The 115,343-nt window shown below is 60.3% G+C and carries 99 protein-coding genes (2 of these 99 running past the window's edge); 44 read left to right on the top strand and 55 right to left on the bottom strand.

What is annotated here, in order from left to right:
- Positions 1–728: the 5' portion of a uroporphyrinogen decarboxylase gene (gene hemE / locus C1T17_RS01340; protein WP_104951858.1), read on the bottom strand. It extends 331 nt beyond the left edge of the window; only the first 728 of its 1,059 coding nucleotides appear in the window; its start codon is at positions 726–728; its stop codon lies beyond the left edge, outside the window.
- A gap of 284 nt (positions 729–1,012) precedes the next feature.
- Between hemE and C1T17_RS01345 the strand changes: the two genes are divergently transcribed.
- The 11 genes from C1T17_RS01345 (at position 1,013) to C1T17_RS01395 (ending at position 8,132) form a co-directional block, all read left to right on the top strand.
- The gene (locus C1T17_RS01345; RefSeq protein ID WP_104954933.1) at positions 1,013–1,846 is read left to right on the top strand and encodes a pyruvate, water dikinase regulatory protein; all 834 of its coding nucleotides are present in this window, start codon (positions 1,013–1,015) and stop codon (positions 1,844–1,846) included.
- Positions 1,843–2,445 (top strand): Maf family protein, encoded by a 603-nt coding sequence (locus C1T17_RS01350; RefSeq protein ID WP_104951859.1) that lies wholly within the window; start codon positions 1,843–1,845, stop codon positions 2,443–2,445. Before C1T17_RS01345 ends, C1T17_RS01350 begins: the two co-directional genes overlap by 4 nt.
- The gene (gene aroE / locus C1T17_RS01355) at positions 2,442–3,260 is read left to right on the top strand and encodes a shikimate dehydrogenase (protein ID WP_104951860.1); all 819 of its coding nucleotides are present in this window, start codon (positions 2,442–2,444) and stop codon (positions 3,258–3,260) included. Before C1T17_RS01350 ends, aroE begins: the two co-directional genes overlap by 4 nt.
- Positions 3,261–3,270: 10 nt before the next feature.
- Positions 3,271–3,867, top strand: coding sequence for a dephospho-CoA kinase (gene coaE / locus C1T17_RS01360; RefSeq protein WP_223262737.1), 597 nt, complete (start codon positions 3,271–3,273; stop codon positions 3,865–3,867).
- Positions 3,868–3,892: 25 nt separating this feature from the next.
- Positions 3,893–4,591, top strand: coding sequence for a DNA polymerase III subunit epsilon (gene dnaQ / locus C1T17_RS01365; protein WP_104951862.1), 699 nt, complete (start codon positions 3,893–3,895; stop codon positions 4,589–4,591).
- 97 nt (positions 4,592–4,688) lie between these two features.
- On the top strand, positions 4,689–5,282 hold the full coding sequence (hpf, locus tag C1T17_RS01370) for a ribosome hibernation-promoting factor, HPF/YfiA family (protein WP_104951863.1): 594 nt from the start codon (positions 4,689–4,691) through the stop codon (positions 5,280–5,282).
- A 146-nt stretch (positions 5,283–5,428) separates the two neighbouring features.
- Complete coding sequence (locus C1T17_RS01375) at positions 5,429–5,896, top strand: PTS sugar transporter subunit IIA (RefSeq protein ID WP_104951864.1); 468 nt, start codon at positions 5,429–5,431, stop codon at positions 5,894–5,896.
- On the top strand, positions 5,805–6,359 hold the full coding sequence (locus tag C1T17_RS01380; RefSeq protein ID WP_104951865.1) for a PaaI family thioesterase: 555 nt from the start codon (positions 5,805–5,807) through the stop codon (positions 6,357–6,359). The genes C1T17_RS01375 and C1T17_RS01380 overlap by 92 nt, the downstream gene beginning before the upstream one ends.
- Before the next feature lie 20 nt (positions 6,360–6,379).
- Positions 6,380–6,691: a DUF1491 family protein gene (locus C1T17_RS01385; protein WP_104951866.1), complete on the top strand. Its 312-nt coding sequence runs from the start codon at positions 6,380–6,382 to the stop codon at positions 6,689–6,691.
- Positions 6,692–6,872: 181 nt separating this feature from the next.
- Positions 6,873–7,538 carry a cell wall hydrolase gene (locus C1T17_RS01390; RefSeq protein WP_104951867.1) on the top strand — a complete coding sequence of 222 codons (666 nt, stop codon included), beginning with the start codon at positions 6,873–6,875 and terminating at the stop codon, positions 7,536–7,538.
- A gap of 102 nt (positions 7,539–7,640) precedes the next feature.
- Positions 7,641–8,132 carry an MmcB family DNA repair protein gene (locus tag C1T17_RS01395; RefSeq protein ID WP_104951868.1) on the top strand — a complete coding sequence of 164 codons (492 nt, stop codon included), beginning with the start codon at positions 7,641–7,643 and terminating at the stop codon, positions 8,130–8,132.
- On the opposite strand, the gene C1T17_RS01400 is transcribed toward C1T17_RS01395, so the two are convergent.
- Positions 8,133–9,041 (bottom strand): prephenate/arogenate dehydrogenase family protein, encoded by a 909-nt coding sequence (locus tag C1T17_RS01400; protein WP_104951869.1) that lies wholly within the window; start codon positions 9,039–9,041, stop codon positions 8,133–8,135. It lies immediately after the preceding gene.
- Positions 9,041–10,144: a histidinol-phosphate transaminase gene (hisC, locus tag C1T17_RS01405; protein ID WP_411269205.1), complete on the bottom strand. Its 1,104-nt coding sequence runs from the start codon at positions 10,142–10,144 to the stop codon at positions 9,041–9,043. Before hisC ends, C1T17_RS01400 begins: the two co-directional genes overlap by 1 nt.
- Before the next feature lie 118 nt (positions 10,145–10,262).
- Here hisC and C1T17_RS01410 point away from each other — a divergent pair, with 118 nt between their 5' ends.
- Genes C1T17_RS01410 through metW form a run of 3 tightly spaced genes read left to right on the top strand, consistent with a single transcriptional unit; the run spans position 10,263 to position 12,438 of the window.
- Complete coding sequence (locus C1T17_RS01410; protein ID WP_104951871.1) at positions 10,263–11,414, top strand: homoserine O-acetyltransferase MetX; 1,152 nt, start codon at positions 10,263–10,265, stop codon at positions 11,412–11,414.
- Positions 11,411–11,851: a GNAT family N-acetyltransferase gene (locus C1T17_RS01415; protein ID WP_104951872.1), complete on the top strand. Its 441-nt coding sequence runs from the start codon at positions 11,411–11,413 to the stop codon at positions 11,849–11,851. Before C1T17_RS01410 ends, C1T17_RS01415 begins: the two co-directional genes overlap by 4 nt.
- Positions 11,851–12,438: a methionine biosynthesis protein MetW gene (gene metW, locus C1T17_RS01420; protein WP_104951873.1), complete on the top strand. Its 588-nt coding sequence runs from the start codon at positions 11,851–11,853 to the stop codon at positions 12,436–12,438. The genes C1T17_RS01415 and metW overlap by 1 nt, the downstream gene beginning before the upstream one ends.
- 23 nt (positions 12,439–12,461) lie before the next feature.
- On the opposite strand, the gene C1T17_RS01425 is transcribed toward metW, so the two are convergent.
- Complete coding sequence (locus tag C1T17_RS01425; protein ID WP_104951874.1) at positions 12,462–14,723, bottom strand: NADP-dependent malic enzyme; 2,262 nt, start codon at positions 14,721–14,723, stop codon at positions 12,462–12,464.
- Positions 14,724–14,857: 134 nt separating this feature from the next.
- Between C1T17_RS01425 and mutS the strand changes: the two genes are divergently transcribed.
- A complete protein-coding gene (mutS, locus tag C1T17_RS01430) occupies positions 14,858–17,482 on the top strand; it encodes a DNA mismatch repair protein MutS (protein ID WP_104951875.1) in 2,625 nt (874 codons plus the stop codon).
- A gap of 43 nt (positions 17,483–17,525) precedes the next feature.
- Entirely contained in the window at positions 17,526–20,300 is a 2,775-nt protein-coding gene (locus C1T17_RS01435; RefSeq protein WP_104951876.1) for a [protein-PII] uridylyltransferase, read from the top strand.
- A 3-nt stretch (positions 20,301–20,303) separates the two neighbouring features.
- Here the strand turns inward: C1T17_RS01435 and C1T17_RS01440 are convergent, their stop codons facing one another.
- The 9 genes from C1T17_RS01440 to C1T17_RS01480 all read right to left on the bottom strand — a co-directional run bounded on the left by C1T17_RS01440 (position 20,304) and on the right by C1T17_RS01480 (position 29,938).
- Positions 20,304–20,810 (bottom strand): L,D-transpeptidase, encoded by a 507-nt coding sequence (locus C1T17_RS01440; RefSeq protein WP_104951877.1) that lies wholly within the window; start codon positions 20,808–20,810, stop codon positions 20,304–20,306.
- Positions 20,807–21,868 carry a GTP cyclohydrolase II gene (ribA, locus tag C1T17_RS01445; RefSeq protein WP_104951878.1) on the bottom strand — a complete coding sequence of 354 codons (1,062 nt, stop codon included), beginning with the start codon at positions 21,866–21,868 and terminating at the stop codon, positions 20,807–20,809. The genes C1T17_RS01440 and ribA overlap by 4 nt, the downstream gene beginning before the upstream one ends.
- 7 nt (positions 21,869–21,875) lie before the next feature.
- The gene (locus C1T17_RS01450; RefSeq protein ID WP_104951879.1) at positions 21,876–22,673 is read right to left on the bottom strand and encodes an exodeoxyribonuclease III; all 798 of its coding nucleotides are present in this window, start codon (positions 22,671–22,673) and stop codon (positions 21,876–21,878) included.
- 276 nt (positions 22,674–22,949) lie between these two features.
- Complete coding sequence (locus tag C1T17_RS01455) at positions 22,950–23,576, bottom strand: LolA family protein (RefSeq protein ID WP_104951880.1); 627 nt, start codon at positions 23,574–23,576, stop codon at positions 22,950–22,952.
- A gap of 76 nt (positions 23,577–23,652) precedes the next feature.
- Positions 23,653–25,914: an FtsK/SpoIIIE family DNA translocase gene (locus tag C1T17_RS01460; protein WP_104951881.1), complete on the bottom strand. Its 2,262-nt coding sequence runs from the start codon at positions 25,912–25,914 to the stop codon at positions 23,653–23,655.
- 114 nt (positions 25,915–26,028) lie between these two features.
- Positions 26,029–26,508: a GNAT family N-acetyltransferase gene (locus C1T17_RS01465; protein ID WP_104951882.1), complete on the bottom strand. Its 480-nt coding sequence runs from the start codon at positions 26,506–26,508 to the stop codon at positions 26,029–26,031.
- Positions 26,505–27,407 carry a DMT family transporter gene (locus C1T17_RS01470; RefSeq protein ID WP_104951883.1) on the bottom strand — a complete coding sequence of 301 codons (903 nt, stop codon included), beginning with the start codon at positions 27,405–27,407 and terminating at the stop codon, positions 26,505–26,507. The genes C1T17_RS01465 and C1T17_RS01470 overlap by 4 nt, the downstream gene beginning before the upstream one ends.
- A gap of 30 nt (positions 27,408–27,437) precedes the next feature.
- Positions 27,438–28,589, bottom strand: coding sequence for a flavodoxin-dependent (E)-4-hydroxy-3-methylbut-2-enyl-diphosphate synthase (ispG, locus tag C1T17_RS01475; RefSeq protein ID WP_104951884.1), 1,152 nt, complete (start codon positions 28,587–28,589; stop codon positions 27,438–27,440).
- 35 nt (positions 28,590–28,624) lie between these two features.
- A complete protein-coding gene (locus C1T17_RS01480) occupies positions 28,625–29,938 on the bottom strand; it encodes an OmpP1/FadL family transporter (protein WP_104951885.1) in 1,314 nt (437 codons plus the stop codon).
- A 219-nt stretch (positions 29,939–30,157) separates the two neighbouring features.
- Here C1T17_RS01480 and C1T17_RS01485 point away from each other — a divergent pair, with 219 nt between their 5' ends.
- Both C1T17_RS01485 and C1T17_RS01490 read left to right on the top strand, forming a co-directional pair.
- Positions 30,158–31,096 (top strand): isoaspartyl peptidase/L-asparaginase family protein, encoded by a 939-nt coding sequence (locus C1T17_RS01485; RefSeq protein WP_104951886.1) that lies wholly within the window; start codon positions 30,158–30,160, stop codon positions 31,094–31,096.
- A complete protein-coding gene (locus C1T17_RS01490; RefSeq protein WP_104951887.1) occupies positions 31,096–31,944 on the top strand; it encodes a S1/P1 nuclease in 849 nt (282 codons plus the stop codon). The genes C1T17_RS01485 and C1T17_RS01490 overlap by 1 nt, the downstream gene beginning before the upstream one ends.
- A 4-nt stretch (positions 31,945–31,948) precedes the next feature.
- On the opposite strand, the gene C1T17_RS01495 is transcribed toward C1T17_RS01490, so the two are convergent.
- A complete protein-coding gene (locus tag C1T17_RS01495; protein WP_104951888.1) occupies positions 31,949–32,839 on the bottom strand; it encodes an SMP-30/gluconolactonase/LRE family protein in 891 nt (296 codons plus the stop codon).
- A 127-nt stretch (positions 32,840–32,966) separates the two neighbouring features.
- Between C1T17_RS01495 and C1T17_RS01500 the strand changes: the two genes are divergently transcribed.
- Together C1T17_RS01500 and C1T17_RS01505 are read left to right on the top strand one after the other, a co-directional pair.
- On the top strand, positions 32,967–33,401 hold the full coding sequence (locus C1T17_RS01500; RefSeq protein ID WP_104951889.1) for an acyl-CoA thioesterase: 435 nt from the start codon (positions 32,967–32,969) through the stop codon (positions 33,399–33,401).
- Positions 33,402–33,487: 86 nt separating this feature from the next.
- Positions 33,488–34,093, top strand: coding sequence for a response regulator transcription factor (locus C1T17_RS01505; RefSeq protein WP_104951890.1), 606 nt, complete (start codon positions 33,488–33,490; stop codon positions 34,091–34,093).
- Between the two features lie 11 nt (positions 34,094–34,104).
- Here the strand turns inward: C1T17_RS01505 and C1T17_RS01510 are convergent, their stop codons facing one another.
- The 4 genes from C1T17_RS01510 to argH are packed head-to-tail and all read right to left on the bottom strand — an operon-like array spanning position 34,105 to position 37,776.
- Positions 34,105–34,878, bottom strand: a complete 774-nt coding sequence (locus tag C1T17_RS01510; RefSeq protein ID WP_104951891.1) for a bifunctional precorrin-2 dehydrogenase/sirohydrochlorin ferrochelatase — start codon at positions 34,876–34,878, stop codon at positions 34,105–34,107.
- 6 nt (positions 34,879–34,884) lie between these two features.
- Positions 34,885–36,147 carry a diaminopimelate decarboxylase gene (lysA, locus tag C1T17_RS01515; RefSeq protein WP_104951892.1) on the bottom strand — a complete coding sequence of 421 codons (1,263 nt, stop codon included), beginning with the start codon at positions 36,145–36,147 and terminating at the stop codon, positions 34,885–34,887.
- Between the two features lie 10 nt (positions 36,148–36,157).
- Positions 36,158–36,406, bottom strand: coding sequence for a hypothetical protein (locus C1T17_RS01520; protein ID WP_104951893.1), 249 nt, complete (start codon positions 36,404–36,406; stop codon positions 36,158–36,160).
- Entirely contained in the window at positions 36,403–37,776 is a 1,374-nt protein-coding gene (argH, locus tag C1T17_RS01525) for an argininosuccinate lyase (RefSeq protein ID WP_104951894.1), read from the bottom strand. Before argH ends, C1T17_RS01520 begins: the two co-directional genes overlap by 4 nt.
- 28 nt (positions 37,777–37,804) lie before the next feature.
- Here argH and C1T17_RS01530 point away from each other — a divergent pair, with 28 nt between their 5' ends.
- From C1T17_RS01530 to C1T17_RS01545, 3 genes are all read left to right on the top strand, one after another.
- Positions 37,805–38,416 (top strand): TlpA family protein disulfide reductase, encoded by a 612-nt coding sequence (locus C1T17_RS01530; protein ID WP_104951895.1) that lies wholly within the window; start codon positions 37,805–37,807, stop codon positions 38,414–38,416.
- Between the two features lie 552 nt (positions 38,417–38,968).
- A complete protein-coding gene (gene acnA, locus C1T17_RS01540; protein WP_104951897.1) occupies positions 38,969–41,641 on the top strand; it encodes an aconitate hydratase AcnA in 2,673 nt (890 codons plus the stop codon).
- A gap of 134 nt (positions 41,642–41,775) precedes the next feature.
- Positions 41,776–42,480, top strand: a complete 705-nt coding sequence (locus C1T17_RS01545; protein WP_223262738.1) for a glutamine amidotransferase — start codon at positions 41,776–41,778, stop codon at positions 42,478–42,480.
- 43 nt (positions 42,481–42,523) lie between these two features.
- Here C1T17_RS01545 and C1T17_RS01550 read toward each other — a convergent pair whose 3' ends face one another.
- The 9 genes from C1T17_RS01550 to C1T17_RS01590 all read right to left on the bottom strand — a co-directional run bounded on the left by C1T17_RS01550 (position 42,524) and on the right by C1T17_RS01590 (position 52,562).
- Positions 42,524–44,614, bottom strand: a complete 2,091-nt coding sequence (locus tag C1T17_RS01550; protein WP_104951899.1) for a transglycosylase domain-containing protein — start codon at positions 44,612–44,614, stop codon at positions 42,524–42,526.
- 69 nt (positions 44,615–44,683) lie between these two features.
- The gene (gene msrB, locus C1T17_RS01555) at positions 44,684–45,088 is read right to left on the bottom strand and encodes a peptide-methionine (R)-S-oxide reductase MsrB (protein ID WP_104951900.1); all 405 of its coding nucleotides are present in this window, start codon (positions 45,086–45,088) and stop codon (positions 44,684–44,686) included.
- 31 nt (positions 45,089–45,119) lie between these two features.
- Positions 45,120–46,202, bottom strand: coding sequence for an NAD(P)/FAD-dependent oxidoreductase (locus C1T17_RS01560; protein ID WP_104951901.1), 1,083 nt, complete (start codon positions 46,200–46,202; stop codon positions 45,120–45,122).
- A complete protein-coding gene (locus C1T17_RS01565) occupies positions 46,199–46,849 on the bottom strand; it encodes a methyltransferase domain-containing protein (protein WP_104954934.1) in 651 nt (216 codons plus the stop codon). Before C1T17_RS01565 ends, C1T17_RS01560 begins: the two co-directional genes overlap by 4 nt.
- Before the next feature lie 38 nt (positions 46,850–46,887).
- Complete coding sequence (locus C1T17_RS01570; protein ID WP_223262739.1) at positions 46,888–47,979, bottom strand: type III polyketide synthase; 1,092 nt, start codon at positions 47,977–47,979, stop codon at positions 46,888–46,890.
- Positions 47,980–48,022: 43 nt separating this feature from the next.
- On the bottom strand, positions 48,023–49,054 hold the full coding sequence (gene holA / locus C1T17_RS01575; protein ID WP_104951902.1) for a DNA polymerase III subunit delta: 1,032 nt from the start codon (positions 49,052–49,054) through the stop codon (positions 48,023–48,025).
- Positions 49,041–49,562, bottom strand: coding sequence for an LPS assembly lipoprotein LptE (gene lptE, locus C1T17_RS01580; RefSeq protein WP_104951903.1), 522 nt, complete (start codon positions 49,560–49,562; stop codon positions 49,041–49,043). Before lptE ends, holA begins: the two co-directional genes overlap by 14 nt.
- Positions 49,559–52,069, bottom strand: a complete 2,511-nt coding sequence (gene leuS, locus C1T17_RS01585) for a leucine--tRNA ligase (protein WP_104951904.1) — start codon at positions 52,067–52,069, stop codon at positions 49,559–49,561. The genes lptE and leuS overlap by 4 nt, the downstream gene beginning before the upstream one ends.
- A 40-nt stretch (positions 52,070–52,109) precedes the next feature.
- Entirely contained in the window at positions 52,110–52,562 is a 453-nt protein-coding gene (locus tag C1T17_RS01590) for a DUF3576 domain-containing protein (protein ID WP_189338449.1), read from the bottom strand.
- Between the two features lie 245 nt (positions 52,563–52,807).
- Here C1T17_RS01590 and C1T17_RS01595 point away from each other — a divergent pair, with 245 nt between their 5' ends.
- The 3 genes from C1T17_RS01595 (at position 52,808) to C1T17_RS01605 (ending at position 57,357) form a co-directional block, all read left to right on the top strand.
- Positions 52,808–53,536, top strand: a complete 729-nt coding sequence (locus C1T17_RS01595) for a hypothetical protein (protein ID WP_104951906.1) — start codon at positions 52,808–52,810, stop codon at positions 53,534–53,536.
- Positions 53,537–53,852: 316 nt separating this feature from the next.
- Positions 53,853–56,057 (top strand): glycosyltransferase family 4 protein, encoded by a 2,205-nt coding sequence (locus C1T17_RS01600; protein ID WP_223262740.1) that lies wholly within the window; start codon positions 53,853–53,855, stop codon positions 56,055–56,057.
- A 16-nt stretch (positions 56,058–56,073) separates the two neighbouring features.
- Positions 56,074–57,357, top strand: coding sequence for a glycoside hydrolase family 130 protein (locus C1T17_RS01605; protein ID WP_104951908.1), 1,284 nt, complete (start codon positions 56,074–56,076; stop codon positions 57,355–57,357).
- Between the two features lie 10 nt (positions 57,358–57,367).
- Here the strand turns inward: C1T17_RS01605 and C1T17_RS01610 are convergent, their stop codons facing one another.
- Complete coding sequence (locus C1T17_RS01610; protein ID WP_104951909.1) at positions 57,368–58,492, bottom strand: glycosidase; 1,125 nt, start codon at positions 58,490–58,492, stop codon at positions 57,368–57,370.
- 104 nt (positions 58,493–58,596) lie between these two features.
- Between C1T17_RS01610 and C1T17_RS01615 the strand changes: the two genes are divergently transcribed.
- On the top strand, positions 58,597–59,367 hold the full coding sequence (locus C1T17_RS01615) for an ATP-binding cassette domain-containing protein (protein WP_104951910.1): 771 nt from the start codon (positions 58,597–58,599) through the stop codon (positions 59,365–59,367).
- The gene (locus C1T17_RS01620) at positions 59,364–60,893 is read left to right on the top strand and encodes an ABC transporter permease/substrate-binding protein (protein WP_104951911.1); all 1,530 of its coding nucleotides are present in this window, start codon (positions 59,364–59,366) and stop codon (positions 60,891–60,893) included. Before C1T17_RS01615 ends, C1T17_RS01620 begins: the two co-directional genes overlap by 4 nt.
- Here C1T17_RS01620 and C1T17_RS01625 read toward each other — a convergent pair.
- The 9 genes from C1T17_RS01625 to C1T17_RS21870 all read right to left on the bottom strand — a co-directional run bounded on the left by C1T17_RS01625 (position 60,861) and on the right by C1T17_RS21870 (position 72,506).
- Positions 60,861–62,786: an acyltransferase family protein gene (locus C1T17_RS01625; protein ID WP_104951912.1), complete on the bottom strand. Its 1,926-nt coding sequence runs from the start codon at positions 62,784–62,786 to the stop codon at positions 60,861–60,863. The two genes, C1T17_RS01620 and C1T17_RS01625, sit on opposite strands and share 33 nt — an antisense overlap.
- A gap of 234 nt (positions 62,787–63,020) precedes the next feature.
- Positions 63,021–64,106: an alpha/beta hydrolase family esterase gene (locus C1T17_RS01630; RefSeq protein ID WP_104951913.1), complete on the bottom strand. Its 1,086-nt coding sequence runs from the start codon at positions 64,104–64,106 to the stop codon at positions 63,021–63,023.
- A gap of 127 nt (positions 64,107–64,233) precedes the next feature.
- Positions 64,234–65,553, bottom strand: coding sequence for an oligosaccharide flippase family protein (locus C1T17_RS01635; protein ID WP_104951914.1), 1,320 nt, complete (start codon positions 65,551–65,553; stop codon positions 64,234–64,236).
- Complete coding sequence (locus tag C1T17_RS01640; RefSeq protein WP_104951915.1) at positions 65,550–67,166, bottom strand: glycoside hydrolase family 44 protein; 1,617 nt, start codon at positions 67,164–67,166, stop codon at positions 65,550–65,552. The genes C1T17_RS01635 and C1T17_RS01640 overlap by 4 nt, the downstream gene beginning before the upstream one ends.
- Complete coding sequence (locus C1T17_RS01645) at positions 67,163–68,530, bottom strand: hypothetical protein (RefSeq protein WP_145958930.1); 1,368 nt, start codon at positions 68,528–68,530, stop codon at positions 67,163–67,165. The genes C1T17_RS01640 and C1T17_RS01645 overlap by 4 nt, the downstream gene beginning before the upstream one ends.
- A gap of 7 nt (positions 68,531–68,537) precedes the next feature.
- Positions 68,538–69,659 (bottom strand): glycosyltransferase, encoded by a 1,122-nt coding sequence (locus tag C1T17_RS01650; protein ID WP_104951917.1) that lies wholly within the window; start codon positions 69,657–69,659, stop codon positions 68,538–68,540.
- Between the two features lie 222 nt (positions 69,660–69,881).
- Positions 69,882–70,925 (bottom strand): acyltransferase family protein, encoded by a 1,044-nt coding sequence (locus tag C1T17_RS01655; protein WP_104951918.1) that lies wholly within the window; start codon positions 70,923–70,925, stop codon positions 69,882–69,884.
- A 108-nt stretch (positions 70,926–71,033) separates the two neighbouring features.
- On the bottom strand, positions 71,034–72,182 hold the full coding sequence (locus C1T17_RS01660) for an SDR family oxidoreductase (protein WP_104951919.1): 1,149 nt from the start codon (positions 72,180–72,182) through the stop codon (positions 71,034–71,036).
- A gap of 138 nt (positions 72,183–72,320) precedes the next feature.
- On the bottom strand, positions 72,321–72,506 hold the full coding sequence (locus C1T17_RS21870; protein WP_262982716.1) for a hypothetical protein: 186 nt from the start codon (positions 72,504–72,506) through the stop codon (positions 72,321–72,323).
- Here C1T17_RS21870 and C1T17_RS01665 point away from each other — a divergent pair.
- From C1T17_RS01665 to C1T17_RS01690, 6 genes are all read left to right on the top strand, one after another.
- Positions 72,427–74,028, top strand: coding sequence for an MFS transporter (locus tag C1T17_RS01665; protein WP_262982717.1), 1,602 nt, complete (start codon positions 72,427–72,429; stop codon positions 74,026–74,028). The two genes, C1T17_RS21870 and C1T17_RS01665, sit on opposite strands and share 80 nt — an antisense overlap.
- A 297-nt stretch (positions 74,029–74,325) precedes the next feature.
- Entirely contained in the window at positions 74,326–75,012 is a 687-nt protein-coding gene (locus C1T17_RS01670) for a heavy metal response regulator transcription factor (protein WP_104951921.1), read from the top strand.
- Positions 75,009–76,544 carry a heavy metal sensor histidine kinase gene (locus C1T17_RS01675; RefSeq protein ID WP_223262741.1) on the top strand — a complete coding sequence of 512 codons (1,536 nt, stop codon included), beginning with the start codon at positions 75,009–75,011 and terminating at the stop codon, positions 76,542–76,544. Before C1T17_RS01670 ends, C1T17_RS01675 begins: the two co-directional genes overlap by 4 nt.
- 112 nt (positions 76,545–76,656) lie before the next feature.
- Positions 76,657–77,256, top strand: coding sequence for a (2Fe-2S)-binding protein (locus C1T17_RS01680; protein WP_104954937.1), 600 nt, complete (start codon positions 76,657–76,659; stop codon positions 77,254–77,256).
- 3 nt (positions 77,257–77,259) lie between these two features.
- Positions 77,260–78,261, top strand: a complete 1,002-nt coding sequence (locus C1T17_RS01685) for an FAD binding domain-containing protein (protein ID WP_104951922.1) — start codon at positions 77,260–77,262, stop codon at positions 78,259–78,261.
- The gene (locus tag C1T17_RS01690; protein WP_223262742.1) at positions 78,258–80,420 is read left to right on the top strand and encodes a xanthine dehydrogenase family protein molybdopterin-binding subunit; all 2,163 of its coding nucleotides are present in this window, start codon (positions 78,258–78,260) and stop codon (positions 80,418–80,420) included. The genes C1T17_RS01685 and C1T17_RS01690 overlap by 4 nt, the downstream gene beginning before the upstream one ends.
- Before the next feature lie 197 nt (positions 80,421–80,617).
- Here C1T17_RS01690 and C1T17_RS01695 read toward each other — a convergent pair whose 3' ends face one another.
- The 11 genes from C1T17_RS01695 to C1T17_RS01745 all read right to left on the bottom strand — a co-directional run bounded on the left by C1T17_RS01695 (position 80,618) and on the right by C1T17_RS01745 (position 94,069).
- Positions 80,618–81,790 (bottom strand): acetyl-CoA C-acyltransferase, encoded by a 1,173-nt coding sequence (locus tag C1T17_RS01695; RefSeq protein ID WP_104951924.1) that lies wholly within the window; start codon positions 81,788–81,790, stop codon positions 80,618–80,620.
- 21 nt (positions 81,791–81,811) lie between these two features.
- Positions 81,812–82,264, bottom strand: a complete 453-nt coding sequence (locus tag C1T17_RS01700; protein ID WP_104951925.1) for a MaoC family dehydratase — start codon at positions 82,262–82,264, stop codon at positions 81,812–81,814.
- Positions 82,261–84,000: an acyl-CoA dehydrogenase gene (locus tag C1T17_RS01705; RefSeq protein WP_104951926.1), complete on the bottom strand. Its 1,740-nt coding sequence runs from the start codon at positions 83,998–84,000 to the stop codon at positions 82,261–82,263. Before C1T17_RS01705 ends, C1T17_RS01700 begins: the two co-directional genes overlap by 4 nt.
- On the bottom strand, positions 83,997–85,109 hold the full coding sequence (locus tag C1T17_RS01710) for an acyl-CoA dehydrogenase family protein (protein WP_104951927.1): 1,113 nt from the start codon (positions 85,107–85,109) through the stop codon (positions 83,997–83,999). The genes C1T17_RS01705 and C1T17_RS01710 overlap by 4 nt, the downstream gene beginning before the upstream one ends.
- Before the next feature lie 3 nt (positions 85,110–85,112).
- On the bottom strand, positions 85,113–86,309 hold the full coding sequence (locus tag C1T17_RS01715; protein WP_104951928.1) for an acyl-CoA dehydrogenase family protein: 1,197 nt from the start codon (positions 86,307–86,309) through the stop codon (positions 85,113–85,115).
- A gap of 166 nt (positions 86,310–86,475) precedes the next feature.
- Positions 86,476–88,134 carry a long-chain-fatty-acid--CoA ligase gene (locus tag C1T17_RS01720; protein WP_104951929.1) on the bottom strand — a complete coding sequence of 553 codons (1,659 nt, stop codon included), beginning with the start codon at positions 88,132–88,134 and terminating at the stop codon, positions 86,476–86,478.
- A gap of 25 nt (positions 88,135–88,159) precedes the next feature.
- Positions 88,160–90,202: a 3-hydroxyacyl-CoA dehydrogenase NAD-binding domain-containing protein gene (locus tag C1T17_RS01725; protein WP_104951930.1), complete on the bottom strand. Its 2,043-nt coding sequence runs from the start codon at positions 90,200–90,202 to the stop codon at positions 88,160–88,162.
- Positions 90,203–90,214: 12 nt separating this feature from the next.
- Positions 90,215–91,012 (bottom strand): SDR family NAD(P)-dependent oxidoreductase, encoded by a 798-nt coding sequence (locus tag C1T17_RS01730; protein WP_104951931.1) that lies wholly within the window; start codon positions 91,010–91,012, stop codon positions 90,215–90,217.
- The gene (locus C1T17_RS01735) at positions 91,009–91,785 is read right to left on the bottom strand and encodes an SDR family NAD(P)-dependent oxidoreductase (RefSeq protein ID WP_104951932.1); all 777 of its coding nucleotides are present in this window, start codon (positions 91,783–91,785) and stop codon (positions 91,009–91,011) included. Before C1T17_RS01735 ends, C1T17_RS01730 begins: the two co-directional genes overlap by 4 nt.
- Positions 91,786–91,802: 17 nt before the next feature.
- Positions 91,803–92,825 (bottom strand): phosphotransferase family protein, encoded by a 1,023-nt coding sequence (locus C1T17_RS01740; protein ID WP_104951933.1) that lies wholly within the window; start codon positions 92,823–92,825, stop codon positions 91,803–91,805.
- A complete protein-coding gene (locus C1T17_RS01745; RefSeq protein WP_104951934.1) occupies positions 92,822–94,069 on the bottom strand; it encodes an acyl-CoA dehydrogenase family protein in 1,248 nt (415 codons plus the stop codon). Before C1T17_RS01745 ends, C1T17_RS01740 begins: the two co-directional genes overlap by 4 nt.
- A 223-nt stretch (positions 94,070–94,292) precedes the next feature.
- On the opposite strand from C1T17_RS01745, the gene C1T17_RS01750 reads away from it, so the two are divergent.
- Together C1T17_RS01750 and C1T17_RS01755 are read left to right on the top strand one after the other, a co-directional pair.
- Positions 94,293–95,534: a TetR/AcrR family transcriptional regulator gene (locus C1T17_RS01750; RefSeq protein WP_104951935.1), complete on the top strand. Its 1,242-nt coding sequence runs from the start codon at positions 94,293–94,295 to the stop codon at positions 95,532–95,534.
- A 113-nt stretch (positions 95,535–95,647) separates the two neighbouring features.
- Positions 95,648–96,640 carry an MDR family oxidoreductase gene (locus tag C1T17_RS01755; RefSeq protein ID WP_104951936.1) on the top strand — a complete coding sequence of 331 codons (993 nt, stop codon included), beginning with the start codon at positions 95,648–95,650 and terminating at the stop codon, positions 96,638–96,640.
- A gap of 70 nt (positions 96,641–96,710) precedes the next feature.
- Here C1T17_RS01755 and C1T17_RS01760 read toward each other — a convergent pair whose 3' ends face one another.
- A complete protein-coding gene (locus C1T17_RS01760; RefSeq protein ID WP_104951937.1) occupies positions 96,711–97,490 on the bottom strand; it encodes a class II aldolase/adducin family protein in 780 nt (259 codons plus the stop codon).
- Positions 97,491–97,800: 310 nt separating this feature from the next.
- Between C1T17_RS01760 and C1T17_RS01765 the strand changes: the two genes are divergently transcribed.
- From C1T17_RS01765 to C1T17_RS01775, 3 genes are read left to right on the top strand one after another with little or no spacing between them, the layout of a single operon-like run.
- Positions 97,801–100,047 carry a TonB-dependent receptor gene (locus C1T17_RS01765; RefSeq protein ID WP_104951938.1) on the top strand — a complete coding sequence of 749 codons (2,247 nt, stop codon included), beginning with the start codon at positions 97,801–97,803 and terminating at the stop codon, positions 100,045–100,047.
- Between the two features lie 49 nt (positions 100,048–100,096).
- The gene (locus C1T17_RS01770; RefSeq protein ID WP_104951939.1) at positions 100,097–101,074 is read left to right on the top strand and encodes an alpha/beta hydrolase; all 978 of its coding nucleotides are present in this window, start codon (positions 100,097–100,099) and stop codon (positions 101,072–101,074) included.
- 45 nt (positions 101,075–101,119) lie between these two features.
- Positions 101,120–102,409, top strand: coding sequence for a CitMHS family transporter (locus C1T17_RS01775; protein ID WP_104951940.1), 1,290 nt, complete (start codon positions 101,120–101,122; stop codon positions 102,407–102,409).
- A 124-nt stretch (positions 102,410–102,533) separates the two neighbouring features.
- Here the strand turns inward: C1T17_RS01775 and C1T17_RS01780 are convergent, their stop codons facing one another.
- Entirely contained in the window at positions 102,534–103,493 is a 960-nt protein-coding gene (locus C1T17_RS01780; RefSeq protein WP_189338450.1) for an MBL fold metallo-hydrolase, read from the bottom strand.
- Between the two features lie 567 nt (positions 103,494–104,060).
- Between C1T17_RS01780 and C1T17_RS01785 the strand changes: the two genes are divergently transcribed.
- Positions 104,061–104,816, top strand: coding sequence for an SDR family NAD(P)-dependent oxidoreductase (locus C1T17_RS01785; RefSeq protein ID WP_104951942.1), 756 nt, complete (start codon positions 104,061–104,063; stop codon positions 104,814–104,816).
- Between the two features lie 63 nt (positions 104,817–104,879).
- Here the strand turns inward: C1T17_RS01785 and C1T17_RS01790 are convergent, their stop codons facing one another.
- The 3 genes from C1T17_RS01790 to C1T17_RS01800 form a co-directional block, all read right to left on the bottom strand.
- Positions 104,880–106,004 (bottom strand): AbrB family transcriptional regulator, encoded by a 1,125-nt coding sequence (locus C1T17_RS01790; protein ID WP_145958931.1) that lies wholly within the window; start codon positions 106,002–106,004, stop codon positions 104,880–104,882.
- Positions 106,005–106,088: 84 nt separating this feature from the next.
- A complete protein-coding gene (locus tag C1T17_RS01795; RefSeq protein WP_104951944.1) occupies positions 106,089–106,766 on the bottom strand; it encodes a Crp/Fnr family transcriptional regulator in 678 nt (225 codons plus the stop codon).
- A gap of 87 nt (positions 106,767–106,853) precedes the next feature.
- Positions 106,854–108,035, bottom strand: a complete 1,182-nt coding sequence (locus C1T17_RS01800; RefSeq protein ID WP_189338452.1) for a citrate synthase — start codon at positions 108,033–108,035, stop codon at positions 106,854–106,856.
- A gap of 87 nt (positions 108,036–108,122) precedes the next feature.
- On the opposite strand from C1T17_RS01800, the gene C1T17_RS01805 reads away from it, so the two are divergent.
- Complete coding sequence (locus C1T17_RS01805) at positions 108,123–109,961, top strand: AMP-binding protein (RefSeq protein ID WP_223262743.1); 1,839 nt, start codon at positions 108,123–108,125, stop codon at positions 109,959–109,961.
- Positions 109,962–110,006: 45 nt separating this feature from the next.
- Here C1T17_RS01805 and C1T17_RS01810 read toward each other — a convergent pair whose 3' ends face one another.
- On the bottom strand, positions 110,007–110,315 hold the full coding sequence (locus tag C1T17_RS01810; protein WP_104951946.1) for a DUF4387 domain-containing protein: 309 nt from the start codon (positions 110,313–110,315) through the stop codon (positions 110,007–110,009).
- The gene (locus C1T17_RS01815) at positions 110,315–111,712 is read right to left on the bottom strand and encodes an acyclic terpene utilization AtuA family protein (protein WP_223262744.1); all 1,398 of its coding nucleotides are present in this window, start codon (positions 111,710–111,712) and stop codon (positions 110,315–110,317) included. The genes C1T17_RS01810 and C1T17_RS01815 overlap by 1 nt, the downstream gene beginning before the upstream one ends.
- A 240-nt stretch (positions 111,713–111,952) precedes the next feature.
- Here C1T17_RS01815 and C1T17_RS01820 point away from each other — a divergent pair, with 240 nt between their 5' ends.
- The 3 genes in view from C1T17_RS01820 to C1T17_RS01830 are tightly spaced (at most 13 nt apart) and all read left to right on the top strand, a layout consistent with a single transcriptional unit that may run on beyond the window.
- Complete coding sequence (locus C1T17_RS01820; RefSeq protein WP_104951947.1) at positions 111,953–112,954, top strand: phosphoglycerate dehydrogenase; 1,002 nt, start codon at positions 111,953–111,955, stop codon at positions 112,952–112,954.
- Positions 112,935–114,260 carry a glycerate kinase gene (locus C1T17_RS01825; RefSeq protein ID WP_104951948.1) on the top strand — a complete coding sequence of 442 codons (1,326 nt, stop codon included), beginning with the start codon at positions 112,935–112,937 and terminating at the stop codon, positions 114,258–114,260. Before C1T17_RS01820 ends, C1T17_RS01825 begins: the two co-directional genes overlap by 20 nt.
- A gap of 13 nt (positions 114,261–114,273) precedes the next feature.
- Positions 114,274–115,343: the 5' portion of a tartrate dehydrogenase gene (locus C1T17_RS01830; RefSeq protein ID WP_104951949.1), read on the top strand. The gene runs 7 nt beyond the window's last position; the window shows 1,070 of its 1,077 coding nt (coding positions 1–1,070); the start codon lies at positions 114,274–114,276; its stop codon lies off the right edge, out of view.

Consider the following 115,343-nt stretch of genomic DNA (forward strand, 5'->3'; position numbering starts at 1 on the left):
CGCGCCTTCACCGCCGCGACGATCTTGGCATTGGGCGCAATTACCCACTTTTCGAACTGGAGCGGCGCGAGACTTCCTGCCCAGCTATCGAACAACTGCACAGCTTCGACACCCGCATCGATCTGCCCGCATAGATATTCAACCGTGGCGTCAACGATAGCATCGATGATCGCCCCGAACCGTGCCGGATCAGAATAGGCCAGCCGCCGCGCTGTGCCCTGATCCTTACTCCCCTGCCCCGCCACCATATAAGTCGCGATGGTCCATGGACTGCCCGCAAAGCCCAGCATGGTGACGTCTGGCTCGAGTTGGGCTCTCACCTGCCGCACCGTCTCGTATATCGCCTCAAAACGGCTGAAATCAGGTTTAAGCGTAGAGAGGTCCGTCGTGTCGAGTGTAGGCGCCAGTCTCGGTCCCTCGCCAGCCTCGAACCACAGATCCTGACCCATGGCATAGGGCACGATCAAAATGTCGGAAAACAGGATGGCGCCATCGAACGCGAAACGCCGCAAGGGCTGTACCGTCACTTCGGCAGCAGCCGCGCTGTCATACACAAGCGCCAGAAATCCGCCCTTCTCAGCACGAAGCGCGCGATATTCCGGGAGATAGCGCCCTGCCTGTCGCATCAGCCACATCGGTGGGGGATCAAGCATCTCGCCGCCGATCACGCGTAACAGCGGTTTAACCGGTCGCCCTTCTGCTGGCAGGCCCGTCTCGTTTCCAGTCATATACTCTATCTTAATATGTAATGAAGAATGATGAAGATGATGTGCAGTGGACAGCGGGGTTAATCCACGCTCAACGCAATTGCTAACAGTTTGACTCCCTCGACCGAGCCTTTTCGATCAGAGTCGCGATGTTTATCCCCGTTATCCACAGGATGTGGATGAAATTTCGGGCCTGTGGGAGGGCTGTGGACGAAAATCCTGGCAGTGCGGAGTGAATCCAGACCATAACTTACCCACTCTTTCCTCCCTTGCTTTATCCACAGTTCCTCAACACAGTCCGCGCCATGACACGCCTGCACCTGCATCTGTTATCGGACTCTACCGGAGAGACGCTGGAGAACATCGCCAAAGCCGGGATTGCGCAGTTTGAGAATGTGGAAGCGATCCGGCATTTCTGGCCCATGGTCCGATCGGAACTGCATCTCAACCGAATATTGGAAGAGATCGCCATCAACCCCGGCCTCGTGCTGTTTACCCTGTCCAGCAGTGACCTTCGCCGTAAGCTTGAGAACCGTTGCCGGGCCTTGGGCTTGCCGCATGTCGCCGCGCTCGATGCCGTAACGGATGCGATGTCGAACATTCTAGGCCAAGAAACGCGCAATCGTCCAGGCCGCAAGCATATCCTCGACGAAGCCTATTTTGCACGTATCGAGGCGATCCAGTTCACGATTGCCCACGACGACGGCGTGGCGCACGAGAATTGGGAGGAAGCAGACATCGTGCTGGCTGGCGTATCCCGCGCGTCCAAAACCCCGACCTCCATCTATCTTGCCAATCGCGGCTATAAGACTGCAAATATTCCTCTGGTAATTGAATCCCCGCCGCCGGACAGCCTGTATCGCCTGAAACACCCTCTCGTCGTGGGCCTCACGATCAGCCCCGAACGCCTAGTGCAGGTTCGCCGTAATCGCCTTCTTTCTCTCAATCAGGCGCCGGAGACCGCCTATGTCGATATCGAACGCGTGCAGGCCGAAGTCGCTTTCGCCCGCCGCATCTTCGCCGATAATGGCTGGCCCGTTATAGAGATGACGCGCCGCTCCATTGAGGAAGCCGCTGCAGCCATCATCAACCTGTTCAATGAACGCGTGCTGACGACGCCGGAATCGAGATCCGCATGACTGCCTCCCTCATCCTTGCGTCGCAAAGTGCCAGCCGCCGTGCTCTGCTGACGGCCGCCAAAGTCCCTTTCGACGCGGTGTCGCCCGGCGTCGACGAAGAAGCGGCAAAGGAGGCCCTGCGCGCTGACGGCCTCGACGCACGCGCTTTGGCGGACGCATTGGCGGAATTGAAGGCGCTTCGCTTCTCGCGCCGAGCGCCTGCCGATCTTGTGCTAGGTTGCGATCAGACCCTCAGCCTCGACACCGGCGAGATGATCGACAAGGCCGTGGACCGCGACGACGCCGTGCGCATCCTGACGATGCTGTCCGGCCGTAGCCATTATCTCCATAGCGCCGCCGTTCTCGTGCAAGGCGGCACGCCCGTCTGGCGGCACATAGAGCGCGTCAAGATGACAATGCGGACCCTATCGCCCGATTTCATCCAGTCCTATCTCGATCAGGATTGGGACGAATGCCAATGGTGTGTCGGTTGCTACCGGATCGAAGGCCCCGGCGCGCAGCTTTTCACCAAGATAGAAGGCAGCCAGTTCGCCATTCAGGGGCTTCCACTTCTGCCCTTGCTTGACTTCCTGCGCATCCGTGGCTTTCTGCCATCATGACTCAAGGCCTTCCCTATGCCGAAGTGATCGGCGACCCGATCGCGCACAGCAAGTCGCCGCTGATCCACAATTTCTGGCTGGAGAAGCTCCAGATTGAAGCGGAATATCGCAAGGCGCATGTGACGCCCGAAGGCCTCGCTGCGTATTTCCTGCAACGCCGCGCCGATCCCGATTGGCTGGGGTGCAACGTCACGATCCCGCACAAGATTGCGGTCATGGACTATACTGACGATCCCGGCGGCGTTCGCACGCGCATCGGTGCGATGAACACGATCGCCAGCGAAACCGGCGGGCCGTTGATCGGCACCAACACCGATGCAGGCGGTTTTCTACAGGCACTGATCCACCGCAAATGGCGCGGCGATCACGCCCTCATCATCGGTGCGGGCGGCGCGGCGCGTGCCATCCTGTTTGCGCTGACGACATTCGGGATCGCGAACATCACCGTGATGGCGCGCGACCCGGCCAAGGCGCAGGCTTTGCTCGATCATGCCGGAACGCCGGGAAATGTCATCGGCATGACGGACCCACTGCCGTCCGTCGACTTGCTGGTGAACGGCACATCGCTCGGTATGGTTGGACAGCCCGACCTCGCCATCGACCTGTCGCCACTGCCCACGTCGGCTTTGGTCTATGATATCGTCTATGCGCCTCTCGAAACCAGCCTGCTTGTGGCGGCAAAGGCGCGCGGCCTTGCCACCGTCGATGGCCTGGAGATGCTGATCGGGCAGGCCGCGCTGGCGTTCGACATCTTCTTCGATGCCGATGCGCCGCGCGAGCATGACGAGGAACTGCGCGCCTTGTTGACGGCCTGACGCAAACGTCGTGGCGAAAGTCTGGGGCCTCACCGGATCGATTGGCATGGGGAAATCGGCCGTTGCGAAGATGCTGCGGCGGGAAGGCGTGCCGGTATTCGACGCAGATGCCGAGGTGCACAAGCTCCAGGGACCTAACGGCGCGTTGATCCCCGCGATCGAGACGCGTTTCCCCGGCACCACCGGTCCGGAAGGCGTAAATCGCGCCAAGCTTGGTGCAGCCGTCTTCGGCCATCCACAGGAACTGAAGGCGCTCGAAGCCATCGTCCACCCCGCCGTCCAGAGATCCCGCGCCGACTTCCTGCGCCGCAATCGCGCACGCCGCCTCGTCGTGCTGGATATTCCGCTGCTGTTCGAAGGACGCGGGAAGTACCGGCTGGACGGGATCATCGTCGTCACTGCCCCTGGCTGGAAGCAGCGCGCGCGTGTCCTGCGCCGTCCCGGCATGACGCCCGCCCGGTTCAAGCATATCCGCCATCTCCAGACGCCCGATGCCGAAAAACGCCGCCGGGCGGACTACATCATCGACACCGGCACGACCTTCGAGCGCACCCGCGCGCAGGTTAGACGTCTGGTTACTTGCCTTCACGCCAAAGGGGGCCGATAGTATCGATCCAGAGTCGGAAGGCCCAATGCGCGAGATCATATTTGACACGGAAACCACGGGGTTCGACCCTGCGACCGGCGACCGGCTTGTCGAGATCGGCTGCATAGAACTGGTGAATCGCGTGCCTACGGGGCAGACGTTCCACGCCTATTTCAACCCGCAGCGCGCAATGCCTGCCGCCGCAGAAGCGGTGCATGGCCTTTCGGACATATTCCTCCGTGACAAGCCGCTGTTCCATCATGGCGTCGATGCATTGCTGGACTTTTTGGGCGATTGTCCGCTCGTCGCCCACAATGCGAAGTTCGATTTCGGCTTCCTCAATCATGAGTTGAAGCTGATCGGCCGCGATTTGATCTCGTTCGACCGGATGATCGATACGGTGGCGATCGCGCGCACCCTTCACCCCGGCGCCAAGCACAGTCTCGACGCGCTCTGCACGCGCTACGGCATCGACCGCAGCCATCGCGTAAAGCACGGCGCGCTTCTCGATGCCGAACTTTTGGCGCAACTTTACATTGAATTGACTGGCGGGCGGCAGATCGGGCTCGTCCTGGCCGCTGAGGACACCATCAAGGCCGGTTCGATGGAACGCGCCATCGTCTCGACCGTTCGCCCTGTCCGTCCTGCGCGGCCACATCAGGCCAGCGCTGCGGAACTGGAGCGGCATGCGGCGTTCATTGCGACGCTCGACAAGCCGCTCTGGCTAGACGGCGTGGCCGCCTGACGGTCGCTACGTCTACTCCCGGGCCCGTTTGCGGCTGGTCCGGTACGCCCACCGGTCCGTCTTTCAGGCGGAGCGGCTCGCATAAGGAGAAGGCAAGATGGATATTCGTGTTTCCGGTCATCAACTCGATACAGGCGACGCGCTCAAGCAGCACGTCTGGACGCGTCTCGAAGCAGTGGCCGAGAAATATTTCGCGCGGGCGATTTCTGCACAGGTAACTTTCAGCACAGCGCCCCATGGCGCGTTTCATTGCGATATCGTTTCCCATGTGATGACGGGTCTCATCCTCAAGGGCACCGGCGAGGCGCAGGATGCTCATGTCGCGTTCGATCAAGCGGCCGACCGCATCGAAAAGCAACTCCGCCGCTACATGCGCCGCCTGAAGGATCGCCATCTGCAAACCCAGGCGGCTGAGGAGCAGCGAACCAACGGTATCGACGCGTTGGCTTTCGATGGCGCCGGCTATACTGTGTTCGCCACGCCCGCAGAAGAAGACGAGCCGGAGGAAGCGCCGCTGATCGTTGCCGAAACCCGCGTCGACATTCCCGAAGCATCCGTTTCCGACGCTGTGATGATGCTCGATCTGCGCAACACCAATGCGCTGTTGTTCGTCAACGCAGGCACATCAGCGTACAACATGGTGTATCGTCGGCATGACGGTACGATCGGCTGGGTGGAACCTCGAACCTGATAGAGATCGGCGCTGGATAGCGCTCCCAAAGCCAATTTCATTGACGTTCCGGCCCCATAGCTCTATGGGGCCGGGCTTTGGTTCTGGCATTGCAGGATGGTCTGACATTCCAGTCCAGACACGCCGGATGACCGTTTAGGTACGACATGGCTCACTTTGACGACATATTGACGTCGGACGCACTGGCAATCGGCGTTTCGGTCAGCAGCAAAAAGCAACTGTTCCAGAAACTCGGCGAAATCGCAGCGGCCAACTATGGCATGGCTGCCGATGTCGTATTCGACCGGCTGACGGAGCGGGAGCGGCTGGGATCGACGGGCTTTGGCGGTGGCATCGGTATTCCCCATGCGAAAATCCCCGGTCTGGATCGGGTGCGTGGCATCGTGGTTCTTCTGGATACGCCATTGGGCTTCGACGCCGTGGACAATGCGCCAGTAGATGTGGTTTTCGCGCTCCTTTCACCGGTCGATAGCGGCGCGGAGCATCTCAAGACCCTCGCGCGCGTTTCCCGATATCTGCGCAATGAAACGCATATCTCGCGTATGCGCGGCGTCGGTTCACGTGAAGCCCTGTTCGCTCTGCTTTCGGGTAACGAGGCGCGTGACGCAGCCTGACGCGACTCCGCTGCCCAGTGGTGAAGCGGCGCACTTTCGGGCTTTGGAGCAACTCTACCGCTCAGCCCCTATCAACGGGCTGTTCCGGTCCGACCTTAGCATCCCCTCCGCCGGTCAATCGCATATCGACTTCGAAGTCGATGAAGGTGTCTATCATGCCGCCGGTGCCGTGCATGGCACGGTGTATTTCAAGATGCTGGACGACGCCGCCTTCTATGCCGCCAACAGCCTGGTTAGCGATCGCTTCCTTCTGACTACCAGCTTCAACCTGCTGTTCACGCGCCCGATTCATACAGGGAAATTGCGCGCAGAGGGCCGTTGGATCAGCGGCCGTCGCCGGGTGTATGTGGCCGAAGCCAGCCTGATCGACGCGGACGGCGAGGAAGTCGGACGCGGCACCGGCACCTTCATGCGTTCCCAATTCCCTTTGTCGTCGCTTCCCGGGTACCGCACCGCCACATGACGGCGCGACTCGCCGCACACATGTTGGTGAGTGCTCTGATCCGGCGCGTCCAAGACAGTGGCGGCTTTGCCAGCGTGCTCCACAAGGGCGATGCAATCAGCGGAACGATTCTGGTCCAGTGCCTCGACAAGGGCAAGGAAACCGGCCTTTTCGAGCGTATTTCAGACTATGCCGGAGGCTATCGGCTGGTTGCCTGCGGGCCGGATAAGGACGGCGGTCCGCACCTTGTCGCCGATTACATCGCTCGCCGCCGTCGCTCCGATCCCGACTTATGGTTAATAGAACTCGATATCGTGGATGCGGAACGGTTGGCCGTGGAAACGCTCTGCTGATCGTTGACTATGTGGAACGGCGCAGCCATAGGCCTGCCCACGCCAACGCGCAGGTTGCTGTGACTTCACTCAATGAGGGGGAAGACGGTAAACACGCAGACGGGGGGCGACCGGACGCAAGAAAAGCCCATCCATAAGGATACGGCGTCCTGGCCGACTCACCGCACTAACTTGAGTAGTGATGAGTTTCCGATTGAAGGCCGCGACATTGGCCGCATTTACTTTATCTGCGATCGCCGCCGTAAGCGCGAGCGACGCTTCCCAAGCCGCTGGATCGATTGAGACGCTTCCCGTCACCATCCCGGTTTCTTCCACTCCGCAGGCCGCAGGTGTAACCTTCGCAGCGCCGCGTGAAGTGGTTCAATCTACAACAGCATCAACGCCTCAGCCGGAAAAAGTTTCCGCATATGCAGATGATGCGCAGGAACAGCCCGCGACGTCGCTCGCCGCTCTGGTGGATGCCCAGCCCTTCCCCGCCGACATGACCGAAGATATGCGTTGCCTTGCGAGCGCCGTCTATTATGAGGCGAAGAGCGAAAGCCTCGCCGGTCAGCTCGCCGTCGCCCGCGTCATCATCAACCGTTCGCATTCGGGCCGTTTCGCCAGCAGCCTTTGCGGCGTCGTGCGCCAGCCGAGCCAGTTCAGCTTCGTTCGCGGTGGCAATGTGCCTCAGCCGCGCACGGACAGCGTCGATTGGCAGCAGGCAGTCGGCATTGCGCAGATCGCGCTGAACGATAGCTGGAAGAGCCAGGCTGAGGGCGCGTTGTTCTTCCACGCTCGCCGCGTTTCGCCGGGTTGGGGCAAGGCCCGTCTGGCATCGATCGACAATCACATTTTCTACCGCTGAGACTGGAGGCCCGCTCCGGGCCGACGAGCAGCAAAGATGATAAAGGCCGGCCCATACGGGTTCGGCCTTTTCTTTGTTCCTCTATTGTTCTAATATCATGCCATGTCACAGACGGTTTCCGATTGCTCCCCTCTTACTGACGGCACGGCTATGGCCGTCGCGCGTGGGGTGCTGCGCCTCTTCCAGCGCCACGATGTGTTCGGTGTGGTGGAAGCCCCGCTTCCCAATGGCCGTCGCGCCGATATCATGGCGATCGACCTGTCGGGGCATCTGGTCATTGTAGAGATAAAATGCAGCCGGGCGGACTTGCTCGGAGACGCGAAGTGGCCGGACTACTTCGATTATTGCGATCGCTACTTCTGGGCCGTGCCGGCCGGTTTTGACCTGACGCCATTCGATGGCGAGGCGCTTTGGCCCACGCGCACGGGGCTGATCGTTGCCGATCAATATGACGCGGAAATCCTGCGCCCCGCGCCTACAGAGCCGCTGCCCGCCGCTCGTCGCAAGGCGGAAACACTGCGCTTTGCGCGCCGGGCCGCTCGGCGGCTGACTGCACTTTCCGACCCGGACTACGCTGCCGAAATCGGCTTCTGATTATGTGTGGGTGCGCCCGAAATCGGGCGCGGGATCGTCCTGCCCCTGCTCAATAATCGACCGGCGGATGGCTCTGGTTCGCGTGAAAAGGTCGAACAGCGCATCACCGTCACCCCACCGTATCGCCCGCTGCAACATGGTCACGTCCTCGGTCAGCCGTTGCAGGATCTCAAGTACCGCCTCGCGATTGTTCAGGAACACGTCGCGCCACATTGTTGGATCTGACGCCGCGATGCGCGTGAAGTCGCGAAAGCCACCAGCGGAGAATTTGATAACTTCGCTTTGCGTCACGGTCTCCAGGTCCGAAGCCGTGCCGACGATCGAATAGGCGATCAGATGCGGCACGTGACTTGTCACCGCCAGCACCAGATCATGATGCTTGGGGGTCATGATCTCAACATTCGCGCCCAATGTCTCCCAGAAGCTGCGCATTCGGATGACGGCCGCTTCTTCTGTATGTTCTTCCGGCGTCAAAATGCACCAGCGGCCTCTGAACAAAGTGGCGAACCCGGACTCAGGTCCACTATACTCGGTTCCCGCAACCGGATGACCCGGAACGATAGTGGCGTGCGGCAGCACCTCGCGTAGCGCTGCGATCACGCTTTCCTTCGACCCGCCGACATCGCTGATAATCGCTTCGGAGGGCAATTCCTCAGCGATCTCCGCGGCGACCGCTCCCATGGCGCCTACTGGCACGCATAGGATCACGAGGTCTGCATCCGTAACCGAAGCGCCCGCCGTGTCGCTGACATCGTCGCACAGGTCGATCCGCCGCGCGATTTCCCGCACCTCGTCGTTCGCATCGTGGCCCGTCACACGGACGGTCGGCATCGTTGCCCTTATGCCGCGGGCAAGCGAGGAACCGATCAGACCCAGCCCGATAATGGTGACACGCGCGAACGGCAGCATCAGGCGGCTTCCGCCATCGTGCGCAGGATGCGCGCAATGTCACGTGTCTGCGCTTCGGTGCCGATGGTGATGCGCAGGGCGTCCGGAAGCCCCTGCCCCGGCAGCCAGCGCGTCGCATAACCCTCCGCCATCAACCCGTTCAGCGCCGCTTCGGCCGTCAGTCTGCCTTCGAACAGGATCAGCAGGAAGTTTGCCTTGCTCGGCACCACGCGCAGGCCATGATTGCTCATCGCCGCGATTTCTCCGGCAAGCCATTCACGCCATTGGCGGTTATGCGTACGGCTCGCTTGCACCCACTTATCGTCTCCGACAGCGGCGATCGCAGCCGCCTGCCCCGCCGTGGTCACATTGAATGGCGCGCGGATGCGGTGCAGCACGTCAACGACTTCACGCGTGGCATAGCCCCAGCCGATGCGTTCGGCGGCAAGGCCATGTATTTTGGAGAATGTGCGCGTGATAAATACGTTGGACGCCGTGCGCGCCAGGTCCAGCCCGCCGTCTTCCTCTTCCGGCTCCAGATATTCTGCATAGGCTTGATCCAGCACCAGCAGGATGTCGGATCGCAGTCCGGCATGCAGCCGCGCGATCTCCGCTGCCGACGTCATCGTTCCCGTCGGATTATTGGGATTGGCAAGAAACACCACGCGCGTCCGCTCCGTCACCGCCGCCAGCAGTGCGTCCACATCCGTCGCATAGTCCTTGTCCGGCGCAACGACCGGCGTCGCGCCCACGCGACGGGCCGCGATGTCGTAAACGGAAAAGCCGAAGCGGACGTACAGCACTTCGTCGCCCGGCCCGGCATAGGCACTGGCGGCGAGGTGCAGCAGCTCGTCCGACCCCGTGCCGTAAATGATCCGTGCGGGGTCCAGCCCGAACTTCGCGCCGATAGCCTCGCGCAACTTGGTCGCGCCGGGATCGGGATAGGTGGCGAGGTCCGCCGTCGCCGCAGCCAACGCCGCGCGCGTGTTCTCGCTGGTGCCGAGCGGGTTCTCATTGGCGGAAAGCTTGATGAGCGGGCGGCCATCGGCAGCCGCCGCCTTGCCCGGCACATAAGCGGAAATGCCCAGGATCCACTCCTTGGGCTGTGGCGAAGTATGCGTCATTATTGTGCTATCTGTCATGCCACGCGCTTTAGCGGGGAAACCTCGCGCGCGCAAAGGGTGCGGCCTTGGACCGGGCGCGGAGATTGACACCCCTCGCCCCGCGTCCTAGCGGCGAAGCATGGCTAGCGTTCCCCTATCGACCGACAGCCGGTTCGGCCTAGGCCGGCAGGTCCGCCTGCCCGGCCCCTTATCGCTGGACAGTGGTGCCAGCCTGACGCCGGTGGACATCGCATACGAGACGTACGGCGCGCTGAATGCCGACGCCTCCAACGCGATCCTCATTTGCCACGCGCTGACGGGCGACCAATATGTTGCCTCTCAGCATCCGCTGACCGGCAAACCCGGTTGGTGGTGGCGGATGGTGGGCGAAGGCAAGCCAATCGATCCGGCGCGGCATTTCATCATCTGTGCCAATGTGCTGGGTAGTTGCATGGGGTCGAGCGGTCCCGCCAGCATTGATCCTGGCCGTGACGAACCTTATGCGATGCGCTTCCCGGTCATCACGATCGGTGACATGGTGCGCGCGCAGGCGATGTTGCTCGATCATCTGGGCGTCGCCCGCCTCCATGCAGTAGTCGGCGGTTCGATGGGCGGTATGCAGGCACTGACTTGGCCGACTTTATATCCTGACCGCGTGGAATCGGTGCTGGTGATCGCATCGACGGCGCGCCATTCCGCCCAGAACATTGCCTTTCACGAAGTCGGGCGGCAGGCGATCATGGCCGATCCACGCTGGCGCGGCGGCGACTACTATGCGGACAATGACGTGCCGAGTTCCGGCCTCGCCGTTGCCCGCATGGCCGCCCATATCACCTATCTTTCCGAAGCAGGCCTCACCGAAAAATTCGGCCGCAGGCTTCAGGCGCGGCCGGACAGCCCCGGCGGGCAGAAGACCTTCGGCTTCGACGCGGACTTTCAGGTAGAAAGCTATTTACGCCATCAGGGCTTGAGCTTCGTCGACCGCTTCGACGCCAACAGCTACCTCTATATCACGCGGGCGATGGACTATTACGACATTGCCGAAGACCATGAAGGCAGCCTTGCCCGCGCCTTTGCCCGCACGAAGGCGCGATTCTGCGTCGTCAGCTTCGATACCGACTGGCTCTATCCCACGGCGGAATCGCGGATCATCGTCCATGCGCTCAATGCCTCGGGCGCGCCTGCGAGTTTCGTAGAGCTTTCCAGCCCCTTCGGTCATGACGCCTTCCTGCTCGAAGCGCCGGAACTTAATCGCGTGGTCGATGGATTTCTGCGGGCGGGCGAACGATGAGGGTTATCGAAACTGCCCTGCCCGGCGGCTATTCGCTATCGGATGATCCGGCAAGGCTTCAGCCGAACGCGATTCATGCCTACCTCGCGAGCACCTACTGGTCGCCTGGCATCGCGCTGTCGGTAGTCGAACGAGCGATCGCGGGATCGCACTGCGTCGGCATCTACAAGGACGACGCTCAAATCGCCTTTGCCCGCGTGATTACCGACCATGCCACCTTTGCGCATCTCGCTGACGTCTATGTGCTGGAAAACTATCAAGGTCACGGCCTCGCCTCGGCGATGCTCCGCTACTTCCACGACCATCCCGATCTTCAGGGCTTGCGACGCTGGACCCTCAACACTCGCGATGCGCACAGCCTGTACGAACGTCATGGCTGGCAGCGGATCACCGGCATCTTCATGCAGCGCTATGATGGCCCGGCGGTGACAGTCTGATGGAACTCCGTCCGGACCTTGCGCTTATCGCGCGCAACGTCACGCCCGGCGCGCGCTTGCTTGATGTCGGTTGCGGCGACGGTGGCCTGATGGCGGCGCTCCGCGACCAACGCCAAGTCGATGCGCGCGGATTGGAGATCGACCCCACGAACGTTGCTTCGGCAGTGGGCCGCGGCCTGTCTGTGGTGCAGGGCGACGCCGACACCGACCTCCATTATTACGCCGACGCCAGCTTCGATTATGCGATTCTCAGTCAGACGCTGCAAACGACGCGCCGCCCCGACCGGGTCGTGGAGGAATTGCTCCGCATCGGTGCTCAGGCATTCGTCAGCTTCCCCAACTTTGCGCACTGGCGCGGACGGCTTTCGCTGGCGTTTGGTGGCCGGATGCCCGTGACAAAGCTGTTGCCGGACACCTGGTACGACACGCTCAACATCCATCACCTCACCATCGACGACTTTCGCGCGCTGGTGAAGGATCGCGGCTGGTCGATCGACGGCCAATGGTTCCTGAACGGCGAGAAGGAAACGACGCACACCAACGCGAATCTCTTCGCGCAGCATGCGGTATTCCTCCTGCGGCATTAATCGGCTGGTGCGGCGGTAGGGCTCTACAGGGCGATACCGCCCGCTGCGAGCACCGCCAGCGTCACCAGTTCGCTCGCCGTCGACGCCATGGTAGCCACCTGCACCGGCTTCTCCAGACCCACCAGCATAGGCCCGATCACCGAATCGCCGCCCAATTCGCGCAGCAGCTTCGCCGACAGGTTGGCGGATTGCAGTCCGGGCATCACCAGCACATTGGCGGGACCGGACAGGCGGCAGAACGGATAATTCTTCATCACGGCAGGATTGAGCGCGACGTCCGGCGCCATCTCCCCTTCATATTCGAAGTCCACGCCGCGCTCGTCAAGGATCGCAACGGCGTCCCGCAGGCTGGCCAGCCAGTTGCCCGGAGGATTGCCGAAGGTGGAGTAGGACAGGAACGCCACGCGTGGCTCATGCCCCATGCGCCGCGCTACAGCGGCCGTGTCGATGGCGATGTCGGCCAGTTCTTCTGCGGTGGGTCGCTCGTTTACCGTGGTATCGGCCATGAACACCGTGTGGCTCTGCCCGACGAGTACATGAATACCGAACGCGGTGCGGCCCGCCGCAGGATCGATCACGCGACGAATGTCGCGCATCGTCTGCGAATAGGTGCGCGTCACGCCGGAGATCATCGCTTCCGCTTCGCCAAGCTGCAAAAGCAGCGCGCCGAAGATGTTGCGTTCCCGATTCACCATCCGCTCGCAATCGCGACGCAGATAGCCGCGTCGTTGCAGACGCTGATACAGGAAATCGACCATCTTGGGCACCAGCGGCGAGTTGACACTGTTGTGCACTTCGAAGCTGTGAGGGTCGGTGACGCCCAGCGCGCGCAACCGGTCGTAAACATCCTGCCGCCCGACGAGCACCGGAATGCCATAGCCGCCATCGCGGAACTGGATCGCGGCGCGCAACACCACTTCTTCCTCGCCCTCGGCAAAGACGACGCGCTTGGGTTCCGCCTTCGCGCCTTCATAGGCGAGCGTCAGCACCGATGTAGTCGGATTGAGGCGCGCCTTCAGCGACTGGCGATAGGCGGCGATGTCGGGGATCATCTTCTGCGCAACGCCGCTATCCATTGCCGCCTGCGCGACGGCCGCGGGCACGATTTCCATCAGGCGCGGATCGAATGGCGTCGGGATGATATAGTCCGGGCCGAAGCTGTGCGATTTGCCATAAGCCTTGGCGACTTCCTCGGGCACGGCCTGCCGCGCCAGCGCCGCAATGGCCTGCGCCGCCGCAATCTTCATCGCTTCGTTAATCGCGGTCGCCCGCACATCCAGAGCGCCGCGGAAGATGAAGGGGAAGCCAATCACGTTGTTGACCTGATTGGGATAATCCGACCGGCCGGTGGCGACGATAGCATCCGGGCGCGCGGCCTTGGCTTCGGGCGGCGTGATTTCCGGGTCCGGATTGGCCATTGCGAAGATGATCGGCTGCGGCGCCATATCCTTGACCATGTGGCCCTGGAGCGCGCCAGCGGCGGACAGGCCGAGAAACACGTCTGCGCCTTTCAGCGCTTCTTCCAGAGTACGCGCGTCTGTCTTGGCGGCATGTGCTGACTTCCACTGGTCCATGCTTTCGGTGCGCCCCTGATAGATGACGCCGCTGCGGTCGCACATGATGACCTGATCGTGGGGCACGCCCATCGCCTTGATAAGCTCGGTACAGGCAATCGCCGCCGCGCCAGCGCCATTGACCACGATTTTCGTATCTTTGAGTTCGCGTCCGGTCAGATGCAGCGCATTGATCAGGCCCGCCGCGCAGATGATCGCGGTGCCATGCTGGTCATCGTGCATGACCGGGATGTTCATCTTTTCCTTCAGCGCCTGCTCAATGATGAAGCATTCGGGCGCCTTGATATCCTCAAGGTTGATGCCGCCGAAACTCGGCTCCATCAGCGCGACCGCATCGATGATCGCCTGCGGGTCTTCGCTGTTCAACTCGATATCGATGGAGTCCACGTCGGCAAAGCGCTTAAACAGCACTGCCTTGCCTTCCATGACCGGCTTAGAAGCCAGCGCGCCCAGATTGCCCAGGCCAAGGATTGCCGTGCCGTTGGAGATCACGGCGACCAGATTACCCTTTGCGGTATAATCATAGGCGGTTGCGGGATCTTCCGCGATGGCGCGCACCGGCACGGCAACGCCGGGCGAATAAGCCAGCGCCAGGTCGCGCTGCGTCGCCATCGGCTTGGACGCGATGATCTCGATCTTGCCCGGGCGTCCCGACGAGTGGAAGAACAACGCCTCGCGCTCGGAAAATTCCACGTTCGATTTATCGCTCATCAGTCCTGTCTCCGCCGCGTTGCAGGCTCGCCCTAGCGGCTTTTGATGACATTCTTCAAGGGCCGCTTCTCTATTTCAGTGCTGTTTCCCACACCCCTTCCGCCCCGGCGTTCGACTCGCTATCGCACGATGGCATGGGTCACAGTAGTTCTTCTCCCGCAGGCGCGTCGCCGACGCCGATGATGGCGCAATATCTTGCGCTGAAGGCCGAGGCGTCCGACTGCCTGCTTTTCTATCGCATGGGCGACTTCTTCGAGCTGTTCTTTGACGATGCCAAGGCGGCTGCGGCCACGCTGGACATCGCCCTGACGTCACGCGGTGAGCATGATGGAGCGCCTATCCCGATGTGCGGCGTGCCGGTGCACAGCTCGGAAATGTATCTAGCCCGCCTGATCCGTGCCGGTCACCGCGTCGCCATCGCCGAGCAGACCGAGACCCCTGCCGAAGCCAAGGCACGCGGCTCCAAGTCGCTCGTCGCCCGTGCCATCGTCCGCTATGTGACGGCGGGCACGCTCACCGAAGACGCACTGCTCGATGCCCGGACCGACAATATGCTGGTGGCCGTGGCGCAAGTCGGGCAGGAATATGGTCTTGCCGCCGCCGACATCTCCAACGGTCGCTTCGAAACGATAAGCATCACCGAAGCGCAATTGCCTGCAGAGTTGGCGCGGCTGCGACCCAGCGAATTGATAACACCCGTCAACTTCACAGTCCAATTCGCGGTGCCGTCCCATCCTTTCGATCGCGCGGCCTTTGACAGCAGCCGCGCCGAGGCATTGCTGAAACGCCACTATGGCGTTGCGACGCTAGACGGTTTCGGTACTTTCGCGCGCGCTGAGTTGGCGGCGATGGGCGGGCTGCTCGGTTATCTCGATCATGCGGGCAAAGGCACCCTGCCATTCCTCGGGCCGCCAGTCAGGCGCAGCACAGATGCGCATATGGCGATCGACGCCGCTACGCGCGAAAGTCTGGAGATCGTTCAAACCATGGCCGGTCAGCGCGGGGGAAGCCTGCTCGCGGCCGTCGACCGCACCGTCACCGGCGCAGGCGCCCGCCTCCTTGCTTCCGACCTCGCCTGCCCGCTGCTGGATCAGCCGCAGATCGAGGCGCGGCTGGCGCTGGTCGCCTGGCTGCATCGTGACGGTGGCCTTCGCGATCACCTTCGGACCGCCCTGCGTGCACTCCCGGACATCGGCCGTGCGTTGGGCAGAGTCGCCATCGGGCGCGGCTCACCGCGCGATTTGGGCCAGTTGCGCGACGGCCTGCGGGAAGCGCGTATCCTGCGCGAGCGGCTCGTGACTTTGCCGGACCGTCCCAAGCTGCTGGACGATCTGCTTCCCGCCCTCGATGGCCATGCCGACCTCACGGACCGGCTCACCCGTGCGCTTGTCTCCAGCCCGCCGACGGAAAGCGCCAGTGGCGGCTATATCGCCGACGGCTATGATGCGGCCCTTGACGAACTGCGCCGCCTCGCGGGCGATGGCCGCCGCGCCATCGCCGCCCTCGAAGCGCGCTATCGCGATCAGACCGGCATCGCCAGCCTGAAGATCCGCCACAACGCCGTCCTCGGCTATCATGTCGAAGTCCCCGCCAAACATGGCGACGCACTCCTGCGCGACGGCAGCGGCTTCACGCATCGTCAGACGCTCGCCGGTGTCGTCCGCTTCAACTCGGTCGATCTCCACGAACAGGCAAGCCGCGTTGCGCAGGCGGGCGGCCACGCCCTCGCCGCCGAAGCCGCGCACTTGGAAGAACTGATCGAAGCCGTCCTCGCTCGCAAGTCCGCCATCGATGCCGCTGCCCGCACGATCGCCCGCCTCGACGTGTCGGCGGGTCTGGCCGAGCGCGCGGCGGAAGGCGGCTGGTGCGCACCCGATTTTGCGGAAGGCCGCTGCCTCGATATCCGCGGCGGACGCCATCCCGTCGTCGAGGATGCGCTGTCCCGGGAAGGCCAGTCCTTCGTTGCGAACGACTGCTGCCTGTCCGAAACCGACCGGCTCTGGCTTGTCACTGGCCCCAATATGGGCGGCAAATCGACTTTCCTTCGCCAGAACGCGCTGATCGTCATCCTCGCGCAGGCGGGCAGTTTCGTGCCCGCCACTTCCGCCCGCCTCAGCCTTGTCGACCGCCTGTTCAGTCGCGTCGGCGCGTCGGACAATCTGGCGAAGGGCCGCTCGACTTTCATGGTGGAGATGGTCGAAACTGCCGCCATCCTCTCGCAGGCGACCGAGCGCAGCTTCGTCATCCTCGATGAAGTCGGGCGCGGCACGTCCACCTATGACGGTCTTGCCCTTGCCTGGTCTGTGGTCGAGGCCGTGCATGAGACGAACCGCTGCCGTTGCCTCTTCGCCACCCATTATCACGAACTGACGCGGCTCGCCGAAAAGCTCGATGCCCTTTCGCTTCACCATGTCCGTGCACGGGAATGGAAGGGCGACCTCGTCCTGCTCCATGAACTCGCGCAAGGCCCGGCGGATCGCAGCTATGGCCTCGCGGTGGCGCGCCTCGCCGGCCTGCCCCCGGCCGTCCTCGCGCGGGCAAAGGACGTGCTGAAACGGCTCGAAGCGGGCAAGGCCAAGACCGGTGGTATCGCGGCCGGGCTGGACGATCTCCCGCTGTTCGCCGCGTCGCTGGCCAAGGAAACGCCGCCTCCCGATCCCTTGCGCGAAGGATTGGCCGCTCTCGACGTGGATGCGCTCAGCCCCCGCGAAGCCCTCGATGCGCTCTACCGCTTGAAAGCCCTGCTGGACGAGGCGTGAATCAGCAGTTCCCTAGGGGGCTGACACACCCTACATAGCGTCCATGTCCACTCTCTTCGACACGCTCCCCAACCGGCGCGCCATCATCGACCGGCGCATCGTGGCTGACCGCATCGCCATTGTTGCAGGACAAGAGGGGCAGAATGCGCAAGCATTGCGGGCCGCCGTCGTCGACGAACTGCGCTCGGCGCTTGAGGCAGGCCGCGCGGAGGCCGCTCGCCGCCTTGCCATGCACCCGACGCGCGGGCGCGAGACGGTTTCCGCCTTCGCGTTCCTGATCGACCAGATCCTGCGCATCCTCTACGATGCGACGACGCAGCATCTGCACCCGTCCGGTAATCGCAGCACCTCGGAACGCATCGCCCTGATTGCAGTCGGCGGTTATGGACGCGGCGAGATGGCGCCGCATAGCGATGTCGATATCGGCTTCATCACGCCGTGGAAGCCGACTGGCTGGACCGAGCAGGTCATAGAGTCCATGCTCTATTCGCTTTGGGATCTTGGCCTCAAAGTGGGGCACAGCAGCCGGTCGGTCGATGAGACGGTGCGCATGGCGAAAAGCGATCTCACCATCCGCACGGCGCTTCTGGAGGCGCGCTATGTATGGGGCGATCGCGCGCTGTACGAGGAAACCTCGCGCCGCTTCGACGAGGAAGTCGTCAAGGACACGGGGCGCACCTTCGTCGCAGAAAAGCTCGCGGAACGCGATGCGCGGCACAAGCGAATGGGCGACAGCCGCTATGTCGTCGAACCAAATGTCAAGGAAGGCAAAGGCGGCCTGCGTGATCTCCACACGCTTTTCTGGATCGGCAAATATGTGAATCGCGTCCGGTCGGTGGCGGAACTGGTCGATGCCGGGCTGCTGACGCGTCAGGAGTTGCGTCAATTCCAGAAGGCGGAGGATTTCCTCTGGGCCGTCCGCTGCCATCTGCACATGATTACGGGCCGCGCCGAAGATCGCCTGACCTTCGATTTGCAGGTGGAGATTGCCGAGCGCACGCACTTTTCCGCCCGCAATGGTCAGTCCGCGGTCGAGCGCTTCATGCGCTATTACTTCCTGAACGCGAAGACGGTGGGTGATCTGACTGCGGTGTTCCTGGCCCATCTGGACGACCGCCTGGCGGCACGCGGGCATCGTTACGTCCCCAGCTTCTTCCGCCGCCCTAAGAAGCTCGACGGCTTCATTCTCGATCGCGGCCGCATCGCGCTTCCCTCCGACGACTTCTTTCAGGCTGATCCCGTCCGGATGCTGGAAATTTTCGCGGTCGCCGATCGTCACGGCCTCTCTATCCACCCGTCCGCCATTCGCGCTGCCAGTCGCGACGCGCACTTGATCGACCGCCACATCCGCAAGGACGTGCGCGCTAACGCCGCATTCCTGGACGTGCTGACCTCGCCACGCGATCCGGAGACCGTGCTGCGCTGGATGAACGAAGCCAGTGTCTTTGGCCGCTTCATTCCCGATTTCGGACGCGTTGTCGCGCAGATGCAGTTCGACATGTACCACCACTACACCGTTGACGAACACACGATCCGCGCCGTGGGCCTGCTCGCCCGCATCGAGAAGGGCGATATTCAGGTCGATCATCCGCTTTGCACGTCATTGATGGAGAAGCTGCTGTCGCGCCGCGTGCTCTACGTGGCGGTGCTGCTGCACGACATCGCCAAGGGGCGCGGCGGCGATCACAGCATATTGGGCGCGGAGGTGGCACTGTCGCTCTGCCCCCGCCTTGGCCTGACCGCAGCAGAAACCGAAACGGTCGCGTGGCTGGTGCGCTATCATTTGCTGATGTCAGCCACTGCCTTCAAGCGCGACCTGTCGGACTATAAGACCATTATGGACTTCACCGATGTCGTCCAGAGTCCCGAGCGTCTGCGCCTGCTGCTGATCCTGACGGTCGTGGACATTCGCGCCGTGGGACCGGGCGTCTGGAACAGTTGGAAACGGCAGTTGCTGACCGACCTTTACGACGCGGCGGAAGAAGTGCTGCGCCTGGGCCACAAACAGAATGGCCGCCGGGAAAAGGTGCAGGCGAAACAGGAGGCGCTTCAGCACGCGATGGAGCTGTCCGACGAAGTATTCGCATCCCTTAAGAAGCGCTTCCCGGAATCCTACTGGATTGCCGAGCCTGATGACATTCTTCAGCAGAACGTCGGGCATGTGATGGCGGCCGGCAATGAGCCGCTGTCGATCGCCGCAGAGGTTTACCCGCAGCGAGGCGCGACGCTTGTGACTGTCTATGCGGCCGACCATCCGGGGTTGTTCTATCGTGTCGCCGGCGCCATTCACCTCGCAGGCGGCAACATCATCGACGCACGCATCCATACCATGCGCGATGGCATGGCGATCGACAATTTCCTGGTGCAGGATCCGTTCGGCGGCCGCTTCGACAGTGCCGATCAATTAAACCGGATCAAACGCATGATCGAGGATGCTTTGGCCAATCGGCATAAGCTGATTACCAAGCTGGAGGCACGCCCTCTCCCCCGCACACGCGCGGAGGCCTTCCACATTGTCCCGAACGTGCTGATCGATAACAAGGCGTCCAATCGCTTCACCGTTGTCGAAACCACCGCCCGTGATCGCCCGGCGCTGCTGTTCGCGCTCGCTAATGCGCTGTTCCAGTCGAAAGTCACTGTTCACAGCGCCCATGTCGCGACCTATGGCGAACGCGCCGTGGACACCTTCTATGTCACGGATTTGCTCGGCGGAAAGATCGAAAGCAAGGCACGGCTACAGACACTCGAACGCCGCCTGCTCGAAGCAGCCAGCACGGAATTTGCCAATGTGACCGAGCGTAGCCGCCAAGTCGCCTGACGATCAGCGTATCCGCATCACCGATTCAGGCGTCAACTTCAGCAACAACTTCAGCATGTCGCCTTTCGCAATCGCGACGCAGCCTTCGGTCGGTCGCCCCTCGACCCAGCAATGGAAGAAGATAGCGCTGCCCTGCCCAGGCACAGGTGGCGAGTCATTATGGCCCAGCACCACAATGACATCATAGGCTTCGTCGGCGCGCTGCAATGTCTCCGCCGAATAGCCGTGCGGAAGCTGCACCGGCCGATTGTACGCCGGATCCCCAACGCCGTCCGACCATCCATCCCCCGCTCGTGTCCAGCGCCACGGGATCGAAGGCGAAGTTGCCAGAGCAACACGATCGGGGCGCAGCAGCACGCCACGGACTGGCCATTCTCCTAATGGTGTGCAGCCATCACCCTCGCGCTTGTCGCTTGGCGTACATGTCCCGCCCTTGCCGATTGCGCAGGGCATCTCCGACGCACCAAAGCGAAGCCGCCGCGCAACGCTGGCGACGTCAATTACGCTCATAGCTGATGCCCGGTACGGTCCCGCTTCGTCGCCAGATAGCGGTTATTATGCGGATTGGATTCGATTGCCAACGGCAGGCGCTCCGCCACCGTAATGCCCGCCGCTTCAAGGCCAGCAACCTTGGCCGGATTGTTCGTCAGCAACCGCACTGTTTCAATTCCCAGTAGATCGAGCATTCGCGCTGCCACCGAAAAGTCCCTCGCATCAATCGCGAACCCCAATCGCACATTGGCGTCCACGGTATCGAACCCCTGATCCTGCAAAGCATAAGCGCGCAATTTATTGACCAGCCCGATCCCGCGCCCTTCCTGCCGCAGATACAGCAGCACGCCCCATGGCGCGTCGGCGATCCGATGCAGCGCCTCGTGCAGTTGCGGTCCGCAATCGCACTTCAGCGACCCCAGCACATCGCCGGTCAGGCATTCGCTGTGCAATCGAACGACGGGCGGTGAGGCATCGCGCTTGCCGACGATCAGCGCAACATGCTCCCGCGGTTCTTCCGGGCTACGGAAGGCGATGATCTCCGCATCCTCGCTCGCCGCGACCGGAAGTCGCGCGCGCGTCGCAATCAACAGCCGCGCCGCATCGTCATAGGCCTCGACATCCTTTGCAGATACGACGCAATCGCTTGATCCATGGTCTCCAATAAAGAACGCCGGCAATATTCCCGCAAGTCGTGCCAGCCTCAGCGTCGCGGCAGCAGCATCGGGGGCGGCGAGCGGACGCGCCTTGAACGGGCCCTTCAACGGCGAAGCGAGATCCCGCACCGGATCGGCGATTGCCATGGCGACATCCCGGTCGATCCAGGGCACCCGCGCGACCTGCACCGGCATCTCGGGATCGGCGGCAGCGCGCTGATTGGTAAGCTTCAGCGTTTCCGCCCGCGCCGCCGAAATCAGGATATCGGCCTGATCGCCGGGATCGAAAGCCGCCAGCGTCACCGCGTCCGCTGCCTCTACAGCCATGACGCGCAACGATCCGTCAGACCCCTGCACCGTGACCGGCCATCCCCGGCGCAGCGCATCAATGGCGCGGGCGGCGGCTCTGGCGTCGCTCACATGCGCCTCAGAACGAGAACTCTGTAATCAGCGGAACGTGGTCGGATGGCCGCGCCCAACCCCGGATCGGCTCGACGACGCGATGGCTGATCGCCTTCTCCGCCAGCGCCGGGCTCACCCACATATGATCGAGCCTGCGCCCCCGGTCGCTTTCCGACCAGTCGCGCGCGCGATAGCTCCACCATGTGAACAGCCGTTCCGGTGCCGGGAAAAACTTGCGACCTAGATCCACCCAGTCATGGGACGCCTGCAACCGCGCCAGGATTTCGCATTCTATTGCAGTGTGGCTGACCGTGTTGATGAGTTGCTTATGGCTCCACACATCGCATTCCAGCGGCGCGATGTTGAAGTCGCCCGTCAGAATTGTTGGCTTGTCCGATAGCCCGGACGACCATTCGATCATCCGCTCCAGAAAATCGAGTTTCTGCCCGAACTTCGGATTGACGGTCCGGTCCGGCAATTCGCCGCCCGCAGGCACATAGACATTCTCAAGCCGTACGCCATTGTCCAGCCGCACACCGATATGCCGCGCCTCGCCATTCGCCTGCCAGTCCAGCCGATCGTCCTCGCGGATCGGAATGCGGCTGACGATCGCGACGCCATGATGCATTGGTTGCCCGTTCAGCTTCTGGTGGTTGTATCCATACTGCCGGAACAGACCTGCCGGGAAGGTGTCGTTGACGACCTTCGTCTCTTGCAAACAGAGGATGTCTGGCCCTTCTTCGGCCAGAAAACGCTCAACTATATCAAGGCGGGCGCGAACGGAGTTGATATTCCAGGAAGCAATAGTGACGGTTTCACTCATGCGACATCCACTAGGGTCCAAAGGCGTCAAGGGCAAGTCGCGAGCGCATGGTCGCCGGGCAAAGAAAGACCCCCGCTCCGGGGGCATGGAACGGGGGTCTCGATCGCGCCATTATGCGCTTCGCGACACAAGCGGCAGCCGGGGTAACAGGGGGGAAATCCCGGGGGCTGCTCGTGCCGTAGGTCTTTATTTAGAGGCCATCATATGAGCGGCAGATGAACGAGTTTTGTAATAATACCGATTTTACGATTTTCGTCGCAAGCACCGCCCGGATCGTCAGCCTGACCGCCCCCGTGGACGAGGATCGGTCCACCGGAAAGCAGAGTCGGCAATTGGCATTCCGTAGCGATGATTGGTGAGGCGGATAGTGGTACGATTGCTCTGCGCATCCAGCGCCACCCAGCCATATAGCTCCAGCCCGGCAGGAGCTGTTGGCTTGCGCTTGAACACCAGCGTAATGGTGCCGAATTCCGGCCGCTTGGGGTCGCGCGCTTCGACGCTCAGCACAGTCGGATCGCCGGTCTGTACGACTTTCCCGAATTTCGAGAGATCCTTGTTGGGATCGAGCAGCGCACCGAGCGGCGAACTGCCGATCGGCCACCGCTGCACCTGCCGCACCTCGTAATCGATCATCGTCAGTGCCTTGCCATCGCCTACGATCAGCAGCGGCACGCCTTTCTGATACTGGAACCGGATCTTGCCGGGCTGTTTCAGCGTAAGTTCTCCGGTAACGACGCGGCCATTGCGATCCGTCTGCGAAAAATCCGCCGTCATGGTTGTGACCGCCCGAATATAGGCATTCACCTTGGCAAGGTCGGATTGCTGCGCGACGGCCGGGGTAAGGGGCAAAGCCGCGACAACCGCCAACGGCGCGGCTGCAAGAGCAAGCGCTATGCGCTTCATGATTGTATCTCCATTTGCATCATGCAGTGGATGTAAGAGGGTCGCGTTGAACCCGCCGTGAACCCATCCTGTTCGGTTAAAGCGGATTGCCCGCCTCGTCCCTCAGCACTTCGCGACGGCCGACATGATTGGGCGCGCCGACCAGGCCCTCCTCTTCCATCCGCTCGATCAATCGCGCGGCACTGTTGTAGCCAACGCGCAACTGGCGCTGGAGCCAGCTTGTCGAAGCCTTTTGGTTCTCAAAAACGAGTTGGCACGCTTTCCGATACAGCTGTGCATCCGGGCTATCATCACCCAGATCGACACCATCGAGGGCGAAGCTGCCTTCTTCCGGTTCTTCGGTCACGGCGGAGATATAGTCGGGCTTGCCCTGCGCGCGCCAGTGGTCGGCAACGGCGCGCACTTCGTCGTCGCTGACGAACGGGCCATGCACGCGCGTCAACTGCTTGCCGCCTGCCATGTAGAGCATGTCGCCCTTGCCCAGCAATTGCTCGGCCCCCTGTTCGCCCAGGATAGTGCGGCTGTCGATCTTGGACGTCACAAAGAAGCTGATGCGCGTCGGCAGGTTCGCCTTGATGACGCCGGTGATGACGTCGACCGAAGGCCGCTGCGTCGCGAGGATCAAGTGGATACCCGCCGCGCGCGCTTTCTGCGCCAGCCGCTGGATCAGGAACTCGACTTCCTTGCCCGCCGTCATCATCAGGTCGGCCAATTCGTCGACCACCACCACGATCTGCGGCAGCGGCTGGAAATCAAGCTGCTCTTCCTCGTAGATCGGCTGGCCGGTCTCGGGGTTATAGCCGGTCTGAACCCGACGACCCAAAGGCTTGCCCTTCGCCTTCGCTGCGCGCACCTTCTCGTTGTAGTTGGCCAAATTCCGCACGGAGATCGACGCCATCATCCGATAGCGGTCCTCCATTTGCTCCACAGCCCATTTCAGCGCGCGGATCGCCTTTTGCGGCTCGGTGACCACCGGCGATAGCAGATGCGGAATATCGTCATAAGTTGAGAGTTCCAGCATCTTCGGATCGATCATGATGAGCCGCAGCGAATCGGGAGTCATCCGATACAGCAGCGACAGGATCATGCAGTTGAGGCCGACCGATTTGCCCGAGCCGGTCGTACCCGCGATCAGCAAGTGCGGCATGGGTGCCAGGTCAGCGATCACTGCATCGCCCGAAATATTCTTGCCCAGCACGATCGGCAGCGATGCCTGCTGGTCGCCGAACTGCTCGCTCTCGATCAACTCGCGCAGCACCACCGACTCGCGCTTGGTGTTGGGCAGTTCGATGCCAATCACCGTCCGGCCCGGAATGGTCGCGACGCGCGCCGACAGCGCCGACATGTTGCGCGCTATGTCGTCCGCCAGCGCCACCACACGGCTCGCCTTGATGCCCGCCGCCGGTTCCAGCTCATACATGGTGACGACCGGGCCGGGCTTCACTTCGGTGATGTGGCCCTTCACGTGAAAGTCGTCGAGCACGCTTTCCAGCAGCCGCGCATTGCGCTCCAGCGCCGCCTTATCGATCTTCACGACCTGACTCGGCGCGGCTTCGGTCAAGAGATCCGTGGACGGCAGCGAACTCGCGCCGAACAGATCGTCCTGCCGCGACACCGGTGCGAAGGGGCGGGGCGGGGCGGCGGGTTTGGGCGTCTGGATATTGATCGGAGGCTTCGGTTCGTTCGACACAGCCTTGCGCGGCGTGATTTCACGGTCCTCGACGAGCGTATCGCCCTGCGGAATAGCCACAGCACGCTTGGGCAGGCTGAAGCGGGGCAGGGTAGGGCGCGTCAGGTGGATCAGCGGCTTCTCAAGCGCCAGACTGCGATACCAGAGCCAAATCCCTGATATTAGCGTCGCGATCACGAGGATGCCGACGATCCACTTCTGCCCCGCTTCCGGCGCCATCGCGGTCAGGCTCAATACGCCACGCGCGGTCAGCATGCCAACGATGCCACCCCAACCTGCGGGCAGTGCGACGAGCGGCTGCGTCTGGAACAGCGACAGGCTGATGCCGATCAGCACGATCCCGGTCACGCACTTGCCGACCTGCCCCTGCCATCCGCTCATGTCCTGATCGCCCCAAAGGCGTCGCGCGCATACCAGAATCAGCGGCAGCAGCAGCGCGGCAGGCACGCCCAGCAGCCACAGAAGGAAGTCGGACGTGTAGGCGCCCGGCGTCTGCATCACGTTCTGCGCAAAGCCGCCTGCGACGGTATTCAGCGACGGATCGCTGGGATGATAGCTGAGCAGTGCCAGCAGCAGGAAAAGGCTGAACAGATACAGCGCGATGGACCCGATCATCGCGCCACTGCGAATCAGGCTGCGCTTCAGCATTTGCCGCCACTCCGGCGTGCGCTTCGATGCCCGGCTAGCCACTCTAATCCCCGCTTCGTGCTTCAAATGTTCTACCCGCGCCCTTGTCCCTTAACCACGACTCCCCGTCAATAGTCAGGCACCGGCAAGTGCGACGAGCGCATCGCCGTCCATCCGCTGGATCGTCCACTCCTCCATGGGTTTCGCCCCGATGCTCCGATAGAAATCGATGGCGGGCGCGTTCCAGTCGAGCACCGACCATTCCAGCCGCGCGCAATCCCGCTCGATCGTCAGCCGCGCGAGGGCCGCCAGCAACGCCTTGCCCGCGCCTGATCCACGCGCGTCCGGCGTGACGAACAGGTCTTCCAGATAGATGCCGGGCCGCCCCTCGAACGTCGAGAAATTGTGGAAGAACAGGGCGAAGCCGATGCCGGTCCCGTCTCGTTCGGCAATCAGCACCTCGGCCATCGGGCGGGCTCCGAACAGATGCCGCGCCAGCACATCCCGGTCGGCGCGCACCTCATGCAAGAGCTTCTCATATTCCGCCAGTGCCAGAATGAAGCTGTGAATCAGGCCGATATCCTGCGGTTCGGCATTGCGGATCGTGACGGTCAACTGGCGCTCCCTTCGACATGCGCGGTAATCTGCGGATCGCGCCGCGCCGCGATCAGGCATCCCGTAACGATCAGCACTGTCCCGGCAAGCGTGGTGATCGTCAGCCGCTCGGCAAAGAACAGCCAACCCATGATCGCCGCCCACACAAAGGCGCTATATTCCACCGGAATGAGCTTCTGTGCTTCGGCCCGCGCATAGCCCCAACTCATGAACATCAGCGAGGCAAAGGCGAGGGCTGCTGCGCCCAGGATCATCGGCAGATGGTTTGCCGTCGGCACCACCGCCAGCAGTGGAGAGAACGCCCCGAAGACGATGAGCATTACGAGATGCTGAAAGAACGCGACTTCGACCGGCGATGCGACTCCCGCCTGCTGTTTCTGGAGGATCAGGTTCCACGCGAACAACACGGCCGAGAACAGCACCGCGCCTGCGCCAAGCACCGCCTGCGGATCATAGTCGCCCCGCAACCGCCCCGACAGGATCACCCCGACCCCGATCAGACCCAGCACCGATGCCGCTATGGCGTTGCGCCCGATCCGTTCTTTCAGGATCAGCGCGGCCAGATACAGCGCGATCAGCGGCGCGATGAAGGACAGCCCGATCGCCTCGGCCAACGGCAATATCTTGATGCCGTAGAAGAAGAATAGCGCCATGACGGCCACTACGCTGCCCCTGAGCATGTGGATTTTCAGCACCTCCCGCACGGGCCAGGGATTGCTGAGCACCACCATGCCGACAATCCCGATCACTGTCCCGGCCAGCGCCCGCCAGAGCAGCGCATTATACACGCCGATGGCAAGGCTGAGCCCCTTCATCACTGCGTCCATCACCGAAAACAGCGCCACGCCGACGCAGCACGCGCCGAAGGCCAGGGCCAGCGGGACAGGGCGGCTATTCATGTCAGGATGAAGGATCGAAGCGGTGCAGGCTTATTCCGCCGCCACGCTGTCCGCCGCTCCCGCATCGGTAGTGAAGGCCTCGATCTCGGCGGCCTTTGCCTCAACGAGTTTCACAATATGCTCGATCATGTCCGCGTCCTGCACATGATGGTCGGTAACGCCCGACAGATAGACCATGTGCTTGCCCGCACCGCCGCCGGTAATGCCGATGTCGGTCTCGCGCGCCTCGCCGGGGCCGTTCACCACACAGCCCAGCACCGACAGAGACAGCGGCGTCGAGATATGCGCCAGCCGTTCCTCCAGCGCCTGTACCGTGCGGATCACGTCGAAGCCCTGCCGCGCGCAACTGGGGCAGGACACTACGCGCACGCCGCGCGTCCGGATGCCAAGCGATTTCAGCATCTCATAGCCGACGCGGACTTCTTCTTCGGGTTCGGCGGAGAGCGACACGCGGATGGTGTCGCCGATTCCCGCCCACAGCAGATTGCCCATGCCGATCGCGCTCTTGACCGTGCCGCCGATCAGCCCACCCGCTTCGGTGATGCCCAGATGCAGTGGGCAATCGACCGTTTCGGCGAGTTGCATATAGGCGGCGACCGCCAGGAACACGTCGCTGGCCTTCACCGCGACCTTATACTCGTGGAAATCCTGATCCTGGAGCAACTTGATGTGATCGAGCGCGCTTTCGACGAGCGCCTCTGGGCAGGGCTCGCCATATTTCTCCAGCAGGTCGCGTTCCAGTGATCCGGCGTTGACGCCGATACGAATCGCGCAGCCATTGGCTTTCGCCGCTTCCACCACTTCCTTGACCCGCGCTGCCGATCCGATATTGCCCGGATTGATGCGCAGGCACGCCGCGCCCGCATCGGCGGCTTCCAGCGCATGCTTGTAGTGGAAATGAATGTCCGCGACGATCGGCACCCGCGCCGCCCGCACGATCTGCTTCAGCGCCGCCGTCGATTCCTTATCGGGGCACGACACCCGGATAATATCCACACCCACTTCCTCGCAGCGGCGAATCTGGTCGATCGTCGCACGCGGATCGGACGTCGGCGTGTTCGTCATCGTCTGCACGGTGATCGGCGCGCCGCCGCCCACCGGCACGTTGCCGACCATGATCTGACGGCATTCGCGCCGCGCGATATCGCGCCACGGACGCAGGCCGGGGTTATGCTCTGACATGAAGGGGCTCCATTGGTTGGAGCCCCTATAGCCGTTTAGAAGCGGGCCGTGAAGGACGCTGCGATCTGATCCGCGTTGCCGCTGGTGCGCGCCACGGTGGTGGCCGTCACCGCCGCCGGGCTGCCTGCGTAATAGACGTCCGGCCGCACGATATTCGCCTTCTCGACGAAGGTATGCGCATAGGAGAGGTTCAGCGCCAGCGCGGGCGAGAAGTTGTAGGTCGCGCCTGCCGTCAGCCAATACCGATCGCCATCGGGCACGCGCGTTGTCAGAAATTCTTCGTTCGTCGGCGTCTTGTCGTACATCGCGCCCGCACGCAGCGTCAGCTTCTCATTGAGATCATGCTCGCCGCCCAGGGCGACGCTGAAACTGTCCTTATAGTTCAGTTCCTTCACCGACGTCGCTGCACCCACGGGCCGGATGGTGATATTCTTGAACACCGACCAATTATACCAGCGCGCTGTGAACATCACGCGATCCTGCGGCGTCAGCTTATGCGCGACACTGGCGGTGACGATATCGGGCAGGTCGACCGGCGCGGTCGCGTCGAGCGTCACATTCCCCGCCGCCAGCGGCCCCTGCAATCCGGACACGGCATAGCTGCCATTCAGATTATGCTCGATCTTCGAACGGTAATGCAGGCCGAAGTTCGTGTTGCCGGTCGTGTAGAAGATGCCGGCATTCCAGCCGACCGACCAATCATCGCCACTTACCCGCGCGAAACCATCCGGCTGTAACGGCGACAGGTTCGGTAGGGCATTGGTCAGCGTCACCTTGATGTACTGCACATCCACCCCGCCGCCGATCGACAGATTGTCGGTCAGCTTATACGCGGCGCTCGGCTGAATATTATACGTCTTAAGGTTGGTATAGAGCGAATCATATCGCCCAAAGAAGCCAGCATCGTAATCAAGCTTCAGTCCGAATGGCGCATTGACGCCCAGGCCGACCCACAGCTTGTCCGTGACCTGCCCCGACGCATAGAAGCTGGGGATCGGAATCACGCTTTCAAAAGGATTGCCGCCGTCTCCGCCAGTCACCGGCACCGGCGTGGCAAGCGTCGGCACGGTGCGCGTCGATCCGCGATTGCTCTGCTTTGCCTTAGCGAACAGCAACACGCCGCCTGCAGACGTCTGGATGCCGGACAATTGTGTCATGGCGGCGGGATTGAAGAAGATGACCGATGGATCGTCGGCCGCCGCCGCGCCGCCGGACAGCGCGCGGCCAGTCTCCTTGGGAGACTGCTCCTGAAGGTAAAAGCCGCCCGCATGAGCGGCGGGAGCCAACAGGAAGCCGCTCGCGATCGCGGTGGTGGAAGCGAGCAGCGCAGCGGAATGACGGAAAAGCATGTTTTGCGAACCTCTTATTGTCGTTATGGCGTGAAGCGCGGAACCCCTGAGCAGGCTATCGGTTGCACCGCAAGCCTTTGGAACCACCGGAATTCAGCTTTTTTTACGTTGCCGTTACGGAATGTGGAGGCGGCGTGAACGGCAATGCGTTGATGATTTTTCGGGCCACGCTAAAGGGCAGTCTTCCTCTTGATATTTCCGAACAACGGAGTCGCAGCCATGCCCGCCAACGTCCCTGGAACATGGACGCTCGCCATTCACGGCGGCGCAGGCAGCATGTCGCGCCAAAATCTCTCTGCCGCGGAGGATGCGATTGCTAGGGCAGGCCTGGCGGCGGCACTGGACGCAGGTGTTGCCATTCTCGAACAGGGAGGTTCCGCGCTTGATGCCGTCGAGGCGGCGGTCAAAGTGCTGGAGGACGATCCGCACTTCAATGCCGGGCGAGGGTCGGTCTTCACTTACGAAGGCCGCAACGAAATGGATGCGGCGATCATGGATGGCGCGACTCGCGCTGCCGGGTCCGTTGCTCAGTCGACTCGCACGCGCAATCCGGTGACTCTGGCCCGTGCGGTCATGACGGCCAGTCCGCATGTGCTGCTGAGCGGGGAGGGGGCCGATGCTTTTTCCGTCGAACAGCACCTGGAGCAGGTCGACCCCGCCTGGTTCGCGACGCCGGAACGGCTGCGCCAGTTGGAGGAACTGAAAAATCGTCGCTCAGGTCATTTTGACATCGACATGAAGTACGGCACGGTGGGCGCAGTGGCCACCGACGCACAAGGCCATGTCGCTGCGGCAACCTCAACGGGCGGCCTCACGGGAAAACGCTGGGGCCGCATCGGCGACACGCCGCTGATCGGCGCAGGAACCTATGCTGACGATCGGGCCTGCGCAGTGTCCGCAACAGGCGCGGGCGAATATTTCATCCGCATCGGCGTCGCTCACGAGATCGCGGCGCGCGTTCGCCTCCAAAAGGAAGCGCTGGAGCAGGCGGCGGCAACCGTATTTAGCGAACTGACGGAAATGGGCGGCGTCGGGGGCGTCATTCTATGCGCGCCGGACGGGCAGCACGCGTGGCTCTTCAATACCCCCGCCATGTATCGCGGGTCGGCCAGCGCAGACGGCGCGCGTCGCATTGCCATCTACGGAGACGAAGGCTGATGCGCACTCGCCTGATCGGGCTGCTTGCCATCCTCTTTACCCTCATACCGACACCCGCATTCGCCTGGTGGGAATATGGCCATGAGACGATCGCGAGCATCGCGAAAGCCAACGTCGCGCCGCACACACGCCAAGCCATCGCGTCGCTCCTTCGTCACGGGCCGGAGCTTGCGACGCCGACGTGCCCGTTGCGCACGATCGAACAGGCAAGCGTATGGGCCGATTGCATCAAGAATTTGGGCGACCGGTTCAGCTACGCCTATAACTGGCACTATCAGAACGTGAACATCTGCAAGCCGTTCGACGTGAAGGCGGCCTGCCCGGACGGCAACTGCGTCTCCGCACAGATCGACCGCAACGCCCGATTGCTTAAGGACAAGGCGCTTCCGTCAAGGGAGCGGCTGATGGCGCTTGCCTTCCTGGTCCATTTCGTCGGCGATTTGCATCAGCCGCTGCACGCGGGGGACAATGCCGATCTTGGTGGCAATCAGGTGAAGACGGACTATGGCATCGTTACTAATTCACGGCTCAACCTGCACAGTATCTGGGATGGCTACCTGTCGGAGCGCAGCATTTCACAGGCCCCTTCGCTCATCCATAGCTATAGCCAAGCCGACCGTGCGGTCATGAGCGCCGGAACCACCGAAGACTGGAGCCGCGAAAACTGGCAGATCAGCCGCGACATGGCCTATGCGCCCGTTCGGAACGCCGCACCCTGTGGCCCGCCCTCCAGCGTGCGCGGCAAGCTGACTGAAGCGCAGATAGAAACGCTTGTCCCGGTGGTGCGCCTTCAAGTGGAACGGGGCGGTCTTCGCCTCGCCCGGCTTCTCGACGACGCTTTGGGGTAGCGCTTCAGCCGCCGAACTCCCATTCGGGCAACCCTGGCACGTCCACCTGAAAGCTGAATAACGCCCCCGCCAGCGGCTGCTCCGCCAACTGATCGTCGGCAAGGCCGGTGCGCGCCGTCGTCACATACGCGGTCCGCCGAGCAGCACCGCCGAAGGCGATCATCGTCGGACGCGTGACGGGCAGGGGCACTTCCATCAGGACTTCGCCGTCGGGCGACAAACGCGCCACGCGCCCCCCGTCGAACAACGCGGTCCAATAACATCCCTCTTCATCCACCGAACCGCCGTCAGGGCGTCCTGTGCCAAACGGGAATTGATGAAGGATGCGCCGCCCGGACAGCGTACCGCTTTCAAGATCATAGTCATAGCCGCGCAACGCATGGCTCGGCGTGTCGGCATGATAGAAGCGCCGCCCCGCCGCATCGAACGCCGCGCCGTTACACGTCAGCATACCGCCCTCGACTTCGATGATGCGGCCATCCTGATCCAGCCGGTACAGCGCCGCATCCTGCGCGGACTTCGCCGTGTTCACCGTCCCGGCCCAGAACCTGCCCGCCGGATCGGTCCGTCCGTCATTGAAGCGAATGTCCGTACGCCCTGTAAGAAGCTGTTCCCCGAAAGGGACCGGCGTGGCGTCCCAGTCGCTCAGTATCGCAAACCCATCCTTCATGGCGAGCAGCAAACCGCCCGATCGCCGGAACGCAAAACACCCGACGGGGGCAGCAAAAATGCGGGATTCATTGATCCGGCTTACAGGGTCGAACCGGTGCAGCGCATTGGCGGCAATGTCCACCCAGTACAACAGTGACTCCCCGGCGTGCCAGCGCGGGCCTTCTCCCAGCATCGCGTCAGCCTTGAGCGCTACGATGGGCGAACATGATCCCGATTGTGTCATAAAGGCTGCACTCTCCAATATCCGACGGCCTAAAGCGCGCACATAATTGCATATTGTATGGCTGTGGCTAAGCAAGGTAACATCTCGACCATCGGGGCGTTCCTGCCCTGAATTGCGAAAGGCAGACATGGCCAAGCCCGAATCCTGGCGCCTCGAACTCGATCGCTATCCTTTCGTTACATCCACCGACACCCGCTTCCGCGATCTCGACATCATGGGCCACATCAACAATGTCGCCATGGCGGGGATATTCGAAACTGCTCGCGTGCGCTTTCACCGCCATCTTGGCCGCCATCCGCAGGATCAGGGCGTCCGCTGGCTCGTCGCTTCGGTGCATCTCGAATACCTTCAGGAAGCGCATTATCCTGATGAGATCACAATGGGTTGTGCGATCGGGCATGTCGGCAACACCAGTTGGCAAGTCGTCTCGGCCGCCTTTCAAAATGGCGAATGCGTGGCGATTTGCGATAGTGTCGTCGTGACGCACGGTCCCGATGGCCGCCGCCGCGTGGACGACTACCTGCGCGAGGCCATGGCGGCAAATGCTATCCGTGAAGGCTGAGACCCGGATGTGGTTGACGGCGAGTTAACCATTTCTTCGGATTTCACTGTCTAGGCATTGGGCACCGAAGTTTCGGAAGGTTCCCTATGTCTGACCTGTTGCGCAAACTGTTCCTTAAGGGTGCCGTGGCAAACGCCGTGACGAGACGCCTGCGGCTTCTGGTTGTGGAGGAGAATGCCGATACGCGCTCCATCATCGGGCGCCGCCTGTCGCACATGGGCTATGACGTCGCGCTGGCGGAAGGTGGGCCATCGGCTATGTCCCTGCTGTCGGAACAGCACTTCGACCTTGTCCTCATCGATGCGAGCATCGCAACGGCTGGCATCGCGACTCTGCGGAAGATGCAGGCCTCGGGCCTCATGGAGTACGCGGGCGTGCTGCTCATCATCGGTCGCGCCGATTCCGCGGCGATGATCGAGGCGCTGGATGCTGGTGCCGACGACACCATCGTCAAACCCTTCGACTTCGACGTGCTGGATGCCCGTATCCGCCACATCGTGTCTCGCGCGCGCTGTGTTGCCGATCTTAAAAGGCAGAACGCGCAACTCGACGCACGCGTCGCGCTCCGCGCCGTCGAACTGGGCGAAGCGCGCAGCCAGATTGCCGAGCTTTCCGCCGATCGGGGTCGTTATGCCGATTCGATCCTGACGCTGAAGTTGACGCTCGATTCGCTAAACGCAGCCCGCGCCTAGTCCTAGTCCATCTAGTCCCGGTTCATCTCCAGCCAGAGCGACAGCCCCGGTCCCGGTTCGGTTGGCAGGGCGTCCGCGATGATGCGCTGCGCATCTGCCCGTGCACGATCGAGAATAGCGGCTGGCACATCGCCCGCATGGAATATGCGATCCGCTTCACCCAGCAGGCGGGCAGTGCGCAAGGTCATGTCGTCGGGATTTCCCGAAACCAGGGTGATCGCGACAATCCGGTTCGCCACCGGCTCCTCTGCGGCTTTAAGCCAGCGCTCTACCGCGCCTTCGCCATGTGCCGCCAGCGGGTCGAGCGCCCCTCCCGCCGCCAATGCCGCGTCCAGAGCCCTGCGCCGCTGCGCAGGCAACGGCCAGCGTGCTTTCATGGCCGAACGCGCTATTTCCAACGCCCGCGCCAGATGCCCCAGATTTGGCGGCAGCAGCGCCTCGATCCGCTGCCGCACCGCCTTCGCCAATCCCGCCGACGCACCGCCCGTTCCGACGGCAATCAGCACCGGATCGCGATCGACAATGGCAGGCAGCGTGAAGTCGCACAGCACCGGCCGATCCACGGCATTCACCAGCACGCCCCGCGCCTTCAAACGTGCGATTTGAGCCTCAGCTTCAGCATCATCTTCAGTCGCCACGATAGCAAGCGCGGCTTGCGCGTCTTCGCCCACAATGAGCGCGTCGGCGCGCTCAAGCAGGCGGCGTTTTGCATCGGCCGCTTCGCCATCGCCCAGCAATATAACCGGCCGCCCCGCCAGTCGGACAAACAGCGGCAGGCTGTGCACGGTGCTCTACGCCACCCAGGCGGGAATGATGTCGCCGTCGATCAGCGATTGGATCGGCGGACGCGGGCGAACCACCGCCCATTTATTGCCCGAAACCAGCACTTCAGGCGTCAAGGCGCGGCTGTTGTACGTGCTCGCCATCGTTGCGCCATAGGCTCCGGCCGTCATGAAGGCCACCAGATCGCCTGCCTGAACCTGCTGCATTTCGCGGTTCGTCGCGAAGGTATCGCCACTTTCGCAAATGGGTCCGACTATGTTCGCTACCGTCGACTTCTCTGTCTTGTTCACGGCCCGGATGTCATGCCACGCATCGTAAAGGCTGGGGCGTAATAGGTCGTTCATCGCCGCATCGACAATGACGAACGGCTGCGCCGCGCCCTGCTTCACGCGAACCACGCGGGAGACCAATGCCCCTGCATTGCCGACGATCACGCGGCCCGGTTCGAACATCAGGCGCACGTTCCAATCCTGCGTCACCCGCGTCACCATCGCGCCATAAGCGGCGGGGCTTGGAGGTATGGGCAGGGCAGGGTCATAGGGCACGCCCAAACCGCCGCCAAGGTCGGCGGTGCGGATGGTGTGCCCCTCGTCAATCAGCGCCTCGATCAATGCACCGACCTTGACGAAGGCCGCTTCGAGCGGGGCGAGATCTGTCAACTGGCTGCCGATGTGAACCGCCACCCCCTGCACATCGAGCCCCGGCAATTGGGCTGCCCGGTCATAGGCGGCGAGAGCGCGATCATAGGGAATGCCGAACTTGTTGTCGGACTTGCCCGTGGATATCTTGGCATGCGTGCCTGCGTCGACATCGGGATTAATGCGATAGGCGATGCGCGCCACCTTGCCCGCTTCCACCGCAACCTGATTGAGCATTTCCGCCTCAGGTTCGCTCTCCAGATTGAACTGAAAGATGCCATTGTCGAGCGCCAGCCGCATTTCCTCGTCGGTCTTGCCCACGCCGGAAAACACGATGCGGTCCGCCGGTATGCCAGCCGCCAGGGCGCGCAACAGCTCTCCGCCAGAAACGACATCCGCGCCAAGGCCGAGCTTTGCGAGAGTCGCCAGCACCGCTCCATTCGGGTTCGCCTTGACGGCGAAGGCGATCAGCGGATTGTCGAGCGCGCTCAGCGCCTCACGAAATACGCCGACATGACGCGTCAGAGTCGCCGTCGAATAGACATAGACCGGGGTGCCGACCGCGTCGGCGATTTCCGCCATCGGCACCTGTTCGACGTGCATGACGCCGTCACGATATTCGAAATGATCCATGAAAACTCGCTTAGTTGGCGCGGGGCGGCAAGTCGAACGGATCGTCCTGCCGTTCTTTCGACTGCGTCAGCAATTCGGCATTGCGCTCAGGCCGGGACTGGGGGGAGGGCGTCATCAGCTCCTGCGGCGTCTGCGGCGCACTCGCGCCTCGCGCTGTGGGAACCGCCGCCATGCCGTCAACAGGCTTCAATGCCTGCCTGCCACCACAGGCAGCAAGCCCCATGAGAAGTGCAATGCCGGTTGCGAGCCTCAATTTCATATGCTGCTTTCCTTCGTCCGCGCTTCGGCAATGCGGGCGCGCACCTGTCCGGGCGCCGTGCCGCCATAGCTGCGCCGGCTGGCGACCGACGCATCGACCGTCAGCACGCCATACAGGCTTTCGTCGATCCGCGCATCGATCGCCTGCAAATCGGCAAGCGGCAGTTCCGCAAGCTGGACGCCGCGATCTTCGGCCAGCTTGACCGCGTGGCCAGTGATATGATGCGCCTCGCGGAACGGGACATTCGCTTCACGCACCAGCCAGTCTGCCAGATCGGTGGCGGTGGCGTACCCGCTCTCCGCCAACGCCCGCATCCGCTCTGTCCGGAACGTCACTGTCTCGATCATGCCGGACATCGCCGCGATAGACAGACCCAGCAAGTCATGCGCCTCGAACACCGGCGGCTTGTCGTCTTGCATGTCCTTGGAATAGGCGAGCGGCAGGCCCTTCATCGTAATTGTGAGTGCCGTCATGCACCCGGCAATCCTTCCCGCGTGCCCGCGCACCAGTTCCGCAGCGTCAGGATTGCGCTTCTGCGGCATGATCGAACTGCCGGTCGAGTAGGCGTCCGGCAGTTTCACGAAACCGAAGGGCTGGCTTGCCCAGATGACGAACTCCTCGGCGAGCCGCGACAGATGCAGGCTGCATTGCGTCGCCGCCATCAGATAATCGAGCGCGAAGTCGCGGTCGGACACGCTGTCGAGGCTGTTAGCCGTCGCACGGTCGAAGCCAAGCGCAGCGGCAGTTGCATGCCGGTCGATCGGGAAGCCCGTGCCCGCCAACGCCGCCGCACCAAGCGGACATTCGTTCATCCGCACCCGCGCATCGGCAAAGCGTGACCGATCCCGCCCGATCATCGCATGGTATGCCATCAGGTGATGCCCCAGCGTCACCGGCTGTGCCGATTGCAGATGGGTGAAGCCTGGCATTACTGTGTCGGCATGCTCCTCGGCCCGCAGCAGCAGCACTGCTTGCAAGGCGAAAAGCCCCGCCGCCACTTCGTCGATGGCATCGCGGACCCAAAGGCGGAAGTCCGTCGCCACCTGATCGTTGCGCGATCGGGCGGTGTGCAGCCGTCCCGCGACCGGCCCGATCAACTCTGCCAGCCGCGATTCCGTGACCATGTGGATGTCTTCGAGATCAAGATTCACCGGAACGCCATTGGCGGCATATTCCGCCGCAACCGCGTCCAGCCCGGCGCTGATCGCCGCCGCGTCTTCGCCCGAGACGATACCTTGCTGCCCTAGCATCGCCACATGGGCTTTCGACCCGGCGATGTCCTGCCGCCACAATCGCTTGTCGAAGGGGATGGAGGCGTTTATCTCGCGCATGACTGAAGCCGGGCCGGCGGCAAAACGCCCACCCCACATGCTATTGGAGACTTCCTTGCGATCCGTAATGGCCTTGCTCCTGATGACCGGCGTTCTCGGCGCTTGCGATAGGCAATCCCCGGCGTCCGGGCAAGCCGCTGCCGGTAATAGCGCCTCAACGAATAGGACTGCATCCGTGACGCCAGATGAAGTGCCGAGCAGCGGTGCGGCGGATGAGGACAAAGCCTTCAAGTTCACGCTCGACCGCAGCAAGGCGGGAACGCCCGCGCCGACCTTCACTTTTGCCGGGCCGGGAGGCGACGACGCAACGCTGCAGGATTTCGCGGGCAAGCCGCTGTTGGTGAACCTGTGGGCGACATGGTGTACGCCCTGCGTAGCCGAAATGCCGACTCTGGATGCCGTCGCGGCAAGCTATGCGCGCAAGGGCCTACAGGTTCTGACGATATCGCAGGACAGCCAAGGGGCAGAACGCGTCGATCCCTTCTTCGCCAAACGCAAATTCAAGCATTTGAAAGCGTGGCTCGACCCAGAAAACCAGTTCGGCTTCCACTATGCGACAGGCTTATTGCCGACGAGCATCCTCTACAATGCGGAGGGCAAGGAGGTTGCGCGCGTCATCGGCGCGATGGACTGGCAGGGCGCGGAGGCGAAGAAACTGCTGGACGAGACCGTAGGCTAGGTCAGGCCCTGAAAGCGCCACCCGTGCGCGAGCGGCAAGGCCGTCTCGCAAAAAGCGCATTGGGCCATGACGCGACCCACAAGCCAGTGGCTTTTCCCGCAACCGGGACAGGCATTCGCCATGTCGTCACGATAGAGCAGAGCCGACTTCGCGATCAGGGGCCGGTGAGGGGCGCTCGCCGCACGTCTTGAAAAAGATCCGCTCAACATATCCATAACGGGCCTCCCTGCGTGTATATCCAGGTGTTAACGTGCAGGGGGTGAATTGTTTCCTGTGCACGACCAGTTGTTTCATCATATGCATTATGAGCCGCTATCCTGCGACCGCGACCACACATGTTATTAGCCGCCGATTAGCAGCGGGCCGTTGACTCGCGGCCTCTATGCGCTATGGCGCAGGCGCACCGGGATTCACCCGCTTTGACCGCCGGTTGATGCATGGTGCGGCCAGGGTCGAGGGCGCCCTTCGCAAGACGCTCCGCCGATTTGGCCGTGCTGTCGTATCCTCCCCATCCGCGCGGCCGCAAGCTTTTGCGACGGAGACGCACGACCTATGACAGCCATCGGACAGGACACACTCGGCACCCGTGAGACGCTTAGCGTCGGGGGCAAGGATGTCGCCATCTACAGCCTGAAAAAGGCAGCCGCGAAGCTTGGCGACGTGTCGCGGCTCCCCTTCAGCATGAAGGTGTTGCTGGAGAACCTGCTCCGTTTCGAAGATGGCGTGACGGTCACGGTGGAGGATATCCAGGCGATCGTCGACTGGCAGAAAGAGCGGAAATCGGTTCGTGAAATCCAGTATCGCCCAGCGCGCGTGCTGATGCAGGATTTTACCGGCGTTCCGTGCGTCGTCGATCTCGCCGCAATGCGCGACGCGATGAATGCGCTCGGCGCCGATGCCACCAAGATCAATCCGCTGGTTCCCGTGCATCTCGTCATCGACCACTCCGTCATGGTCGACGAGTTCGGCACACCCAAGGCCTTCGAAGATAACGTCGAGCTGGAATATCAGCGCAACGCAGAACGCTATGAGTTCCTCAAATGGGGTTCCAAGGCGCTCGACAATTTCAAGGTCGTGCCTCCGGGCACCGGCATCTGCCATCAGGTGAACCTGGAGAACATCGCGCAGGCCGTCTGGTCGTCGGTTGGTCCCGATGGCGTGACCGTCGCCTATCCCGATACATGCGTGGGCACCGATAGCCACACCACGATGGTGAACGGCCTTGGCGTCCTTGGCTGGGGTGTGGGCGGCATCGAAGCGGAGGCTGCGATGCTGGGTCAGCCCGTGTCGATGCTGATCCCCGAAGTCGTCGGTTTCAAGCTGACCGGCACGCTCGCGGAAGGCATTACGGCGACCGACCTCGTACTCACGGTGACACAGTTGCTGCGTGCGAAGGGCGTCGTCGGTCGCTTCGTAGAGTTCTACGGCCCCGGTGTTTCCGCGCTATCGCTGGCCGATCGCGCAACTATCGCGAACATGGCACCGGAATATGGCGCGACCTGTGGCTTCTTCCCGATCGACGGCAAGACACTCGACTACATGCGTCTTACCGGCCGTAGCGAAGAGAACATCGCGCTTGTCGAGGCTTATGCCAAGGAACAGGGTTTCTGGCTGAACATCTCCGATGCGGAGCCGGTCTTCACTGACACACTGGAACTCGACATGGGTACGGTAGAACCCTCGCTTGCCGGTCCCAAGCGCCCGCAGGACAAGGTGATCCTGAGCAAAGTCGATGACGTGTTCAACGCGGACCTAGAAAAGATCTACAAGAAGACCGCGCCTGCGCGTGTCGACGTTGAAGGCAAGGACCATGGTATCGGCGACGGCGATGTTGTGATCGCCGCGATAACCTCCTGCACCAATACGTCTAATCCCTCGGTGCTCGTGGCTGCCGGTCTTGTTGCCAAAAAGGCGTTCGAGAAGGGCCTGAAGCCCAAGCCTTGGGTGAAGACGTCGCTCGCGCCGGGTTCGCAAGTCGTCACCGACTATCTGAACAAGGCGGGTCTCACTCAATATCTGGACGCCATCGGCTTCAACCTTGTGGGCTATGGCTGCACCACCTGCATCGGCAACTCCGGTCCGCTGGCGCCGCCGATCAGTGCCGCCATCAACAACAACGATATCGTTGCGGCTTCGGTCCTCTCGGGCAACCGCAACTTCGAAGGCCGCGTCTCAGCCGACGTTCGTGCGAACTTCCTCGCCTCACCACCGCTGGTTGTCGCCTATGCACTGAAAGGTTCGGTCACCACTGATTTCGTGGCGACACCGATCGGCGTGGGCTGCGATGGCGAGGATGTCTATTTGAAGGACATCTGGCCCAGCAACGATGAAATCCGCTCCGTCATGGACGGCGCGCTGACGCGTGACATGTTCCAGAGCCGCTATGCGTCGGTCTTCACCGGTGACGCCAAGTGGCAGGCGATCGACGTCACGGGTTCGGACACCTACACATGGCGTGCGGGTTCGACCTATGTCGCCAACCCACCCTATTTCGAGGGCATGGGCATGACGCCCGCACCGGTGGCCGACATCATCGACGCAAAGCCGCTGGCTATCTTCGGCGACTCCATCACCACCGACCACATTTCACCAGCGGGCAACATCAAGGCGTCGTCGCCTGCTGGTGTCTGGTTGCAGGAGCATCAGGTCGCACAGGCCGACTTCAACAGCTACGGCGCGCGTCGTGGTCATCATGAAGTGATGATGCGCGGCACCTTCGCCAACATCCGCATCAAGAACCAGATGCTGGACGGCGTCGAGGGCGGCATGACGCGCTACAACGGCGAAGTGATGCCGATCTATGACGCGGCGATGCGCCACAAGGCCGACGGCACGCCGCTGGTCGTGATCGCGGGCAAGGAGTATGGCACCGGATCGTCGCGCGACTGGGCGGCAAAGGGCACCAACCTTCTCGGCGTGCGCGTCGTCATAACCGAAAGCTTCGAGCGTATTCACCGTTCGAACCTCGTCGGCATGGGCGTACTTCCGCTACAGTTCGCCGAAGGGCAGAGCCGCGAAACGCTCGGTCTCACGGGCGATGAAACCTTTACCATCACGGGCGTCGCCGGTCTCAAGCCGCGCCAGATGGTGTCGGTGCAAGTCACGCGGGCGGATGGTTCGACCTTCAGCTTCGACGCGCTGTGCCGCATCGATACCGTGAACGAACTGGAATATTTCCTTAACGGCGGCATCCTGCCCTACGTGCTGCGTAAGCTCGCCGCCTAAGGTAAGCCGGAATTAGAGACAAAAGGCCCTCATTCTTCGGGATGGGGGCTTTTTTTGTGCCCTGCAAAGGCGGCTTGCCCGGCGCAAAGATTTTACCAATCGACAAGGGCCGGTGCATTTCCCTAATCGAAGGGGTGAGCAAGACAGCCCTGATCGTAAGACATGTCCCCCGCGAAGGTGCGGCCGGATTCCTCGCGCCAATAGAAGCCGCAGGATTCCGGATTGAGCGCATCGACGTCGCCGACCCGGCTTTCGAGGCTGTCGATCTCTGCGCACCCGACCTTCTCATCATGATGGGCGGCCCGATGGGCGTGTATGAAGCGGACATCCACCCCTGGATTCCGCTTCAGATAGAGAAGCTGGCTGCGCGGCTGGAGAAGGACAGGCCCACATTGGGCGTATGCCTCGGCAGCCAGATGATCGCCGCTGCCTTGGGTGCGCGGGTCTATGCCGGACCGACGTTCGAATTGGGATTTGCGCCAGTGGAGATACTCCGGGCGGGCTTGGATTCTCCGCTGCGCCATCTTGCCGAAGTGCCTGTGCTCCATTGGCACAGCGATACGTTCGACCTGCCTGCTAGTGTCGAGCTACTGGCATCCACGGCGCATTATCAGCATCAGGCGTTCCGGCGCGGCCCCAATGTGCTGGCGTTACAATTCCACGCCGAGATGGGCGAAGACCCCCGCTTCGAGGATTGGCTGACGCATTTCTGGGCCGACCTCGACATCGCGACCCAATGTCCGAACATGTTGCGGAAGGATCATGACGCCCACGGCCCCGGCGCAGTCGCCGCTGGCCGTGCGATGATTGGCGAATGGCTGGCGGGCTTGCGTCCGTAATCGGCGGCTAGCCGAAGCTTCCGCAAGGACGCCGTCAAGCAGCCTAGAGGTTCGGCTGCGTCGCTCCGGGCCGTTCCCTTGGCTGGCGTTCGCGGCCCAGAACATTATCGATCCAGTTCTGATCCATCTTCGGCGGGGCGACCACCTCTTGACCACCGTCGTCAACCGCAGGCGGCGGGTCCGATTCTTCTGAGGGTTCGGAGCTGCCATGGTCTATGGGCATGCCGTTCTCATCGACATACATGCCGTTGTCAGGCTTACCGAAATAGGATTCCTCGTCCGGCTCAAGTTGCCATTCGGGCAAGGTGACTTGTGTATCGAAGGGTTCGACAGGGCGTTTCGCGACCGCGACTCTCATATATTGCGCAAAGGCCTGTGCGGGTGCACGTCCACCTTGCAAGCCGCCAACGGCGCGGGCGTTGTCCCGGCCCATCCACACGCCGGTGGTGATGCCGCTGGAAAAGCCCATGAACCAGCCGTCCTTGTTGCTGTTGGTCGTACCAGTCTTGCCAGCGACGGGGCGACCGATCTGCGCGGCCTTGCCGGTGCCGGTGTTGACGGCCGTCTGCAACAAGTCGGTGATACCCGCTGCAACCCATGGCGCAACCAGCGCGCGGCTGGTGTCGTCCTCATGTTGGTAGAGCATCCGGCCATCGGCAGTCGTCACCTTGACGATGCCATAAGGCGTGACCGCAATGCCTTTGCGCGACACGGAGGCGAATGCGCGCGTCAAGTCGATCAGGCGCACGTCCGAGGTGCCTAGCACCATCGAGGGGTGGGTGTTGACCGGGGTCGTAATGCCGAAGCGGCGGGCCATGTCGGCGATAGTCGGGAAGCCGACTTCCATGCCAAGCTTCGCCGCAACGGTGTTGATCGAATAGGCGAAGGCCGTCCGAACGTCCATATCGCCCGAATAACGACCCGAGCTATTGCGTGGTTGCCAGCCATCAATGTCGACCGGCTCATCCTTAACGGCGGTGTCGGGCGTATATCCCGCTTCCAGCGCGGCCATGTAGACGAACAGCTTGAACGCGGAACCGGGCTGACGGACGGCCTGCGTCGCGCGGTTATAGTTGGACGTCACATAGTCGTTGCCGCCCACCATCGCGCGCACGGCCCCGTCGCGGTCGAGCGACACGAGGGCGCCCTGCGTGCCGGAGGGCGTATTGGTCTTGATCGCGGCGGTGGCGGCGCGCTGCATGTTGAGGTCGATCGTGGTCCACACTTCCAACGGCTCGTTCGGCTCGTCGACCAGCGTATCGAGTTGCGGCAACGCCCAGTCGGTGAAGTAGCGCACGCTGTTCTGCGGCGGTTCGGGCGAAAGCTTGACACCCGCTAAATCGGCATCGGCGCGCTCCACCGCAGTGATCGCGCCATTGTCGCGCATCACGTCAAGCACCACGCCCGCGCGGCCGATAGCAGCCTCGGCGTCGGCGGTAGGGGAGTAGCTGGAAGGCGCTTTCACGAGGCCAGCGATGATTGCGGCTTCGGGCAGACTAAGCTGCGCCGCAGAGTGGCCGAAGAACTTGCGGCTGGCGGCGTCCACGCCATAAGCGCCGCCGCCGAAATACACCTTGTTGAGATATAGCTCCAAAATCTGCCGCTTGGAGAATTTGCGCTCCAGCGCCATCGCCAGGATCATCTCGCGGACCTTGCGGCCCCAAGTGTAGCTGTTGTTGAGGAAGATGTTGCGCGTCACTTGTTGGGTGATGGTGGACGCGCCCTGCATACGGCGGCCGGTTCCGCGATTCTCGACCGCGAGCCATGCGGCACGGGCGAGGCCGATCGGATCGACGCCGGGATGATGATAGAAGCGCTTGTCCTCTACCGAGACCATCGCGTTCACCATCACGTCGGGAATCTGATCGAAGGAGAGCCAGCGTCCGAAACTGGGGCCGAGCGACACTATCACGCTGCCATCGGCGGCATGGACGCGGATCATCTGCCCATTGGGAGAGGATTTCAGCGCCTCGTAATTGGGGAGCGACTGCATCGCCACGACGACCGCGACCGCAAGTGCGATCAGGCCCGCGAGCAGCGATAGCCCGCCGATCTTCAGGCCGCGGATCAACCACAGCTTCACGCTAGCCGAAGCTCCACCCGATACTGCCTTCTTGCTGCCCGCTCGTGCCATCTGTTCGCCGGATACGCGTTAACCCTGTCCGCTACAAGCGGATGACGGCTTTATGGCGGCTGAACGTATTTATTCGGCTTCCTCGCGTGGCTTGAAGTCCAGCGAGGCGCTGTTCATGCAATAGCGCAGGCCGTTTTCACCGGGGCCATCAGGGAAGACGTGGCCAAGATGCCCATCACACTTGGCGCAGCGCACTTCGACACGCCGCATGCCATGGCTGCTGTCGACGACTTCCTGGACCACTTCGGCGTCGACCGGGGCGGTGAAACTGGGCCAGCCGGAACCGCTGTCATATTTCTCGCCTGCGTCGAACAGTTCCGTACCGCAGCCTGCACAATAATAGACGCCGTCACTCTTGTTCGCGTTGAGTTCGCCGGTGAAGGCCCGCTCGGTGCCCGCTTCGCGCAACACATGATAGCGTTCAGGGGAGAGGCGCTGGCGCCATTCGGCGTCGGTGAGATGCAGTTTTTCCATACAATGAATATGGGACAGCCATGTGACGCGATCAAGTCACGCGAGTGAGGCGTGCGACGAGATTGGCAGCGCCGGGGAGGGCAGTGAGCGCCTTCGCCAGCGCCGGACGATGGCCAAGGGTCTTGACGAAGCCTGCCAGCGCAAGCGGCTGCGCCACCCGCCGGGCAAAGGTCTGTTGGTGCAGGCTCGCGCCGTCGGGGCCGTGTTTCAACCAGTGCTCGACTGCGCTCTGTGCGCTGGCCAGGGCTATGCCGATACCCTCCCCGGCGACGGAGGGGATCACGGCCGCCTGATCGCCCAGACGGAACAGGCCGGTGCGTGTGTCCCTTGCGCGCCAGCCATAGGGCACATTGCCGATCGCGTCGATCTGCGGCTTGGCGGGCATGTCGGCAAGGCGATCGGCAAGGGCGGGCATTTCGTCGGCGAGCCGGGCGAATAAGGCTGCGGGATCGCCGCCAACGTCGGTGAGGCGGCTTTTGCGCACGGCCATGCAGGCGTTGACGCTGCCATCTTCCTGACAGACTAGGCCGAGATAGCCGCGTTCGAACAGATGCAGTTCGATGCGCCCGCCCACGAGCCGGGTCAGTGCGGGCGTGGGGACAAGGCGAAGGCGCAGGCCAAGTTCCGGATCGTCGCCGGTCCCGCCGCGAGGGGGCGCTACGCCGCGCAGGTCCGATTTGCCGGTGGCGAGGAACAGGCTCTGCCAAGGGATTGTCTCGCCATTGTGCAGCGTGGCGTCGAATTCTCCAAGCGCGCGAACCGTTATGCCACGTTCGACTGTCACGCCATCGGCTTCGGCACGGGCGAGCAGTGCGGAGTCCAGGCAGCGGCGCGAGATGCCCATGGCGGGCGCGGGGAGGCGGGCAATATGCTCGTTGCCTCCGACATAGAGTGCCATGTCGGTGACGGTGTGACCGCCCAATATTGCTCGGTCGACGCCCAGCGCGGCGATGCGCGCTAACGTCCGCCAACTGAGGAAACCGCCGCAGATGGCGTCGCCCGGAGCCTCGAGACGTTCGATCAGGCGAGGCTCAATCCCGGCCTTGGCCAGCGCAATGCCTGCGGCTGCGCCTGCCGGACCGCCGCCGAGGATCAGCGGCGCATCATGCGTCACTTGTGCCGCTCTACACAGAGCCGGAAGGGGAAGACTCGCTTTACCTGCGCCACGCCGCTCAGATGCGTCGCGGCAAGCATCGCCTCCCATTCGGCGGGGCGGAAGCTGCGCGCGATCGACAGTTGCCCGTCCTCCCGCACGATCCGATGCACGCCTAGCAAGCGCGCGAGCAAGGGAAAGCCGCGATAGGCGAAACCATGGCGGTGCAAATCATTCACGAACCAGCCGCGCGCGCTCACCTGTTCCATAAAAGTCAAGAAGTCGAGGCGCTGACGGTCACTCATATGGTGGGTGACAAAATTGGAGACGACGAAATCCCATGGCTCGCCCGCCAAGTCCGCATAGTCGCCGGTCCGATAGCGGATGTTCGCGCCGGGAATATGCCGCGCCTCTGCCACCGCTTCGCTACGGGGGTTGAGGTCCACGCCCACCAGTTCACAGGCGATGCCGCGCTTTTGCGCCCACTTCCAGATCGCGCGCAACATGCCGCCGTCTCCATAGCCCACGTCCAGCAGGCGGAAGGTCTTGGCGTTTGAGCGCTTCAGGAAAGCTAAGGTGGATCGAGGGGTGAGCGTTGCGATGTTGACGCGCGCGAGCCCTCTCAGGACGTCCGCATACACCGCTGGCGAAAGCGTCTCGGCATCCATCTGCTCCTCTTCTTCGGCGCGGATGGACAGGTCGCGAGTCACTCGCTGGCGCCGGTGAAAAGAAAACCTTCGGCGGCAAGGCCCGGTCCGAAGGCAATGGCGAGACCCTGTTTCGGCGCCGGTTCGGCAAGAATGCGGGCGAGGACGAACATCAGCGTGGCCGAGGACATATTACCGAACGCGTCCAATATGGCGCGGCTGTTGTCCAGCGCCGTACCGGGCAAGCGCAGCGCGTTGGCAACGGCGTCCAGGATCGAGCGCCCCCCGGCGTGGACGGCCCAGCTATCGACGGCGTGCGGATCGACCGGCAGCATGGCGGGATCGGCGAGCGCCGCGCCGATGGCGGCAGGCACTTCGCCCGACAGGTGCATCGCAAAGCCATGGTCGCCCATGTCCCAGCGAATGAGGTTGCCGCTATCTGGCACATTGCACGAGAATGGCTGTCCCATTGCGAGTCCTTGCGCGTCAGACGTCACCAGAGCCGCCGCCGCGCCGTCGCCAAATTGCAGCATCGCGAGCAGTGATTCAAGGCTGGCGTCCGCCTGCAAATGCAAGGTGCTGAGTTCGACGCAAACGACGAGCACGCGGGCGGCTGGCTCCGAACGGACGATGTGGCGCGCGGATCGCAGCGCCGCGACCGCTGCATAGCATCCCATATACCCGACCAGCAGCCGCTCGACGGAGGAAGACAGACCGATGCGCTGCGCCAGCAATTGGTCGACGCCGGGTGCGACGAAGCCGGTGCAGCTTGCCACCACCAGATGTGTGATGCCTTCTACCCGGACTTTGGTTCGTAAATCCTCGACCGCCTGTGCGGCAAGAATTGGCGCGGCATCTCCGTAGATCGCCATGCGCTGCGCTGTGGTCGGCCACGCGTCGGCGTAGAAGCCCCCCGTAGCGACCGGCGATCCGCCGATCTTCGGCAGTACGGACCAGCGGTGGCTGATTCCACTGCGTTGCGCCATGCGGTCGAACAGCTTTGCTTCGCGCGGATCGTTCAATTGCGCGCGCGCCCAGCCGATGAAGGCGTGGTGGATATCCTGATCGGGAACGGCGGTGCCGATGGCGGTGATATGAGCAGTCACGAAATCGGCGACACCTTTGGTGATGTAATCGCGAGGATACGCCAATCACCTAATGTATCAACAGATCACGTGAGGTCGCGGTTCCCCTTCAGGCGGCACGTTCTCGCGCCGCCTGCCGCGCTATGGTGAGCAACTCATGCGTCACCATGATGTCGCCTGCGTTCCGGCTGGAGCGGCTGGCGCGTTCTGCGGCACCCAAACGGCTGATGACACGGGCGATGCCGTTCGCATCCCATAACTTCACCTGGCGCGTCACAGTCGCCTTGTCCTTCCAGAACACGGCTTTGCCCGCACTCTCAATGGCGGCGTCGAGTCGGCCCGATACGTCGAATTCGGCGCGAATGTTGGCGAGCAGCATCGCGCGGTTCTGCAATGGGCGCAGGATCGTGCCCATGTTGGTGCCCATGACGCGCAGGCCCGCCAATTCGCTGTGCATGGCCTTGAGGTCGCCGCCCAGCACCGCGTTTACCAGCGGACCAACATCTTCCTCGAACGATTCGGCGGAGAGAGCATTCAGCGCTTCGGCTGTCGCCTCCACCGGATGCTCGGGCGCTGCGTCGAGGAACAGCGCCAGCTTGTCCACCTCGCCGGCCATCAGCGCACGATCGCCGCCGGTTAGTTCGGTGATGCGCCGCGCGAGGTCAGGCGGCAGACGCAGGCCCAGCTCGCGGGCAATGCCGATAGCAATCTGATCGGCATCGCGGCCTTCGGGCGTGTAGCTGATGCACGCCATGGTAGCCTTGTGATCAAGCGCCAGCTTTACAAGTTTCGACGTGCCTTTCAGCGCGCCTGCAATCGCGACTACCGGATTGCCCGCATGTTCGGCCTGCAACAGTGCTTCTATGGCGGGCAGCGCTTCATCGCCCAATGGCGTGACGCGAATCCATTGTTTGTCCCCGAACATAGATATCGAGGCGGCTTCGTCGGACAAGCGCGCGGGATCATTTTTCAGTGTAGCGCCATCAAGGTCGATGCGTTGCGCGTTGGCGCCCATCGCGCGTTCGAGCCGCTTGGACAGGGCGATGCTGCCGGATTCATCGGGACCGTAGAGGAAGAACAGGCGGATATCGGCGGGCGGCGCATCAAGCGCTCGCTCGATCTGCCCTTTATTGGCCTTCACGGGATTTGGCCGCTGCGGCGCGCTGTTCCTCTACCGCGAACAAAGCGAGGCGGGCGATGATCTGGTCGGCCACGGTCTGCGATAGTCGCTCTAGTGCCGTGTCCTCGGCGGCGATCGTCGCATATTCGCTGGAGGTGACGTCGATGCCTGCGTCCGATCCGGCGGTGGCGTCCACCATCTGGGTGCCGGTGGCTTCGTCGACGAGCTGGTACCGCGCGCGCAATGTGCGGCGTTCGCGGGTGATCGCGTCATCGGCACGGACGCCGAAGCCTTCGATGCTATCGTCCAGCTTTACGACAAGGCGGTAACGCGGGCCATTGCCATTGTGGATCAGTCGGTCCTGCAGCGCGTTGCGGACGAGCCATCCGCCTTTGCCTTCGATCGGCGCGACTTCGATATTGGACAGCGCCTGCGCGACCGGGCCGCTGCTCCCGCCGCTATAAACCGGGCGTAATCCGCAGGCGGACAGCAGCGCCGTGGCCGCGAAGAGAAGTGCGATGCGTTTCACAGGACCAGATTGACCAAACGATCGGGTACCACAATCACTTTCTTTGGAGCAGCGCCATCGAGCGTGCGCATCACATTGGGCGCAGCGAGTGCGAGGCGCTCCAGTTCATCCTTCGGCGTGCCTTTGGGCACGGTGATCGTGTCGCGCAATTTGCCCATCACCTGACAGGCGATGGTGACTTCATCCTCCACCAGCAGCGCCGGATCGACGTCAGGCCACGCCGCGTCGGCAATCAATCCCTCACCGCCAATATCTGCCCAGGCCTCTTCGGCCAGATGTGGCGTCATGGGGGCAACGAGCAGCGCAAGGTTGCGGATCGCGGTGGTGCGCGACGCGGACGGCGCCGCCTTTTCGACAGCGTTGGTGAGTTCGTAGACCTTGGCGACTGCCTTGTTGAAGGACAATGCCTCGATATCACGGGCGATGCCGTCGATGGTCTGGTGCAGCTTGCGGTCGAGGGGTTTGTCCTGCCCCTGCGCGTCCGGCTCGATCTGCCCGAACAAGCGCCACAGGCGGTTCACGAAGCGCCACGATCCCTCGATGCCGCTCTCGGTCCAGGGCAAGTCGCGCTCCGGCGGACTGTCCGACAGCATGAACCAGCGCACTGCGTCCGCGCCATATTGTTCGATGATGTCATCGGGATCGACGACATTCTTCTTGGACTTCGACATCTTCTCGACGCGGCCAGTGATGACCGGCGCGCCGCTTTCGATGTGGACGTAATCGTCGCCGTCCTTGCGCACTTCCTGCGGAGACAGCCAGCTACCATCGCCAGCCTTGTACGTCTCATGCGTCACCATGCCCTGCGTGAACAGGCCAGTGAACGGCTCGGCAATATCGAGCGCGCCGATATGCCGCAGCGCGCGCGTCCAGAAGCGGGCGTAGAGCAGATGCAGAATCGCATGTTCGACGCCGCCGATATATTGGGCGACCGGCAGCCAGCGTTCCGCCGCGGCCTTTTCGAACGGCTTGTCCTTCGGCTGGCTGGCGAAGCGGATGAAGTACCAGCTTGAATCGACGAACGTGTCTAGCGTGTCTGTCTCGCGCCGGGCAGGCTTGCCGCAACTCGGGCAGTCCACATGCTTCCACGTCGGATGCCGGTCCAGCGGGTTGCCCGGAATGTCGAAGGTGATGTCCTCCGGCAGAACGATCGGCAGCTGATCCTTTGGCACGCCGACCGGGCCGCAGCCTTCGCAATGGATGATCGGGATCGGCGTGCCCCAATAGCGCTGGCGCGACACACCCCAGTCGCGCAACCGCCAGACGGTCGTGCCCTTGCCCCAGCCGCCCTCTTCGGCGCGGGCGATCACGGTTGCTTTCGCGTCCTCGATGCCCATGCCGTCGATGAAGCGGCTGTTCACCAGTTTGCCGGGACCAGTATAGGCCTCATCTTGGATCGGCTCATCGGCATCACCGACCACGCGCGGCACGGGCAGCATATATTTGCGGGCGAAATCGAGATCACGCTGGTCGTGCGCGGGCACGCCCATAACTGCGCCGGTCCCGTAATCCATCAGCACGAAGTTCGCGACGAACAGCGGCAATTTGATCGCGGGATCGAACGGGTGGATCACCGACAAGCCGGTGTCGAAGCCCAGCTTTTCCTGTGTTTCGATTTCCGCTGCGGCGGTGCCGGACTTGCGGCACTCGTCCGAAAAGGTTGCAAGGTTTGCATCGTCTTTCGCCAGCGCCAGCGCGATCGGATGGTCGGCGGCAATGGCGGCAAAACTCGCGCCGAAAATCGTGTCGGGCCGCGTTGAGAAAACCTCCAGCCGGTCGATGCCGTCCACAGCCTGATCCAGCGCGAAGGAGAATTGTAGGCCGACCGATTTGCCGATCCAGTTCTCCTGCATCAACCGCACCTTATCGGGCCAATGATCCAGCGTACCGAGACCTTCGAGCAGTTCGTCGGCGAAGTCGGTGATCTTGAGGAACCACTGGCTCAATTTGCGTTTCTCGACCGGCGCGCCGGAGCGCCAGCCCTTGCCATCGATGACCTGCTCGTTCGCCAGCACGGTCATGTCGACCGGATCCCAATTGACGGCACTTTCCTTGCGGTACACGAGCCCCGCCGCATAGAGGTCGAGGAACAGCGCCTGCTCATGCCCGTAATAATCGGGTTCGCAAGTCGCCAGCTCGCGGCTCCAGTCGAGCGCGAAACCAAGCTTCTTCAATTGCGCGCGCATCGACGCGATGTTGGAACGCGTCCACTCGCCGGGATGCACCTTCTTTTCCATCGCCGCATTTTCGGCGGGCATTCCGAACGCGTCCCAGCCCATCGGATGCAGGACTTCGTGCCCCGTCATCCGGCGGAAGCGCGCCAGCACGTCGCCCATCGAATAGTTCCGGACATGGCCGATATGGATGCGGCCGGAGGGGTAGGGGAACATCTCCAGCACATAAGAGCGCGGCTTGGCGCTCGCGTCATCCGCGCGGAAACTCTGTCGTTCGTCCCAGACGGCCTGCCAGCGGGCATCCGCCTCAAGCGGGTTGAAGCGCCTTTGCATTCGTCACTCCTGAAGCGGGCAGAGAGGCCCGTCCGGTGGATTAATCCTTGTTGATCGCCGTGCGGCGCAGATCACGCGCCTTGGTGAGGATGATCTCCTCGATCTTCTGCACTGTCGCAGCCTGCATTGGCGCGTCGACCCACTGACCGGTCTGATTGACCTGGCGACTGCCTGCAACGCGCAGGGCGTCGGCGCGCAAATCCTGGTCGAGGATGGTCACAGTCAGCTTGATGCGCTCTCCGGGCGAATTAGGGTTCGCGTACCAGTCAGTGACGATGACGCCGCCATTCGAATCGGTCTGCACCAATGGCATGAAGGACAACGTATCGAGCGTGGCGCGCCACAAATAGCTGTTGACGCCAATCGTCGTGACCTTCGCCGCCGCAAGATCGGCTTTGGGCCGGTCCTTTGCGCCGCCACCGCAGGCACCAAGCGGGAGGACCGCCGCCATGACGAGAGCCGTTGCAAGCGAGCGGGCCGAAAGAGGGCGCATAAGCCGTGTCCTGTATAAATTCTGGGGCATTGTGCGGCATCTATAGGGAAGATAATGGAGGGAGCAAGCCTTCCGTGTACGGGTGTCGCACACCGTCATATCTGCACTATCGATGCCGGAAGACCGCAAATGTGTGAACTATGCAACAGCCATGACTAAAATGACTCGCCCTCTAGCCATTAGCGCGCGTTAGGTGTTATGCCTTTCAGCAAGAAAATATCGGGGCGGTAGAGTCGTTTAGGGTCATGGCAATCAAGGGCGGACATCTGGGGTGGTTGAGTGCGGCGGTAGCTGGCGCGGCTCTCGCTTTGTCTCCCGCCGTTGGTGCGGCTGCTGATCTGATCGCGGTGCGTAGTGCGAAACCCGTTTCCCTCAACAATCTTGGCAGTATCGGGTCGTTTACTCCAGCGACTCAGGATCCACGCCTGTCCTCCGCTTATGCAAGCGCAATCATGAGCGGTAGCCGGAAGACCTTCCGCTTCACGCCGACCAGCGGTTCGACGAGCGGTCGTCGTTCGATCACCGTACTGGTGCGCGCCGGGGATGACATGCCTGTCCGTATGGACCGGACGCTGCCGTCGGTCGGCATCACGCCAGTGGCCTTTAATCTGAACGTCTCGCGCGGCTGGCGCAAGTTTGCGCTCCCGGACGCAGTTGGCCGCAAGGCGCTCGATCCGATTCCTGTCGAAACGCCTGCGGCTGCGCGCAGCTTCTCGCTCGATCAGGGCAATAAAAAGCAGCGCTTCAGTACCAATGTGCTTGTCGACAGCAAAGGCGACGTGGGCGCGGCGGCACCAACGTTGGGTGATGACAAGAGCTATTCGGTGGAAGTCGGCAGCTCTTATTCACTTTCGCGCAACCTGAACGTGACGGCAGGCATGAAGTACAGCGGCCGCGTCAATCGCCTCGCGCCGATAACCGGGGATCGGCAGGACGCACAAGCGTTGTACCTGGGTACGGTCTTCAAATTCTGATCCTGCGGCATTCGCCGGAGCATCTTCTACAAGCTAGCGCTAATTGTTTGACAGCTTTGCTGCTTTCGCGAACAGCCGTCGTAGGTTTATCGCGCTTTTGTTATTGTGCCTTCCCCTTGCTTCAACAAGTTTCGCTGCGGCGCACCATGAAACTTTTCACCTACTAACGCATTATAGCAGGATGTGTTTTTCAACTATGATGGACACCTCTCTCGAAAGTTAGTCGATGAATCAGATATCGTTCGACGCGCACTTTGTCTTGCCGGCTCCAAAGCATGTGGCTTTGATTGGTAATGCGATGCCTCGACGATGCGGTATGGCGACATTCACCAATCATTGCCGCGACGCGCTTCTCGAGCAATTTCCAGACGTCCGCATTGACCATTATGCGATGGACGACGGGCGCGGCGAAATAGAATATCCTGCTGATGTTCACCTCATCAACGACCGGGATGCTCGTGCCTATGCCCGTGCGGCGCAGCAGATCGAAGAGAGCGGCGCGGAAGCGATCTGGCTTCAGCATGAATTTGGCATTTTCGGTGGTGCCGCGGGCGACCTCATCCTCCATCTCCTTGCCCGCACACGCCTGCCGTTGGTCACGACGTTCCATACCATATTGGAAAAGCCGAGCGCCGACGAACGTCGCGTCATGGATCGCCTGCTGGATCGGTCGCGGGACATCATCGTCATGTCCGAATTCGGTCGTGAAATCCTCCAGCGCGTCTACAATGTCGACGATCGCCAGATCAGCGTGATCCCCCACGGTGTGCCCGACCGTCCGCTGATAGAGGCTGAAGCGATGAAGCCGCAGTTTGGCTGGGCCGGACGCAAGGTAATATTGACATTCGGCTTGCTTGCCCCGGACAAGGGCATCGAAAACATGATCGAAGCCATGCCCGCGATCGTCGAGCGCTGCCCCGAAGCGCTCTATGTGATCGTCGGCGCAACACACCCCAATCTAATCCGGGAGCAGGGCGAAACGTTGCGTGAGAGCTTGGTCGCGCTGACACATCATCTGGGAATTGCCGATAACGTCCAATGGATTGACAACTATCAGGAGCAGGAAGAACTGCTTGATCGGCTTCAGGCGGCCGACGTTTACGTGACGCCCTATGTCAATCCGGCTCAGGTCACGTCAGGCACGTTGAGCTACGCCGTTAGCATGGGCAAGGCAGTGGTTTCCACGCCTTATATCCATGCCACTGAAATCCTGGATCAGGACCATGGCATATTGGTTCCGTTCCGCGACAGCGCTGCGATAGCCGACGCGATCATTCGGCTGCTGACAGATGATAAGTTGCGCCGCGATTATGGCGAGCGCGCTTACGCACGCGGACGTGAAATGCTGTGGCGCGAACTGGCGCGCCGTGTGGGGTTGTTGCTGGTGCAGAGCCAGGGTGCGCAACCTGCCAAGCTGCCGATGCGCCGCAATCACCTGATACTGGAGCCGAATCTGTCGGCGGTCTTTCGGATGAGCGACGGCACCGGCATGTTGCAGCATGGCATATTGTCGGTGCCGGACCGCCGCCACGGCTACTGTATAGACGATAATGCACGTGCGCTGCTGCTGATGACGCAGGTTCCTGTGATGGATGAGGAACTGCGGGATCAGTGGATCAGCACCTACGCCGCGTTCGTGCAGCACGCATGGAATCCGGATAAGGGACGTTTCCGCAATTTCATGTCCTATGATCGCAGTTGGTGCGAGGATGAAGGATCGGAAGACAGCTCGGGCCGTGCGATGTGGGCGCTGGGCGTTACTGCCCGCGATGCGCCGCTTGAAAAGCAGCGCGAATGGGCTGCGCGCCTGTTCAACGAAACCATCGAGCCAATGCAGCGCCTCGCCTCGCCCCGCGCGCAGGCATTCGTCATGCTGGGGGCCAGTGCAATTCTGGAGACTGAACCGGGTCATGTTCTGGCAAAAGAAGTGCTTCGAGATTTTGGTCGCAATCTTCTGGCGCTGATTGCTGAAGCGCGCCGCCCGGACTGGGCTTGGTTTGAAGCAGTGCTGGCTTACGATAATCCCCGATTGTCCGAGGCGTTGCTGCGCGCAGGCGTGGTGTTGCAGAACGCCGACTTCATCGAATGCGGCCTGACTACGCTGGAATGGATCTGGGCGCAGCAGACCGCACCTACCGGCCACTTCCGTGCGGTGGGATCGGAAAGCTTCGGCGAACCTTATGCGCCGCCGCTACCGTTCGACCAGCAACCGCTGGAAGCGCAAGCGATGATCGACGCAGCGGAAGCCGCCTTCGCCATCGATCAGTCGGGTCGCTGGCTCGATTGCGCGCACACTGCCTATCGCTGGTATCTGGGCGACAATGACCTTTCTCTTCCCCTCGCCACGCGGCAGGATGGGGGATGCTATGACGGCCTCACACCTACGGGCGTGAACCGGAACCAGGGTGCGGAATCGCTGTTGGCATTGCAACTATCGTCTTGTGCGATGAACAGGCTTTCCCAAATCGGCGCAAACGTGGCAATAGGGGCCACCCTGGGGGATGAGATCATCCCTGCCTGACAACGGATGATCTCTTTTGCTTGAATGTCATACTCTTAAGCTCAGGCTTTACGCCGATCCCGCGCGCGTGGTCGTCCGGCCGTTTCACCTTAGTTGGCAGAGCAACGGCAAAGGCCCGAGCCGCTCGCAGCGGATCGCGACAGCCGTGCTTGAACTGGACGAGAGCACCGTCGAGGATCAATTGACGCACGTCCTGCGCGATTTCGAAGCGCGGCACTGGCAGACGCGGCGTGTGTTCCGCACTCGCTACGACGAGATTCGCGCACAGCTCAAGTTGGACGACAGCAACTTGTCGGAATCGCGACGCCTGCTGATCGGCGCCTACTTTTGCCATGAGTACAGCTACGCCGCCGCCGCACTGATGAACCCCAGTGTCGTGCCGCACTATGACCAGACCGGCATGGCAAAGGGCGATTGCCGTATCATCATGTCGCTCCGCGCCGTCGGCGAAGGGCATATCAGCTCGGTAGCCTTCCGCGAGGGCGTAATCACTGACGACGGCGAATTGCTGTTGGCGCACCAGCCACCGTTCGCCACTGCCGCTGACGCCTATGGCGGCGAGAATGTCGTGAAGGAAGGCGAGGTGTCGGTTTTCCGGCATCCGGACAGTACCGTGTCCGGCACGGTGCTCTTCCCGATCACGGCCGCACAGGCCAATGGACTTGAAGACTTGCGGCTCGTGTATTTCCAGCATTCTGATGGATCGATGGAATGGCTGGGCACCTACACCGCGTATAATGGTCATCAGATCCAGTCGGAAATGCTGCGCACGCGCGACTTCCGCCGCTTCGACATGGTGCCGATGACCGGTAGCGCTGCACGGAACAAGGGCATGGCGCTTTTCCCGCGCAAAGTCGCAGGCAAATATATGATGATCGGGCGGCAGGATGGAGAGAACCTCTATCTCATCACTTCCGATACGCTGACGCACTGGGACGAGGGGCAGTTGATCCTGACGCCCCTTTACCCCTGGGAACTTGTGCAGATCGGCAATTGCGGCCCGCCGATCGAAATCGACGAAGGTTGGCTGCTATTGACCCACGGCGTCGGGGCTATGCGCGAATATTCGATCGGCGCGGTGCTGCTGGACAAGGACGATCCCTCGATCGTCTTGCGCCGCACAAAGACGCCTATCCTCGCTGCATCGGAGGACGACCGTGAAGGCTATGTACCGAACGTCGTCTATACTTGTGGCGCGATGAAGCATGGCGAGAACATCTTCATGCCTTATGGCGTGGCGGACAGTTCGGTGGCGTTCGCCTTCGTACCCATCGTGGACCTGCTGGCGCTGATGGATTAATGCGCTTTCCTCAAAGGCGAAAGCGGGCCTTGGGGATGGTGCTGATGCGACAGGCGAGGTCCGCCTCGCCGCTTGCGACGATGTAGTGATCGTCATGGTCGACAATGCCGGTCGTGAACACGACGGTATCCAGATACATCTGGTGTGAAAGTGGTTCGGTCAGCGACGCCTGCGGCGACAGGATGGGATCGGGACAGGTGTAGAGGATTTTCGACGGGTCCTTCGCGTCGAGCAGCGACCAGTAGGTGCGGTAGATGCCGATACCATCGTCCGGCTCGACACCATGCCACAGGCTGAGCCACCCTTCTGCTGTCCGCACCGGCGGCGCACCGCCGCCGATTCTCGCACTGACAACGCCATCCATCGACGATCGAATGCCCGGATTGCGCACCGGCTTCCAGTGCAGCGCGTCGGGCGATGTCGCGAGATTGATCGACGGCCCCGCGCGCCAAGGGCTGCCCGGCGGATAGGCGAAGTAGCAATCCCCCAGCGGCCGGGTCTGCGCCCAATAGCGCCCGTCGATTCGCCCTTCGAAGATCAGCATGTCCTTGTTCTGATGATCGAGCACGATGTCCTCGAACGTCCAATCTAGCCCATTGGCGGAGCTGTAAAGCGTCGTGGATTGGCGCTCCGGACTGACCGAGCAGGTGGTCATCAGCCAGCGGTCGTCCACCTTGCTGATGCGCGGATCTTCCACCCCATAGCATTGCCAGTCACCCTGCGGCGCGATGGCGCGATCATAGTGCATGGCCACGACCTCACGCGCATCGGGCGACAACTCGACCGGCAGCAGCCAGGACAGCGACGTCAGCGCCAGTACCGACCAGCCGCTCCCCCGTATTCGCAACGTGCGCGGATCGGTCATGTCCACGTCGGTTAGCGGCCAAGCATCGACAACATAACTGCCATCGTGCCACCGGATAGAATGGGCACTATTCCCCCGCACCGGCTCCCGCAGCGCTTCCGCGACACGAACCATCAGCAGCAGATTGCCATTTGGAAGGCGCGTCAGTCCGGGGTTGAACGCGCCCAGAACATAGGTTTCCATCGGCAACCGCCCGGCCAGGGGAGAGCGGCGCAGGTCGATATCGTCGGGCATGATAATCAGATGATCGTCGAACATGGCATCGGTCATCTCGTTCTCCCCGGAGGCGTTGCCCTGATGCCATAACCGTTTCCGCTTCGCATGGCTCCGTTGTCATCACTGGCAAAAATAAAGACGGGCGCTATCGTCGCACCATGCCCGAAGGTGAATCAGGTCCATCGATACGCTTTGCCGATGTGTCAGTGCGTTTTGGGGATGTCGTGGCGCTTGCCGGTATCGACGTGACGCTGGCGGGCGGAAGTTTCGTTGCCATCGTCGGCGCGTCCGGCTCGGGGAAATCCACGCTGCTACGCACGATCAATCGGCTGGTCGAGCCGCAGTGCGGGGATGTCCTGCTTGGGCAGCAGTCCGTGATGGCAAGCGATGTCGTGCGCCTGCGCCGCCGGATCGGCTACGTGTTCCAGAACATCGGCCTTTTCCCCCACATGACCGTCGCGCAGAATGTCGCGATCGGCTTGCGCATCTCGGGCGCGCGACACACGAAGGATCGCGTTGCCGAACTCCTCGAACTTGTGGATCTGCCGTCGCGGATCGGCAACCGTATACCGGACCAGCTTTCCGGGGGGCAGCAACAGCGAGTCGGTGTCGCCCGCGCGTTGGCGACGGAGCCACATGTGCTGCTGATGGATGAGCCATTCGGAGCGTTGGACCCGGTGACGCGAGACGCCTTGGGCAAACAGGTGCGCGCGCTGCACGACAGATTGGGCCTTACGACCGTGATGGTCACGCATGACATGGCCGAAGCGCTGCTTCTGGCAGACCGCGTGCTGGTAATGGCGGCAGGGGAAATCGTCGCCGATGGCACGCCGCATGACCTGATGGCTGGCAAAGGCGGCACCGCTGCCGATGCGCTGCTCGCCGTGCCGAGGGATCATGCGCGTCGTCTGGCGGAACTGGGCGCTTGACCGGCGTCGCGGAACTTGCCGGGCCGCTGGCTTCGCATGTCCAGATCGCTGCCGCAGCCTTGCTCCTTGGCCTGTTGATCGCACTGCCGCTTACGTTGTGGGCGGCGCGTAATGCGCATGTGGCGCGCATAGCGCTCGGCGCAGCGAGCCTGATCCAGACAATTCCGGCGCTTGCCCTGCTGGCGCTGTTCTACCCCATATTATTGTGGCTGTCGTCTTGGGTCGGTGGCGGCATTCCGGCCCTTGGGTTCCTGCCCGCATTGCTTGCGCTGGCGCTCTACGCGGTGCTGCCGATCTTGCGCAACGGGGTGACAGGGCTTGCGAATCTCAGTCCCGCAGTGCTGGAGGCAGCCGATGGCATAGGCATGTCCGCTTCGCAGAGGTTGCGCCTCGTCGAGCTTCCGCTAATCGCCCCGATCCTGATGGCGGGGATAAGAACGGCGGCGGTGTGGACGATCGGCGCGGCCACTCTCTCGACGACCATCGGCCAGCCGAGCCTGGGCGATCCGATCTTTGCGGGGCTTCAGACACAGAATTGGGTGCTGGTGCTGAAGGGTTGTCTCGCGGCGGCGGCGTTGGCGTTGTGCGTGGATGCCTTACTGGCGCTTGCAGAGCGCGGCATCAGGAATCGTAAGCCTTGGATAGCGTGGCTGGCGCTTGCGGTGTTGCTGATCGGCACGGGCGCGGCGTGCCTGCCATTTCGACGCGCCGATGGCTCGGTCGTCACTATCGGCGCGAAGAACTTCTCGGAGCAATATATCCTCGCCCGCCTGATCGGTGGACGCTTGCAGGTGGCGGGCTATACGGTGCGCTACCGCGAGGGACTCGGCTCAGCGGTCATCTACCGGGCGCTTGCGAGTGGCGATATCGATGTCTATGTCGATTATGCAGGCACGCTCTGGTCGAACGAGATGAAACGCGTCGACGTCGTGCCGCCCTCACGCATGATACCGGCCATCAACCAGTGGATGCAAGGCTCGGGGGGCGCGCGAGTGCTGGGGCCGCTCGGGTTCGAGAACGCTTATGTATTTGCTATGAAGGAGGAGGACGCAAAAGCGCGGGGCATCGTGACGCTGGATGATCTCGCGCAGGCCTCACCAGACCTACGGCTTGGATCGGACCTCGAATTTTTGGAGCGCCCCGAATGGAAGGCTGTAACCGCCAAATACCCGATGGCGTTCAGGCAGGCGCGCGCCTTCAGCCCGACTTTCATGTATCGCGGGCTGGAAAGCGGGGCAGTGGACGTTATTTCGGCTTTCTCCTCCGATGGCCGCATCGCCGCCGACCGGCTAACGGTCTTGCGCGACAACAAGGCCGCGATCCCGCGCTACGATGCCCTGCTTCTTCTATCACCCCGCCGCGCGAAGGACGCGCGTTTCGCAGCGGCGCTGCGCCCGCTCATCGGACATGTGACGGTAGAGGCAATGCGCGCCGCCAATCTCCAGGTAGACGCGAATACGAACAAGGCAACGCCTGCACAGGCGGCAATCTCGTTAGATCGCGTCATTCGCCGATCTCGGCCCTGATTTCCTGATGAACTGTTCCGCACCGGGCATAATCTGCGACCTGACGCGATCCACGACATAGGCGGAGCCGGCCAGCGACAAGTGCCCGTAGTCAAACTGCATGGCTTGTCCCGGCCCTGCCCAAATCGTGCATTCATCGGCGCAGAGCGTTTCGTAGAGCGAGATGTAATTGCCGCCAGCCGCTGTCACTGAGCGGGCGAACAAGCGATCCAGCGGCTGCACTTTCTCTTCCAGATAGCGGCTTGCCTTGTAGGCATCGGGACTATCGGCCCCAAGCGCGAGAATACGGGGAAGCGGTTGGGTATATTCGATGATAGGCCCGAACACGACCACGCGCTGAGTATAGCGCTGTAGCTTCTGGATCGTCGCACCCATCCGCTCCGCTTCGGCCGGTCGCCAGCGCCCCGCAAGTACAACCACGTCGATACCTCTGTTCGCGGGTAAAAACTCCTCGAACACATAGCGCATCAGGTCGGTGCACCGCTCATCGCCCTCGAAATCACCGACCGGCCGACATCCCGACGACGTCGCTTGCAGCACATTTGCATTCGGGAAACTATGCTTCAGCCCCGGATAATATTGGGCGGCATGGCTGTCCCCGATGAGTAGGATGTCGGGCTGACTGTCCGATCGTTTCAGACAACTCGCACGATCATATTGCTCGAATCCGGATGCGGCGAGGGTGAGGAAGCATTTGCCGGTTCGCCATTGTGCGTCCGGTTGTTTTTGCTGGGCCAGCACGTAGGATGCGGCTTCGCTGGTCGGCAAGACGATGGCCGATAACGGAGAGAAGAGCAGGCCCACCACGGCCACTGCCGCCAGTGAAGCGCCGCTCCAACCGAGGATGTGGCTCGGGCGATGATCGGTGCCACCCGACGGCTTCCGAAAGGGCCGCTCGATGAAGCGCCAGGAGAATGTGGCGAAGGCGATGCTTGCTACGAGCAAGCCAAGTTTTCCCGCCACGGTCATCTTGCCGAAAACATAAGGGTAGAACACCACTAGCGGCCAGTGCCATAGATAGAGCGAATAGGAGATCAGTCCTATGAACCGTAGCGGCGGCAGCGAAAGCGCGCGCGCAATAAGCGTATCGCCATGCGATGAACCCGAATGGATAATCATGGCAGCGCCGATGCAGGCCGGAGCCGCCGCCCAACCGGGAAATGAGGAACCGCTGTGCAGGAACTGGATCGACACCAGAATCATCACAAAGCCACTGATAGTGATAAGCTCCGCAGCTCTTCGGTTCGTGATCGGCGGAATGATGCCGACTGCAATTATGGAACCGATCAGCAACTCCCACGCGCGGAATGGCAACAAGTAAAACACCGCTTCGGGCGCTTGCCCTAACAAAGCACATGCCGCAACGAAGGATAAGGCGGCCATTGCTAGAAAGGTGCCGTTACGCACCTTAGCGGTCTGGCTCTTCAGGGCATAGATCACGACCGGTAAGACGATGTAGAATTGCTCCTCCACCGACAGCGACCAGGTGTGAAGAAGCGGGCTGCTCTTTGCGGCCTGATCGAAATAGCCGGAATTGAGATAGAAAAAGATATTCGACATGAAGGTCAGCGAATACAGCAGCGCCTGTTCGACCACTTTGCGTTCGGATGGGAACAATAGCAGTCCGGCCATCAACATACAGAAGAGGTAGACCGGGATAAGTGCAGGCAGGATCCGCCTGGCGCGCCGGACATAGAAGTCCATCACGCTGTAGGTTCTGGCATGGATGCCATCGAAGATGATCCGGGTTATCAGGAACCCTGAGATGACGAAGAATATGTCAACGCCGACGAACCCGCCTGGCGCGATTGGACCGAAGCCGATGTGGTAGATCACGACCGGTAGAACGGCGATCGAACGCAGGCCATCGATATCGCTGCGATATTTCAGCACAAGTTCCCCCTACTTGGCAGCTAATTTCCAATGGCCGGCGAACGTTGCGCCATATTGCCATCAGTCGAATTTCGGCAGGCGCTTCCCCGGTGCCGTTCGCGCGCGACCGCCATTTTGTTTCGCAACCGCAAAAACATTGGCGCTGCGACTTGATCTACGCAACAATTAAATCCGTTTTGGATTAAAAGGCGTCTTAAGAGGCTGCTTTTGTAGCGTTAATTGTTGGATGTAGGGTTAACGCATCAGCCCCGCAGCTTTCAACGCGCCTTCGATGACCTCCTGAACGCCCTGTGCCGCCTCGCGGTGCGGCTGGGGCGATGATGGCACTTTGGCGTGCGGATCGGCAACGACTTTGAAGTCCGCGTCCGGTGGCACTATCCCCCAGCTTTGCGCTATTCTTAAGGTAGAGGATGTGCCGGCTTCCAGCATGTAAGGGCCGATATTGCCGAAGCGTGCATCCTCCGCAGTGCTAAGCGGGGTGCCGTGCGCCATCCCGGCGATGATATGCTCTTCGACGACTGTTTCGCCTTGACCGTTTCGCCAAATACGCCGGGAATGACCGTCCATTACGTCCGTCTCTGGAGCTATCCGGCCCAGCCCATGCAGGGGGAGCCACTGATCGATGATCGCCTGCGCATTGCTGACCGCGACCGTCTGGTCGCCGCTCCCGTGCCAGATCGCGATGGAAGGTAGACGCTTTGAGGACTCCGACGGAGCGATCAGGCGGGCCAATGCCTCGCCTTGCGGTCCGCCTTGTCCGCGCATCCGCTCGAGCGCTTCGGGAACGCTCGACGCCGTCCCGTGCGGAAGCCCGGCGATGATGGCGCCGCCCTTGAAAAGCTCAGGGTAGCTCGCAAGAAGCGAAGATGTCATGGCGCCACCCGCCGACAATCCCGTCACGAATATCCGGTCGATGTCGAGACGGTGCGTTTCGATCATCCAGTCAATCATTTGCCGGATCGACAGCATCTCGCCCGCATCCCTTCGCGTGTCGTCGGGGCTGAACCAGTTGAAGCACAGGTTCATGTTGTTGCCGCGGCGCTGTTCCGGGAAGAGCAGCGCAAAGCCATATTGATCCGCCAGCGCGGACCAGCCGCTGCCATGATCGTAGCCGGCGGCGGTCTGCGTGCAACCATGCAGAACGACCACCAGCGGGGCCGCTTTGCTCAGCGCATCGGGTACATAGTAGCGGGCACCGAGATTGCCAGGATTTGATCCAAATCCTTCGATGTTACTAAGGCGATCGTTGATTGGGCCACCGACGCCTGCCGCCAGCTTGCTCTTTGCCAGTCGCTTCAAAGTGCTTGCTAGTCCCGCCATACTTGAATTCCTGTTCAAAGCGGCACTACGCCGCCTGGGATCAACCAACCGGCTTTCAAAGAGTTGCTGCACCGCACAATAACTTGTGTCAGCTACCTTCAGCACTGTCCAGCGGATTGCGGTGAAGTCAGGCAGCGCGACGTAGGCGCAGGGAAGATCCAAACGCCTCAATCGGCAGGAAATCGAGATAATGGCGAATAGCGAGATTAGCCCCGATTGCGATCACAACTGCGGTAGTTACCGTCGCCCATGCTGCGCCATTTGCCCCGAATAGCGGCGTCAGCACCGCCAGCGAAAGACCGAGGCACAACGCAGCCGCCAGGTTGATCCGGCGCAACATGCTGCCATGTCCTGCCATCCCCAGCAACTCAGGCGCACCGGCGGAAAGCATCGCGACCAACTGACCTAGCAACAGGATCCGCAGCGTCATCGCGCCGTCGCCATAGCCGCTACCAAAAAGCTCCAATATCGGCCGCGCACCCGCCATCAGCACGATCAGCGGCGGTGCCCCGAGGGCAAAGACCATGGCAAGCGCCTGGGCCGATATCGCCATCAACTCTGCGCGGTTGCCCTGTGCATGGGCGCGGGCGAAGCGTGGCGACACCATCGCCGCGACCGCGCTGACGACGAGGTTCAGGATCAGCGCAACGCGCCATGCCAAAGCGAAATAGCCGACCTGCTTCTCGCTGGTGACGATTCCAAGCGCAAGCGTGGGAGCAGAGGCGAGCAGCAACTGCACGATCTCCGTCGTGAAGAGCGACCAGCCAAGGCCGAACAGCGGCACGCGCTCTCCCGCTGGGGCACCCGCTTCAGCTTTCGGCAGCATCAGCGCGAGGATTGCAAAGCCGATCACCGCATTGATCGAGGTTGCCGCAAGCAAAAGCCACAGCGCGCTCGACACCGTCAGCGGTACGACGAGGGCGCAAAGGCAGAAGATCGCGGGCCACAGCCACGAGTAGATCGCCTGGCTGTAGCCGACACGCATCAGGCCGAGCAGTGCGCCGCCTGCCACCACGCTGAGGCATAATGGCGGGATCGACAACGCGCCGATCATCAGCGGCCTCGCCAGCGCCGGATTGCCGATCAGATGCCGCGCGACCGGATTTGCGATCAGCAGCATCAGCAAGGTCGCGCCGATGCAAAGGAACAGCACGCTCCGTACACCATGGCCGATGATGAGGCGGGCGCTATTGGGGGAATGCCCGGCCATGGCGCGGGCGACTTCGCGCGTCAGTGCGCGGTCGATGCCGAGGCGTCCTGCGCCCGCCGCCAGCGTCAGAACGCTGAAGACGATGTAGAACAGCCCCGCATCCATCACGCCTAGCCGGAAGGCGACGATCAGATGGAAACCATAGCGGCTCGGCAAGTCCAGCAGCCGCGACCCCAAGGTCACGAAGGCGGCGCGCAGGAAATCCTGCCGCGTTCGCAGGAATGTCGTGATGCTCATGCGCGCGCGGTTTTCAGGACCAGCATCGTCGCGCTCTGCGGCGGGGCGGTGGTGACGATCCGGCTTTGGAACTGGCGCTGTGTCGGCAAGGTCTGGAGTTTCCCCTCGGCAAGCCTGATTGTCTGCAACTCCGCCTCCTGCGCCATGCGGCTTGAAAGATCAATCGAGAGGCGGGCAGGCCGATCACGCTGTTTGTTCACGATCAGGACAGTCAGCGCGCCGTCCCGGCTGCGGCGTGCGGCAAAGGCGGAGAGCCGGTCGTCGTCAGGAAGGATCGCCGGGAGGCTTCGCTCTCCGAACCCGGAACCTCTTCCATCATAGTTGCGGATCAGCTTCATCGCGAGGTAGGTCGGCGTGCCCTTTTCGGGGGCTTGCCACCGGTTCGCGATATCGAGCCGTTCGCGCCCGAACAGACCCCATATCTCAGCCTGCGCCAGCGCTCCGCTCATGCTGTTTTCGCCGCCCCAATTATATTCCGTGATCGCGATCGGCGTACCCGGCCGATAGTAGCGATCCACCCACGCCCGCAGCGACCGGATCAGCGCGACAGGCTGCGCAATCCAGCTTTCCTCGGCATATCCGATGTCCCATAGCAGGCGCGTCGAGCGGCTGCGCAGATCCTGCATCGCTGGCGACCCGGCGTCATTGCCGGAGCTATACTCCCCGCCCTGCGGGTAGAAGTGGACGCTGACGACATCCACCGGATATCCCGCGCGTTTCCATGTCTGCAGGAGCCATGGCAGATAATCCTGCCCGCCGGTTTGCAGGACGCGGTCGGATTGCGGCTTCGCACCACCTGCCGCTATGAGCTGCTGGTCAAACCCGCTGTTGTGGTATCCGCCCCAACCCCATTCCTCTGGCGCGACGATCTTCGCCGTGGGATCGACGGCCTTTATCATGGCGGCGGCTTCGATCACCTTATCCGCATATTCCTGCGCGTGTAGGCCGACTGGACGAACGTCGCGATGCGTGCGGTGCCAAAGGCTCGGCTCATTATCCATCAGGTAGAAGGCCGGGCCACTTTGCGCCGCCGTGCCCCATTCGGCGACAAGCGCGCGTATCCACGCCTGCTGCTCGGCAACCGATGTCGGCTCTGCGGCATCAAGCGGATCATTGCCGGCAATGATCCACCCATCTTTCCCAATGCCGCTTCCCGCATCCGGCATCCAGCGGTCGGTCGCCGCCTGCGCGCCGTATTTCTGTACTGAGAAGCTGGCGAGCGGTGTCCGGTTCGGTCCCAGCCGCGCCACCCAGCCGGTCAGTGGGACCGTCAGCAGCGCGCTCGCGCCGCCTGCACGGCTCAGCGCCATGAAACCCCGCCCAAACTGATCGTGAAGTTGATGCGTTATTGGCAAACTTTCGAAGAAGTAGTCCGCACCGGCGTTTCGCGCATCGGATCGCCAGTTGTAGAGCGAGGCACTGTTTCCACCCGTCCGGTTCACCGTCAGGTTAAGGTCGCGCAGTACCTCGGTCGACGCAAAACTTGCCCCGTATATCAGCGGGTTGATCGGATGGCCCTTCGCTGCGGTGTCGATGCGGATATGGATCGGCTTGGCTGGCGGCGTCGCGGCACACAGCAGCAGCGCCATCGGGAGCAATCCGCCGATCCTCATGCAAAGGGTCGTTTGCGGGCGCGGAAATCCTTGACGGCCCAGCGGCAGTAAACCGCAGTCGCCAGGATCACCGCGACCTCCCCCGGCTGCAATGTCAGTGAGGGATAAAGCCCGGAAATCAAGATCACATACAGCAGATAATCCTGCATCGCGGCCAGCAGCGGATGATCGATCCGGTTGCGCAGCTTGCGCAGGAAATACATGCCGCGCGCCGGCATGGCGAGCAGCAGCGCCGCGCCTACCAGTCCGAATTCAAAAATGATGCCGAGCCAGGTGATGTCCGCCAGAAAGAAATAGTGGCTGAAGAAATGCGCCATTCCCTTGGGATCGATCGAACTGATCGACCCTACGCCGAACAGCCAGTTGATCCAGTCCTCGCCCAGGAAAGCGGTGGCCTTCTGCGCCGTGATGACACGTACCTGCAATCCTGAATTCTGGTCGGTGTCGAACACGCTGGCGACGTAGGGGATCTGGAACATCGCGATCAGCAGAATCGGCACGAGGATCAGCACGATCATCCGGCGGCGCGGAGTCGTCGCGACCAGCATCGCCGCCGCCAGCGTCGCCACGCTGCCCAGCACCAGCGCCCGCGTGCGCACCAGGCCCATCAAGCAGGCGAGCACGAGCGCGACCAGCACCATATATTTCATCTGCCGCTTCTGGTTGGCGATCCTGTACCAGTAGAACATCGCCAGTACCGCGAAGAACATCGGCATCCGGATGCGATTGCCCCGCGCGTCAGCGGATAGCAGCGGAGCGTCTCCCACTTCGATCGTGCCGACATACCAGCTTTGCGGCGCAAGGAGCCAGACGGCCAATAATACGACCAATGTGGCAACGCCGCAGATCACGAAAGCGGCGGTGAGTTCCCGTAAGGTCGGCTTCTGCCAGTAAAGCAGGCCAAGGAAGGAGAAGAAGGAGAGGATTGGCAGCAGCTTGATCTGCCCTGTCAGGCCCATGAAGAAGCTCTGGCCGAAAGCCGGCACTGCCGCGAAGCTGGAGATCAGCACCAGCCAGAGGAACGTGAAACCCAGTTGCCGAGAGAATGGCGAATACGGACGATAGAGCAGCACCGGCGCCAGCGGCAGTGCGACCAGCGGGAATGCCTTGGACAATGCCCAGAGTGGCGGCAGATCCTTGATGTAGTGAAAGCTCTGCCCAAACAGCGGCAGCATCAACAACAGGATCGTGACTTTTCCCCAGTCCAACCGGGCAGGCATGGGCGGCGGTATCCTCATCCAGGCGAATTGCGCGGGCGAAAAGCCTTCTGCCGAAGACTGAACGCGCGCGGATGTCTTGTCTTGTGGCGTCAGGCGATGCCGATGATAGACTTGCGGGAGCGGTGCGGGCGGCGCAATGGTCATTGCGCGCTCATTCCGCTGCGACGGCAGCATGCCTCTCGTTCAGCAGCGCATCGATGAACGCCACGACCCGGTAATCGAACACGGCTTCGTTGAAGCGAGTCGAGCGCTCCCAGATATGCTGCCGGTCGAACCGGTGCTCGAACGCCTCGAATTCGTGAATGGCCTGCGTGATCGCTTCGCTGGTTTGCGCGGGGAACAGGACGCCGGTGGGCGTGCTCGGCGCACAATCCACGATTTCCAGCGTACCGCCGCTCTCGTAAGCGATCACCGGCAAACCATAGGACTGTGCTTCGACCGTGGCGATACCGAAGTCCTCATCTCCCGCGAACAAAAAGGCACGCGCGCTGCGAAAATGCCCTTCCAGCACGTCGTCGTCAACACGCCCGGCAAAGCGGATGGTCGGCCCTGCCATTGCCTTGAGCTTTGATTCTTCCGGCCCGGAACCGACGATCAGAAGAGACCGGCGTAACCGGTTGCAGGCTTCGATGACGAGGTCGACGCGCTTGTGGTCCACCAGCCGCCCCACAGAGAGATAATAATCACTTGGCGTAACGGGAACATAGACGGGCTGGACCGCGACCGGAGGATAAATTGTCGTGCTTTCGCGACCATAAAAGCGGCGAATCCGCTCTCCCACATAATCGGAGTTGGCGATGAACGCATCGACGCGCTGCGCCGCCAGATAATCCCATTTGCGTAAGTAGGCGCAGCTTGCGCGATACAGGGGCCGGGCGATGGCAGGCAGTTTCGCCTGCCACACCGGAAATTGGTCCCAAAGAAATCGGACCGGTGAATGACAGTAATGCACATGAACGGCATGAGCGCCGATTTTCACATTCTTGGCGGCAGGACCGCCCGAACTGATAACCAAATCATATTGCGACACATCAAGCGAATGTGCGGCAATAGGATAAAGCGGTGAGAGGTGCTTGTAATATTGCCGGGAGCGGGGGACATAATCCAGAAAAGTCGAATGAATAGTCCTGCCCTGAAGCGTCGGCGGGATGTGTTCTGCGGAAACCATCAGCCCAAAGAAGTCGGCATCTGGATACAGGCGCGCAAATGCTTCGACGACTTTCTCACCGCCGCCGTTAGTAATGAACCAAGGATGGACAATCGCCACTTTCACGGCAAGAGCCCCGTCACCATGGCGTCGTCATGAACACGCATGGTATTCTTCGTGTTAGGCGAACGCATATACTGCTCTGTCTTTCGATGGCGCAGCTATGGTCTACGGGAAGAGCCTTAATTTTTAATGCACCGAAACAGATACGATATTCATCCAGAACGGATGCAGCCGCCGCTGCTCATTTTTGGCCGCTTGCTGGTGCTGCCGCGAGACATAAGGGGCTCAGGCGGCAGCAACGGGAATGGCCGGGCCGGTCGCCGCTTCAACGTTGCGGCGGGGTTTTGTTCGGCCCAGGAATATTGCTCTGCTCCAAGCGAATCGTTCAAAGAAGATGACCGATAGGGCAGGAAGAGAGAAAGCGAAAAGGATCAGGATCCAGGTCGTCTCGACGCCCACCCTGCGGAGGCTGAAATGCACGAACTGGTGCAGGCACAGGATCACCAGCGAACGCTTTCCCGCAAAGCCGAGTGCATGTGAAATCCCCGGAACGACCGCCGTCAATCGATAGATGGATATTGCAAGCTTGGCGGTGACGAAGCCCACCAGCAGCCCTATTACCGGCGGCTCGATCTGGCGGCCCTTCATGGCGATCCAGAAATGAAAACCTTGCGAAAGCGCGACGAGCGTCGCCACGCCAATCGCGGCAAGGCCTGCGTAGATCAGCGTACGATGCTGCTGCTCCCGCTGAAGCAGATGCCCAAACCAGAACAGCGGCACCGTGTAGGGCAGCAAGTGGAGGCTCCACGGCAATGCCCAGCCCTTTGCGAGTTGATCCAGCGCTGTTCCCCCCAGCAGAATGCCAGAGGCCAGCAGGACCAGGGGCAGCCCTGTCGGATCGGGATGACGCGAGGCCACCAGATTGTACAGCAACTGCGTGAAGAACAAGGCGGACAGGAACCAGAAGGTGCCGAAGTCGCCTTTCAACTCCTCGCCGCCCCACAGAAATTGCCAAAGATGCGGCATGCTGGGATTCGGCAGGACGACGTCCCGCGCTGCGACCAGCAGAGTCACCAGCAGAAGGAACGCGAAGTAAGGCACGGCGATCGACCGCACGCGTCTGGCGAAGAAGCTCCCCATCTCGGCCGGCCTGAACATCGTTCCCGACAGCACGAAGAAGGTCGGCATGTTCACCAGGCCCATGACCATTTTGTACGTATCGCTGGGCAGCGTCTTGTCGTGAACGACAACGTGGCTTGTTACAATCGCGAGGATGCCGACACCCTTGGCGATATCGCCCCATGCTTTCCGGTCGGACGCGATCTGCATGGCGGCCGTTTTAAGCGGCGCGCAACGAACGGTCGATCAGTAGCAACGCCTAGGGAGTTACTAACCTAAGACGCTATCCTGTGCTTGCCTAACAGGTTAGCTGCATCATTATTGGTAGCCGCCTTCCTGTTCGCGCAGCTTTGCCGCCGTTTCCTGTGCATCTTCCATCTTCTCCAACACGCTGTCGGTGGTGGCGTTCGCGTCCGTTGCATTGCTATCTGGAGGCGGGGATGCGGGACCAGCCCGTCCTGTCTTGATGGGCGAAAGCGCGGCCTTGAGCAGCAAGCCGGCGGTGACCGCGCCTACCGCCAGCAACGACGTTATTCCGGGAGAGGTTCTTGCGCGAGTGTAGAAGCTGCGACGAGGTACATGGCCCCTTGTATCGCCATGGACGGCATTGTGCCGGGAAGGAGCGTAAAGATTGTCTGCCTCGACGCCCGCGGCCTTCCGCGTCCTAAATGTCTTAGGGCCGACCGCTGCAAAAACCTTATCCGATACATGCGGCATCGCATGCGCCGCCATCGTGCCCAGCTGCGTCGCGCCCCCGACGAACAGGTCGCGAGAGGGGTGCTGGGCGGCGTGCAGGATGGCCGCCGCGACATCCTCTGGCATATAGAAGGGCGGCGGCATCGTTGCCTTCCGGTCCAGATAATTGCGCTGATGCTCTAATATGGGCGTGGCAACCGGGCCGGGCTTTATCAGCGTGACGGAAACCGGCGCGTCTTCCATCTCTAACTCAATGCGAAGCGCGTCGGTAAAGCCTTTGATCGCCTGCTTCGAGGCTGAATACATGCCCATGAAAGGTCCAGCCACATCCGATGTAATGCTGCCCATGTTGATGAGTGCGCCGCCCTTTGCCTTCAGGATCGGCAGGGCGACCATGGAGCCGTGCACCATGCCCCAGAAATTGACGTCGAACAGACGCCGCGCATCTTCCACGGGAATGTCCTCTAACCGGCCCGAGATCGACACGCCGGCATTGTTCACCCATGTGTCTATTGTGCCGAACTGAGAGAGCGCTTCCGCCGCCAGATTCGCGACGGCTTCGTGATCGCTGACATCGGCAATGACCGCGTGCGCTATCCCTCCATTTACCTGGATCTTGCGGGCAAGCTCGTCCAGAGCATCTGCTCCCCGTGCAGCGAGAACGACTCGCGCGCCTTTGGTGGCAGCGGCAAGGGCAGTTGCCCTGCCGATCCCGCTGGATGCGCCGGTTATCACAATGACCTGTTTGTTCAGTGGTCTAAGCTTGCGCATGCATGTCTCCTTAAAAGACACAACGCACCGGCGAGACACAGGTTCGAAAAATTCGATGCAGGGGGATATGGCTCGTTCGCCGTTCATTTACACAAAGCTACGAACTGGCGGAGGACACGAATGACACGTAGACCTTACCTATGGTGATCCGAACCGCTCTTGGCTACGATCCTTGCAGCCGATGACTTCTGTCCCCTCCACTTCAGCGTCCACGTCTGCGTTTAGCATACCGATCTTCCGTGCAGTGTGGATCGCAAGCGTTGCGTCCAATCTGGGCGGATTGATCCAGTCGGTCGGCGCATCGTGGATGATGACATCTCTCACCGCTTCGGCATCATTTGTTGCTCTGGTGCAATCCTCCACGGCGCTGCCGATCATGTTACTGTCCCTACTTGCGGGGGCTATCGCCGACAATCTGGACCGACGGATCGTCATGCTGACATCGCAGATTTTCATGCTGGCGATTTCATTGGCGTTAACTGTGTGCGCATGGGCAGACATTTTGACGCCAGTCCTGCTTCTGGTTTTCACCTTCTTGATCGGTTGCGGCACAGCCTTCAACGGGCCGTCGTGGCAGGCGTCCGTGGGCGATATAGTGCCCCGCAAGATACTTCCCGCGGCGGTCTCGCTCAACAGCACGGGCTTCAATATCGCCCGGAGCGTCGGCCCCGCGATTGGAGGTGCGATCGTATCCGTTGCAGGCGCCGCGGCAGCTTTCGCCATTAATGCTGTCAGCTATATCGGGCTGATAGGTGTTCTGGCGCGCTGGCGGCCCGAGCGGGCTCCGCGAGTCGTCCCGAGGGAAAGCATCGCTACTGCGATGGGCGCAGGTGTACGGTACGTTGCGATGTCACCCAATCTACGCGGCGTCATGGCACGGGCGGCGGTTTTTGGCTTCGCCGCCAGCGCCATTCCCGCCCTTATGCCCCTGATTGCGCGCGATCAGTTATCAGGTGGCGCGCTCACCTACGGTATTCTCTCCGGAGCGTTTGGTGTGGGGGCTGTGATCGGCGCTCTTTCAAGCGGAAAGCTAAGACGTAAGTTTTCGAGCGAATGGATCGTCAGGATTGCGGCTGCCGCGATCACTATTGGTGCCGCAGCAAGCAGTTGGAGTACGCTTACGCAAATAACCATGTTGGCCCTGGTCCTTGCCGGAGCCGGATGGGTGTTGGCGTTGTCGACATTCAACGTGACCGTCCAGATGGCTACACCTCGCTGGGTTGTCGGTCGCGCCGTGGCACTATACCAGATGGCCGCATTCGGCGCGATGGCCATCGGAAGCTGGCTGTTCGGAGAAATTGCCGAAGCGCATGGGGTCGCCTCTTCGTTAGCGTGGGCGGCCGCGCTCCAGGCCCTTAGTGTTCCAATCGGCCTCTTCCTAAAGCTGCCGCAAGTCGAAACCCTCAATCTGGACCCGCAAAATCGCTGGCGGGAGCCGGAACTTACAGTGGAAATCGAGCCGCGCAGCGGGCCGATTGTCGTGACCATCGAGTACAGAATAGCACCCATCCAGATCAGGGACTTCCTTGCCGCCATGAATGAGCGGAGGCGTATTCGAATGCGTGATGGAGCCCGCCATTGGACATTGTTGCGCGATTTGGGCGAAGAGAACTTGTGGATCGAGCGTTACAATGTGCCTACGTGGCTGGATTATGTGCGCCATAATCATCGGCGAACGCAGGCGGACGCGGCAAATTCAATCCGTATCGGCCAATTGCATCAAGGTCCGGAGGGACCGCAGGTGCATCGAATGATCGAACGGCAAACCAGTGGCCTCCTGCCGACGCGAGACGAAGTGCCACCCGCAGCCATGGATCCGCTCACCGATCCGACCCGATCAACCTGAGCGTTATTCCGAACGCACGTCAATGGAGGGTTTTCCCCGGCGCTGATCGCGGTACGCGGTCGCATGCGGCATGATTTATCGCGTGCGGCGATTGCCCGTAAGAACCGGTGCAATTTGTGAGGAGCGAGTATCTCGCCATGCGCCTCATTCCTATATGACGAGATTGTAAGTTAGCTGTCAGGCATATGACCGATGCAACTGGCACAACTCACTCAGCCTTGGCGAGATTCCACAGATGATCCAGACCGGCGAAGAACTGAAGGAAAATCCGAACCGGCCGAAAGGTTTTAGCGCGTCATGAAGATTCTCATCGTCGAAGATGAGCCAAAGACGCGGGATTACTTGCGCAAAGGCTTGTCGGAGGAAGGCTGGATTGCCGAAGTCGCTTCGACCGGGCCGGAAGGTCTCTATCTGGCTCAGACCGGCATGTACGACGCGGTCATCCTGGATGTTATGCTCCCCGGCCTCGATGGTTTTGGCCTGCTGCAACAACTGCGGAAAGACTGCGCAACGCCGGTCATCATGCTGACAGCGCGCGACCAAGTGGATGATCGAGTGCGGGGTTTAAGGGGCGGAGCCGACGACTACCTCGTCAAGCCCTTCTCCTTCCTGGAACTGCTCGCGCGCCTCGATCTGATGGTGCGTCGCCATCAGCCGCAAACAACGGCCGATCTGCAAATTGGAGATTTGCACATCGACTTCATCGCACGTCGGGTCACACGACAGGCTCGTCGGCTCAGCCTTACGGCGAAAGAGTTCGCGCTGCTTGAAGTTCTAGCCCGGCGCCGCTCTCACATTGTCTCGAAAACGGCGATTGCCGAACTCGTATGGGACATCAACTTCGATACGAACACCAATGTGGTCGAAGTTGCCGTCAAGCGCCTTAGAGCAAAGCTCGAACAGCCGGGAGAGGAGAAGCTGCTGCACACTGTGCGGGGTATGGGATATACGCTTGAGCCTCGTGGCGAGGCGGTTGCGGAATGATGCGGACCCGATCCATCTCGCTACGCCTGGCGATCATGTTCGGCCTCGCGACGGCCCTAGTGTCGCTGATTGCGAGCGTCGGGCTCTTCATGCAGCAGTCGGCGGAGTTCAGCAGACACAGCCGGGAGGAGTTGCACGGCAGGTATATTATCATAGCACGCATGGCTGCATCCAACGAAGGTCATGGCGGATGGCGGCGCCTCACCGGAAAACTGGCTGACTTTGAAGCCACCGATCGCGGCTTGCATTTCGTAACGGACAGCAGGAATCCCTCTTTCCGCTTTGGCACCAGCCTTTTGGCGCAGGCGCAGTTCGCACGCGCAAATAACGGCCATGACACAATAGATTTTGGCGGCCGGACTTACTCGACATTTGCCGGAACCATCCCTGCCAAACAGCAGCGGCCGGAAACTCGTCTCATTATCGCCCTCGATCAGGAACCTTTGCATCAGGCCCGGAGGACACTTGCCCTTGGTATCATCGGCACATCGCTGTTGACCATCATAGCGGTGTCCGGACTTGGCTGGTGGATCGCACGCCGGGGCCTTGAGCCTGCCGATCGCCTTTCCACGCACGCCCAACGGCTCGGAGAGGGCGATCTGGCGCTAAGATTGCCGACTGACGGACTGCCATCTGAGCTGGAAGGTCTTGTGCTGTCCTTCAATGATGCGCTCGGTCGCCTCCACCAGTCCCATCAGAAACTGTCCGACTTCAATGCCGATGTCGCGCACGAACTCAGGACACCGCTCACCAACCTGATCGGAGAAACCGAACTGGCGCTCGCGCGGGAGCGTTCTCGGGACGAGTTGGCGCGAGTGCTGCGATCAAATCTGGAGGATCTGAACCGCCTTCGCACGATCATCAACGACATGCTTTTTCTCGCCCGCGCCGACGCTGGCGGTATTGTCAGCAACCTGGTGCTGGTGGACCTGGCAGCCGAGTGCAAGCGGACTACGGAGTTCATGGAAGTTCTCTTCGAAGAGAGCGAAACGACCGTCAGCATTGAGGGGCAGGCGACATGCTGCATCGAGCGAGCCCTGTTCGGCCGTGCCTTGGCCAATCTGCTCGACAATGCGATACGCCATGGCGCCGCGAAGGGGCCTGTGCTCGTCAGGGTGGAGACACTGGACGACGAGGTTGCTGTGAGCGTGACCAACTCGGGTCCACCGATTCCCGAGTCCGCGCTCCCGCGTATCTTCGATCGCTTCTATTGTGCCGACCCATCGCGCCGGTCCGATGGCCACACGCACGGCCTCGGCCTCGCGATCGTCAAGGCTGTTGCCCGGATGCATGGCGGTGGTGTCAGCGCCGTGAACGGCGTCGACAACGTGACGATCGGCTTCACGATAGCGCGCAGAATCGGTGTTGGCGCTTATCAACCCGCGCGTTCGGGGGCGCAGGACGCCCCGAGCGAAGTCCTGCTTCGCGGCTTGAGCGGCAAACGACATCTGGCGCGGAACGGGCAGCGTCCGGCGCGCCGACTTTTCGATATTTCTCACTTCCATTTGCGAAGGAAAAGGGCATCCCCATGACTATAAATCTCGTGAAGCTCCAAGTTCTTCAACTCTCCTTCAGGCAGCTGATAGACGCTTCGATAGGAGCCGGACTGTGAGGCCGCCGCAGGATCCGCCACGGCCCGAGAGCATGACCGGAGCCGTCAGCCGCCGCGATGTTCTGGAAGCCGGCGCCGCCGCCCCGCTTGTGGGGATGGCCTTGGCCGACGGTGCACAGGCGCAGGAGACAGGCCCGGCCAAATTGCCGGAGAATGGCATTACCGTCCCTATCGCCACGCGCATCAACGGCCGTGCAGTCAAGCTTGAAGTCGACGCAAGGGCCTCGCTCCTTGACACCCTGCGGGAACGGCTGGCGCTGACTGGCGCGAAGAAAGGCTGCGATCATGGGCAATGCGGCGCCTGTACGGTTCACATCGACGGCCGCCGCGTGGCATCCTGCTTGACGATGGCAGCAAAGGCCAACGGACGGGAAGTCACCACCATCGAGGGCATTGCCGATGGCGAGGCGCTGCACCCGATGCAGCAGGCCTTCATCGACCACGATGCGTTGCAATGCGGTTATTGCACGCCGGGGCAGATCATGGCGGCGATCGCCTGCGTGCGCGAAGGGCACGCCACGTCGCGCGATCAGATCCGCGAGTATCTGAGCGGCAATATCTGCCGCTGCGGCGCCTACGTGGGCATCGTCGCCGCGGTCGAACAGGCTGCTGCCCAGATGAAGGAGGCCTGACTCGTGCAACCACTCCAATATACGCGTGTCCAAACCGCTGCCGAAGCCGTGCAGGCATTCTCCGGCGCTAGCGGGCAGGCGCGCTACATCGCTGGCGGCACCACCTTGTATGACCTGATGAAGCTTGGTGTCGAGCGGCCCACTCACCTTATCGACATCGCCGACCTGGAAGGCTCCACCCGGATCGAGACACAAGGCGACCGGCTGTTCTTCGGTGCTGGCGCCCGGATGGCCGACGTGGCCGAACATGAGGTCGTCCGTCGCGACTATCCGGTGTTGGCGCAGAGTTTGTCGAAAGCCGCCTCACAGCAATTGCGTAACATGGCGAGTGTGGGCGGCAACCTCATGCAGCGGACGCGCTGCCTGTATTTCCGCAACGGCGCGGGGGGCATCTATCCCTGCAACAAGCGCGAGCCTGGATCGGGCTGCGCTGCAATCGGCGGCCTCGACCGCGGTCAGGCGGTATTGGGGACAAGTTCCTCCTGCACCGCCGTCTCACCGGGAGACTGGCCGGTGGCGCTAACGGCGCTAGACGCGGTAGTTGAGGTGCTCGGGCCGAGTGGCATTCGCATGGTTCCGATCGTCGACTTTTATCGACTGCCAGAAGCAACGCCGCACATCGAGTTCAACCTTACTCCCGGAGAGGTGGTCACCGGTATCTCGGTGCCGAAGACAAAAGCCGGCCGCCGCTCTACCTACCATAAAATCCGTGACCGTGAGTCTTTTGCATTTGCTTTGGCTTCGGCGGCTGTCGCGCTTTCGATGGATGGTGACCGGATCGAGCGTGCACATATCGCAATAGGTGGCATGGTCACACGTCCCTGGCGGGCGCTGGAAACGGAGGCGCAGCTTGAAGGGCAACGTCTGACCTATGACCATGCGATTGCCGCAGCCCGTGCGGCGTTCGCCACGGCCCGAGCCGGGTCGCAAAATGGTTTCAAGATCGAACTTGGCGCCCGCACGCTGGCGGATGCCATCATGATCGCTGCAGGAAGGAGCGCATGATGCCTCTCGAACAAAATCCTGATCGTCCCCGCTTCGATGCACGGGACAAGGTGTTGGGCAAGGCCCTGTTTGCAGCCGATCGGCAGGTTCCCGGACTGCTTCACGCCATGACGGTTCCCGCAACCATTGCCAAAGGTGACATCGAGTCGATCGACACGGAAGCCGCCTCACGTATTCCGGGCGTCATCCGGATATTCACCTGGCGCGACTTTACTGACCTCGCCGAAACGCCGGCCAGCAGAGGGGGTGGGGGGCAGAAGCCAGGTTATCAGCCGATGAAGCGTCCATCGGTTCGCCACCGGGGGGAGCCGGTCGCGCTTGTGGTCGCCGAAACGTTAGAGGCGGCCATCGAGGGCGCCGAGACCGTCCGCCCTTACTATCGACCGGCTGCATTCGCCGCTTGGCACGACCAACCGGGGGCCGAACGGGAACCCTTCGCGGTCGACGAAGAGGCTGGCGACGCACAGGCCGCGTTCGATGCTGCGGCGCACAAGATAGACGTTCGCTATCTTCACCCTCAGCAGCATCACAATGCAATGGAGATGATTTCGACAACGGCTGCGTTCGTCGATGGCAAGATCGTCGTTATGGAAGGCACACAGAACGCAGCCGCCTTGAAGTCGGGCCTTGCGGCCGTGCTGGGTGTAGAGCCGGATATGCTGGAGGGGAGCAGCCCCTATCTGGGTGGCGGTTTCGGGCAGAAGAACGGGCTGCAGGTGCAGAGCGCGCTCGTCGTCAAAGCAGCGATGCTGCTGAAGCGTCCGGTCAAGCTCGTCATGCCACGCGCCCAGCTTTTCCACACCGCCACCCATCGGCCTTACAGCGGCCATCGCATGCGGATCGGGGCTACGCCGCAAGGAAAGCTGCAAGCGGTTCTCTACGACACTGAGCAACAGAATAGCCGCTATGACCAGTATGGCGGCGCGCACGGCGAGCATGTCAGCCGAATGTATTCAACACCGAATTGGCGATCGACAAATTGTCGCATCCGCGTGGACGCGCAGCCAGTGGCGCACCAGCGGGCACCGCACGAACACCCGTCCAGCTATGCCACCGAATGCGCCTATGATGAATTGGCCTATTCACTCGGCGTCGACCCGGTCGCGTTCCGGCTAGCGAATGATGCGCTAAAAGATCCTATCGACGGCAAACCTTATTCGACACGCCGGCTTGCGGACTGCCTGCGGCGCGGTGCGGCGCTGTTCGACTGGGAAAGGCGCAAGTCCGAACCCCGGTCGATGCGGACCAAGGACGGACGACTCGTGGGACTGGGTGTCGCTGCCGGGGCTTACGCCGCCAGAACGAGACCTTCCGTGGCACGCCTCAGGCTGCGCGCAGACGGCACCACCCGCATTGCCATAAGTGGTCACGAGATGGGTCAGGGAATGCGCAGTGTGGTGGCCGCCGAGCTTATCAACATATTGCAGATCGATCCCGCCCGCCTGACCATTGAACTGGGTGAAACCGCAGCCGCCCCGCAGAGCCTGACTGCCGGTTCCTGGGGCTGCTCCAGCGCTGCGCCTGCGGTACGTGCGGTTGCGCTGAAAATGCGTGAGCAACTGGTGGCACTTGTCGGCCCCCAGGAGGCCGAAGGGCCTGCGCACGCAGTGCTTGCGCGAGCGCGACGCCCGTTTCTTGACGTCGAGTTGCCACAAGCTTCGCCGGGCGGCGCTTCAGCAGGCGGTGGGGCATCGGGCGGTCCAGGTGGTGGAGATCCGCCGTTCAGCGCATGGAGCTGGATAGCCCATTTCGCTGAGGTACATGTCGAAACGACGACCGGCCGGGTGCGAGTTTCGCGTGTTGTCAGCGTGGCCGATTGCGGACGTGTGATGAACCATCGCACGGCGGCGAGCCAGGTTCGGGGTGGCGTTGTCTGGGGTGTCGGTGCGGCGCTCCGTGAGATCGGCGAGGTCGATCCACGTTTCGGGCGAGTTCTCAACAACGATCTGGCCGACTATATCGTGCCGGTTAACGCCGATATTGGCGACATCGAAGTTGAATTGCTCGATCAGCCGGACACGGCTCTCAATATCTCAGGCGCCAAGGGTGTTGGAGAGGTTGCCATGGTTGGAGCCACGGCCGCGATTGTGAATGCCGTCTATCATGCTACCGGCAAGCGCATACGACATCTACCGATCCGCGTTGAAGACTTGCTCTAAGATATCACTGCTGCGGTCAATGTGATGACGGGAAGATGTAGCGATGATAGTATCATTTACAGGTTCAAGACGGAGCCAGCAGGCAACACGCGCTCGTCGTCGAGCGCGTGTTGCACCGTGGTTTATATGGCCTTTGTCGTGTAACTACGGCGCCGGGAAATTTCGCCACCACTGATTATCCAATCCGGTAGCTGACGTTACAGCACCTCGAACAGGCCGGCTGCTCCCATGCCGCCGCCGATGCACATGGTAATGACCACGTGACGGGCGCCTCGCTTTTTACCCTCGATCAACGCGTGGCCGACCATGCGCGCGCCGGACATGCCATAAGGATGGCCGATCGAAATCGCGCCTCCACTGACATTCAGCTTCTCGTCGGGGATACCCAGTTGCTCCTGACAGTACAGAACCTGAACCGCGAAAGCCTCATTCAATTCCCAAAGATCGACATCGTTTACGCCCAGCCCAAAGCGCGACAGCAATCTGGGCACTGCAAAGACCGGACCAATGCCCATCTCGTCGGGTTCGGTACCTGCCACTGCCATACCGATATAGCGGCCGATCGGCGAAAGGCCGCGTTTCGCAGCGAATGCGGCGTCCATGACGACGCAGGCTGAAGCGCCGTCGGACAACTGGGAAGCATTGCCGGCGGTAATTACGCCGCCGTCCACTATCGTTTTAAGTGAAGCAAGACCTTCCGCAGTGGTATCCGGCCGATTGCCCTCATCCTTGGATAACGTGATGTCTTTACGCGAAGTTTCACCCGTATTCTTATCGGCCACTGCCATCGTCGCGGTGACGGGGACAATCTCCTGGTCAAAGGCACCGGCAGCTTGCGCCTTTGCCGTCAGCAACTGCGAACGAAGTCCATAAGCATCCTGCCGCTCGCGTGAGATGCCATAACGCTTGGCAACGACCTCGGCGGTCTGCAGCATCGGCATATAGATGTCAGGCACCATAGCGAGCAGTTCAGGATCACGGTCAACCCGCAAGTCGGGCGTCTGCACCGTCGAAATAGATTCGACACCGCCGGCGACAACGACATCCATCCGGTCGACAATCACCTGCTTGGCAGCCGTCGCTATGGCCATCAGGCCTGACGAGCATTGCCGGTCGATTGTCATGCCGGCCACCGTGGCTGGCAGACCAGCGCGCAAGGCGGCGGTGCGACCGATCGTATGCTGCGTACCCTGCGGCAGCGCCGCGCCGAAGACGAGATCGTCAATTTCGGACGGATCAATGCCTGAACGCTCTACGGCCGCGCGGATCGCGTGGGCGGCAAGAGTGGGGGCAGGGGTGGCGTTGAAGGCGCCGCGATAAGCTCGGCCGATAGGCGTACGGGCGGTGGAAACGATAACGGCATCGCGCATGATGTTCTCCTGAAAAAATTATCAAATGAAAAGTTGGGAAAGCCATAAAGCGGTCAGTGCTGGCTTCTCGATATGTTCGATTTCGACGCAAACCTCGTGGCTCTGCTGGAACTGGCCTGGACGCTTCTCTTCGATGCCCGTGAGTGTGAAGCTGCCGCGAATGCGGCTTCCGGCCCGCACGGGATGAATAAACCGGACTCGGTCGAACCCGTAGTTGACGGACATCTTGGCCTCGATGAGATCACCATCAGCGATCACCGCCTGAAGCTTGGGCAATAATGAAAGTGTAAGGAAGCCGTGCGCGACTGTGCCCTCAAACGGGGTCCCAGCGGCGCGAACCGGATCGACGTGGATGAATTGATGATCGGAGGTTGCATCCGCGAAGCGGTCGATCATCGATTGATCTACGGTAATCCAACCCGAGCGACGCGGGATTGCAATTTCAGCGCGAAGAGCGTCCACCCCCGTGCTCATGCCAGCACGGCATCCGGAACGTCCCGGACGAGAGTGCTATGGCGGCCGACAATGGCAAGCCAAGTGCGTGCCTGTGGCAGTTCAGACTCGAAGAAGAAGCGGCAGGCGTAGCGAAGCCCGTCATGTAAGGCAGCACTGGCTTGGGACTGCCCAAGTAGCGCCTGATCGAGCCAGAGCCAAGCGACCACACCATGACCAAAAGCCCGCAGGAATAGCGTAGCGTCATCATAAGCTTCAGGTTGCTGGCGGCTACGCAAGCCTGCGATGACTTCGTCAGCATAGCGCCAGAAATCGAGCAAATCTGTGGCGAGCGATTGCCACTCAGGCCGTTCCTGACCCCTGGCCGCAGTAGCGGTGATCCGGTCACGCAGCAGGGCAAGAGAGCGCCCATCGGACAGCAGGATCTTGCGGCCAAGGAGATCGATGCCCTGTATCCCTGTGGTGCCTTCGTGGATCGGGTTCAATCGGTTGTCACGCCAAAGCTGCTCAACATCAAAGTCGCGTGTATAGCCGTAGCCGCCATGAACTTGGATCGCGAGGTCATTGGCGATTAGTCCAAATTCAGACGGCCAGGTTTTTGCGACAGGTGTAAGAAGTGCAAGCAGGCTTTCTGAGTCCGCATCGCCCTTGTCCACGAGGTCGGCACAAAAAAGACAGAGCGCCAACGCTCCCTCAGCATAGATTTTCTGTTGCAAGAGCATCCGACGTACATCGGGATGGCTGAGAATAGGCAGTGGTGCGCCTTTTTTAGTGCCGGCCGCGCGTCCCTGTGTTCGCTCACGTGCATAACGGGCCGATTGACGAAAACCGCGATAAGCGAGCGCGGTCGCGCCCATCCCTACCGAGATGCGTGCTTCGTTCATCATCATGAACATTTGAGCAAGCCCTTGCCCTTCAGCACCGATGCGCCAGCCGATAGCGCCCTGGTCTTCGCCGAAGTTGAGCAGGCAGTTGGAAGTGCCCCGGAACCCCATCTTGTGATTAAGGCCCGCGACCGCGATGTCGTTACGGTCCCCGTCGGACAACAATTTAGGTACTATGAAGAGCGAAATGCCCTTCGATCCTTCAGGCAGGCTGCCGTCGTCATGCACAATTTTGGCAAGAACGAGATGTATGATGTTCTCGCTCGCATCCTGATCTCCCCCCGATATCCACATCTTGTTGCCAAAAAGACGGTAGCGTACACCAAGGCCATCTTCGCCGTCGGCGACAGCTCGGGTTCGGATGTCTCCGAGACTTGACCCCGCTTGCGGCTCCGACAAGCACATCGTCCCAAACCAGCGACCTTCGATCTGAGGGCGAGCAAAGCTGTCGATTTGCGCAGCTGTTCCAAATGTCGCGATCAGGCGAGCATTGGCGGACGTGAGCATCGGGTAGCCGGCAGTCGAGATATTGGCGGCGGCGAAATTGCCGTAGATAGCGAGCGAAGCTGCAAAAGGTAGACCAAGGCCACCGAGTTCCTCGGAAAAACTTGCGCCGAACAGCCCGAGTTCTGCGTAGCTCTGCAGTGCCTGACGTATTGCGGGCAGAATATGGACGCCGTCCCCATCGAGCTGCGGCTCCTCGATGTCTGCCTGCCGATAATGCGGAAGGAACACGTCTGCCGCCAGGCGCTGAGCCGTATCAATGGCAGCCGTAAGAGCTTCCCGGTCTTCAGGCTGGCCGACGCCTAGCCAGTCGAACAACTGAAAGGAAAGCAACTCTTGCGGCAGCAGCACGTCGGCGGCTGCCGTCATGCTACACGACCCAGCGCCACGAAGCGATCAAGATGATGGTCCTCATCCCCCAACTGATGGCCGATCATGGTCAACCGCTTGGCATAATGCGAGAGAGGCAGTTCCCAAGTCATACCGATCCCACCGTGCAATTGAATTGCCTCTTCTGCAACCAGCGTTCCGACACGGCCAATGGTGAACTTGGCCGCGGAGACTGCGCGTTCACGCGCGACACGCGTCTCATCAAGCGCCGCAGCGGCATTAATACCTGCCGAGCGCGCCTGCTCTATTTCCAAAGACATGTTCGCCATGCGGTGTTGGAGTGCCTGAAACTTGCCGATCGGCACGCCGAACTGCTTACGGGTGCGCAAATAGTCCAGCGTGGCTGCCTTAAGCACATCCATCACACCGATGGCTTCCCAACTCAACGCGACGAGACCTGTCGCTACCGCATCTTCGATCAGAGAATAGCCATTCTCGGCGATCAGAGTCGCTCGGCTGCCTGCCAATATCAGTTCGCCGCCTCGTCCGCCGTCTACCAGCGGGTAGCCGCGCACTTGAGAACCGGAACTGGCAACATCGGTGAGGAACAGGCCAATGCCGCTCTCCTCTCCCGGTGTACCCGCGATCCGCGCTGAAACCAGGATTTGGTTGGCGGCTTCCAGTTGAGGGACAACAGCCTTGCAGCCAGATAATGTCCAGACGCCACCGTTCTGTTCCGCGCGTACAGCAACCTGCGCAAGATCATAGCGACTTTGAGGTTCCTCATGCGCGAAGGCGAGTGGCACAGTACCCGCAATCACTTCCTCTAACAGTTGCTTTTGCCCCTGTACTTTGGACAGTATGCGGCCGGCCAAGAGCGTTCCAAGGAACGGCTCAACGACAAGCGCTTTACCGAACTGTTCGAACACTGCGGCGATATCGAAGCCAGAGCCGCCAAAGCCTCCAGCCTCTTCAGGGAAAAGCGCTCCCACGACACCAAGTTCGGCAAGGGCGCTCCAATGCTCTGAGGACCAGCCGGTGTCGGAGCTGCTGATCTTGTGGCGAACTCCTGTTGGATAACGCTGCTGCAGGTAGCGAGCGAGCGTGTCGGCGAGCATCTGCCGATCTTCACTATGGTTAAAGTCCATCGGTTACAGCTCCAAGATTGCTTTGGTGATGATCTCGCGCTGGACCTCGTTCGAGCCACCGAAGATCGAAAGCTTGCGATTGTTGAAATAGTCTACCGCAGCAGACGCCGCATATTCAGGACCGACGGGTTCGCCATTAAAGCCCTCGTCCAGTGCTTCGGATATGAACGGCTGCGCGTAAGGGCCAAGGGCGCGACGAGTGAGGCTTGTGATCTCCTGCCGAATTTCGGTGCCGCGAATCTTCAGCATAGCGCTAAATTCCAACGATGCGGCGCCACCGCCGGATGCTGCCAACACGCGCAGGTTGGTCGTCTTCATATTTTCAAGATCGATTTCCAGCCTGGCTAGGCGCGCAGCAAACAACGGATCTTCTGCCAAAGGCTTGCCGTTCTTACGCTCGGTCGCGGCAATTCGTTGCAGTTCCTTGAAGGCGGCCATCGAGCCGCCAACCCCGGCAATATTGGTTCGCTCATACGTCAGCAGATATTTGGCATATGTCCAGCCCTTGTTCTCCTCACCAACAAGGTTCGCGACGGGCACACGCACATCAGTGAAGAATACTTCGTTCACTTCTCGCTCGCCATCGAGCAGCACGATCGGCCTGACCTCGACGCCCGGCGTATTCATATCGATCAGCAGGAAAGAAATGCCTTCCTGCTTCTTGCCCGTGGTGGACGTGCGCACAAGGCAGAAGATCATGTTGGCGTGCTGGGCAAGGGTGGTCCAGGTCTTCTGCCCATTGACGATATAATGGTCGCCGTCGCGCACAGCGCTGGTTTTCAGACTGGCAAGGTCGGACCCTGATCCCGGCTCGGAATAGCCTTGGCACCACCAGTCGGTGCCGTCGAGGATACGAGGCAGCCAGTGGCTTTTCTGTGCCTCTGAGCCATATTTTATAAGGACGGGGCCGAGCATCGAAACGGCGAAGGGAATTATGCGCGGAGCGTGTGCCAGCGCGGTTTCAACATCGAAGATATAGGCTTGCGCGACGCTCCAGCCCGGCCCTCCATATTCCTTCGGCCAGTGATTGGCGAGCCATCCGCGTTCATTTAAGATCGCATGCCATGTCTCATGATCCTGCTTTGTGAGCCGTTTGCCTTGGCGCACCTTCTCTGCAATGCGGGTGGGCAGCTTTTCCTTCAGGAATGTACGCACTTCCTCGCGAAATGCTTCTTCCTCGGGTGCGAAACGAAGATCCATCAGTTGATCCTTTCAAGAATGCTACGCGATGCTGACGGCATGAGGATAATGCGTCATGTGATGTGTTAGCGATAAGAGCGGAGAGGATCGGCTACGGCTTCGCGTCTGCATTCCATCTCTTCCATCTGCGCCGAGATGGGGAGCTTGCAACCAACGAAGGAGCGCATCACCTTTGCGCTTCCGCTGCGTCGGAGTAGCGCGCTCTCAGCACCTTCTTATCGATTTTGCCTACGGTGGTTCGTGGAAGCTGATCGACAATCTCGAACCGGTCAAGCTTGGCATACCGCGTAATGGCGCCTGCCGCGATCGCCCTTTCTATCGTTGCATTCAGCATGTCGAGCGTGGGCGTGACACCATGTGCGGGTACGACAACCGCCAAGGGGCGTTCGCCCCATTTTGCGTCGGGCACGGCAACTACAGATGCTTCGATGATACCGTCGGTCGTCGCTACTAACTCCTCAAGCTGGATCGAATCGATCCATTCGCCTCCCGTCTTGATGACGTCTTTTAACCGATCGCGGATCTGGACATGACCTTGACCGTCAATCGTCGCGATGTCTTGTGTGTGCAGCCAGCCGCCACGCCACAACGCCTCTGACGCTTCGGCGTCTCCCGTGTAGCACGGCGTCAGCCATGGAGCGCGCAGCACGAGTTCGCCGCGGCTATGACCGTCCTGGGGCACGTCGTTCATCGCTTCATCCACAATCCGGACGCTCACCAGTGGAGTCGGAATACCGGAGCTTGTAAGCGCCGCGAGCGCTGCGTTCTCGTCCGCGGTTTGCTCGGGGAAGCGGAGCGCTGCCTTCGATATCATCGGGCAGGTCTCTGACATGCCATAGCCGGCCCCAATCAACATGCCACGACTTCGACCTTGGGCGCATAATGACTTGGTCAGTGCCGAGCCACCAATGGTGATCTTCCAGCCGCTGAGGTCCGTGCCAGCCTGGTCCGCCCCCTGAAGCACCATTTCAAGAATCGTAGGTACGCAATGCGAATAGGAAGTGGCGTGTTCGCTGCGTAACCGGCAGATCATTGCAGCTTCGTAACGACCCGGATAAACCTGCTTCACACCCAACATCGTTGCGATGTAGGGGACGCCCCAGGCATGGACATGAAACATCGGCGTAAGCGGCATATATACGTCGCCGACACCTATGCCCGGCGATGCCAGGGAAGCGCCAAACGCACCTGCGGCCGCCAAAGTATGTATCACGAGTTGACGATGGGTGAAACACACGCCCTTCGGATTGCCGGTCGTACCGGTAGTGTAGAACGTCGTCGCCAGCGCGTTCTCATCAAAGTCCTCAAAGGGGAAATCCGGCGAGGCGGAAGCGGACAGAGCCTCATACTCGCCGCAGCCCCAAGCCGGCACATCGTCTTCGGTCCCGTCCGTGATCGCGATAATCGCCTTTAGCTCAGGTAGGGCTGGCCGGATGGCTTCGATGATGGGAAAAAAGTCGCGGTGGACCAAAAGAATCTCTGCTCGCGCATGCTGCAATGTATAGGCAATTTGCGGCGGAGGCATTCGGACGTTTACCGTTTGAAGTACGGCGCCCATCATGGGTATCGCAAAATAGGCTTCGAGATAGCGGTGGCTGTCCCAGTCCATGACAGCCACCGTCATACCTTGATCGCCTCCGACATCCTTTAACAGGCTGGCAAGCCGGCCGATGCGCTCGACGAGGTCCCGATAGGTGAAGCTTGCCTGATCGCGATAGACGATCTGCTGATCCGCCGCTCGAGTGAGGACGCCATCCAGCAGATGCCGGATGGTAAGCGGGTACTGATAAACTTCTTTTGCCGGTTCGGCGAAGCGCAATGGCATGATGGTGCTTCCTTCCAGTCGTGGTTTATCGAACGTCCGGACGGTCCAACGGCTTACCCTCAGCCGCGCAACGCACGAGAAGGGGCGAGAGACTGAAGGTTTCGCCTAATGCATTTTCGTACTTCTGGAGCGCTGCAACGACATGGCTCAGTCCGACCTGCTCCGCCCAGAACATGGGGCCGCCTTTGTAACGCGGCCAGCCATAACCATAGTTCCAGACCACATCGATATCCGACGCGCGCTGCGCGATCCCTTCTTCCAGGATTTTCGCGCCCTCGTTGACCATCGTGTACAGGGTGCGGGTAACGATTTCCTCGTCCGAAATCTCTCGAGGCGTGATCCCGGACTTTTGCCGGAACTCCTGCACTATTTCGGCAACAACGGGCGATGGTGTGGGCTTCCGTTTCTCGTCATAATCGTAATAGCCGGCTTTTGTCTTTTGACCCCAACGACCCTGCGCACATAGTGCCTCCCGCACATTTTCGATCCGGCTAGCGTCGCGGTGCCAGCCGATGTCGACGCCCGCCAGATCCGCCATCTGGAATGGCCCCATCGGCATGCCGAAAGTGGTGTGAACGCGATCGACCTGTTCCGGCGTAGCACCCTCCAGCAACAGAGCATTGGCATTCTCTTGCCTGGGAATCAGCATTCGGTTGCCTATGAAGCCATAACAAACGCCCGAAACCACCGGCACTTTGCCGATCCTGCGCGCGAGGTCCATGCCCGTTGCCAGCACATCCTGCGCGGTCTCGGCGCCGCGGACGACCTCGACCAGCTTCATGATATTGGCGGGTGAGAAGAAATGCAGCCCCAGCACGTCCTGCGGCCGGGCGGTGGCCGACGCGATTTCGTCAATTGAGAGGTAAGACGTGTTGGAAGCGAGAATAGCGCCTGGCTTCGCGACCTTATCCAGCCGAGCGAAGATCTCTTTCTTCACATCCATATTTTCGTAAACGGCTTCGATAATCAGATCGCAGTCATCGAGCGCCCCAAAGTCGAGCGTGGGGTTCAACAGACCGACGGCCTTTTCAACCTGTTCGGTCGTAAGCCGCCCCTTGGCGGCAGTAGCCTCATAATTCTTGCGGATCAGTCCTGCGCCGCGGTCCAACGCCTCCTGCGCCATTTCAACTATCGTCACAGGTATCCCGGCCGACAGGAAGTTCATTGAAATCCCGCCGCCCATTGTTCCGGCACCAATCACGCCAACCCTTGCAATCGGTCGAAGCTGCACGTCCTTGGACAAGCCTTCGATCTTCGCGGCGGCGCGCTCGGCAAAGAAGACGTGTCGCAACGCTTTGGACTGATCGCCTGTCACCAGGGCAGTAAACAGCGCACGTTCCTTTTCCTGCCCCTTGTCCAGCGGCAGTTCGGCTGCTGCCTTGACTGCTTCGATACAAGCCTTCGGCGCATCGAGGTTCTTGATGGCACGGGCATTGTCGATGGCAAACCGCTCAAAAAGCGCGGGATCTGCCGAGACGTTGCGCTCTCCCGTACGCCGTGGGCCATCAACAGTGCGGGCAAAAGCAAGCGCGTCTGCCGCAAGACTTTCGTCGGTCGACAACTGGTCAATCAAGCCGATCTCTGCGGCTTTTGACCCAAGGATGGGGCTGCCCGTTACGATCATACCCAATGCAGCTTCGACACCCACCAAACGCGGCAGTCGCTGTGTGCCGCCCGCACCGGGCAATATGCCTAGCGTAACTTCCGGCAGACCAAGCTTTGCCTTAGGCGTGGCGATTCGATAATGGCAGCCGAGGGCTACCTCTAATCCACCGCCCAGCGCCATGCCGTGAATTGCCGCCACGACTGGCTTCCTGCTCGCCTCGATCGCGTCCACTACTTGCGGCAGGGAGGGGTGGGCCAATGGCTTGCCGAACTCAGTGATGTCAGCGCCGGCAGAGAATAACTTGCCATTACCCCGAATGACAATTGCCCTCACGCGAGCATCCGACTGCGCTTCATCAACGGCTGCGGCAACAGCTTGCCTCACCCCCGCCCCCAGTGCGTTCACGGGCGCGTTGTCTAGGAGAATTTCAAGGACGTCGTCGTGTAAGTGCGTCTGGATCATGATGCCCTCTCGTTAGAAGGTTGTTTCACCAAGCACGCGGGGCTTGGCAAAAGGGTGGGATGTGGAAAGGCCGCCGTCCACGACCAACGCGTGGCCGTTAACATAACTCGCTTCATCAGAGGCAAGGAAGCCAATAGCGTTTGCAATTTCAACTGGGTCACCGCCGCGCTGCAGTGGGTTGAGCTGACCAATCATATTTTCCCGGTTCTTGGCGCGAGCCAGGTCATAGAGGGCCTGGGTCATTCCCGTCTCGATCAGACCGGGGCAGACGGCATTGACGCGAATGCCGGACCCTGTGAGTTGCTGCGCCGCCGTTTGTACAAGATTGATTACGCCAGCCTTGGCGGCTGAATAAGCTGGACCGCCAGCCCCTGCACGCAAGCCCGCAACGGATGCCGTACAGATAATCGCTCCAGGTCTTTCCGCGGCGAGCATCGCCTTGGCACCATGCTTGATCGCCAGAAATGGACCGATAAGATCGACCCGCAGCAATGTTTCCCAGTCTTCCGCAGTTTGGTCGAATAAGCCCTTCATGCCTCCGCTGATGCCGGCATTCGCGCATATGACATCAAGGCCGCCATGCCGGTCGACGGCAGCGGCGATCATAGCCGTAACGTCTGCCTCGCTACCGGCATCGCCACGCATGACAGTGATGCTGGGGTTTTCCCTGAAAGCGCCCTCTATTTTTTCGTCGAGGTCGACCGCGAGCACGCTCGCGCCTTCCCTGGCGAACAGCTCGGCCGTAGCCAGCCCGATCCCCGAGCCGGCACCCGTCACGAGAATGCTCTTACCGGTAAAGCGCCCGCTCATAAGCTACTCTTGATCGTAGAGCCGCCGTCCACGACGATGCCTTGTCCGGTGACATAAGCCCCACCCTTGGACGCGAGGAACACGGCCGCACCAGCAATTTCGCCCGGTTCGCCAATCCGTTCTAAAGGAGTTGCCCGTTGAAGCGCCGCTTCAGCCTTGGGATCTTCCCACAAAGCGCGCGCGAAATCCGTGCGGATCACGCCCGGAGCAATTGCGTTCACGCGGACATTGTGCTGGCCGAATTCAACCGCCAGGTTTCGGACCATCTGAAAATCGGCTGCCTTGGAGATATTATAAGGTCCGATCACATCGGAACCGATCAGGCCACCGATCGAAGAAACGACGATGATCGATCCATCCCGGCGCTCCACCATCTCTGGGGAGACCATGGTGATGAGCCAGTGGTTGGCGAGCACGTTATTGTCGAAAATCTTCCGAAACTGCTCATCGCTGATACCAGCCATCGGGCCGTAATAGGGATTGGACGCGGCATTGCAGACAAGGATATCAATCTTGCCGAACCGCTGGCGGGTCTCAGCAACCAGGGCTTCAAGCGCCGACTTGTCGGAAATGCTCGCAGCGATAGCGATTGCGCGTTCTTCATTATGCTTAGCGTTGATCGCCGCAGCAACCTCTTCGCAGCTGGGCTGCTTCCGGCTTGAAATCACCACCCGGGCACCGGCATCAGCGTAAGCTTCTGCTATCGCACGGCCGATGCCACGTGTAGATCCGGTGACGATGGCGACTCTGCCCGTCAGATCAAACAAATCCATTCGTTCGCTCCTCTTCCTTATTCGCGGGCACCGGCTCTGCGCGCCTCTTCCCATGCAGCGCGGGCGAGAGGCGTCACCTTTTCAGCCATTTGCGCGGCGCGTTCATTCGATGCATTGCCATCGGCAACCCGCTTTTTAATGCCCTGAAGAATGCCAACGAGCCGAAAAAGGTTGTAGGCGAAATACCAATGCAGATCAGGCAGCCCATCACGCCCAGTAGCCGCGCAATAGCGCGTGACAGCATCGTCCAGTGTCGGAAGGCCGCCGGCAGCCAAATCAACGCCCCCCAATCCCGATCGTCCATCACGGGGCATGGACCAATTCATGGCAAAGTAGGCGAAGTCTGCGATCGGATCACCAATTGTGGCGAGTTCCCAGTCGAGCACCGCACCGACCCGCGGGGATGTTGACGTGAATATCAGGTTGTCGATGCGGTAGTCGCCGTGGATGATCGACGTTCTGGATTGTTCGGGGGCCGTGCGGGGCAGCCATTCAATCAGACGTTCCAATTCGGGAATGTCGTCCGTTTGAGCCGTGCGATATTGGGTGGTCCAGCGTTCAACCTGCCTGGCGATATAGTTTCCCGGTCGTCCGAAATCGCCCAGCCCCACAGTCTCGTAATCGACGGTGTGAAGCGCCGCCAGCGTGTCAATCATCTCGTCATAATAAGCTCGCCGATCTGCCGTCGGTACTTCAGGCAAAGTTCCGTCCTGACAATTGCGGCCCTCGACCATTTCCATCAGATAGAATGCCGAACCGATCACGCTGACATCCTCGCAAAGAGCCAAGGGGCGAGGGACGGGGAAGCCAGTGGGATGTAGGGCCGTTAGCAGGTGGTATTCGCGCTCGATCGCATGAGCTGAGGGCAGCAATTTTCCGAACGGCTTGCGGCGCAAGACATATGCTCCGGCGTCGCCGTCTACTCTGTAGGTGGGATTGGACTGACCGTGCGTAAACTTTTCCAGCCGCAGTAAATTGGTAAAGCCGGGAACTGCCTCGCACATCCAATGGGCAAGCGCGGTCAGATCCAAGTCGCTCACCGACTGATGTCCCGGTAGCGACCGAACTCTGCACGTGCGATCGACCGTTCATGCACTTCATCGGGACCATCCGCCAAGCGCAACGTGCGGACATGCGCCCAGTCCGCTGCCAGTGCGAAGTCGCCCGACACGCCGCCGCCGCCAAAGGCCTGCACGGCGTCGTCGATGATACGTAGCGCCATTTGCGGAGCCTGTACTTTTATCATGGCGATTTCATTACGGGCAGCCTTGTTGCCAGCCCGATCCATCAAATCCGCTGCCTTCAGGCATAAGAGGCGCGTCATTTCGATGTCGATGCGTGCGCGGGCGATTCTCTCCTCCCACACCGAATGATCCGCGATACGCTTGCCAAACGCGGTGCGCGAAATGAGCCGCCTCGTCATGGCTTCCAGCGCCTCTTCGGCTGCTCCAATGGTGCGCATACAATGGTGAATGCGCCCCGGCCCCAGTCGCCCTTGCGCAATCTCAAATCCACGTCCTTCGCCAAGGAGCATGTTTTCGATAGGAACGCGAACATCCGTCAGGGTGATCTCACCATGTCCGTGCGGCGCATGATCGTAACCGTACACAGAAAGCATGCGCTCAATCTTCACGCCTGGCGTGTCCAGATCGATCAGTATCATGGCTTGCTGACGGTGCGGCTCGGCATCGGGATTCGTTTTCCCCATGACGATCGCCACCTTACAGCGCGGATCGCCAGCACCCGACGACCACCATTTCCGGCCATTTACAACATAATGATCCCCGTCACGACGGATCGACGTGCGAATGTTAGTCGCGTCTGAGGATGCGACCTCTGGCTCCGTCATCAGGAAAGCGGACCGGATTTCTCCTTCCATCAACGGCTTCAGCCAGCGATCCTTCTGTGCTCGCGTACCGTAGCGATGGAGAACCTCCATATTGCCGGTGTCGGGTGCGGAGCAGTTGAAAACTTCCGATGCCCAAGCGATCCGCCCCATCTCTTCGGCGCAAAGGGCGTATTCAAGGTTGGTGAGGCGTTCACCCGTGAAGGTGAAGCCGTCCTCGGCGCTCCTGCTTTCCCCGGCCGGAGGCATGAACAGGTTCCAGAGACCAGCGGCTTTCGCTTTGGGCTTTAGGGCTTCGATCGTCCGCGACGGGTTCCATCGATTGCTGGGGTCAAACTCGTTCGCATAGTCGCTAACGCGGGCGCGTACCTCATCGTTGATAAACTCTCGCACGCGCGTCTGGAAGTGCTGTTCGCGACTGGAAAACGAAAAATCCATGCGCCTTACTTCCTCTATCCTACATACTGCTGATTCGAATTATTATAGTTCATAATCCTTCGCGCATACAAAAATGTCCAGAACAAAACGATGTCAGCGTAAATTTGCGTCCTTTTCATAGAAGGCATATATCGGTATGGAGGAGCCGACAGAATGAATATTCAAATTTAGGATTTGCGCGCGGCCTTGATACCGTTGGTCCGCTAGGGAGAAAGCAGCAAGGGTGTCCATACAACCACGCCTCGATCATCTGGATGGTCCCGGAGCGCGTTCTGCACGGTATGAGAAGCAGCGGGCGCGGATCGTCGATGCGGCCGTGACTTTGGTCAATGATAAAGGCGTGGGAGGCATGACGCTTCAGCAGGTTGCGCAGGCGCTCGATCTGACCACCACCAGCGTCACTTATTATTACCGTTATAAGGAGCAGCTTGCTGCCGCCGTGTTCGAAGACACGTTGCATCGCTTGGCCACGATGGTTCGGGATGCTGCGAAGGAAGCTTCGCCGCGGGCACGTGTTGCCAGCTATGTCCAATCCTATTTCGATCAGTTCGCGCGGGTGATGAGAGGGGAAGATCGGCCGCTTGCGATCCTTTCCGAAATTCGGACGCTGGAGGAACGGACTCGGCGACCCTTGATCGAACAGTATCAAAATATATTCCGCGATGTGCGTAGCCTGTTCGGCAACGTCGATACTCCAGAGCGCAAACGTCTCTATTCTGCGCGGGCGCAGCTCCTTAATGAGGCCCTATTCTGGTCCGCAATGTGGTTGCGACGGTATCCATTAGGCGATTTGCCCAATATTCGTCGTCGGATGTTAGACGTTCTCGAGAATGGAATTGCCGGGCCGAACGCGTCATGGCCGATGGAAGTAATTGATCCGGACGCTGATGTACCAGACGACGCCAAGCATGAATTTCTACGTGTCGCGAACCGCCTCATCAACGACATCGGCTACAAGGGCGCCTCTGTCGATCGGATTGTGGGCGAATTGAAGATTACGAAAGGCAGCTTCTATCATCATCTTGACGCAAAGGATGACCTGATCCTGGAATGCTATCAAAACGACTATCGTCGGTTGGGGCGGCTTCAGTTGCTGATTAGAGGGTTGGGAGGGCCAGTAGCGCGCAAGCTGGCCAGTGGGATCGCCTCTGTACTGAACCTCCAGTTCGATGGCGTGCATCCGCTCTTAAGGACCACTGCACTTCAAGCCATGCCAAAAGTAGTTCGTGTGGCGGCGATAGAACGTTTCGACCGTAGCGCTCTCTGGCTTTCGGGACTGCTGGTCGACGGCATGGCGGATCGTTCCATTCGTTTGGTAGATCCCATGATAGCCGCGAACATCATCATCTCCACGATCAATTCCGCATATGACCTTCGGAGTTGGGCAAGGCAGCAAACGCGTGACGAAGCGATCGACATCTACGCTGGTGTGCTGATGCGGGGGCTACTGGACCATGATCGCTAATCGAGTGGCATCCAAGACCCCGCGATTGACGGGAATGCGGCTGCTTCGCGATTTCCGCCAAGTGCAAAACGATTTTTGAACAGACCTAACGTTTCAGGCGGAGTGAGGACAATATGGACGGCAGCTTTTCAGCAATAATGATCGACAAGAATGATGTGGGTCAAACTGTCGAAATTCGTCAGATAAGTGAAGCAGAACTGCCCGAGGGTAACGTGCTGATCGATGTTGAATTTTCGACGCTCAACTTCAAAGACGGTCTCGCAGTTACGGGTAAAGTGCCGGTAGTTCGTAAGTACCCCATGGTTCCCGGCATCGACCTGGCTGGAACAGTGAAGGAATCGAGCCATCCGGAATGGCATGTAGGCGATAAGGTTGTCTTGAACGGCTGGGGTGTTGGGGAAGCGCACTGGGGAGGTCTGGCTCAAAAGGCGCGGCTTGACGGCGACTGGCTTGTGCCCCTGCCGGCTGCATTCACATCACGGCAAGCCATGATCCTGGGAACGGCTGGATATACAGCAGCCCTTTGCGTGAACGCATTGGTTGAAGGCGGCCTCACGCCTGACAAAGGTGAGGTACTCGTCACTGGAGCGACTGGCGGCGTCGGAAGCGTGGCAATCGCGCTGCTGCGTAAAGCTGGCTTCACGGTTGTAGCCGCCACCGGCAAGGCGGCTGAAAGTGACTATCTAAAAGATCTGGGTGCATCAGCAACCATTGATCGCGCCGAACTTCTAGACGCCGGAAAAGCGATGCAGATGGAACGGTGGTCTGGCGTCGTTGATACTCTTGGCGGTCGTGCGCTTGTAAATGCCTGCGCCCAGACGCGTTATGGTGGCATCGTAGCCGCATGTGGCCTTGCCGCCGGAAGCGACTTTCCGGCTACCGTCATGCCTTTCATTCTTCGAAGCGTTCGTCTGCAGGGTGTTGATAGCGTCATGGCGCCCAAGGCAGCACGGCTGGCCGCATGGAAACGGCTTGCGGACGATATGCCGATCACGACGTTGGAGAAAATCGCCATCGACATCGGTCTGGATGATGTCGTTGCAGCTGCCGAAGCACTAATGAATGCGGCGGTGCGTGGGCGCTACGTCGTGAATGTTAATGCATAGCTTCGATTTCCCGATCTCGTCATTTATACCACCCCAGGTGAGGTGAGTGACGAGACACCCTACTCAATCTTTAATTGCGGAAGCTGGGATCGAGCCTGTCGAGCTTCCGCAATAGCGCTGGCCAAGCCAAGCTTTGAGCGAGCGCACCCATGCCTTCCGGACGTGACTGCAGCTTTACCTTATCCGCGACACCTTGGTGAGGGTTGTTCAGCCCATTGGGGCCTGCGGCTAACATCATCACCTGGGCCTCGCACGCACGCTCAAGGAAATACATGCGCAGAAAGGCTTGCGCCACGGTCGCTCCAATCGTCAGTGTTCCGTGGTTGCGCAGGATCATCGAGTTTTTCTCTCCCAAGTCGGCGACCAGGCGCTCACGTTCGTCGAGGTCAGTCGCGATACCTTCGAAATCATGGTAGGCCACGTCATGATGCGCAATCATGGCAGTCTGCGTGTGGGGCAGCAATCCGCAGGCCATTGCCGAAACGGCCTGCCCATGCGGGGTGTGCAGATGCAGCACCGCCCCTGCATCCGCGCGGCCAGCATGGATCGCAGAATGTATGACAAATCCGGCTTGGTTCACGGGTGCCGGCGTGTCGTCCACCTTGTTGCCGTTTATGTCGATCTTCACCAACGATGACGCAGTAATTTCCTCGAACATATGCGTATAAGGATTTATCAAAAAGTGATGCTCTGGGCCGGGAATTCGAGCCGAGAGATGGGTGAAGATAAGGTCATCCCAACCATATAGCGCCACCAGCCGGTAAGCTGCGGCGAGATCAACCCGCAATGCCCACTCTTCCTCCGGAATCTGCTGCCGGATTTTGGGCGAACCTTCCAATGTAGTAGCCATGATCCTTCTCCTAAGTTGATTGGAGATATCCTAAAGCATTTGGAAAGAATGCCATATAGTTGTCACTTATAATCCATCTTTAGAGCTGAAGATGAGGCAGTGGTGGAAGCAGTGATAGTAAAGGCGCATGTAACAATGCATATTTCCGCTTTACCCTCTATATGTCTCTCGTTTGTTCTATACGCTCTCAACAGTTGGTTGACTTCTCGCTCCTGAATAGAGGTTGATAGAGCTCTGGTTGAGGGAACTTGATCATGAATAAAAACAGGGCGTGGATCCAACTATAAGGTATCCGCGAAGGGGAGGATATATGATGAAGTTCCGGACGAACGTGCCGCTGTTCGCGTCTGCTGCGACCCTATTGATATGTTCGGGGTCGGCGGTTGCCCAAACCGGGAATGAGGCGGGCTCGCGACCTGAGGCTCAGCCATACTCCGCTATTGAAGACATCATAGTCACAGCGCGCCGCAGGGCGGAGTCGTTGCAGGATGCGCCTGTTACCGTGACCGCTTTTAGCGGTGCAGACTTGCAGCAGAAGGGTATCACCGATGTTGCGCGGCTTGCTCAATTAACTCCGGGAATCAACTTCGACGCGTTCCCCAAGACAGCGCCACGTATATGGTTCCGCGGCGTGGGCGGCGGCGGCAACAGTGCAGGCGGCGATCCATCGTCAGTCGCCTTTTTCGATGGTGTGTATCTAGCTCGACCGGCGATGCTCGGCATCGATTTTTATGACCTGGAGCAGGTTGAGGTTCTTAAAGGGCCACAAGGGACGCTTTGGGGGAAAAACGTCGTTGCAGGAGCCGTGAATTTCATCACGGCCAAGCCTACCGATACGCTGGAGTCTTCCGCGCAACTCACCTTCGGAGAATATGGTCAGTTAAACGGCAATTTGATGATAAATAGCCCTATTGCAGACGGGATTGCTGCACGGCTGGTAATTGGCGCAGAATCGAATGACGGTTATCGACGTACGTTCGACGGTCGTCCTCTCGATGACGAGAACAAGCTCAGTGCCCGGTTGCATGTTCGCGCCGAACTGGGACCCGATACCTGGCTGCTCCTCTCGGGCGACATCTCCGATCAGAATTTGTCCGATACTTCGCGCTTCAATCTATTTCGGCAGCCTTTCACTCCGGGAAAGGGCTATGCCGATCTAGACCAGCCGCTTCGTGCCAATCCGGATCGTCTTGGCTTTAACACGTCAAAGACCGGCGGCGCGCGTATCGAACTGTCTACCGACTCACTGGGATTTGCCAACTGGACTACGACTGCAGCATGGCGGACGCTCGACTTTGACTATGAGAACGATCTCGACGGCACTGATGCGGCTACCAACGCCGCAATCGGTGTGCCGGTAAGCGGCTTGCAAACATTTCAGCGGGAATGGGCAGATTCCTATTCAGTTGAGACCCGCTTGACCTCCCAAGGTGCTGGGCCGCTAAAATGGGTCGCAGGCCTCTATTACAATCACGATGACATCCACAGGGAGCGGGAGACACAGCAGTCTGCAACGCCTACTACGATCAACCGCTTCTTCGGCGACTCGACGAACGACAGCTACGCAGCGTTTGGCGAAGCAGAATACGGCTTTGACTTCGGGCTGAAGCTACTTGCTGGCGGACGATATACGAAGGAGAAAAAGTCATTTAGCGCGAAGCGTTTGACGGGTCCGATTGCCGCGCCAGTGACGGCATATGATACTGCGGCGTCTCCTGGCATATACGACGATGGCGTATTCACCTACCGTCTAGGCGCTAACTGGCGCTTCAACGAAAATATCTTTGCATTTGGAACCATCTCCACAGGGTTCAAGGCGGGAGCGTTCCAGGAGCAACCGAGTAGCGCTGCTTTAGCCAGGGTTCCCACTGATCCGGAAAAAGGGACGAACTATGAAGTCGGCGTGAAAACCGACTGGCTCGACCGCCGGGTGCGTGCGAACGTTTCAGGCTTCATAATGAAATATCGCGACTTTCAAACGGCAAAGGTGGTGCCTGATTTAAGCCAAGGCCTCACCGGAACGCGAGTCACCGTCGACACTGGCGACGCAACAATCAAGGGCATCGAGACCGAAGTGGTCGTGGCACCGGCACCTTGGTTCGATGCTACCGTGAGATACACCTATATCGAGCCGTTCTTTACCAGATTTATCCAGACATCCTCATTTCGTGCCGATGGAACGCCCGTCTCAACTGATGGCGCAGGCAACCGCCTGAGCCGGACCCCGCAACACGCCGTTGTTGCCGACATCGGAGTGCAAACGCCGGAAGATGCTGACTGGGGCTGGCTACGTGCGCAAGTGACAATGGATTATCAGAGCGATGTTTTCGATAACAACATCAATGATTTCAAGGAATACCGAAAGCCCCGGACACTGTGGGATGCAAGTGTCACCTACCACTTCGATGAACGCTTTTCTGTAAAGCTATGGGGCCGCAACCTTACAAACAAGACCTATCGCATTTGGCAGACCAACAATGATGCAGCACGGTATCACATGGTGCAATATGGCGCACCGCGTCAGCTGGGCGTCACGTTGAATGCGGCTCTGCGCTAAAGGTAAAAGTGCCCGTACCAGATCTGCTGGTCAGTTGGAGTAGCGAAGAATGCAAATTTCACCTGCTCCAACAGGCGATCTGGTAGGGAAGCCATCGGTCGAGGCGCATCCCGACTTGGCAGCGGTCCGCATCATGCTGCGCAATGCGAACCTGCTTCCTCCGACGAGCGGTGATGTTCATGCGGTGCGGGATTATCTAAACCGCATGAATGGTCTGACGGGCGCCGACAGCGTGGCGCTTGCGCAGGAGCAGATACTGTACCTCACCGTCAATGGACGGAATGTACCGTGCAAGCTTTATTGGCCCGACAAAGCGCGTCGGCCGCCACTGATGTTCTATTGTCATGGCGGCGGCTTTCGTCACGGTGAACTTGCCGGCTGGGATGCGCCGCTTCGTCAGATCGTGCGCGATAGCGGAACTGCAGTTCTGTCGATCGGTTACGCGCTTTCGCCCGAGTACAAGTTTCCGACAGCATTTAACGAGGTCGTGGAGGTCATGCGCCGCATCATTGCGGATGGCGCTGTGGATGGTTTGGAGGTCGGCAGCTTTGCCGCGGGCGGAGACTCTGCCGGGGCGAATCTGGTCCTGGCTTCGACAATAGCCTTACGGGAGGCTCGTATCAGCGTCTTTCGCCACTTGATGTTGCTCTATGGTGTCTACTCCAAGAATCTCGCAAGTCCCTCCTGGCAGCGGCTTAGTGGCTACGGAGGGCATGGTCTGTCGTCTGCTTCAATGCGGACCTACTGGGAAAGCTACCTCACGCAGGACGAAGCCGATTGGCGCGTACAGCCGCTGTATGCTGATCTTGCAGGGTTGCCGCCTGCCAGGATCACCGTTGGCGATATGGACCCGCTACTTGACGAGAACATTGCGCTCGCCGAGAAGTTGAAGGCGGCCGGCTGCGTCGTTCAACTGACCGTTTTGCCGAAAATCATTCATGGCGTGGTGCGGTTTAATGAGGTGGCCCCCGTCATAAAGGAAATGCTTCGAGTCGAAGCTGACGCCTTGCGGCATGCTCTTGCCTGATTTCCTTTCCGTTATCGCCACCTCTCACGCAGGACTGTTGAATCTATGTTGATGCTTCTTGGCTACCTCATGGTGCTAACTTTCATGATTATGATCATGACCAAGCGCCTGTCCGCTCTGGTGGCATTGACAATTATTCCCGTGATATTCGGCCTGCTTGCGGGCCATGGCGCCGATATTGGCGCGATGGCTGTAGAGGGCATTTCAAACCTTGCTCCGACTGCGACATTGCTTCTCTTTGCGGTGCTGTATTTTGCGGTGATGATCGACGCCGGTCTGTTCGATCCGCTGGTTAACCGGGTTCTAAAATTCGCGGGCGACGACCCAGTGCGCGTTTCGTTGGGCACCGCAATCCTGGCGCTTGTCGTTTCGCTAGACGGCGACGGCGCTACAACGGCTTTGATTACAATTACGGCATTCCTGCCAGTCTATCACAGGCTGGGCATGAATCCCCTCGTGCTGTCAGTTAATCTGGGCTCGGCTGCCTGTGTCATGAACCTTACGCCCTGGGGAGGACCTTTGGGCCGGGCGGCTGCTGCACTCCATGTTAACCCCTCCGATATCTTTATACCCTTGTTGCCGACCTTGGCGGCCGGAATTGCAGGAACTCTTTTGGTCTCATGGCATCTCGGACGTCGGGAGCGATCACGCATTGCCGTGGAAGGGACCGGAAGGCACAGCCATAACAAAGGACTTATCTTCGAACGGGATGAGGCGCTGCTCCGTCCCAAAATGTTTTTCCTGAATCTGGTGCTCACCCTAATGATCCTCGGTGCGGCAATCTCGGGCATTTTGCCTCTGCCGCTCCTGTTCATGATCGGTCTCTCGGTCGCTCTACTGCTTAATTACCCCTCGGTTTCGCAGCAAAGCGCACGTATCAAAGCGCACGCCGAAAATGGTTTGCCAATCGTTTTGCTTATTTTGGCGGCCGGATCATTCACTGGTGTGATGCAGGGGACCGGAATGATCGACGCCATGGCAAAGGGCGCAGTTACACTCGTCCCCCCCGCTTTAGGGCCATGGATGGGTGTAGCGACCGCTTTTCTGGCTATGCCGCTAACGTTCGTGCTATCGAATGACGCCTTCTACTTCGGCGTGGTTCCCGTAATCGCTGAAACCGCCAGCCACTACCAGATAGAGGCAGTCGTGATCGGACGCGCTTCTCTGCTCGCCCTGCCCATTCATGGTCTAAGCCCTTTGATCGCCGCAATATATCTGATCGCTAGTCTGCTGGGCAGAGATGTCGGCGCCATGCAGCGGTTCGGACTTAAATGGGCGATTCTCCTGTCACTTGTTCTGATTGGCGCTGCGACATTGACGGGCGTGATTATCTGACGCGATGGACCTTGCTTTCGAGCAGGGCGGCCTTGGAGTACTCGTCCGCTACGGCGCTCGCCACATCGAGCACCGCATACCCGCCAGCATTGCGATGCTGACGGGTATGGGGGCTAGGTAGGCATCAGAACGCCAGCCAGGTGCCATCTTTCAGACGATTTGCCACTGCCCTTTGGCACTGGCCAAAGATGCCAAGAAATCGATCGACGCCATCAGGGCCCATAGCAAACGGGTTGGGCGACGCAGGGTTGGCTTTGAGCTGACGGAGATGATAAAACATCGCGCTTTGATAGGGGTGCGTGTTGATTACGGTGTCTGCCCCTAACTGCGCTGCCACTGACCGCAGATAGTCCATTGAGATGGCATATTGCATTGCCTCTTCAGGATTGTCGTTGCCGCTCATGACTAAGAGCTTACGCATTGTGCCTTGGTGAAGCACGGGAACAACGACTGACATTTGCCCTGGCGTATGGCCTGGATCAAGTATTGCGGCGACTTCCGTTTTGGCGCCAGTGCGGATCATCATTGTGCCGGTTTTCAGCCCTGGCTCCGGATGCACCAAGATGTCGAATTTTTGGGGAATCGACAGTAGCCGGGTGGCGTGAAGTTCCTTAGCCTCTTCGGGTGTTTTGGGCTGCGCGCGGGGCGAAACTAATGCGGAAGGATAAGGCGACTTGTTCCCAGCCAGCAAGGCTGCGCGTGACTGATCGACAATGCGGGCGTCAGGTTCGCTGATGACGACCTTTGCTCTTGGTGCGATCTTGCGGATCAGATTGACGCCGCCTGTGTGGTCCCAGTGATAGTGGCCGACGAAAACATAGCGAATATCCTTGGGGTCGAGACCAGCGGCGGGCATTTCCGATAAAATAGCCTTCTGAAATTCCTCAGGCGTACTCATTGTGTCAAATAGAAGAAGGCCTTCTGGCGTTTTGACAACAACGACGCCAAGCCCGTCGGCTCCAAAATACCATGCATTGTCGAGGAATCGAACACCCCCGGCTGGCATGAGCCGCCGCGCTTCCGTCGAATGAAAGAAACCCTTGGGCGAAACATAGTCGCGCGTGATGTCAACGGGATCGTCCACCGTTTGCCCGGTGCCTGCGTCACGAGGGCTCCTATAGCCGGTTTCGCACCAGACTCGATATTCCCAACGCATCAATGGATTGTCGTCGACCAGGGAAAGCGCCTTTGCGGCATCATTATATCCGCGCGCTAGCGGGAGATCGGGTTTGATGGGGCCGCGAAAAGGTTTCGCTTCCTCTTGGGACGCTTTTTGCCCAGCACCGGACGTTGCGAGTCCAGCGGCAATGCACATTGCAAAGCCTGTACGAATTAGATGCCGCCGCATTCCGTATCTCCGATGTTGCGCGTGGCTGCGGCCCAATAGGACGCACCTCACGTCGTTTTGATGTGTGACGTGACTTAAGGACAGCGCTCGCTAGGCGCCTCCTCAGGGAAAAGAGCCCCGTGATCGGAATATCGGTGGAAGGCATCTTGCTCAATCATGCCTCAGCTATGAATTGATGCATGGCCTGCGAGACGCTTTTTTTTGTTGCCCTATGAGGATAGCGGAACACGTCATTGGATCATGAACCGTCGGGAGCTGCTCTCCACTGACTGTTGTCTAAGACTTATATAAAGGAGGCGAACAGTGGAATTGACTTATCAGAACCGTACGGCGCTGGTGACCGGCGCAAGTCAAGGGATCGGACGCGCCTCCGCCCTCGCTTTGGCGCGTTCCGGTGTTCGTGTTATTGGTGCGGCGCGACGCACCGAAATGATCGATGCGCTTTCTGAGGAATCGATAGCGTCCGGAGGGCAACCGATCGTCAGCTTGTCATTCGACATGTCACTTACCGGAACCTCCAGGCTACTCGCGACTCAGGCGGAACATCTCGCCGGCGGCGCAATCGACATCTTGGTCAACGCTGCCGGTGCAAGCCGACCGATTGCCTTGGAAAGCCCTGATGAAGAATGGCGGGATGCTATGCAGATTGGCTTTTTCGCTGCCCGGGAACTTACTCACGCTTTGCTGCCGAAGATGCGTATGAAGGGCTGGGGCCGTGTCATCACCATTACGGGAACGTCCGAACCTCAGTTTCTGAGCGCTTCGACGCCAGCCAAGGCGGCGCTGCATGTCTGGTCGAAAGGCGTTTCGCTTGAAGTTGCTCAAGATGGGGTGACAATGAATTGTATTCAGCCGGGCCGGATACGAAGCGAACAATTGATGCGCAAATTTCCTACGCCGGATCACGAAAAGGAATATGCCAAAAATTTGCCAATGGGACGTTTGGGAGAAGCGGAAGAACTGGCTGCGGCAGTCCTGTTCCTAGCTTCTGCCGAAGCTGCCTACATTTCCGGCACTGTTTTACCTGTAGATGGAAGTTTTCGACGCTTCGCATTTTGAACGCCCCGTCATCCGTCATTAAACAAGGCGTCCGGCCCTGCGCGCGCCAACGCCGTCACCTGTTCATTCCTTCGTGCGACGGGCAATACCTCGTTGCACGATAAAACGCGCCAAGGGTGGGGCTACGATTAAGACTACAATCAACCGGACGATTTGCGCCGCTAGCACTAGTGGCAGATCGACATGAGTGCTTGTCGCGATGATAATAACAGAGTCAAGTCCGCCAGGGCTCAACGCGAGATAGGCTGAAAGCGCATCTACTCCCAGCAGCCAGGACAATAAAACGGAAAGTGCGCCGCACAATCCGATCATCGCAGCTATCAAAACAGTAATTCGGGGCATCAGCTTAATAGATGCGGCCAGCGAAGCGCGGGTGAATTTAAGGCCTATGTTCCACCCGATAACAGCGAATGTAGCTGCCAGAAGAAATGCAGGAAGTTCTAACCTTCCAAGACCCGTAACCTGGAGGAGTGCGCCTCCAAGCATCGGCACGAACAGAACTGCCACTGCCCGGCCACTGACCCAGGCGGCCAACGCCCCCGCCAGGGCTAATAAAAGCGTCTCGGTAAATGCAAGACGGTCAATGGGAGGAAACCATATCATGGCTGCGCCCGTCATCGGGATGCCGTGCCCATGTGCTTCGGGGCTTCCTAGTAAGGTGCCGACCAGGATAGCGATCAGCGCGGAGGCAAGGACGCGCAGATATTGCATGATGGCAACGATGCGCGGATCGCTTCCATATAGCTCCGACAGCATTACCATTGCTGACGCCGCGCCCGGTGACAGCCCCCACACAGCGGTGCTCTCAGGGAACCAGCCCGCGCGGCTAACGCATACGGCAAGCGACACGGTTATTAGGATAATCAGGAGAGAGAAGCCGAAAAGTATCGGTAGATAACCCAGTGCCGCGTGCAGCAGGTCAGGTGAAATGGCCATGCCCAGCCGACAGCCAAGTAGCGCCTGCGCCGCCATCACTACAGGCCGACCGAGTTTTAATTGCCCATGGACCTGGGCAAGCGCGACTGCTGAGATCATTGGCCCGAGCATCAACGCTGCCGGGACGTGAAGCGTTCGCAACGTCCAGGTCATGGCAATCGACAGGAGCACCAGTATTGCCCAAGCGCCAGCACGTATTCCCATTACTCGCGATGCCGCTGAAAGCCCGCTTCGATCCTCGTTATTGGTCACGTGGATTTCCTTGCCTTGATGCTTGTCAGTTCCCGCTGGGACTCAGGCGAGGAGCTGTTGGAGATCGAATGTTGATGTGGCGTATCAGCTGGCCATGTCCGCCAGCGCCTGCTGGTTAAGTACGTGAATGCAGCCATAAGATGTCTCAATATCACCGTTGATTTTTAGCTCGGAGAGGAGCGTGCCGAGGTGCTGTCGCGATACACCAACCCTTCCCGCGAGATCCTCCTGAGTAATCTGAAGAACGGGATGGTCGAAAGCCTCACCGAAAGACGCCATGCCTAAGATCATTCCGGCCAACCGCGCACGGCTCGATTTGGCCAACACGGCGCCGATGAAGGAGAGTGCGGCGCGCTGATGCTCGCAGGCGATCAGCGCCACATGGCCATATATTTCAGGGTGATCCCTTGAAAAGGCGACGATCTCCCGCAACGGCAGGTGCCACAAGCTGACTTTGCCCTGGCATACTGCATCGTGTGGCCGAGGGCCGCCATCGATCACCGAAAGCTCCCCAAACCAATCCTTGGGCCTGACAACAAGCGTCAGAAGCTGCCGCCCGGCCGCGGGGTATGCCATGAGTCGAACGCGGCCGGAGACCACTTGGTACAACCCATCCGCTTGGTCGCCCACCGCATATACCAGAGCGCGATCGGCAAAGCTCCTTAGCCGCATATGCGCACGAACAAAGTCGCGAGTTGCCTGCGGCAGGCGCGAAAGCCATTGATCGTTGTCGCCTATAGTCTCATCCAACTGCTTTGGCATTATCGGATCTCACCCAAAACCGCTTGATGATCGATCAAACTGCAAGGCAATCTGACAATTTCTTGCACTTTGCTTTCGGGACGGTTCTCAATCACCGGCGTCTGCTGGTTGCCCTCCGGCATTGCCAACCTGCTCCATACAGTGAGCAACCCACCCTGCCGATCGACCGACAAGATACGGCGCCTCACTTGAACTCAATCCGACAAACTCTCGCCGGGACTGAAGGCCTGTGAGCGCTTCGGCGAATGTGCTGACAAACGCAAAATTGGGGCGGAGCGCCCGGAATTCGTAAGCCAACTCTATAGCCCGACGCAATTTCCGATAACCGGGATGATCGTGGAGCGCGCGTTCGCAGAATGCGATCAGCGCGGTGGCACGAGGATCGCCGTCAGGATAGATCGGGCTGCCGAAACCAGGCAGTTCCTGCCCTTCCTTTAACTGGCGTGTCACCACTGCTTCTGAGTCTTGAACGGACAGAATTTCTGCGATGAAGCGGCGCAAGGACTCGTTCTGGCCGAACTTACTCTGTCGCCCAACGGCAAGTGCCAGCCCTACGGATACGGAACGCCAGGGTGTGACGCCCGTCTTGGCGACCATACGCACCGCATAGGTGCTCTCGGTTATGCCATGATCGGCGGCGAGAATTAGCACTCTTCGCAGCAAATCTGTTTGTTCAGGCTGCAACGATAATGAGCGTTCGAACTGGAGGTGGATCGGCTCCTCCGATGCATTTCCCTTGTTCAAAATGATGGCCGTCAACCAGCGGACGATATCCACTCCTGTCGCAGCCATTCCTGCTGGACTAAGATCATACGCGCGCGGATTGGCCTGCTCCAGAAACGGAATATGAGCAAGCGCCCGGTCAACGCCCGCTTCCGCAGCCAGTAGCTTATCAAGCTGCAAAAAGAGTTTTGGACTCCGGGGTGGTCGACGGTCGAAGATTGTCTCATCCACATCCCACAACCTGGCAGCAACCTGCTCGAAGGTTGCCGTCTCGGATAACTCAGCGGCGCTTTTTCCGCGATAGAGTAATTCGTCATCTCGGATGATCGTGATGCGGCTGGTTATCTGAACGTTATTGGGGGAACCAGCCGTTTGTCCGGCTCGTGCTTTGATCTGCTCGATATCGACCCGGCGATACCGATGTTGCCGCGTACCTGGGACCGGACGCGACCGAATGCCTTTCCTACTGACATACGCATAAATCGTTGCACGTGACACGCCCAATATTGCCGACGCTTCGTCTGCGGTTACATAGTCATCTTCCATGCCAAAGTTCTTACATGTTGATAGCATTGCGTCAACCTTGACGCCTTGAATCGAGTGGTACATTTCAGCGATCTTGTGGAGGTGAAGATGACCAGCATGCGGGTGTCCGAAGCTGCTGCAGAAGTTTGCGAGGAGGAAGTCCTTCTTGGTCCAGATGTGCGTATCGAAGGCATGCGAGATGCCCGCTATACGCCGCCAAACCGCTTCCGCTGTAGCAGGCTTGCGAGCGGCGAGGTACGTATCGACAATATTGGTGATTACTCCACGCGCTTCAAATCAATGAACGCGGCGCTCCTTTACTGGGCGACAGTCGCACCAGATCGAGTCTGGTTGGCCGAACGATCAGGTATAGGCTGGCGCACGATCAGCTTTTCCGAGGCTCGAGAGCGGATCGACCGACTTGCTGGTGCGCTGAGCGAAATGGGGATTGATCGTGTAAGTCCGCTTCTGATCCTGTCGGCGAATTCGATCGATAATGCGTTGATAAGTTATGCGCTGATGCGGCAAGGCGGCATAGCGGCCCCGGTTTCACCCCAATACGGTTTGGCGGGGGCAAATCCGGCACGCCTGACGTCGGCTTGCGCCATTTTAAGGCCTAACGCTGTCTATGTGGAAGATGCGGCTCTGTTCGCTGAAGGACTAGCGCTGGATTGTCTCGCAGGTCTGCCGGTCATCGCGTCAAAAAATGAAAGGGCCGGCGATCTCCCGTTCCAAGCGTTGTACCAATCGTCGGTTACTGCGGCGTCCGAACGACCAGATGATATTGCGCGCTATCTCTTGACGTCAGGTTCGACGGGCGAACCCAAAGCAGTGATATGCACGCACGCAATGACTGCGCTCAACGCGGCGCAACTCACTGCCTGTTTTGACGACACAGACCCGCCGGTTTGGGTCAATTCGGCCCCATGGAGCCACAGCATGGGCGCGCACGCGGTGCTTCACCAGTCGCTGCATCGTGGAGGAACATTGTATATTGATCGTGGCCTGCCCACGCAGGCGCGCTTCGGCGAAACACTGCGAAACCTGTCAGAAATTTCGCCAACAGGCCATTCAATGGTCCCGGCGGCATGGATGATGCTGACAAATGAACTGGCGCGCGACCGGAACTTGGCCAAGCGCTTCTTCGCACGCGTTCGTGTCGTTCAGAACGGAGGCGCGGCGTTGGGTCAGGACGTGGTCGACCACTTCGAAGCGACGGCGGTGAAGACAGTAGGGGAGCAAATCAGCTTCGGCAGCGGCTATGGTGCGACGGAGACGGGGCCATCGATCTGCAATGTTCATTGGCCCAATACGCGGATGGGAATGTTGGGACTGCCGATTCCGGGTACTTCCGTAAAGCTGGTGCCTGCCGCAGGAAAGGCCGAGTTGCGGGTGAGGGGGCCTCAAGTCATGCAGGGTTACCTGGGCTTGCCCGCCTTGTCTGCTGCCGCGTTCGATGAAGAAGGCTATTATGGATTGGGCGATGCTGTTCGCCTTTCTAACCCAGCGGACCTGACCAGCAGCCTCATTTATGAGGGACGGTTGTCGGAGAACTTCAAGCTAGCCAGCGGCACGTTCGTCGGCGTGAGCGAGCTACGTCTTGCGATATTGTCTGCTGTAGGACCGGCCGTATCCGACGCAGTAGTCTGTGGCGAAGGGCACGCTCAAATTGGCGTGCTCTTCTATCCTGATCTTAATTGGAATCGTTCTGAAGTACGGGCTGCGGTGGCAGAGGGTCTCCACCGACTTAATGCCGGAGCAAAGGGCCAAGGCAGTCGGGTCGGTCGTGCAATGGTCCTGTCGGATGCTCCTGACCCGCGCCGAGGTGAAATTACCGATAAAGGCTATATTGCCCAGGCAGTTGCACGTAGCGTCCATGCACTACTGATTGAGCAGCTTTTCGCGGCGAGAGCGGGTGAAGATGTAGTTGTCCTATCTTCACCCTAATGGCCAAGGACCGACGGACATAAAATCCGTCGGTCGGCAGATCACTTAATCGAGTTCGATATCGAGCAGGCGGACGAACATCTGGCCGCTATGCAAATCCCGTTCGACGCGAGAACCCGAAGGCGTGGGACGCACGCAGGAAATTTTCACCATCTCCAGACTTTCGACCGGAAAGCTCTTTACGAGTTCCGGATCTGCACCGAAAAGCCGCTTGAAAGTATCGGGTCCAATTGCCGGGCTACGAGAATAACGATCGAAAGCCTCCTTGTTCTTGAAGAACAGGTCGAACGTCACCCAAAACGGACCCGCATTCTTCGAGCGGACATAGTGGCACACTTCACCAACCGTAGTCATTACGCAGCCTCCATCACACTTAAATCGACCCATTCAGTCCGCACCAGTTCCATTGGATCGTCGCATTCTACGACGTGATTGAGGCGGAATTCATATAATTGGCCGCGCGGAATGTCGGCCGGGCTAAATGCGAAGCCATAGCTAGGCATATGCGAATCGTGGCCGGGCATATACATGTGGAAGAAGATCGGATTGCACGCTTTGGCAATCTGAGTGGCCATATCCTGCGTATCAGCGGTGGCAACGAAAAGAACGCCCACATCGCGGGGCGCAGGCGTGCCTGCAGGCACTTTATCGCCCGACGTTCCATTCCAACCATACAGACGCAGAGAAATGTGGAAGTCGCCGGCAGCATCACCAATCGTGCTGCGTACGCGGTCATAAAGCACTTTCGTCATCTTTTCTTCGAATGCATCGAGATCGTTCAGTACGACCGGATCCTGGATACCGACCAACATGACCGTCTGATACTGACCGGCGGAAGCGCCCTCCAGCTTCATTGTGTAAGGCTTCTCTTCCCATACTGAGCCGGACACTCTGGTGACGCGAGGGTTGATCTGCTCGTAATGGGAATTGGTCACGTTGAGTACACCGCCCGGCTCAACCAGCATGAACGGGTCGCTGTTCTCGTACAGCATATGCGCCGATACACTGTGCGGTGTACATCTATTAACAGGGTTCAGCGCCTCGACATCGAAGCTGTCTTTGTTAATCCGCAGCAGAATTCCACGGCCATCGATGTCCTTCACCGATGCTTGGCCGCCACATTCGCCAATCTTACCCGCGTGCCAACTTGGTCCCAATGGCGCGCCTTTCCATAGCGCGTAGCAGCAGATCGCGGCGGTGTCGGTCGTTCGGCCACCCAACACGATGTCGGCACCAGCTTCAAGTGCGGCCACAAACGGTTCTGGACCCATAGCAGCGACGATATGGGCGCAATCATCTATGGTCGTGTCATCTAGCGGGCCCATCGGCGCAAGCGGACGGATTTTGCCTGCCGCATTCTTGGCTTTCAGAATCTCCTTGCTTTGCTCTGAATAGAGGCAGGCGATCTTCGGCTGAATGCCAAGCTCCTTGGCGATCTCGACAGCGATATCTCGCGTCCAGTTCAGATTGGCGTCGCCGCCAGCCTGGCCGCTGGTTCCCACCACGATGGGAATGCGGGCTTTGGCCGCAACTCGCATGAGTATCGTGAGGTCGCGTTTAACCGCTGCTCGATTGTTCTTCGACATACCAAGGGCGAGATAAGCGGCCCCGCTATCCGTGGATCCGGCGTCAGTAGCGATCACGTGCGCGCCCTGGGCGGCGCCATATTCCATCTCTTCTTCGTTCGCGCCTGCGCCTAATGAGCCGTTGGGGACCATGATCACAATTGGGCCTTCGAATTCCCGCTCCATAACATTCTCCTCATCAATTTCGGATCAGATGAGGGCCGGTAATTCATCAATGCAACATGTTCGTCAAGATGTACGGCAGTCGTCAACATATGTATCATAGTCTTAAAGGCTGCCGTACATCTTTCAGGTTCCTGCCTGCCCAACGTCACCCGCATCAATTAATACCGAATGTTGGATTGCGATTGAGGCGGCAGGCCGATACCCGGTCAGCAATGGCTTTAAGCAGAGGGAGGGTCTAAAGTGCACAACCGGCGCGTCGTGGTAACTCAACGTTTTTTTGACGATAAGACGATTACCTTCCTGGAAAACGCTGGGTGCACCGTTGTCCAAGCAGAGCTTCCTGCGGGTCAGGCCGACGGCAATCTTTCTCATGACGAATTGGTCACATTGCTCCAAGGTGCGGCGGGCTGGATCGTCGGCCACGCGAGGGTGACGCGGGAACTCCAGGCCGATCTTCCTGACCTTCAAATCATCTCGCGACGAGGCGTGGGCTACGAACGGGTTGATCTGGAGGCTGCAAAGGACTTCGGGAAAGTTGTCTGCATAGCTGCGGGCGGCAATGATGCTTCGGTGGCCGATCACACGATGTCGCTGATGCTGGCGGCTGGCCATCGCTTCCGCGAAACGCAGCAGAACATGATTACGGGTAACTGGTCTATCCTGATGGGTTCGGATCTTTACCAGAAGACTGTCGGCATTGTCGGCTTGGGCAGAATTGGGCGCAGCTTGGTCCAAAGGTTGAAGGGGTTTGACGTTCAGATATTGGCTGTGGACGAAGATCGCGGCGACGGCTTCGTGCAGCAAAATGGGATAGAGTTGGTTAGCTTGGATGACCTGTTGACCCGTAGTGACTACATCTCGCTGCATGTGCCGCTTACGCCTGAAACCAAATTCATGATTGATGCGTCGGCACTGCTGCGGATGAAGCGTGGTGCAATCCTCGTGAACGCGGCGCGTGGAGGTCTGGTTGATGACAAGGCGCTGCTGGATGCGCTGAAGTCCGGACATATCGCCGCTGCGGGGCTTGATGTATTTGTGAGTGAGAGCGATCCTGAATACAAGTCGGTCACGCAAGAGTTGATCGAACTGCCAAATGTCATCGCCACGCCACATGCTGGTGCATCTACTAGAGAGGGGCTTGACCGTACCAATATGGTCGCGGCCCGTTGTGTGGTCGCTGTTCTCAATGGAGAAAATCCGCCAGCGCAATGCGTAGTTGCGGATGGCAGGCGTGCAGGTTAGTCCATTGGACGCTAATCCCGCACCGGGTGTTGCGGTTACTACACCGGTGCCGCCACAGGTGGTTCTGCGGCGGATGTTTGATGCGGCTGTGGCAAGCGCATTACCGGAATTATGCGTGCCCCCTGCGTTGCCGCTCAGGCCATCCGGTCGTACAATCGTGGTGGGTGCCGGGAAGGCTGCGGCTGCAATGGCTCGTGCCGTAGAAGCCAATTGGGATGGTCCTTTGTCAGGGCTGGTGATTACCCGCTATGGCCATGCAGTGCCTTGTCGACAGATTGAGGTGGTCGAAGCGAGACATCCGGTTCCGGACGAGGCTGGCGTGCAGGCAACCGAGCGGTTGTGCGCGCATCTGCAGGGCCTAAGCCGCGACGACTTGGTTATCGCCTTGATTTCCGGGGGCGGATCTGCGCTGCTGACTGCACCTCCTCCCGGCGTGCCGCTGATCGATGAGCAGCAACTGGTGAGTTCGCTCCTGAAATCGGGAGCCACGATCTCGGAAATGAATTGTGTGCGCAAGCACCTCTCGGCCGTCAAGGGCGGTCGATTGGCGCTCGCTGCGGCGCCAGCGCGTGTCGTAACCCTTATCATTTCAGATGTGCCCGGCGACGACCCGTCGACGATCGCATCAGGTCCCACGGTGCCTGATAGTACGACGCGCCAAGAGGCATTGGAGATACTCACCCGATACGATCTGGCAGTTCCCGGCTCAATCCTGAAGTGGCTGGGCGATCCGGCGAGTGAAACGCCTAAGCCTGGCTCATTCGAAAGCCAGCATCATATGATCGCGACGCCGCAGATGGCTCTTGAGGCGGCCGCTGCCGTCGCGCTTGATGCGGGATATGCGCCACTCATCATAGGAAGCGCGATCGAAGGCGAAGCGCGAGAGATTGCAAAGATGCACGCCGGCATTGCTCATCAGGTTCAGAATTACGGCCAGCCGTCGGTTACGCCATGCGTCCTTATCTCTGGTGGTGAAACGACGGTTACGGTTACTGGAAAGGGGCGAGGTGGGCGTAACGCTGAATTCCTCCTTGCCTTGGCGGTGGCGCTGAACGGCGCGAGCGGTATTCACGCGATCGCCGCAGATACCGACGGCATCGACGGAACAGAGGACAATGCAGGGGCCATCATCGGCCCTGATATACTACAACGCGGCAGTGTCCTGGGGATTTCCGCAGCGCAAAGTTTGGGCAGCAATAACGCTTATCAATTCTTTAAGCGCACAGACTCTCTTGTGATGACGGGCGCGACGATGACCAACGTAAATGACTTTCGCGCAATCCTGATTGATGGATCGCGCGGCTAGGAGCCGATGAATCATGAGTAAATCAAATATCCATAGGATCGCAGTAATTCCCGGTGACGGGATCGGCAAGGAAGTCGTCCCCGAGGGTATTCGTGTATTAGAAGCTGCTTCCGCCAAGTACGGATGCGGGTTCGAGTTCGACTACTTCGATTTCGCGTCGTGCGATTATTACCAGAAGCATGGTCGGATGATGCCGGAAGACTGGAAGCAGCAGATCGGCGGCCATGACGCGATTTTCTTCGGCGCTGTTGGTTGGCCGGAAACTGTGCCAGATCATGTGTCTCTTTGGGGCTCGCTGATCCAGTTTCGTAGGGAATTTGATCAATATGTGAACCTGCGCCCCGTAAAGCTGATGCCGGGGGTGCCCAGCCCACTTGCCAACCGCGAGCCGGGCGACATCGATTTCTTTGTGGTCCGCGAGAATACTGAAGGTGAATATTCATCGATCGGTGGCAAAATCTTCCCTGACACGGATCGTGAGATCGTAATGCAGGAAACGGTCATGACTCGTGTCGGGGTCGATCGCATTCTGCGCTATGCCTTTGAACTGGCGCAACGCCGTGAGAAAAAGCATTTGACGTCGGCTACCAAGTCGAACGGCATTTCGATCACCATGCCTTATTGGGATGAGCGTGTGGAAACGATGGCTCGGAATTACCCGGATGTGCGCTGGGACAAATATCATATCGATATTCTAACGGCGCATTTCGTGCAGCACCCCGATTGGTTCGACGTAGTGGTCGCTTCGAATTTATTTGGAGATATTCTCTCCGATCTGGGACCTGCTTGCACGGGCACCATTGGAATCGCACCAGCCGGGAACATTAATCCGGAGCGGCATTTTCCTTCACTGTTCGAGCCAGTTCACGGCTCTGCACCCGATATTGCCGGCCAATGGATCGCCAACCCCGTTGGGCAAATCTGGTCGGCGGCCCTGATGCTGGACCATCTTGGAGAATTAGAAGCTTCTCGCGCCATTCTAACTGCGATCGAAGATGTGCTATCGGAGCCAAAGTTACGTACGCGCGATCTCGGCGGGGCTGTGGGAACGATTGAGTGCGGCAAGGCAATCGCCGACGCACT

This window comes from Sphingobium sp. SCG-1 (assembly GCF_002953135.1).
In the GTDB taxonomy this organism is placed as follows: domain Bacteria; phylum Pseudomonadota; class Alphaproteobacteria; order Sphingomonadales; family Sphingomonadaceae; genus Sphingobium.

What these genes read in the sequence shown, in the direction of transcription:
- C1T17_RS01705 (WP_104951926.1), bottom strand. Translation starts at nt 84,000, where the DNA reads ATGACGGCAGCCGCCGACGTGCTGCTGCCGCAAGAGTTGCTTTCCTTT.
- C1T17_RS01695 (WP_104951924.1), bottom strand. Translation starts at nt 81,790, where the DNA reads ATGCGCGATGCCGTTATCGTTTCCACCGCCCGTACGCCTATCGGCCGA.
- C1T17_RS01635 (WP_104951914.1), bottom strand. Translation starts at nt 65,553, where the DNA reads ATGAGCATCACGACATTCCTGCGAACGCGGCAGGATTTCCTGCGCGCC.
- C1T17_RS01530 (WP_104951895.1), top strand. Translation starts at nt 37,805, where the DNA reads ATGGCCTTGCTCCTGATGACCGGCGTTCTCGGCGCTTGCGATAGGCAA.
- C1T17_RS01715 (WP_104951928.1), bottom strand. Translation starts at nt 86,309, where the DNA reads ATGGATCTTCGTTTCGCACCCGAGGAAGAAGCATTTCGCGAGGAAGTG.
- C1T17_RS01725 (WP_104951930.1), bottom strand. Translation starts at nt 90,202, where the DNA reads ATGATCCAGACGCACTTACACGACGACGTCCTTGAAATTCTCCTAGAC.
- C1T17_RS01690 (WP_223262742.1), top strand. Translation starts at nt 78,258, where the DNA reads ATGATGCCTCTCGAACAAAATCCTGATCGTCCCCGCTTCGATGCACGG.
- C1T17_RS01680 (WP_104954937.1), top strand. Translation starts at nt 76,657, where the DNA reads ATGACCGGAGCCGTCAGCCGCCGCGATGTTCTGGAAGCCGGCGCCGCC.
- C1T17_RS01450 (WP_104951879.1), bottom strand. Translation starts at nt 22,673, where the DNA reads ATGAGTGAAACCGTCACTATTGCTTCCTGGAATATCAACTCCGTTCGC.
- C1T17_RS01410 (WP_104951871.1), top strand. Translation starts at nt 10,263, where the DNA reads ATGGCTAGCGTTCCCCTATCGACCGACAGCCGGTTCGGCCTAGGCCGG.
- C1T17_RS01380 (WP_104951865.1), top strand. Translation starts at nt 5,805, where the DNA reads ATGAAACGCATATCTCGCGTATGCGCGGCGTCGGTTCACGTGAAGCCC.
- C1T17_RS01640 (WP_104951915.1), bottom strand. Translation starts at nt 67,166, where the DNA reads ATGAGGATCGGCGGATTGCTCCCGATGGCGCTGCTGCTGTGTGCCGCG.
- metW (WP_104951873.1), top strand. Translation starts at nt 11,851, where the DNA reads ATGGAACTCCGTCCGGACCTTGCGCTTATCGCGCGCAACGTCACGCCC.
- C1T17_RS01595 (WP_104951906.1), top strand. Translation starts at nt 52,808, where the DNA reads ATGGCAATCAAGGGCGGACATCTGGGGTGGTTGAGTGCGGCGGTAGCT.
- C1T17_RS01670 (WP_104951921.1), top strand. Translation starts at nt 74,326, where the DNA reads ATGAAGATTCTCATCGTCGAAGATGAGCCAAAGACGCGGGATTACTTG.
- C1T17_RS01565 (WP_104954934.1), bottom strand. Translation starts at nt 46,849, where the DNA reads ATGGATGCCGAGACGCTTTCGCCAGCGGTGTATGCGGACGTCCTGAGA.
- C1T17_RS01395 (WP_104951868.1), top strand. Translation starts at nt 7,641, where the DNA reads ATGTCACAGACGGTTTCCGATTGCTCCCCTCTTACTGACGGCACGGCT.
- C1T17_RS01495 (WP_104951888.1), bottom strand. Translation starts at nt 32,839, where the DNA reads ATGACACAATCGGGATCATGTTCGCCCATCGTAGCGCTCAAGGCTGAC.
- C1T17_RS01615 (WP_104951910.1), top strand. Translation starts at nt 58,597, where the DNA reads ATGCCCGAAGGTGAATCAGGTCCATCGATACGCTTTGCCGATGTGTCA.
- C1T17_RS01825 (WP_104951948.1), top strand. Translation starts at nt 112,935, where the DNA reads ATGGCAGGCGTGCAGGTTAGTCCATTGGACGCTAATCCCGCACCGGGT.
- C1T17_RS01730 (WP_104951931.1), bottom strand. Translation starts at nt 91,012, where the DNA reads ATGAGCGGGCGCTTTACCGGTAAGAGCATTCTCGTGACGGGTGCCGGC.
- C1T17_RS01455 (WP_104951880.1), bottom strand. Translation starts at nt 23,576, where the DNA reads ATGAAGCGCATAGCGCTTGCTCTTGCAGCCGCGCCGTTGGCGGTTGTC.
- acnA (WP_104951897.1), top strand. Translation starts at nt 38,969, where the DNA reads ATGACAGCCATCGGACAGGACACACTCGGCACCCGTGAGACGCTTAGC.
- C1T17_RS01795 (WP_104951944.1), bottom strand. Translation starts at nt 106,766, where the DNA reads ATGCCAAAGCAGTTGGATGAGACTATAGGCGACAACGATCAATGGCTT.
- C1T17_RS01400 (WP_104951869.1), bottom strand. Translation starts at nt 9,041, where the DNA reads ATGCTGCCGTTCGCGCGTGTCACCATTATCGGGCTGGGTCTGATCGGT.
- C1T17_RS01375 (WP_104951864.1), top strand. Translation starts at nt 5,429, where the DNA reads ATGGCTCACTTTGACGACATATTGACGTCGGACGCACTGGCAATCGGC.
- C1T17_RS01460 (WP_104951881.1), bottom strand. Translation starts at nt 25,914, where the DNA reads ATGCTGAAGCGCAGCCTGATTCGCAGTGGCGCGATGATCGGGTCCATC.
- leuS (WP_104951904.1), bottom strand. Translation starts at nt 52,069, where the DNA reads ATGCAAAGGCGCTTCAACCCGCTTGAGGCGGATGCCCGCTGGCAGGCC.
- C1T17_RS01645 (WP_145958930.1), bottom strand. Translation starts at nt 68,530, where the DNA reads ATGACCATTGCGCCGCCCGCACCGCTCCCGCAAGTCTATCATCGGCAT.
- C1T17_RS01630 (WP_104951913.1), bottom strand. Translation starts at nt 64,106, where the DNA reads ATGGCGGGACTAGCAAGCACTTTGAAGCGACTGGCAAAGAGCAAGCTG.
- C1T17_RS01590 (WP_189338449.1), bottom strand. Translation starts at nt 52,562, where the DNA reads ATGCGCCCTCTTTCGGCCCGCTCGCTTGCAACGGCTCTCGTCATGGCG.
- C1T17_RS01675 (WP_223262741.1), top strand. Translation starts at nt 75,009, where the DNA reads ATGATGCGGACCCGATCCATCTCGCTACGCCTGGCGATCATGTTCGGC.
- ispG (WP_104951884.1), bottom strand. Translation starts at nt 28,589, where the DNA reads ATGTCAGAGCATAACCCCGGCCTGCGTCCGTGGCGCGATATCGCGCGG.
- C1T17_RS01735 (WP_104951932.1), bottom strand. Translation starts at nt 91,785, where the DNA reads ATGGATTTGTTTGATCTGACGGGCAGAGTCGCCATCGTCACCGGATCT.
- C1T17_RS01390 (WP_104951867.1), top strand. Translation starts at nt 6,873, where the DNA reads ATGAGTTTCCGATTGAAGGCCGCGACATTGGCCGCATTTACTTTATCT.
- C1T17_RS01760 (WP_104951937.1), bottom strand. Translation starts at nt 97,490, where the DNA reads ATGGCTACTACATTGGAAGGTTCGCCCAAAATCCGGCAGCAGATTCCG.
- C1T17_RS01655 (WP_104951918.1), bottom strand. Translation starts at nt 70,925, where the DNA reads ATGCAGATCGCGTCCGACCGGAAAGCATGGGGCGATATCGCCAAGGGT.
- C1T17_RS01710 (WP_104951927.1), bottom strand. Translation starts at nt 85,109, where the DNA reads ATGGACTTTAACCATAGTGAAGATCGGCAGATGCTCGCCGACACGCTC.
- C1T17_RS01520 (WP_104951893.1), bottom strand. Translation starts at nt 36,406, where the DNA reads ATGAAATTGAGGCTCGCAACCGGCATTGCACTTCTCATGGGGCTTGCT.
- C1T17_RS01345 (WP_104954933.1), top strand. Translation starts at nt 1,013, where the DNA reads ATGACACGCCTGCACCTGCATCTGTTATCGGACTCTACCGGAGAGACG.
- argH (WP_104951894.1), bottom strand. Translation starts at nt 37,776, where the DNA reads ATGTGGGGTGGGCGTTTTGCCGCCGGCCCGGCTTCAGTCATGCGCGAG.
- C1T17_RS01720 (WP_104951929.1), bottom strand. Translation starts at nt 88,134, where the DNA reads ATGCCATTGCGCTTCGCCGAACCGGCAAAAGAAGTTTATCAGTACCCG.
- mutS (WP_104951875.1), top strand. Translation starts at nt 14,858, where the DNA reads ATGGGTCACAGTAGTTCTTCTCCCGCAGGCGCGTCGCCGACGCCGATG.
- lysA (WP_104951892.1), bottom strand. Translation starts at nt 36,147, where the DNA reads ATGGATCATTTCGAATATCGTGACGGCGTCATGCACGTCGAACAGGTG.
- dnaQ (WP_104951862.1), top strand. Translation starts at nt 3,893, where the DNA reads ATGCGCGAGATCATATTTGACACGGAAACCACGGGGTTCGACCCTGCG.
- C1T17_RS01765 (WP_104951938.1), top strand. Translation starts at nt 97,801, where the DNA reads ATGATGAAGTTCCGGACGAACGTGCCGCTGTTCGCGTCTGCTGCGACC.
- C1T17_RS01435 (WP_104951876.1), top strand. Translation starts at nt 17,526, where the DNA reads ATGTCCACTCTCTTCGACACGCTCCCCAACCGGCGCGCCATCATCGAC.
- C1T17_RS01425 (WP_104951874.1), bottom strand. Translation starts at nt 14,723, where the DNA reads ATGAGCGATAAATCGAACGTGGAATTTTCCGAGCGCGAGGCGTTGTTC.
- C1T17_RS01505 (WP_104951890.1), top strand. Translation starts at nt 33,488, where the DNA reads ATGTCTGACCTGTTGCGCAAACTGTTCCTTAAGGGTGCCGTGGCAAAC.
- C1T17_RS01480 (WP_104951885.1), bottom strand. Translation starts at nt 29,938, where the DNA reads ATGCTTTTCCGTCATTCCGCTGCGCTGCTCGCTTCCACCACCGCGATC.
- C1T17_RS01490 (WP_104951887.1), top strand. Translation starts at nt 31,096, where the DNA reads ATGCGCACTCGCCTGATCGGGCTGCTTGCCATCCTCTTTACCCTCATA.
- hisC (WP_411269205.1), bottom strand. Translation starts at nt 10,144, where the DNA reads ATGACGCATACTTCGCCACAGCCCAAGGAGTGGATCCTGGGCATTTCC.
- hpf (WP_104951863.1), top strand. Translation starts at nt 4,689, where the DNA reads ATGGATATTCGTGTTTCCGGTCATCAACTCGATACAGGCGACGCGCTC.
- C1T17_RS01805 (WP_223262743.1), top strand. Translation starts at nt 108,123, where the DNA reads ATGACCAGCATGCGGGTGTCCGAAGCTGCTGCAGAAGTTTGCGAGGAG.
- aroE (WP_104951860.1), top strand. Translation starts at nt 2,442, where the DNA reads ATGACTCAAGGCCTTCCCTATGCCGAAGTGATCGGCGACCCGATCGCG.
- C1T17_RS01775 (WP_104951940.1), top strand. Translation starts at nt 101,120, where the DNA reads ATGTTGATGCTTCTTGGCTACCTCATGGTGCTAACTTTCATGATTATG.
- C1T17_RS01700 (WP_104951925.1), bottom strand. Translation starts at nt 82,264, where the DNA reads ATGAGCACGGGGGTGGACGCTCTTCGCGCTGAAATTGCAATCCCGCGT.
- C1T17_RS01500 (WP_104951889.1), top strand. Translation starts at nt 32,967, where the DNA reads ATGGCCAAGCCCGAATCCTGGCGCCTCGAACTCGATCGCTATCCTTTC.
- C1T17_RS01415 (WP_104951872.1), top strand. Translation starts at nt 11,411, where the DNA reads ATGAGGGTTATCGAAACTGCCCTGCCCGGCGGCTATTCGCTATCGGAT.
- C1T17_RS01350 (WP_104951859.1), top strand. Translation starts at nt 1,843, where the DNA reads ATGACTGCCTCCCTCATCCTTGCGTCGCAAAGTGCCAGCCGCCGTGCT.
- C1T17_RS01770 (WP_104951939.1), top strand. Translation starts at nt 100,097, where the DNA reads ATGCAAATTTCACCTGCTCCAACAGGCGATCTGGTAGGGAAGCCATCG.
- C1T17_RS01815 (WP_223262744.1), bottom strand. Translation starts at nt 111,712, where the DNA reads ATGGAGCGGGAATTCGAAGGCCCAATTGTGATCATGGTCCCCAACGGC.
- C1T17_RS01385 (WP_104951866.1), top strand. Translation starts at nt 6,380, where the DNA reads ATGTTGGTGAGTGCTCTGATCCGGCGCGTCCAAGACAGTGGCGGCTTT.
- C1T17_RS01810 (WP_104951946.1), bottom strand. Translation starts at nt 110,315, where the DNA reads ATGACTACGGTTGGTGAAGTGTGCCACTATGTCCGCTCGAAGAATGCG.
- C1T17_RS01440 (WP_104951877.1), bottom strand. Translation starts at nt 20,810, where the DNA reads ATGAGCGTAATTGACGTCGCCAGCGTTGCGCGGCGGCTTCGCTTTGGT.
- C1T17_RS01660 (WP_104951919.1), bottom strand. Translation starts at nt 72,182, where the DNA reads ATGCGCAAGCTTAGACCACTGAACAAACAGGTCATTGTGATAACCGGC.
- C1T17_RS01755 (WP_104951936.1), top strand. Translation starts at nt 95,648, where the DNA reads ATGGACGGCAGCTTTTCAGCAATAATGATCGACAAGAATGATGTGGGT.
- C1T17_RS01550 (WP_104951899.1), bottom strand. Translation starts at nt 44,614, where the DNA reads ATGGCACGAGCGGGCAGCAAGAAGGCAGTATCGGGTGGAGCTTCGGCT.
- C1T17_RS01745 (WP_104951934.1), bottom strand. Translation starts at nt 94,069, where the DNA reads ATGGATTTTTCGTTTTCCAGTCGCGAACAGCACTTCCAGACGCGCGTG.
- msrB (WP_104951900.1), bottom strand. Translation starts at nt 45,088, where the DNA reads ATGGAAAAACTGCATCTCACCGACGCCGAATGGCGCCAGCGCCTCTCC.
- C1T17_RS01470 (WP_104951883.1), bottom strand. Translation starts at nt 27,407, where the DNA reads ATGAATAGCCGCCCTGTCCCGCTGGCCCTGGCCTTCGGCGCGTGCTGC.
- C1T17_RS01800 (WP_189338452.1), bottom strand. Translation starts at nt 108,035, where the DNA reads ATGGAAGATGACTATGTAACCGCAGACGAAGCGTCGGCAATATTGGGC.
- C1T17_RS01485 (WP_104951886.1), top strand. Translation starts at nt 30,158, where the DNA reads ATGCCCGCCAACGTCCCTGGAACATGGACGCTCGCCATTCACGGCGGC.
- C1T17_RS01600 (WP_223262740.1), top strand. Translation starts at nt 53,853, where the DNA reads ATGGCGACATTCACCAATCATTGCCGCGACGCGCTTCTCGAGCAATTT.
- C1T17_RS01610 (WP_104951909.1), bottom strand. Translation starts at nt 58,492, where the DNA reads ATGACCGATGCCATGTTCGACGATCATCTGATTATCATGCCCGACGAT.